Below are 115343 nucleotides of genomic sequence, written 5' to 3'. Positions count from 1 at the left end.
CGGCGGCGTGGCGGGTCACCTGTCACGGCCGGGTCATACGCAGCACGTCCAGGGCCTCGTCCAGCTGTTCCGGCGTCAGGTCGCCGCGCTCGACGTACCCTCCGGCCAGCACCGTCTCCCGGATCGTCGTGCCGTCGGCCAGGGACTTCTTGGCGACCTTCGCCGCCTCCTCGTAGCCGATGTACTTGTTGAGCGGGGTGACGACCGAGGGGGAGGACTCCGCGTACCGCCGCGCCCGCTCGGCGTCGGCCGTGATGCCGTCGACCGTGCGGTCGGCGAGCAGCCGGGAGGCGTTGGCGAGCAGCCGCACCGATTCGAGCAGGTTCTTCGCGATGACCGGAAGCATCACGTTGAGCTCGAAGTTCCCGGCGGCCCCGGCGGCGGCGACCGTGGCGTCGTTGCCCGTCACCTGGGCGGCGACCATCAGCACGGCCTCGGGGATCACCGGGTTGACCTTGCCCGGCATGATCGACGACCCCGGCTGCAGGTCGGGCAGGGTGATCTCGGCCAGGCCGGTGCGGGGGCCGGAGGCCATCCACCGCAGGTCGTTGGAGATCTTGGTGAGCGAGACGCCGACCGTGCGGAGCTGGCCCGAGGTCTCGACGAGTCCGTCCCTCGCCCCCTGTGCCTCGAAGTGGTTCCTGGCCTCGGTGAGCGGCAGGCCGGTCGTGCGGGCGACCTCGGCGATCACTGCTGCGGAGAACCCGGGCGGGGTGTTGATCCCGGTCCCCACCGCCGTGCCGCCCAGGGGCAGTTCGGCGAGGCGGGGGAGCGAGGCGCGCAGCCGCTCGACGCCGTGCCGGACCTGTGCCGCGTACCCCCCGAACTCCTGGCCCAGGGTGACGGGCGTCGCGTCCATCAGATGCGTACGGCCCGACTTCACGACCTCCGAGAACTCGGCCGATTTCCGCTCCAGGGCGGCGGCCAGGTGTTCGAGCGCCGGGATCAGGTCGGCGGTGACGGCCGCCGTCGCGGCGATGTGGATCGACGACGGGAACACGTCGTTCGACGACTGGGAGGCGTTGACGTGGTCGTTGGGGTGGACCTCACGCCCGAGCCGCTCGCCGGCGAGGGTGGCCACGACCTCGTTGGTGTTCATGTTGGACGACGTGCCGGAGCCAGTCTGGAACACGTCGACGGGGAAGTGCTCGTCCCAGCGCCCCGCCGCCACCTCCGCGGCGGCCTCCTGGATCGCCTCCGCGATGTCGGGGTCCAGCACCTCCAGCTCGGCGTTGACCTTGGCCGCCGCGGCCTTGATCCGGGCCAGGGCCTCGATGTGCGCCCGCTCCAGCCGCTGCCCGGAGATCGGGAAGTTCTCCACCGCGCGCTGGGTCTGCGCACGCCACTTGGCGTGCGCGGGTACCTTCACCTCGCCCATCGAGTCGTGCTCGACGCGGTACGCCGTTTCCTCGGCCGCTGTGTCCATGGTGTTCAGACCTCCTGATGCAGATGAGCGCGCGGGGTGTTCCGCGTATTCCCCTGGCGTCGTCTGCCGGAAGGTGCCGGCGGTGAGGTCGTCGGACCGCCGGGCGCGGTGGAGCGGGCGTGACGGACGCGCCCGCTCCACGGGCAGATCAGTTGCAGGGGAACACGTAGTCGGACGCGTAGTTGATGAAGAGACTGCTGGACGAGGTGCCCATCTTGGCCGTCACCTTGGCGCAGGCGATGCTGGACACGTAGACGGGGCCCGCGTACTCGGTGAAATTGCCGGTGTCGCTGTCACAGCCGGTCCCGTCGACCTTGCAGACCTTCAGCGACATGTAGCGGGAGACGCCCACGTTGTTGTCCATGATCGCGCACCCCTTGCCCCCGTTGGTGTAGGAGAACAGGGTGGCCAGGCGCAGGCTGGGATCGGTCCCGACCGGCAGGGGTATCGCCTTGTTCAGGGCGTAACCGGTGCCGCACACGGTCGCGGCGGCGACGGCAGCCTGCGGGTCCTGCCGGGCGATGGCCCGGGTCGTGGCGTCGGCCTTCGCCGAGACCGTCACCTGGGGCCCGTCCGCAGCGACGGCCTGAGGCGCGGTCAGGACTGCGGCGGCGAGGGCGACGGCGGCCAGGGTCGTACGCGTGACAACTGCGGATCGGGGCATGGCTGATTCCATTCTCTGCCGGAGATGTGTGCTGCCCGGCGCCTGATCAGGTGTTCCGGGCGCCCTCAATCTAGGGCTGCCCAGCGAGAAGGGGCGGGGACGCGGTGATCTTTGGCGCGAACTCGACCCGGTCACCCAGGCAGGCCCGATCCGGAGGCATCGCGGTCCGGACCGGCGGCCTGCCGGTCGGCCACGGGGGGCCCGGGATGGCCGAAAACCGCCCCTTGGATCACGGCCCGCCCCCGCTCACGCCCCGCCTCGGAAGGGGCCGCCCCTGGATCACGCCCCGCCCCGGAGGCGTCCGCCCCTGGACCGCCCCCACCCCGCAGAAACGCCGCAGGGGCGTCCCGGCCGGAAGCCGGGACGCCCCTGGAACCGGGACGGGGAGGATCAGCCGAGGCCGGGGCCGCGGACCGGGATGCTGGTGAAGGTCGGCGCCGGGGCGGGCTCGGTGAAGAAGTCGTTGCCCTTGTCGTCGACGACGACGAACGCGGGGAAGTCCTCGACCTCGATCCGCCAGACCGCCTCCATGCCGAGCTCCTCGTACTCGACCACCTCGACCTTCTTGATGCAGTCCTGCGCCAGGCGCGCGGCGGGGCCGCCGATCGAGCCGAGGTAGAAGCCGCCGTGCGCGTCGCACGCGTCCGTGACCTGCTTGGACCGGTTGCCCTTGGCGAGCATCACCTTGGAGCCGCCCGCCGCCTGGAACTGCGCGACGTAGCTGTCCATCCGGCCGGCCGTCGTCGGGCCGAAGGAGCCGGAGGCGTAGCCCTCGGGGGTCTTGGCCGGGCCGGCGTAGTACACCGGGTGGTCCTTGAGGTACTGCGGCATGTCCTCGCCGGCGTCCAGCCGCTCCTTGATCTTGGCGTGCGCGATGTCGCGCGCCACGACCAGCGGGCCGGTCAGCGAGAGGCGGGTCTTGACCGGGTACTTGGTGAGCTCGGCGAGGATCTCGTCCATCGGCCGGTTGAGGTCGATCCGCACGACGTCGCCGGACTCGTCCAGGTGCTCGTCGGTGGTGTCGGGGAGGAAGCGCGCCGGGTCCTTCTCCAGCTGCTCCAGGAACACGCCGTCGGCGGTGATCTTCGCGGTCGCCTGGCGGTCGGCCGAGCAGGAGACGGCGATCGCGACCGGCAGGGACGCGCCGTGCCGGGGGAGGCGGACGACCCGGACGTCGTGGCAGAAGTACTTGCCGCCGAACTGCGCGCCGATGCCGATCTTCTGCGTCAGCTCGAAGACCTTCTGCTCCAGGTCCGTGTCCCGGAAGCCGTGGCCGGTCGGGGAGCCCTCGGCGGGCAGCTCGTCCAGGTAGTGCGCGGAGGCGTACTTCGCGGTCTTCAGCGCGAACTCGGCCGACGTGCCGCCGACGACGATCGCCAGGTGGTACGGCGGGCAGGCCGCCGTACCCAGGGAACGGATCTTCTCCTCCAGGAACGTCATCATGGAGGCCTCGTTCAGGACCGCCTTGGTCTCCTGGTAGAGGAACGACTTGTTGGCCGAGCCGCCGCCCTTCGCCATGAAGAGGAACTTGTAGGCCCCGCCGTCCGTCGCGTACAGCTCGATCTGCGCCGGCAGGTTCGAGCCGGTGTTCTTCTCGTCCCACATGGTCAGCGGGGCCATCTGCGAGTAGCGCAGATTGAGCTTCGTGTACGCGTCGAAGATGCCGTGCGACAGGGCCTCCTCGTCACCGCCCTCGGTGAGCACGTTCTGGCCGCGCTTGCCCATGACGATCGCCGTGCCGGTGTCCTGGCACATCGGCAGGACACCCGCGGCGGCGATGTTCGCGTTCTTCAGGAGGTCCAGCGCGACGAACTTGTCGTTGGAGGATGCCTCGGGGTCGTCGACGATGCGCCGCAGCTGCGCGAGGTGGGCGGGCCGCAGGTAGTGCGAGATGTCGTGCATCGCCTCGGCGGCGAGGGTGCGCAGGGCTTCCGGAGCCACCTTGAGGAACGTACGGCCGTCGGCCTCGAAGGTCGAGACGCCCTCGGCGGTCACCAGCCGGTACGGCGTGGTGTCCTCTCCCAGGGGGAGCAGATCGGAGTACGCAAACTCTGGCATTACGGCCATTCCTCACTCGGCGACAGCGGCTGACCACCCTTGGGCAGCGCATCCACCAGGGTAGAGCGCCAGGGGTGCGCCGGGCCTGTGAGGTAAGGCTCACCCGGACGGGCCGGTCCGAGGGCCGGCCGCCGGGTGCGGATTCCGGGTGAGGCCGGAGAGGCACTGGTCGCGATCTATCGCGTTTGGGTAGGCTGGTCCGGTGGACCTCGAGAAGCAGCCCCAGCAGCCCGTCGCTCCGGCCGGTCCCGCGCCCGCCGGCATCCGCGCCTCCGACGCGGACCGCGACCGGATCGCGGACATCCTGCGGGAGGCCGTGGCCGAAGGCCGGCTGACCGCCGAGGAGCACGCCGAGCGGGTCGACCTGGTCTACCGGGCCAAGACCGTCGGTGAACTCGAGCCGCTGGTCCAGGACCTGCCGGTGCCGGGCGGCGGCACCCGCTCCGCCGAATCCCCGTACGCCCACACCTCCGCGGCGGCCGGACCCGCCGAGAACCTGGTGGCGGTCTTCAGCAGCTCCACCCGCAGGGGGCGTTGGCGCGTCGGCGGCCGCACGAACGCCTTCGCGCTCTTCGGCAGCGTCGAGATCGACCTGACCGAGGCGCTGTTCGGCCAGCGTCTGACGGTGATCAACGCGACGTCCATCTTCGGCAGCGTCGAGATCAAGGTTCCCGAGAACATCTCCCTCCGCGGCAGCGGAACAGGCATTTTCGGCAATTTCGAGGTCGACACCCTGGAATCCGCGGACCCGGAGGCCCCGGTGGTCGTGGTGAACGGCTACTCCGTCTTCGGGAACGTCGAGGCGAAGCCCAAGCGCGGCAAGCTCATCGCCAACCTCCACCAGCAGCTGCGCAAGCATCTCGGCCACTGACGCCGGGCGACCCGCGATTTCAGGCCAGTCGGCGGTCAGGAGCGCCCGTGGGGGCCTCCCGGCGGCGCCACTCAGTGCATAGGCGTGCGTACAGCGGGTAGGGAGTGCTGCATCGCCTCTCGCTCGCGAAGCCCAAGCCGTCGTCAGGAGTGGACCGTGCTGCACATGCCGCATCAGCCCCTGCAGGTCGCCGCCGTGCCGTCCCCGCGCGCACCCGCGCGGGACGACGAGGCGGGGCCATGGCACTCGGAGGCGGTGTGCCGCCGGGACGAGGCCGGGCTGTTCTTCGCCCCGTCGAAGGAGCCCACCGCTGCCCGGCTGTCCCGCGAGGAGTCGGCGAAGCAGGTCTGTGCGAGATGTCCGGTCATGGTGGAGTGCCGCGAGCACGCGCTCGTCCAGCCCGAGCCCTACGGGGTCTGGGGCGGTCTCACCGCCGCCGAGCGCCGTGTGGTGCTCGCCCGGCGCCGCAGGCGCGAGATGGAGCTGAAGGCGGCGGCCCCGACGGGGCGCATAGCCGCCGCGGGCTGAGGCGCCCGCGCCGCACACGGATGTGGGGGCCGCCCGCCGGGCGCCCCCCACGTGTCGTACCGCCGGGGCTACTTGGCGCGGTCGAAGTCGATCGCGCTGTAGGCCCGCAGCTTCGAGAGCCGGTGCGTCGAGTCGATCCTGCGGATCGTGCCCGACTTGGACCGCATCACCAGGGACTCCGTGGTGGCCGTCTCCGAGCGGTACCGCACACCGCGCAGGAGTTCACCGTCGGTGATCCCGGTGGCGACGAAGAACACGTTGTCGCCGCTGACGAGGTCGTCGGTGCCCAGCACCCGGTCGAGGTCGTGACCGGCGTCCAGCGCACGCTGCCGCTCCGCCTCGTCCTTGGGCCAGAGCTTGCCCTGGATGACACCGCCGAGGCACTTTATGGCGCACGCCGAGATGATGCCCTCAGGGGTGCCGCCGATGCCCATGAGCAGGTCGACGCCGGTGCCCTCGCGGGCCGCCATGATCGAGCCGGCGACATCGCCGTCGGAGATGAACTTGATCCGGGCGCCCGTCTCCCGGATCTCCTTCACGATGCCGTCGTGCCGGGGGCGGTCGAGGATGACGACGGTGACGTCCTCAGGGGCCGAGTTCTTGGCTTTCGCCACCCGCCGGATGTTGACGGACACGGGCGCGTTGATGTCGACGAAGTCGGCCGCCTCCGGGCCGGTGACCAGCTTGTCCATGTAGAAGACCGCGGACGGGTCGAACATCGCCCCGCGGTCGGCGGCGGCCAGGACGGCGATCGCGTTGGGCATGCCCTTGGCGTTGAGCGTGGTGCCGTCGATCGGGTCGACGGCGATGTCGACCTCGGCCCCGGTGCCGTCACCGACGCGCTCGCCGTTGAACAGCATGGGCGCTTCGTCCTTCTCGCCCTCACCGATGACGACGATGCCGTTCATCGACACGGTGGAGACGAGGGTGCGCATGGCCTTCACGGCGGCGCCGTCGGCGCCGATCTTGTCGCCGCGGCCGACCCAGCGACCGGCGGCCATGGCGGCGGCCTCGGTGACACGGACGAGTTCCATGGCCAGGTTGCGGTCGGGGGCCTCCGGGGAGACCTCGAGCGGGGACGGCAGATGATGCTCGGACATCGGAGCGCACCTTTCTGTACGACGACGACCGGAAAAGAGGGTGCTGTGACTCTATCGGTAGGTCGATAAAATGAGCAGAGCGGGTCACGTATGAGCGGGTGCCCGCCGGTCGGGCGGCCGGGGGCCCATGCCACCATTGAGTCCGTGGCAAGCAAGCGAGGCAAGCAGACCGTCCGGGACATGTTCCTGTCGATGCTCGTGATCACCGCGGTGGCGGGCGTCGTCTACATCTTCATCCCGCACGACGACAAGGCCGACCCGATCAAGGCGGTCGACTACCGGGTCGAGCTCGCGACGGCCCGTCGTGCCGCGCCGTACCCGGTGGCGGCGCCCATGGGCCTGTCGAAGGGGTGGAAGCCGACCTCCGTCTCGTACGAGGGGCAGGCGGGCGCCGGCTGGCACCTGGGCTTCCTCGACCCGGACGGCAACTACGTCGCCGTGGAGCAGTCCACGGCCCCCGCCAAGAAGTACGTGCCCGACGTCAGTCAGGACGCCGAGGACACCGGGCGCACCGAAGAGGTGGCCGGCCGGGAGTGGCAGCGCTGGGAGGGCCCGAAGTACGACGCCCTCGTGCTGCACGACGAGGGCGTGACCACGGTGGTCACGGGCTCGGCCCCCGAGGAGCGGCTGGCGGAGATGGCCGCGGCGCTCAAGACGGCATCCTCCTGATGCGCCGTACCCTCCCGGGACCGTGAGTGCCGGGTACGACGAGGGGCCCGCAGTGCTCGGCGCTGCGGGCCCCTCGTCGTACCGGGTGGATCAGACGGTCGTGACGACCTCGTCGTAGGACAGGCGCGGCAGGCGCGGGAACCAGGCGTCCTCGCCGGGCTTGCCGATGTTGACGGCCATGAGCAGCTTGTGGTCGCCGTCCAGGAACTCCTTCTCGATGCCCGCGGCGTCGAAGCCGGTCATCGGGCCGGCGGCCAGGCCGGCGGCGCGGACGCCGATGATGAAGTAGGCGGCCTGGAGGGCGGCGTTCAGCCCGGCGGACTGCTCGCGGACCGGGCGCTCGGAGAAGAACGCGTCCTTGGCCTGCGGGAAGTGCGGCATGAGCGCCGGCAGCTCCTCGTGGAACTCGTGGTCCGCGACGAGCAGCGCCACCAGCGGCGCGGCCGTGGTCTTCGGGCGGTTGCCCTCGGCCATGTGCTTGACCAGACGCTCGCGGCCCTCGGCCGAGCGGACCAGGACGACGCGCAGCGGCGACTGGTTGAAGGCGGTGGGGCCGTACTTGACCAGGTCGTAGATCGCCTGGACCTGCTCGTCGGTCACCGGCTCGTCGGTGAACGTGTTGGCGGTACGGGCCTCGCGGAAGAGGAGGTCCTGGGCGGCGGGGTCAAGAACGAGGGACATCTGGGGCGTTACCTTCCGGACGGATACGGGGCGAGCTGTGAGCACACCCTAACCCGGAGATAGATTAAAGTTCAACTAAATCCGGAGGGGAGTGATCCACCACACAGGTCCACCCGAGGGTGCGCCCCCGTCCCTCAGTCCGCGGAGCCGCCCGCTTCCTCGTCCGGGCGCGCCAGGGCGGCGTCCAGCCGGGCCCGCGCGCCCTCCAGCCAGTGCCGGCACACCTTCGCCAGCTCCTCGCCGCGCTCCCACAGGGCCAGCGACTCCTCCAGCGTCGTGCCGCCCGCCTCCAGGCGGCGTACGACCTCGATCAGCTCGTCCCGCGCCTGCTCGTAGCCGAGCGTGCCCGTCGCGGCAGCCGTCGTCGTCCCGTCGTCCGTCATGCCGTCCACCCTATGCGGGGGCTCGGACAGGACCGGCCCGTCACTCCGCGACCCGCACCGTGAACTCGCCCTCCGAGACCCGCGCCCGCAGCTCCTCGCCCGGGGCCCCGGCATCCGCGGGGGAGCGCACCACATGACCGTCCGGCCGTTGCAGCACCGCGTACCCCCGCTCCAGCGTCGCCGCGGGTGACAGCGCCACGACCCGGGCACGGGTGTGCGCGAGCTCCGAGTCGGCGCGGTCCAGCAGGTGCCCGAGCACCCTGCGGCTCCGCCCCGTCAGCGCGTCGATCTCCGCCTCCCGCTCGTCCACCATCCGCTGCGGCCGCTCCATGGAGGACCTGCCCAGCGCGTGCGCGAGCCCCCGCTCCTCGCGGTCGATCAGCCCCCGGACGGTGCGCAGCGCCCGGTCCCGGAGCTGCTGGACACGGTCGAGCTCCTCGCCCACGTCCGGCACGACCTTCTTCGCCGCGTCCGTCGGCGTGGACGCCCGCACATCGGCCACCAGGTCGAGCAGGGGCGAGTCCGGCTCGTGCCCGATGGCGGACACCACCGGTGTACGGCACGCGGCCACCGCCCGGATCAGCGCCTCGTCGGAGAACGGCAGCAGGTCCTCGACGCTGCCGCCCCCGCGGGCGACGACGATGACATCGACCTCGGGCAGAGCGTCGAGCTCCTGGACGGCCTGGACCACCTGGTTCACCGCGTGGACGCCCTGCACCGCCGTGTTGCGCACCTCGAAGCGCACGGCCGGCCACCGCCGCCGGGCGTTCTCCAGCACATCGCGCTCGGCCGCCGACGCCCGCCCGGAGACCAGGCCGATCAGCTGCGGCAGGAACGGCAGCGGCTTCTTCCGGTCCAGGGCGAAGAGCCCCTCGGCGGCCAGCGACTTCTTCAGCTGCTCCAGCCGCACCAGCAGCTCGCCGATGCCCACCGGCCGTATCTCCGTGGCCCGCAGGGACAGCTGGCCACGCGGGGCGTACCACTCGGGCTTGGCGAGGACGACGACCCGCGCGCCCTCGGTCACCACGTCGGCGATCCGGTCGAAGACCTGCCGGAAGCAGGTCACGCTCACCGAGATGTCGTGGGACGGGTCGCGCAGCGTCAGGAAGACCACGCCCGCGCCGGGCCGCCGCGACAGCTGGGTGATCTGCCCCTCGACCCAGACCGCGCCGAGCCGGTCGATCCAGCCGCCGATCAGGCGTGACACGTCGCCGACGGGCAGCGGGGCTTCCGGGGACGTAGTGAGAGCCATACGGGCGAGCGTATCGGCCGGAGCCGACAGTCAGGCCGTCCGGCGCCCCCACTGCACCGCGAGCACCACCAGCCCGATCCCCAGCCAGCACACGCCCACCAGCTGGGCGCTCGTCGTCGCCTCCAGGATCACCGCGACCAGGACGGCCGCGCCCACCACCGGAATCAGCACATGGCGCCACCAGCTCGGCGGCCCCTCCATCCGGCGTACGGCGAACCACCCCACCACCGACGCGTGCAGCAGCACGAACGCCGTCAGCGCGCCGACGTTGACCACCGACACCAGATGGTCCAGCCCGTCGTCGCGCCGGGCCGCCCACACCGCCGCCACCAGCGTCACCACGGCGGCACCCGCGATCGCGATCCGGGGCACCCCGGACCTCCCGTCGACCCGGGACAGGAACGACGGCAGCCGGCCGTCCCGCGCCATGGCGAACAGCAGCCGCCCGGCAGCCGCCTGCCCCGCCAGCGCCGCGAAGGCCGCACCGATCGCCTTGCTGACGGCCACCAGGTCGTGCAGCCACGTCCCGACGGAGGCGTCGACCGCGTCGTAGAACGCGGACCCCTGCTTCACCGGATCGGCCGCCAGCTCGGCGGAGCTCACCGGCTCCAGCAGCGCCGCCAGGTACGACTGGACGACGAACAGCGCTCCGGCGAGCACCAGGCAGAACAGCACCGCCCGTGCCACCTTCGCCGAGCCGCCCGTCACCTCCTCGGCGAACGAGGCGATCGCGTCGAAGCCCAGATAGGACAGGACCGCCACGGACACCGCCCCCAGGACCGCCGTCGTGGAGAAGCCGCTGTCCCCGGTGAGCGGCGTCAGCCAGCCGCGCTCCGCCCCGTCCCTGGCCAGCACCACCACCGCCGACACCACGAACACCAGCAGCACCACGATCTCCAAGGCGAGGACCGCGAACCCCACCCGGGCCGCCGCCCGCACGCCCCAGAGGTTGAGCGCCGTCGTCACGACGACCGCGATCGCCGTCCACACCCAGCGCGACACCTCCGGGACCAGCGCGTTCATCGCGATCCCGGAGAACAGGTAGGCGACCGCCGGGATCAGCAGGTAGTCGAGCATCGCCATCCACCCGGCGATGAACCCGGGACCTTCCCCGAGCCCCTTGCGGGCGTACGCGAAGACCGACCCGGCGAGCGGGGCGACGTGCACCATCTGGGCGTAGCTGAACGCGGTGAAGGCCATCACCACGGTCGCCACGAGATAGACCAGCGCCACGGCCCCGTCGGACTTGGCGTCCAGCGTGCCGAACACGCCGACCGGGGCCATGGGCGCGATGAACAGCAGCCCGTAGACCACCAGGTCCCGGAACCCCAGGGTGCGCCGCAGCTTCCCCTCTTCGATGCTGCTGCCCGACATGAACCCTCCGTCGCTGTGTTGCGTACGCATCAGTCTCCCGACCCCGCTGATCCGGCGCCTGTTCGGTACGGCCTTACGATGGGACGCATGACTGCAACGCCTGCCCGCCGTGTCCTGCTCGCCGCACCCCGTGGCTACTGCGCGGGCGTGGACCGCGCCGTGATCGCCGTCGAGAAAGCCCTGGAGCAGTACGGCGCCCCGATCTACGTCCGTCACGAGATCGTGCACAACAAGTACGTCGTGCAAACGCTCGAGAAGAAGGGCGCGATCTTCGTCGACGTGACCGCGGAGGTGCCCGAGGGCTCCATCGTGATGTTCTCCGCGCACGGCGTCGCCCCGACCGTCCACGCGGAGGCCGCCGAGCGCAAGCTCGCCACCATCGACGCGACCTGCCCGCTGGTCACCAAGGTCCACAAGGAAGCCGTCCGCTACGCCAAGGAGGACTACGACATCCTCCTGATCGGCCACGAGGGCCACGAGGAAGTCATCGGCACGAGCGGCGAGGCGCCCGACCACATCACGCTGGTCGACGGCCCCGAGGACGTCGCCAACGTCGAGGTCCGCGACGAGTCCAAGGTCGTCTGGCTCTCCCAGACCACGCTCTCCGTCGACGAGACGATGGAGACCGTCGGTGCGCTCAAGAACAAGTTCCCGAACCTCCTCTCCCCGCCGAGCGACGACATCTGCTACGCCACGCAGAACCGTCAGGTCGCGGTGAAGAAGCTGGCCGAGGACGCCGAACTGGTCATCGTCGTCGGCTCGAAGAACTCCTCGAACTCGATCCGCATGGTCGAGGTCGCCCTGGACGCCGGCGCGCCCGCCGCCCACCTGGTGGACTTCGCCGCCGAGATCGACGAGGCCTGGCTGGAAGGCGTCACCACCGTCGGCCTCACCTCGGGCGCGTCCGTCCCCGACGTCCTCGTCGACGGCGTACTGGAATGGCTGGCCGAGCGGGGCTACGCCGACGTGGAGACGGTCAGGACCGCCGACGAGTCGATCACCTTCTCGCTGCCCAAGGAGCTCCGGCGCGACCTGCGCGCCGAGGCCGCCGCGCTCTCCGCCGAGTAGCGGAGGCGGAGCGGCCCGGCGCCCGGGGAGCCGTCCACGCCGGGAGCGGAGCGGCCCGGCGCCCGGGGAGCCGTCCACGCCGGGAGCGGAGCGGCCCGGCGCCCGGGGAGCCGTCCGCGCGCCCGGGTGGATCCCCGGGCGCCCGCGTGGTGAACCGCCAGGGTCCAGTGCCCCGGGCACGCCCGGCGGGATCGCCCTTCCGGGGAGTGATCCGTGCCACCTGGCCGTACCGTGGACCGTATGGAGATCTTCGGTGTGGACATCGGCGGTTCAGGGATCAAGGGTGCGCCCGTGGACCTGGACCGCGGAGAGCTGGCGCAGGAGCGCCACAAGGTACTGACCCCCCACCCGGCCACGCCCGGGAGCGTCGCCGACGGTGTGGCCGAGGTCGTCGGCCATTTCGACTGGCAGGGGCCGGTCGGCATCACGTTCCCCGGAGTCGTCACCGGCGGCGTCACCAGGACCGCGGCCAACGTGGACAAGGGCTGGATCGACACGGACGCCCGGACGCTGCTCAGCGAACGCATCGGGCAGCCCGTCACGATCCTCAACGACGCCGACGCGGCAGGTATCGCCGAGATGACCTTCGGCGCGGGCCGTGACCGCAAGGGCACGGTGATCATGCTGACCCTCGGTACGGGTATCGGCAGCGCGCTCTTCACCGACGGGCACCTGGTCCCCAACAGCGAGCTCGGCCACCTGGAGCTGCACGGCCACGACGCGGAGAAGCGCGCCTCCACGAAGGCCAAGGAGGACGAGGACCTCAGCTGGCACCACTGGGCGCACCGGGTCCAGAAGTACCTGGTCCACGTGGAGATGCTGTTCTCGCCGGAGCTCTTCATCATCGGCGGGGGCGTCAGCCGCAAGGCGGACAAGTTCCTGCCGCTGATCGAGCACGTACGGGCCGAGATCGTCCCGGCCGAGCTGCAGAACAACGCCGGGATCGTCGGCGCCGCGATGGCGGCCGCGGGTAAGTAGCCCCTACGGGCGGGGGCGGCGGGCGGCGGTCCTGAGCAGGTGCCGCTGCCGCTCCCGCATCTGCCGGATCTTCCGCACGGTGGCGATGAGCCCGGCGACGAGGGTGCCCCCGTACAGCCAGCCGGCGTGGACGGCCAGGGCGGTCACGACGGCCATCGTCTGACCGCCGAAGCCCCCGGTGCCCCCGGCGACCGGGATCACGCCGACCGCGAAGGCGATGGGCACGATGATCGGGGCGGTCACCAGGTCGGCGGGCCGCACCCAGAGGGCCGTCAGTGCGCTGACCGGCAGGAACAACAGGCCGTAGACGAGCTCGGAACTCCCCAGGAGCACCCGGTCCGCACAGGCCAGCAGGAACATGGTCAGGGCCGCGAAGAGTCCGGCGCCGATCCCGGTCAGCCGCGGGTTGGGGAATCTGCGCAGCGCCAGGACCACGGGCGGAACACCACCGCGGGGCCGGGAGCCGGGTCCCGCCGCGGGACCGCCGCTCGTCACCGGCGCCGGGGCGACCGCCACCGACACCGGATACGCCGACGAGGCCGTCACCTCACCGAGGCCGCTGGGCGGGGCGGGCCGGACCTGCGGGGTCTGCCTGCGCTGCGGGGTACGTGTCCTGTGCTGCTCCACCCCGACAACCTAGGTCGCCGGGTGCACTCTTTCGGGCGTTGGACACGCGCTTTGGCCTACCTTGGCACTGCGTTCGATCCCACACGGCCGAAACAGCACCGTTCGGCCCCGGCGGGGCCCCGTCCGGCCTGCGCCCCCGCACCCGTGACCGGCCGCCCCGCCTCGCCCGTAAACTGGAGAACCGGTCCACTCCCGGCCCGCCCGGACAGCCCCTCTCCTCACTCCAGGAAGTCGCCAAAGTGTCGCTCACGATCGGAATCGTCGGTCTGCCGAATGTCGGCAAGTCGACCCTGTTCAACGCCCTGACCAAGAACGACGTGCTGGCGGCCAACTACCCGTTCGCCACCATCGAGCCGAACGTGGGCGTCGTGGGCGTCCCCGACCCCCGCCTGGACAAGCTCGCCGAGATCTTCAGCTCGCAGAAGCTGCTCCCCGCGACGGTCGACTTCGTCGACATCGCGGGCATCGTGCGCGGCGCGAGCGAGGGCGAGGGCCTGGGCAACAAGTTCCTCGCGAACATCCGCGAGTCCGACGCGATCTGCCAGGTCATCCGCGCCTTCAAGGACGAGAACGTCGTCCACGTCGACGGCAAGGTCTCGCCCAAGGACGACATCGAGACGATCAACACCGAGCTGATCCTCGCCGACCTCCAGTCCGTCGAGAAGGCCGTCCCGCGCCTGACGAAGGAGTCCCGCCTCCAGAAGGAGAAGGTCGCGGTCCTCGCCGCCGTCGAGGAGGCCCAGAAGATCCTCGAGGCGGGCGACACGCTCTTCTCCCGGGGCATCACCGCCGGCACGGAGAAGGGCCGCCTCCTCCACGAGCTGCACCTGCTCACGACGAAGCCCTTCCTCTACGTCTTCAACGTCGACGAGGACGAGCTGGTCGACGAGGACTTCAAGAACGAGCAGCGCGCCCTGGTGGCCCCGGCGGAGGCGATCTTCCTCAACGCCAAGATCGAGTCCGAACTGATCGAGCTCGACGACGAGGAGGCCCTCGAACTCCTCCAGTCCATGGGCCAGGAGGAGCCCGGCCTCGCCACCCTCGGCCGCGTCGGTTTCGACACCCTGGGCCTCCAGACCTACCTCACGGCAGGGCCGAAGGAGGCCCGCGCCTGGACGATCAAGAAGGGCGCCACGGCCCCCGAGGCGGCCGGTGTGATCCACACCGACTTCCAGAAGGGCTTCATCAAGGCGGAGATCGTCTCCTTCGACGACCTCGTCGAGACCGGCTCGGTCGCCGAGGCCCGCGCCAAGGGCAAGGCGCGCATGGAGGGCAAGGACTACGTGATGCAGGACGGCGACGTGGTGGAGTTCCGCTTCAACGTCTAATACGTCCGGCGAAAGGCCGTCTGACCTGCGACGGAGCGGGTTGGGCGGCCTTTGCGGTCCGCACAGAGTCCGCAGCGTGCTGGATGAGTCCGGCACGCGGGGAGCGGTTACGCCGCTTCGTCGACCTGCGGCTGAGCCTCGGCGGACCGGTCCGCGTACGCCTTGTCGACGGCGGCCCGGGTCCGCTCCTCGGAGTCGGGCCACAGGTGGGTGTAAATGTTCAGCGTCATGGCCGCGTTGGTGTGGCCGAGGCGCTCGGAGACGGTCTTCACCGACTCGCCGTGCTTGATCAGCAGGCTGGCGTAGTGGTGCCGGAGAGCGTGGGGTCCGGTGCCCTTCGGTACGCCGGCCTTCGCGCAGGCGGGCCTCCAGGACCCGTCCATGAAGTGCGTGTAGACCACGGGCCCGCCCTGCGGCGCCGTGAAGATCCAGCCCTCGGGCCCATCGGCGGGGAAGTCCCGCAGGTGGGCCTTCATCGCATCCACCGCTATGCGGGGGAGCGGAACCGTGCGGTGCGAGCGAGCGGTCTTGGGCGGGCAGACGTACACGCCGTGCTTGGCGGTCTGCTGGATCTGCTGCTCGACCGAGACAGTGGCGTGTTGCAGGTCCACGTGCCGAAGCTGGAGGCCGAAGAGCTCGCCAGGGCGGAGCCCTGTGCAAGCGCCCAGCAGGACCAGGCCCTTGTAGCGGCCGGGTATCTCCTCGGCCAGCGTCCGCACCTGCTCGACCGCGAGCGGCACCACCTTCTTCCGGGGCACTGAGGGCAGCTTCGCGTCGGTGCAGGGGTTGTGCGGAATCATGCGGTCGCGGACCGCTGCCCGGAAGACCGCGTTGACCGTGTTGAAGACGGTGCGGGAGGTGCTCGCGGCGAGCTTGTGGGTGGTCGTCAAACTGGTGATCCAACTCTGCACGTCACCGGGCTTGATCGCACCGAGTGCTCGCTTCTCCCAGACGGGGTAGGCGTAGCAACGCAGGTGCTGGGCTACGGCCTTGGCCGTCGACGGCCGGTGCGGCTGGCTGGCCCGCCACTCCTCCGCGTACTCCTTGAAGGGCTTCTTCGCCGAGCGCGGGTCGACGTACTGCCCGGTGACCACGCTGGTCGTGACCTCGTCGAGCCAGCGCTGGGCGTCGATCTTGCGGTCGAAGTGGCGGGCGTGTTCCTTGCCGTCGAGGTCGCGGTAGCGGGCACGCCATTTGCCGTTGGGTCGCTTCTGGATGTTCGCCAAGTGGCTTCTCCTTCGTGCTGGTTGTCAGTAGTGGCCGCCGTCCTCGATGTCGCTGGTGAGGGTGCGAGCGTCCCGCTCGTCGCCCATGAGGCGGAGGCACTGCTCGTTGATCGCGCGTGAGCTGTCGGGGTGTGCCTTGATGTGGTCGGCGACGGCGACCACGGCGCGGTGCAGGCGGTCCCGGGCGTCGCGAGTTTCGTAGAACGCTTCGACGGCTTCCTGGACGAGCCGTCGGCTGTCGATGTCGAGCCCTTCCAAGGGCGGTGACATGAGCTCTTCGAGGGGGAGCTCGAAGACGCGGGAGAAGGCGAGTGCCTCATCGAGGTTGATCCGGCGGCGGGGTGAGCCGTTCTCGATGCGCCACACGGCCGTCTGGTTCATCTTCACGCCCGCTCTGGTCACCCGCTCGGCCAGCTCGGTCGTGCTCCACCCTCTGACCTCGCGCTCCAGGGCCACGCGGCCCGCCACGTTGCCTTCGCTGTAGAGCAGCGGCACTTCGCCACCCTCGGCCTTCTCGCCTGCCATCGAACCTCCATCGCGACCGTCGCTATCCAAATTGAAACATGGGCTTCCCGGTTTGGCTAACCGCCGATCATGAGGTACTGATTATGCAGATCGAATCGCCGCCTAGCCGAATGGGAACGCATGCGATACCTGACCACCGCCGAGGTCGCCGAGCGCTACCGCACCGCCGAGAGCACTGTCCGTTACTGGCGCCATCTCCAGAAGGGACCCCGCGGCATCAAGGTCGGCAAGCGGGTGCTCTACCCCGAGGTCGAACTGCTGCGCTACGAGCGCGCGCTGATCGACGGCGGAGACGAGTGGGGCCTGGTCTCATGAGCCGCCGGACCGCCCGGACACAGGAACGGCCCTCGGCGCGCCTACGCCGAGGGCCGGAGATCCCCTTGCACCTCGCCCATCCCTGAACGAACTGGTCGGGGGCGAGACCTTGCCCGTCTCGCCCCCACCTGAGAGGAACATCTATGAAGGACCCTACGTCCCCCGCCACCTCGAAGGCATCCGGTGTTGCCTGGCCACCGATCGCGATCCCGGGCCAGGGTCTGCCTCGGAACCGCGAGGAGCGGACGGAACCACGCCCCGAAACGGGAGGCGCGACCTCCGATGCCCCGAATCGGAGTACACCCGGTTTGCCGGACAGCGCAGGCGATCCTGCTCCAGGCGGATCAGAAACCCAAGACGGCGGCGGGGCGGCAGGCGAGGGCAGCGCGCTGCTGGACGATCTCCGCACGGCGATCGGGCGGTACGTGGTGCTGCCGAGCGACGAGGCCCTGACCGCCGTCACCCTCTGGGTCGCGGCCTCCCACATCCAGCCCGGCCTCCAGCACGCGCCACGGCTTGCCGTGGTGGGACCGACCAAGGGGTGCGGCAAGTCCCGTCTCCTGGACGTTCTCTACGAGACCGTCCACCAGCCGATGATGACGGTGAACACCTCCCCCGCGGTCGTCTTCCGCGTCATCGGCAAGAACCCGCCGACGCTGCTGGTGGACGAGGCCGACACCATTTTCGGCCCCAAGGCGGGCGACAAGGAGGACCTGCGCGGCCTGCTGAACGCCGGGCATCAGCGCAACCGGCCGGCCTGGCGGATCTCCGGGCCGGAGCACAAGCCGACCGCGTTCCCCACCTTCGCGATGGCGGCTCTGGCCGGTATCGGCGACCTGCCGGACACGATCATGGACCGGGCGATCGTCATCCGCATGCAGAAGCGCAAGCCGGGCGAGCGGATCACTCCGTTCCGTTCGCGGTACTCCGTGCCAGAGCTGCACGCGCTTCGCGACCGGCTGGCCGACTGGCTGGTCCCGCTGCGCGGCACCGTCGCGGGCTCGGTGCCGAAGATGCCCGTCGAGGACCGCGCCGCCGACACATGGGAGCCGCTCGTCATCGTCGCCGATCTCGCCGGTGGGCAATGGCCCGCGCGGGCACGTGCCGCCTGTCTGTCGATGACGCGCAGCGAGGTGGTCCAGGACGAGCAGACGACGCTGAAGACGCGGCTGCTGCGTGACATCCGCCGTGTCTTCGATCAGGAGGGCGGCAGGGAGGCGCTGCGCAGTCAGGACCTGCTGGCTGTGCTGATCCAGGACGCCGAGGCTCCGTGGGCGGAGTACGGCACGAAGGGGTTGAACGCCTACCACCTGGCGAATCTGCTGCGCGATTTCGGTATCAGCCCGGCCAACTACCGTTTCGAGAACGGCAGGCAGGCCAAGGCGTACGCCCGCAACCAGTTTCTGGACGCCTGGGCTCGCTACTGCCCTGCCCCCGCCGCATCGGTACCCACAGCCGAGGTCCCGGCACGTCCGACCCGAGGCAAGCCGCCTGCCCCTCCGTGCGGGACGCTGCCCACCGGCCCGCCGGGAGGGCCCGCAGGGCCCAGGCCCACTCGCTGACTCCAGGTCCGCATCAATCCGTCGCATCCGTCCCCGCGCAGGTCAGCGCGGGGACGGATTTCCTCGGCGTTACGGATCACTCCGTACCTGCGGCCATCTCCGTACCTGTGCCGACCAGCCACGCGACGGATGCGACGGATGCGACGACGCGTCACCCCACACGACTGACGGAGCACCACCATGCCCGAATCGAACGCCGACGACCCCACCTCCCGCCGCCGCAGGAAGTTGTTCAGGCTCACCCGACGACCAGCAGCAAGCTGGAGCGAACGAGCCTCTAACGAGGCTTCGTCCGCGCTTGCCCCCGCCTCAGGGATGGCGGAGGACAAGGCCGAGCGCCAGGGGGCGCCCGAGCCGAAGGAGGGGGTGGCCGAGGACTCCGGCCGGCCCGCAGCCGACTCCGCTCCTCCCAGCAGTCCGGCCGATGCCCCACCGCTCGTCGAGCAGCTCTCCTGGCGGGATCTCGACGCCCCTGCCCTGCCCGCGCAGATGAACCGCAAGCGCACCGTGGAGAAGCGCGACCAGGAGAAGACCATCCGCTTCACACGCACCGCGGTCCAAGTGATCAGTGCCGCCGCTCACCAGCGCGGTCAGAGGTTCGCCGGATTCGTCGGGGATGCAGCCCTGGCTGTTGCGGTGGGCAAGGCGGGGATGGTCGGCAGCCCGGAGGACGATCCTCTGCGCCCGCTGATCGAGGCCGTCGAGGCGCACACGGTCGCGCTGAACCGCATCGGCGGCAACCTCAACCAGATCACCGCAGCCATCAACCGAGGAACCGTGCCCGAGCGCGCCGAGGCGGTTCTCGACCGTGTCGAGCAAGCAGCACAGAACAGCTTCCACTTCATCGACCAGCTCCTGACGAACGGCACGGCTCATGGTTCCTGACGTCTCCACCGGTTCCGACAGCCGCGGACTGATCGCCTACCTCTTCGGCCCTGGGCGCCGCGACGAGCACACCAACCCCCACATCGTCGCCGCCTGGGACATGGCCGGCGCCCCGGGCCCCGGCCGTGACCCGGCAGCCACCTACTCCCAGCTCGCCAGGCGACTCGACCACCACGTCGACCTCCGCACCCGCGAGCTGGGCGGCAAGAAACCACCTCAGCACGTCTGGCACTGCCCTGTCCGCACCGCGCCCGGCGACCGCTACCTCACCGACGCCGAATGGGCCGAGGTCGCCCGCCGCGTCGTGCACGCCACGGGCATCGCCCCCGACGGCGACGAGAAGGCTTGCCGATGGATCGCGGTACGCCACGCCGACGACCACATCCACATCATGGCCACCACCGTCCGCGCCGACGGACGCCGCCCACGCACGCACCAGGACGGCCGACGGGCCCAGGCCGAGTGCCGCAGGATCGAGACCGAGTACGGCCTGCGCCGCCTGAAGTCCGGAGACCTCACCGCGCCCCGCACCCCCACCGGCGCCGAACGCGCCAAGGCCGAGCGCCAGGGCCAGACCGTGACGGCACGGCACTGGCTGCGCGAGCGCGCCTACGCGGTCGCCGCCGCCGTACACACCGAGGCCGACTACTTCACCGTGCTGCAGTCCCTCGGGATCAAGATCAAGACACGCCTCGGCCCCGAGAGCGGCGACGTGATCGGCTACAGCCTCGCCGCACCCGGCGACACCAACAGCGCCGGTGAACCCATCTGGTACGGCGGCTCGAAGCTCGCTCCTGACCTCTCGATCAACCGCCTCCGCGAACGTCTCCCCGACCAGGAGAAAGCCGACCGCCCCCGGTTCGCGGCAGACTCCGCCGAGCCGTGGCAGCACACCATCACCGCGATACAGACGGCGCACATCATCCTCGACTCCGACGACGATGCTGCCGCCCAGGCCCACCTTGCCGCCTTCGGCGACACCCTCTACAACATCGCCAGCGCCACACCGGGCCCGCACCGCGCAGAGCTACGCGCAGCCGCCTCGACGTTCAACCGAGCCCGCCGATCCGCCACCCGCGCGGATCACCAGGCCGCTACCGCCCTGCGCCAGGCCGCCAAGGAACTCGCCTACGCCTCCAACGAGCCCGGCGGACTCGCCATCGCCCTGCTCTTCGCCACCGTGCACCTGGCCCGCGCCGCCGCCAAGTGGCACGAGCAGCGCGGCCACCAACAGCAAGCCGCAGCGGCCGAAGAAGCCTTCCGCCACCTCCAGGCCGGTTACCAGCAGGCCGCCGCACCCGTCTTGGCGGACTTGGCCCGCCGCGCACCACGAGCCGCGACCGCCAGCCGCTACGAGCAGGACGTTCGTGCGGCCCTCCCCGACCACGCCGACCGCATCCTCGCCGACCCCACTTGGATCGCTATGACCACAACCCTCGCCCACGCCGAGACCGCCGGCCACAACCCCCGACGCCTCCTGGCCGAGGCGGGCGCCCAGCGGGAGCTCGACAGCGCCGAGCACCCGGCCGAGGTTCTCGCCTGGCGCATCACCGCTCAGCCGAACAGGAGGACGCGTGCAGCTCACAGCCGAAGCATCATCAGCGGAACGTCGCCCAAGCCCCCTGCCCCACATTCTCCGGCCGCACCAGTGGCTAGGAGTCTCGAAGGGCGCAGTCGACACCGTTGACCCTGCTATTGCTCGATTAGGCGGAACGTTGTACCGGTCGGCCTCGCACTCAGGTGAGGTCGACCGGCGAACCACGCTTCAAGAGCAGTTCCACTCCTCACGGGGCAGTGCGTGCCACAGGTCGAGCCAGTCGTAGAGCAGGAAGAGGGGGCGGGTCAGGACGACGTCGTCGGCCCGCTGGGAGCGGATTGCTAGACCGAGGTCGGCGAATACCGGATCGCCAGCGACGCTGTACGCCAGGCTGCCAAGCCGTGTTGTGCGGTGGACCAGCCAGTTCTCCACGTCAGAATGGACGCAACCGGTCAGCGGGGTAGCGTCCAGTCTCACCTGGGGGCCGGTGAGGGCGTCGGCGGCGACGCACCCCAGATGGTCGTCATGGAAGAGGGCCCTGATCCCGCTCTCGGTGAAGTCTGCGTAGTTGACTTGCTGGCCCTCGCCGTGGTGGGAGTAGGACACGACGGCAGGTCCTTCGCCGAGGACGTGGGTGATCTCTTCCAAAGTCATCCCAAAGTGCAGGGGGCCGACTCCTACGTATGGCGTGAACGTCCACTCGGCGCGCTCCTTCTCCCGGGCAATCCGCCACGGGCCGCGGTACCCCGTGACGGCCACGGGCGGCTCGGGTGCCGGCTCGTGCGGGGCGGCCGGTATGGGCGCGGTCCGGTCCTCTCGCCGGTGACCGAATCGTTCCGGAGCCGCGGTGTCCCTGGGTTGCTCTTCCAGCCAGCGGATCGCCTGCTCCTGGTCTCGGCCGAATGGGTCATCCGCCAACTCGCCTGCCCGGTCCAGGGCTGCGCGGCGCTCCTCCTCCGCAGTGACGAGACCGGTGACATCCTCCCCCCAGGCGGCCAGCCGTTCCCGGGCGATCCACCGGTAGTACGAGTCCGCGCTCACGGCAAGGACCTCGCGGACGGCGGGGGCGTATCGGGGTACGGACGAGGTGAGGGCGGGGTCGGCCAGGAGCAGGGCTGTAGCCGCAAGCGCGGCCTCCCTCACCAGTGGATCGTCGTCGTCGCAGAAATCCACGATGCGGTCGTGGAGTATTGGCCTTGCCGCACGGGCGGCAGCCAGATCTTGCGCCGTGCCGACGCCGTCTTCGACGTCCAGGCGGGCGATGTCGGCGAACGAAGCAAGCCAGTTCAGCAGTTCGGCGCGAAGCGACCGCCGGCCGGCCCTGCGCTCCCACCGGTCTTCGGCGAGGGTGCGCGGATCGTCAAGAAGACGAGCGAGGACCAAGGCCGCCGGAGCGGACGCCGGGAAAACCTGCTCCCGATTGAGGAGCAGCCGATACAGGTCCTCCACAGCCCGCACCCGGCAGGCCGGGTCGGTGGCGAGCACAGCGCCGAGGATGTCCGGTGTGTCACGCACACTGTGCTGGCCCGTACAGACGTGCGGCAGCTCCTCCCAGGCGATGTCGGCGAGTTCAGCCTGTGCTGTGGGTGGCAGGGAACCGGCGGGAGTATCAGGAAGGTCCGGGGTTGTTTCGTTGATCACGGCCGCAGTGTTCCAGCCGACTCCGACATCAGCGGTGCCGATCCCCGCCACAGACCGCAGACGGTAGACGCTCGAGCAACACGCTGGTGCCCTCGCTGCTCGTGGCAGCGAGGGGATCAGTCGTCAGACGGCGCGGGCTGTGGGTAACTACGAGATCCATGTCGTGAGCTCGGTCAGGTGCTCGGGCTGCAGCCCGAGGTATGGGTCTGGCTGAACGAGGAGGGTCGGCGTCCCCTTGGCGGTGCGCTCTGCTGCCCATTCATGGTCGAGGCCGGTGAAGTCGTCGTCGATCCAGACGGCGGGGGTGTCTGCCAGCCAGACGTCGACGTGGTCTCGTTTCCAGAGGTAGCCGTCGGGGTGGCTGGTGGTGATCTGGGGGCGAGGCAGGTCGAGGTAAGGGAAGTCGGGCAACCCCAGGAGGGGGCCGATGATCGTGGTGGCGTCGTTGCGCCAGCTCGTGCACCACACGGGGGTGACGAGTCCGCTGGTCAGGAGGTCGGTGAGAATGCCGCCCTGACTCGGGTCGAGCCAGATGGGCACGGGGTCGTCGGGGTGCCGGCCGGTGGGCAGGACGGTGTGGCGGACGTGGGTGGGCGGAGTGCTGCCGTCGGCGGCCGGGAACGGGATGAGGACGCCGTCGATGTCCAGGAGCAGGTAGGGCAGGGTCATCGGTGCCTCCGTCGGTCAGCGTTTGCGGGCGGTGATCAGGAGCGTGGTGGGCCACGGGTCGCGGCGCGGGTGCCGCAGCTCCACCGCCGAGGTGATGCGCAGGCCGGTCCGGGAGAGATGAGCGCCCCAGCGGCGGGCGTCGAACTCCCATCGGGCGAGGGGCAATCGGGTGCGGTCGGGCATGGTGACGTAGTCCTCGCGCGGACGGTCGTCCGTGGATGGATGTCTTCCGGCCCGTGCCGGGTGAGGGACGGAGAAGGCCAGGACACCGCCTGGTTCCAGGCGTCGGGAAATGGCGGCGAGGAGGAGCTCGGGGGCGACGAGGCCGACGGCGCCGAAGACGGAGTAGATCGCGTCGAAGGTCCGGCCGGTGGCCTGCAGGTGGTGCAGTGCGTGGCCGGCGGCGAAGGTGGCGCCGTCGATGTGGCCGTAGTGGGAGCGGGCCCGGCGTACCTGGAGGCCGACCAGGTCCACGCCGGAGACGCGGGTCTGGTGGTGCTTCGCGAGGTGGGCAACGTTGTGGCCGGGGCCGCAGCCCAGCTCCAGGACGCGCTTGCCGCACAGGTCCCGTCCCAGGACCTCGGCGCCGGGACCGATGCCCGCGTGAGTGCTCCATTCCATCCGGGCCGGTGCGCTGAGGGCGTGCGCGGGAGCAGCGGCTGTGCGCTGGACTGCGTGGGCGTACCACGGGGAGACCTGGGCGAGCACCTAGACCTCCAGGAGGTGGACCACGTCGTTCAGGTGGCGGCGGACAACGGGGATGTACGCGGAGTCCTTGGCCGGGTCGTTAATCCAGCGGATGGCCTGCTCCATGAACCACTCCACGGCCCACATGCGGTGCCAGCCCAGGGCCCATGCCTCGGCGGCCAGTCCGCCCCGCGCGGCGAGGGCGTCCTCATGACCGCCTGCGGTGACGTACTGCTCCAGGAACACCCGCATGCGGAAGGGGCTCGGCACGTCGGTGGTGCCGTGGTACGAGGCGAGGTCGATCAGGCCGGGTCCGGTGAAGGCGCGGGCGAAGTCGAGGAGGTGCCAGCCGTTCTCCCCGATGTGGACGCTCGTGGGGTGGAACTCGGAGTGGACCCAGCCGAACGGGTCGAGCGTCGCACCCTGGACACGGGTTTCGGCTGCGGCGGAGATCTTCCCCAGCGCGGTCTCGATGTCGTCGCAGTCCGTCCATCGGTCGGCTTTCCGTAGCTGCTGGAGGTGATCGAGGGCTCGGCCGGGCAGGGCTGCGAGGCCCGCCCCGTCGAGGAGGGGCAGACCGCCCGCGGGGCGGACGGCGTGGAGCATGACGGCGGCGGCGACACCGTCGAGGTCGTCTGCGTTCCGTACGGGGGTGCCGAGGTCGTCCATGAGCATCCCGATCCACTTGTCCTGCATGGCGGTGGCGTGGAGGGCAGGGACCGGGAGCCCGCGCTGGTGGGCCAGCCGCAGGGCCTGCGCCTCGCGGTCGAAGGGCTCCTTGGCGTACTTGAAAACAGCGGTGGTCCCGTCGGGGAAGGTGACGCGTTCGACGCCGGACATGCCCCAGACACGAATCTCGGCACGGTGGGGGAGGGGCTTGCCGACGAGGGTGCACAGGTCGTCCAGCAGGGTGGCGGACAGGCTCTGGTCCATGGGGGTCTCCAGGGGGATGGTGGGCTCCGGGGCGGGCGCGCGCGAGCTGGTCCGCCCCGGAGCCGTACGGGGGCGGGGTTACTCGGCTGCGGTCACGCGGTGGGCGTAGACCTGCTCGATCCAGCCCGCCTTGAACTCGGCCAGGTCGTCACGGAAGTTGGCCATCGAGGCACCGTAGGGCGCGACCACGCCGCCGGACTGGTCCGGCACGGACTGGCAGCCGTGCACGAGCCGGCCGCCGAGGGCGGCGTGGGCCTTGATGGACTCGATTCGGCGGTGCTCGTTGAACCAGCCGCCGTGGTAGACCTCGTCCAGCATTCCGCCCGTCTCGTCGTCCAGGTCGAAGACGACGGACGTGGCGGCGGGAAAGAACCAGCACGGGCCGACGTTGGAGATGTGCCCGTCCAGCTCGACCTTGTTGAGCGCCATCAGCGTGGCCGCCTCGCGCAGCATGCGCAGGTGCTCGGCGGTGATCTGCGGCAGGCCGAGGCCGGCCAGGTGCTCCTCGCGGAAGAGGTACGAGTACACCCCGTACGCGGTGGCCAGGACGCGGGCCGCGTCGGACGTGGACTCGCTGTGCTGCTTGATGAAGTCGAGCGCGAGCTGCTCGACCGCGCTCTCGGTCGTCTCGTCCACGTCCAGGAGCTGGGCCTTCACCAACTCCCAGTCGGCGACGAGCCAGGTGCTGGACTCGAAGCGGAAGAAGTACTCGGCCGGGTCGATGGTGATGCGCCGGCCGTCGATCTGGATGCCGGGCAGGCGGTTCCAGCGTGGGTCGAAGGCGTCGGGCAGCTCGACCGTGATGGTCGCGGTGTCGATGGTGGTCACCGTGTCTCCGTCTCTGATCGTCCGGACCCGGGGCACAGGAATGCCCGAGCCCGTTAGGGCGTACGGAACTTGGGGGCCGCCCGGCCCGCGATGCCGTGAGTGGGGCGGCTGTCGATAAGTGAACCGTCCGCTACGCAGAGTGGGTACGGTGTGAGCGAGGTCAATCGGTATACACGGTTTACGGATCCGGAGCGGAGGCGATCGTGCCAGCACCGACCAGCGCCAACTCCCGCCTGCGCGACACGATCAACGCCGCCGGGTGCACGTACGAGGCACTCGCCAAGGACGTACGCCGCATCGCCGCCGAGAACGGCGAACTGCTCCAGACGAACAAGTCGGCCATCTCCCACTGGGTGGGCGGTGCCCGCACGCCATCCGGCCAGGCAGGCCAGTACCTCGCCGAAGCCCTCTCACGGCGGCTGGGCCGCGTCGTTACTCGAACTGAGCTCGGCCTCCACTCACCCGACACGGAGTCGCCACCGGACACCGACCCCGTCACCGCGGTCACCGACCTCGGCCGCGCGGACGTCGAGCGCCGCCGCTTCCTCGCCATCGCCGCCTTCACCACGGCCGGCGTGGCCATGCCGCTCCTGCACGACCACGAAGCCACCTCGCGGATGCTTCGTGCCCGCACCGCACGCTCCCTCGTCGGCAGCGACGACATCGACGTCGTACGACAGATCACGGTAGCCTTCAGCGCCGCCGACGAACGGCTCGGCGGCGGGCACGGCCTGACCACGGTCACCGCGTACCTCGCTGACACGGCAGCCCCAATACTGCGCGGCCGCTTCCCCACAGAAGCCTTACGCCAGGCAGCCTTCGGCGCCGTCGCCGAACTCGCCTACCTCGCAGGCTGGAAGCACCATGACCTTGGACAAGAAGGCGCTGCCCAGCGCTACTACCAGGTCGGCTACCAGCTCGCCTGCGAAGCGGACCCCCACGGCCACGCCGCATGGATGATGCGCGCCCTCGCCCATCAATCCCTCAGCCTCAAGCAACCCCACCACTGCGTGGACCTCGTCAAAGGCGCGCTCGCCCGCGGCCTCGGCCACGTGGACGGCCAGACCGAAGCCCTCCTCCACATCACGCACGCGCGCGCCTACGCAGCCGTCGGTGAGAACCCATTGGCCGCTCGTGCTCTCCTCGCCGCCGAAGATGCACTCCTGCGCGATGACGGTCCCCAGCCCAGCTTCTCCCGCGTCAGCGGCCCCGCCGCCGGCACCGTGGCCAGCCACACCGCCCGTACGCTGACCGACCTCGCCGACCACATCGGCACGGAACAGCAGCACCGCGACGCGCTCACCCGCTGGGACCCGGAGAAGTACAAGCGCGTCCACGCCCTCACCCACGCCGACCTCGGCGACAGCCTTGCCGCCCAGGCCCGAGCCGACGAAGCGGTCGCGGCCTGGACCCAGGCCCTCGTCCTCATGGAGGGCATGACCTCCGACCGCACCCGCAAGGCGATCACCTCGATCCGCTCGACGCTCGCGATCTACCAGCGCCGCCGCGTTCCCGGCGCCGCCGATCTCGCCCGCCGTGCCCGCGAGGCCCTCGCTTAACATGCCCAACAACTGCCCCGACGAAGGGAACCCCGTGGTCCAGCAGACCGACAGCCGCCCCCAAGCCCTGAAGCCGGCGCTCGACTCGATGACGCTGCTGGTCGCGGCCGTCATCGTCCACGACAAGGCCACCAACCGCGTTGTCCTCCTCCAACGCAGCGAGAACGCCAAGTTCGCCCAGGGCAAGTGGGACCTGCCGGTCGGCAAGAGCGAGCCGGGAGAGCCCATCACCGAGACCGCAGTCCGCGAGCTCTACGAGGAGACCGGGCTCACGGTGAAGCCTGAGTCCCTCAAGGTCGCCCACATCATCCACGGCGCCTGGGGCGTCGAGGCCCCAAACGGCTTCCTGACGGTCGTTTTCGCCGCCCACGAATGGACCGGTGAACCAGAAAACCGCGAACCCCGCAAGCACTCCCAGGTCCGCTGGGTCGATGCCAATGCCATCCCTGATTCCTTCGTGGACACCACCGCCAGCGCCCTCCGCCAATACCTGGAGGGCGGCGCAAAGGTCTCCTTGAACGGCTGGTGAGACGGAGTTAGCGGTGAGCTACGGCTCGGGCTTCACTCCAGGCCCGACCCGAAGAGGGATACAACACCTGCAGGAAGATCAGCTTCTTGATCGAGCTCCGCGCTTCGGGGAGTTTCCCAGATAGGGAACCTCGATGCGACAACTCGGAACAGACCCGCAGGCACGCGGGCTTCCCTGGCCAAAACGTCTTCGTCTATGCCTACTTGTCCAAGAATCTCTACTGCTTTGGGAAAAAGTGACGGTTGCTCTGTAACCGGCATCACGCCGGGCTCGCGGCGGCGCCAGCCCTTTGACGATAGATAGAGCATGGCGTTTCTGTATGTAACGTCGCTCATTACTCCCAACTGTCGTGATCGGTAGAGGAGAGCTTGGAGGCTGACGTTCCATTCTTCCTTCAACGCGCTAAGGGCTCGCCAATCCGCCTTCGATGGAAGCGCTTCACGCATTTCTTCGGCAGGCATCAGTAGTTCCGCCGCAAATCGATGGGCTTGATTCTCGGTAATTCGATCGCCAGGCTCCGAGTCAACATGCATCACGAGATGGCCAATCTCATGCGCAACATCAAATCGCTGCCGAAAATAGTCATTCTTCGCTGGGTTTAGGACGACAGTCGGGCGTGTGCCCGCCTCAAACGAATATGCGTCTACTGCGGCAGTCTGGATGGGGCTGTACACGATGAGGATTCCACGGTTCTCAGCCATCCGGACCAAGTGGCCGATTGGGCCGTGAGGGACATCCCAGCGCTTTCGTAGCAGTCTCGCTGCTTGCTCCGGTAGGTCCGTTCCTTCATCGTCGACGTCGACGATGAGTCGGGGAATATCAGGATTGGGGAATTCCACGTGCCTTTCCAGGGCAGCCCCTACATCGCTGGCGACCAGACCGTAGGCAAACGCTTGATCGCGGGCCAGCTGAGATGTAGACCGCAACGATCTGAAGTGGGGAATCGCCCCACCTGCTTCAGATCGCTGCGGTCCCGGGAGGAAGAACGATGGGTCAACGCCGAGCGTCAGGCACAGCTGTGCCACCGTGGCTGGCGCTGGGCGCTTGGAGTTGCTCTCATAGGCGGCCACTGCGGTGGGACTCTTGTCGATCTGAGCAGCTAGCGCATTCTTGCGGAGGCCCGCAAGTTGACGCGCTAGCGTCAGGCGACGCCCATCGAAAAGTCGCGAGGCGTCGCCAACGCGAACCTCGGGGAGACGACTACGTTCCATGACCATCCGCTCATTCCATCACTACTTTCCGTCGCCCTCCTGCACGTGACGACGGAGTCGAACGGCCGCGTCAGGTACAGAGTCAAACCCGCCCGACGGTTCGGGCGTGATGGGCTTCCGTGTGCGGCCGTAGTCCCCGGAGGGCGGCGTAAGTAGATCATGCTTCCATTGCCATGCCGAGCCGCCCCCCTTATTCAAACGAGAGCGGCCTAGGAAGAGTTCTCTGGCGCCGAGCTCTTTCTGGACTGAATGTGCGACGACAAGCGTTGTAACAGCGCCGTCGTCTTCATCGAGAGACAGAAGTGCCTCCATGACGTCCTCGAAGAGAGGCGCTTCATCCTCATCCAGGGGGAGCATTGGTTGATCTGGATTGGCAACTGCCTGCGCTGCGACGCGCCGCTTGGTCGGGCTCTTCTGAGGCCACGGGATCACGTTGCTTTCCCCGAAGGGGAATGCTGACTGAAGCCATCTCCAGTCTCCGAAACGCCACCCCGGTGAGCCATTGAGATTGGCCCGCGTAACGGTGCCTGGGGTAATCCGAGGCATCCTGTCGAATTCTCTGGGCAGGAGGCCGGCGGCCACCGTGTCCAGACCTGAAAGGGCGTCCGCCGGGGAGCTGACGGCGTACTTGCCGCATGCGAAAACTCGGTCCTGACGGTCGCGCAGAAAACCATGGGCGGTGTACCCGACCCAACCCTGATCGTGGCCGGCGTCGGGGTCGTAGTCGCGCATGGTGCGCGCATACGCCGACTCGGCCGCCCAGCTGATCGCTGCCAACACGCCTGCCTCGTCAAGGTCTTCCAGCGCATCCTGCTGCTCGCTCATGAGGCGACTCTACACGTTCTCAGTATTCAGTGTATAGAAATGAACCACGAGTCATGTTCCGTGCATCGTCCTAAATCGATCACATGTTCCATTGAGTGGGTGGGTCACCTCCCCGGCGGCCGTCGGCGTCGTCAAAGCGGGCGGGGGTGGTGAGTGCGGTGCAGGGGGTTCGGTTGGGCGGTCGGTCTCCAGGTTTGCGACGGCGATCAGGGTGGGGCCCTAGCGTGAGTCCGCCACATTCTCGGCGACTTTGATGGCGGTCATCCGGCCGAAGCGGCTCAAAGCCGACGGTCTGTCGGGCCTTCGCGACGGGGCAACGGGGCGGCCTCAACATCGTTTGGAGTTGGCCGACTTGACGGCGTACATGCCAGTAGATTGGTGATACCCGTGGCTGTTCCGTGAGCGCGGACGCCGTACTGCCCACCCTGGAGTGGATGTTGACCATTGCCGATCTTGTCGCGGCCCCTGACTCTCAGCAAGAGCCGTTCAGGATGCTGGTCCACGTGGAGTACCAGCTACGGGTGTTGGGCCTGCTCTGTGCGGCTGCAGACCCGAAGCCGATCAAGTTCAGCACCCCGGGATCGCTGGAGAAGTGGGCTCAATACGGTGAACTGCAAAGCGAGAGGCTGGGTTGCTCTGTGTGTCGGCAGGACGCGCTTGCTGTCACGTCCTGCATTGACACCACGGTGGTTGAGGACCCGTTGCTGTCGATCCGGCTGGTGCGCAACCAGGTGTGCCATGGTGGCCCGGTGCCGGAGAATGTCGACTTGGAGGTCCTGCATCGAGTGGTGTCCGATAACGCCGAACGGATCGGACGGGTTCATGGGCATGGCCACGTTGGCGAGGTGGAGCCACTCTTCCGGAAGGTCAACGGCGAGCTCGCCGCTCTGCACTCCTACTCGGGGGTATCTGCACGGTACTGGCCCCGCCGCGGGGAGGCCGTCGACGTGACGGACCGCGATACTCTGCGGGCACTGAAGAACCTCGGGCTGCAGCGCGGTGACCAGTTGCTCGACGACTTCGCCCGGGACGTCGAACGGGACCTCAAGGGCTTCTGCGAGAAGGGCTCGGTTAGCATCCTGGCGTCGCCGCCGGATCCGATCGTGGTGAGCTGGGACCGGCGTACTTCCGACGGAGCGGAAAGGCGGGTCGACCGGTTCGAGCTCGCAGCAGACCACGCCAGGATCTGGCTGACTGAGGCAGGACGCAAGCCATATAAGGCGTTCCTGGCGGACATCTGCAACTGGTCGTTGCTCAAACAGCGGCTGCTGGAGGAATTGGAAGAGCAGGTTGCCGCAGAGAAAGCGATCAGCACGGAGCTGTTCCCGAATCTGCGGCAGCGGGTGCTGCACGTGCCCACTCTCGTGCGGCTTGACGACGACTACAGCGGGGCTGTCAGCGACCTAACCATTACAGAGGCGTGCACGAAGGTCACCGACGGCGTCAATGCTTACCGTGGCAGCACCAACCTCATCACGCTGACTGGCGAAGCCGGGTCTGGCAAGACACACAGTCTGCTGCAGTTCGCCCGGGAGTCGCTGGTCGCGAGCAGCGACCTCGAACCCGTGGTGATCTACATCTCGTCCAGCGGATCCGGTGCGACCAGCCTCGAAAGACTGATCAACGACCGCGTCGCGAGGACGAGGATTTTGGATCGGGAATCAGTCCTGGCCCTGTGCCGTGCGGGCCTAGCGATACTGGTGATCGACGGCTTTGACGAGATGCTGGGATTCCGCACCTACGACAACCCTCTGTCGGGCTTGCAACCGATCCTAGAAAAGCTACGTAACAGGGGGGCCGTCATCCTGTCAGCGCGATCGAGTTACTCAGAAGCGCGGCTATGGAACAGCCTGACGGAGCACTCTGCGAAAGAGTCGCACCATCGCCTGACGACTATGGAAATACTCCCGTGGCGTACGAAGCAGTTGCGGGAGCTCACCGCGAACCTGTCGATTGACGTGGCATCCGCAGAGAATGCACCGGAGGTCCAGAGGCTGTTGACGACGCCGTTTTTCTGCCTTGCCTACGTTGCTTGGAAACAATCTGGACAGTCGACCGAGTTCCTTCGCTTCGTGATTGACGCCTATTTGCAGCGGGAGCTGAGCAAGCTGGTCGGCCAGCAGGGTGTCCCTATCTTCGACCAGAACGAGCTCGCCGAGATCTTCTGCGAAGCCGCTGAACTGAGTGCGCGTAAGGTGATACCGGAGATCTCCGAGGACGACCTGGAACTGGCTGCGGGGCAGGTGCTGGAGCGAGACCTTAAGCAGGATGAAAAGCGTCGGCTGGTTGCGCTGTGCGGCATGAGCGCCGAATGGTCGGACGAGGAACTGTCTTTTAGGTTCACCCACCTTGCGATCGCCGAGCACTTCCTCGCTCGGCAGGTCACGCGAGTGCCGCTCCAGCAGGCACTGGTCCTACTGTCCGACGTCGCCATCTCGGCGCTGTGTGCGCAGCTGATCCGCTCGATGTGGCAGCAGGGCCGGGCCGAGACAATCGAGCGCGTGGTTGCGGAGCTTCAGGAGCGAGTGATTGCTGCGGGATCCATCGAGCACATCCGTCCCGCCATGGCTAGCCTGGGCGAGTTGTGGGCGAAGGTTCACGGAACCGCTGAGGTCACACGATCTGCGAGCCGCATCGTTGTCGACCGGCTCGAACTCCGTGGCTCTGGGCTGGTTACGCTCGATCAGGCGGAGGTCCGAAATCTGATCGTAGGTCCAGGGGTCAGCCTGCGGCTGGTCTCGTGCCACGTCGACCTGCTGGATCTGTCGGAGGCTTCGGGTGGTGCGCTCCTGGGTGACTCCTACAAGCAGGTGATCGAACTGCTTACCCAGACCGAGTTGACGAGCAGTCCGCGTCGGATGAGGGAACTGCTTGGTCTGTCAGCGGAGCCGGTCGACGCGAGTGTGATTGAGGCGTTCTTCAAAGACAAGATCGTCAATGCCCGCGCGTCGATCATCGTCAATGAGCGATACATGCCGCCGGACGAGGACGTCCGGATGAAGTGGACTCGGGAGTACGGCATCGAACGCTGGCGGGACTACGTAAAGAAGATGGTCAAGGAGGGGAAGCTGGTCGTGGAGCCGGTGAATGCGGCCGGGCCGTCCAAGAGGCGACTGCGCACGGCCGAGAGGACTGACGAGCAGTGAGCATTATTGGCCGGACAGACAGATGCGATCCACTGACCACCCACTAAGCGCACCCTCTGGGCGACGTGTGTGATGCCAGTGGTTGCTGTGCTGGGATGTCGCTCCCGCGCTGAGATAGCCGCTCGAAATGGTCGTTTGCGCAAGTGCAAGCTTTCTATCCGACGTTCCGCCTTAACGTGGGAGCGAGCGACCTGACACCATGCTGATGGCTTAGCGAACACACAGGTCAGGTGGGGTCGGCCCTTCTGGGAGCCGACCCCTTGCTGTTTCCTAGGCGGGCTTTCGGTGGGGCCCGTTTGAGCTCGGCCGATTTCCTCGTGTGGTGGCCGGCGTGTGGTTCCGTTTTCACCCCGTGCAGACGGGGTCCGGCTCGCGGCCGACGCTGATCGACACGAAGGGGATCGGCCACGCCTCACTGATTAATCGCCCACCAGATGAGCCACGCCATGAGCGTGGAGCCCAGCGCCGACGCCGCTCCGCGGAGCACGTGCTTGATGAGATCGGACCCGGCGCGGCGGGTGAGTCGACGCAACCTCCGGATGCGCACCGTCCACTTCGGGGTCGTCTTCAGGTCCTTCTTGATCGCCTTGGGCTTGCGCATTCTTCGTCGTCCTGGTGGTGAGGTCGGGAGTTTCCGGTGACGACGTTCCGGTACGCGACGGGTGTTGCGCACGGGTCAACATGTTGCCGAGCCAGCTGCAACAGTCGGGGTGTTGCAGCATTCCGTGCAACACCCCCAGATGTCAGAGGGAGCAGGTAGTAATGGGTGGTGCTGTCAGACAACCCGGCGGACGGCACCCTCGATGAGCCTCGCGCCGATCTGTCCGCCGCCGAACTGGACCTCGTAGAGGCGATGCGCGCGGCGTTCGTCACGCGGGGCCTCTCGCTCAGGGCCGTCGCCCGCGAGCTGTCGTGGGACTTCACGACGGTTAGCCGGTACCTCAGGTGCAAGAGTTTTCCGCCTGCGCAGTTCGTCGAACAGCTCGTCAAACTTGCCGGAGACCGGCTCTCCGCAGCCGATGCCGATCGGCTGCGGCGCCTCCATGACGCCGCCAAGAAGGGGCGCAAGGATCCGCAGCACCAGATTAGGACGCTGAGCGCCCAGGTCCGCCGCAGAGCCGAACAGGCCAAGGAGGCAGATCGCAAAAGCACGGAAGCGGAGGCCGCCCTGAACCGGGCCCTCACAGAGATCCGTCGGCTGCGCACTCAACTGCACATCTCCACAGGGTCGCTGGAGGACCGTGGCGACGCCTTCCTGACCGAGCTGGACCGCTACGCGGCACAGAACGTACCCGGTGCCCGTGACACGCCCGCCCGCGTGCGCTCCACCGTTCTTGCCTCTTGGCGCGCCATCTTGGTGGGTGCGGATTCCGTACCCACCATGGCGGGGACGGATTCCCTGCCGCGTACACGGGATCGCCGATGCGCGACCTATGACCGGCTGGAACTCGAACAGCGCCACCGCGACGTGCTGGATAGCCTCGTTCCGCTGGGCGATCCGGATGTCGGACCGCTGGGGGAGGCAACGGTCGAGCTGCATGACTTGGCCTTCGAGACCATGGTCGGGTCCGGCCCTCGGCCCTTTGCCCGAGCAGTCGTGTACGTGTCCTCCGACCTGCCGGCCCGGCCCGATACCTCACAGCACGTGCTGCGTGGCCAGCTGACAGCCGGAGCTGCCGCGGGTCCGTTAGTCGACTCGTGGCGACGGAACATCAATCGGTGGGACCACGAGACGGGCCCACGGTGGACCGACAGCACGCCCCGCAGCGCCGAGCGACGGATTGCGCTGTACGAAGCCCTCGCCTTGGAGCCCGCAACCCGCCGGATCCTGACCGAGTTGATCCCGATCTCCTTCGTGGCCGGCCCCATCGTCATCGGTGAACCGCCGCAACCGTGGGCCACTCCGGCGCACCTCACCAGTGGTTGGTACTGGCCCGCCTACAAACGGGGCCTGAGGGACCTCAAGGGCTGGCCGGCCGAGGCCGTTACCGGCATCGACGAGGCTGCCGACCGAGTGGTCGAGCGTCTCGCCGACCCCACGGACGAAGCCGCCTACCAGACCAAGGGCCTGGTGATGGGGTACGTCCAGTCCGGGAAGACCGCGAGCTTCACCGGCGTGATCGCCAAGGCGGTGGACCGCGGCTATCGGCTGGTGATCGTGCTCAGCGGCACCCTCAACCTGCTGCGCGCCCAGACTCAACGGCGTCTCGATATGGAACTGGTGGGCAGGGAGAACATTCTGCGCGGCGCTCCCGAGGAGTACTCCGAGTATGCCGACGACCCGGCGTGGCAGGAGGGCGGATTCCTCTCGCACGGCGAACTCCCATCGCGCCTCGGCGCGTTTGACGTCATCCGGCTCACGACCCGGAACGATGATTACCGGGCGCTGCGCCAGGGCATCACCGCGCTCGAATTCGAGAAGGCCGATCCCGCCCTGCCGTTCCACCACCCCCACAACCTGCACCGCAGCGCGGCGCGGCTGATGGTGGTGAAGAAGAACAAGGCGGTGCTGGGCAAGGTCGTCAGCGACCTCCGGCGGCTGGGGCGACAGCTCGAAGAGGTTCCCGTCCTCATCGTGGACGACGAGTCCGACCACGGATCGGTGAACACGGCACAGGCCGGGATCGGAAAGGAGAGAGCTGACCGCACGGCGATCAACGGCCTCATCTCCGAACTGCTGGTGTTGCTCCCGCGCGCCCAGTACGTCGCCTACACCGCCACCCCGTTCGCGAACGTCCTGATCAACCCGGCCGACCAGCAGGACCTGTTCCCCAAGGACTTCGTGATCGCCCTACCCCGCCCCTCCGGATACATGGGGGCGCGCGAGTTTCACGACTTCGACTCCTCCGTTCCGGTGCACGAGCGGACGGTCGCAGACTCGCGGGAGCTCGCGCACGTCCGGCCCATGCGGGAGACCGGGGACGATGGCGACGCGGACCTGCGCCAGGCACTGGACGCCTTCCTGCTCTCGGGGGCGGTCAAGCTCTACCGTGAGGCGCACGACCCGAGCGGCATCGGCTACCGCCACCACACGATGCTCGTCCACGAGTCCGTACGGATGGCCGACCACCGCGAGAGTGCCCACAGGATCGCCCAGCTCTGGCACGCGGACCAGCAGGAGGGGGAACGCCGGCTCGGACGGCTGCGGGCTCTTTTCGAGTGCGACTTCGCTCGCGTCTCGGACCACCACCACGACGGGTTCGTGAGGCCGGTGGACTTCGCTGACCTGGCGCCGTACCTCCGCGAGGCGCGCACGCGCATCGAAGCGGGAGGGGGTCCCGTCGTCGTGGTCAATGGCGACCGGGACATCGAGAGTGGGACCGTCGACTTCGACCGTCGCCCGGTGTGGAAGATCCTTGTGGGGGGCGCCAAGCTTTCCCGTGGCTTCACCGTCGAAGGTCTGACCGTCACGTACTACCGGCGCAGCACCAGCCAAGCCGACTCACTCATGCAGATGGGCCGGTGGTTCGGGTTCCGCCACGGCTACCGGGACCTGGTGCGGCTTTACATCGGGCGTGGTGTGGGAGGGGAGAAGGGCCTCGGTCTGTACGAGGCGTTCGAAGCCGCCTGCCGTGACGAAGACGCCTTCCGGGCGCAGCTCGCCGACTACGCGCAGCCGGCGGACGGCGGCCTGGCGATCACGCCGTCGCAGATCAGGCCGCTAGTGGCCCAGTACCTCCCGGAGCTGAAACCCACGAGCGCGAGCAAGATGATCAATGCCAGGCTCGTGGAGATCCGCTCGCCTGGCAGGTGGGTTGAGCCGAGCGCACTCCCTGTCAGGGCTGCCACGATCGCACGCAACACGGAACAATGGCGACCGGTGTTCTCGGCTCTGGACGGTCCACTGGAGCGGTTCTCGGTGCCCGCACACGATGGGACGAGGGCGGCCTCGTTCTCGGCGCTCACCGCGATCGTCACGCACGCCCAGCTACTCGACGTACTGGCTGGTCTGGAATGGGAGCATCCCAAGGTCTTCGCACCGCACCTCGCTTATCTACGGGGTCTCGGCACTGCCTCGGAGCCCCTGGGTGAATGGCTGATTGTGGCCCCGCAACTTGCCTCGGCAAATGCTCTGAAGAGCATCCTTCCCGGGGCGCCCGAGATCTCACTGTTCCGGCGTACCCGTCGGCGCCCGGGCGCCTTCGGTGCGATCAGTGATCCCGGCCACCGCCGAGTGGCGAGGGAGCTGCTGCATGACGGCGAGCGCGGGGTCGCGCTGCTCTATCCCGTCATCGAACCGGAAGAGTCGCTCCGACAACCGGTAGACCCCACCCGCGTCTCCGTCGCCTTCGCACTGCTGACTCCCGATAGGAAGGACAGCGATGGATCCGGGCCGGCTATCCGCTTCCAGGCCAGCGACGCATAGCGAGACAGCGCCCCATCCATGCTTCACGGACGGACGAGGTCCGGCTCGTGCAATGTCTGGCTGGACGCGTGCCTGATTCGGCGACGGAGCGAGCTGTCCGCAGACAGTCCGCAGGACACCCGTAAGGGACCATCGGAGGTCAACGCGCGCCGACGGCGAAATGCCTGTTCAAAGCCCTAGGTGAGGCTTCGCCGCAGGTCAGGATCAATCCGCAGACATTCCGCTTCAACGTGTAACGCTGGCGTGTCGCCACGTCGCTGATACGGCGAACATGCAGCTCGGGGAGGGCCCGGCTCTTCGGGGTCGGGCCCTTGGTTTCTTCCCGTTCTGTGCCCGGCGGGCGGGGCGGCAGGGGCCGGCTCTCCCGGGAGCCGGCCCCTGCGTCAAAGGTGTGTCGCGGCGGGCCCGGCTCGTGCGCGGCGCTGGTGGGCCGCCTGGAGGTGCGTGCGGGGGCTTCGGTGCGGCAGGTGTGCCGGTCCGCCCGAAGTCCCTTTCGTGGGGCGACCGTTGACACCTGATGGCGCTGTCCCTAGCGTGTCACCTCGCCATTACATCGATGTAATAGAGCAGCGCCCCCCACCGACGAGCACCTCCAGCCGTAAGGAGCCGCCCGTGCGCGCAGCCCGGATCCCCCTGCCCGCCCCCGCCCGCGAGCCTTCCCCGAGCCGCGGCGGCGCCGTGCGCCGGGCGGCCGTGGCGGTGGCCGTACTCATCGCCGTCCTGTCGGGCCTGTTGTCGGCGTCACCGGCGGTGGTGGCGGAGGCCGCCGCTCCGGCAGCACGGGCGGCAGCCGCGGGTACGTTCCGTAATCCGCTGAACAGCGGGCCCGACCCGTTCATGACCCACTGGAACGGGTCCTACTACCTGGCCACCACCCAGGGCGACAGCGTCCGCATGTGGCGTTCGTCCTCGCTGGGCACCCTGCTCGCAGCCGACCCGGTCACGGTGTGGACCGACTCCGACCCCTCCCGCAACCGCAACATCTGGGCGCCGGAGTTCTACCGCTTCGGTGACCGCTGGTACCTCTACTACACGGCCGACGACGGTGTCGACGACCACCACCGCCTGTACGTACTGGAGTCGGAGCGCGACGACCCGGCCGGTCCGTACCACTTCAAGGCGAAGCTCGCCCCGCCCAACCACGCGAACGACTTCGCCATCGACGCCGGCATCCTGCAGCACAACGGCCGCCTCTACCTGGCCTACAGCGGCATCAACCCGTACCAGCACAACGGGCTCAACATCGCCCCGATGTCGAACCCCTACACCGTCTCGGGCGACGCGGTCGCCATCGACGCGGCGGGCGGCTGTCCCGAGGTCCGGGAGGGGCCGGAGTTCCTCTATCGCAACGGCCGTACGTGGATGACCTACTCCACCTGTGACACGGGCAAGCCCGACTACCAGATCTGGATGATGTCGCTGCCCGCCACCGCCGATCCGCTGGTGCCCCGCAACTGGACCCAGCACCCCGGCCCCGTCTTCTCGCGTGCCGACGACCGGGGCGTGTACGGCCCGGGCCACCACGCGTTCTTCAGCTCACCCGACGGCACCGAGGACTGGATCGTCTACCACGCCAAGACGACGTCCGCGCTCACCTACTCCAACCGCACCACCCGCGCCCAGCGGTTCACCTGGAAGGCCGACGGCAGCCCCGACTTCGGCCGTCCGTACGCGCTCGGCGCCACCCAGGACCTGCCGTCCGGCGACCCCGGGTCCGGCACCTACTGGATCAACGACGACGGCCGGTCCAGCGGCGCCGGGACCGTCTCGTACACCGGTGCCTGGAACTCCGGCAGCGGCTGCGCCACCCAGTGCTTCTGGAGCGACGACCACTGGAGTGAGGCCGCGGGTGCCACCGCGACCTTCACCTTCACCGGCACCCGCATCGCCCTGCTGTCCGTCCGCGACACCGGGAACGGCATCGCCGCTCTGAGCATCGACGGCGGTCCCGAGCAGCGCGTCGACCTCTACGGAGCCATCCGCACGGGCGAGACGCTCCACTACCTCAGCCCCCGGCTGTCCCCGGGGCGGCACACGCTGCGCGTCCGGGTCACCGGAGAGCACGGCACGCAGTCGGGTGCCTCCTTCGTGAGCGTGGACCGCGCCGAGGTCTACACGAACTGAGGGCGGCGCCCGCCCCTCCGTCCCGGGTGCGGCGGCGCCCGCCGTGTCCGTCCCGGGTGGGCGAAGGCCGCGTCAGCCGCGGCCGCTCACCCGGGAGCCGAGGAAGCGCAGGAGCGCCTCGTTGAAGGCCGCGGGCTGCTCCACGCAGGGGAGGTGCCCCGCCCGCTCGATGACGACGAGGTCGGCGGACGGCACCAGGCTCCGCATCGTCTCCGCGTCGCCGACCGGGGTGTAGTCGTCATCGGCGCCGACCACGAGGAGGACCGGCACGGTGGCCGAGGCGAGCGTGTCACGGTAGTCGGGCCGCCGTGCCCGTCCGCGCAGTGCGGCCGCGGCGCCCTCCGGGGCGGTGCCGCGCATCATGGCCAGGACGTGTCCGGCCACGTCAGGGAGGGCCGTGACGTTGTACGGGGCGATCATCCTGCCGATCACCTCGTCCGCGTATCCGCCCATGCCCTCCGCGAGGAGCCGGTCCGCCAGGGCGGCGCGGGCGGCCTTGCCCTCCTCGGTCTCGGCGACCGGGGAGGTGTCGGAGAGGACGAGCGCGCGCACCCGCTCCGGACGGGTCCGCAGGAACTCCATGGCGATCTGACCGCCCATGGAGACCCCGCCGATGACGACGTCCTCCAGGCCGACGGTGTCGAGGAGCGCGGCGATGTCGTCGGCGAAGTCGGAGAGCAGGCAGGTCCCCGGCACGACCTCGCTGCCGCCGTAGCCGCGAAGGTCGGGCGTCACGACCCGGTAACCGGCTGCCGTGAGTGCCGCGGCCTGAGGGGCCCACAGGGTGTGGTCGAACGGATGGCCGTGCACGAGCACCACGGGTGTGCCGTCCGAGGGGCCCTGGTCGTCATGGTGGAGGGACACGCCGTTGACCGTTGTCGTGATCACGCAGGGCAATCTAGCGCGGGGGCCGGAACCGCGGGGAGGGTTTCCGGGCGTACCGGAGGCCGTTACGCCCCGGGGTGAGGACACCCCCGCACGGGAAAGCCCTTGGTGGCCGGGGGGCGGTAGGGCAGACTGGGCACCGGATTCGATGGCATGTGCAGGTGACTCGGGGGAGTACGACGGTGAATCGCCGCCTGTCCGTGGCGCTGGCCGCATACGGGGCCTGGAACCAGGCAGTCCTGCTCTTCGCGTTCGACCCGATGAAGCACCTGGTCATCGACACCCTTGCGCCCGGATCGAGGATCCCGGACGTCCGGGTGCTGGGGCTCTCGCTGGACGGCTTCGCGGTACACGACCTGGACCGGGCCGAAGGATGGCTGCCGCAAGCCGTGTTCGTCGTCCTGAGCGGCATCCTCACCTACGGCGTGTTCCGGGGTGCCCGGTGGATCAGGCCGCGGACGAGGACCGTGCTCGCCCTGGTGGGAGCCGTGCTCCTGGCCTCGGGGGTGGCCACGCTGATCGGCCCGCTTCTCGGCCCGGACGCGCGCTCGGCCGTGCCCACGTACGGCGAGTGGCTCGGCTACGCGCGGCTGGGAGCGGTGCCGGCCGCCGCTGCCCAGTTCGCGCTGGGCACCGTCTGGCTGCAGGTCGCCGTCTGGTCGCTGATCTGGCGCTACCGGCACGCGGCGGTCCTGGTGGAGTACCTGGGGACGACGGAGGGGCCCCAGGCCGAGGAGGCGCCGGTCCCCCTGCTCACGCAAGCCCGGGAGCGGCGGGATCTCGTGTGCGCCGCGCTGATCCCGACCGTACTGCTGGCCGTGGCGGGCGGTCCGTTCCTCCGGCACACCCGCGTGCGCCCGCTGGTCCAGTCGTCGTCGGGCACCTTCGATCCGGAGCTGTGGACCGCGTACCGCCCGCCTGCTGCCGTCGAGGAGTGGAGCGGCCTGCTCTACCCCGCGCTGCGCCTGCGGCCGGTCGGCACCGAACGGATCAGCGGCTGGATCGCGACCCTGGCCGTCTGCGCCGTCCTCCTCGTGGCGTCGGCGGTGGCGCTGCGATCCGTGGCCGGGCGGGTGGAGGCCGGACGCCGCCCGGCCGCGTCGGTGCGGCTGTTCATGCGGGGCTGGTACGTGACCCTGCTCGCCGCCGTCGCCGCCGCCTTCGTGGACGGCTGGCTGCTGCAGTGGTTCGCCCCGCGCCTCTCGGATCCCGAATCGGTGCGGCCCCTGTGGGTGGCCGTCGGCGACGCCGTACGGTTCGGCACCGCGTGGGGATGGGCCACGGGGGCCGCGTGTCTGGGGGCGGTGCTGTTGCTCACGCACCGCGGGCGCGAGGTGGCGCCCGCTGCGGATGTGGACGAGGGAGAGCTGAACGTTGCGCGGTAGCAGACGGGTCGCCCGCAGGTCGGACGCGCTCACCCGGGCGAGTGTGCGCCGGGGAGGGGCGCAGGGTCCGGCACGGGCCGATGCGCCACCGGGGCGGCTGCGGCATCTGAGGAGCCCGGCCACCTGGCTGGTGGGCATCCTGCTGGCCGTCGTCACCGTGACCTTCCAGGACGTGCTCACCGCGTCGGTCAGGACGATGCTGCCGCTGGACCGGGTGCCCGACCGGCTCTCGCCCCAGGGCGCCATCGACGTGGTCGAGGTCCGGAACGTCAAGGAGTTCGGGTTCTATCTGGCCCGCGGTGACACGGACGGAAAGCTTCGCGAGCGGCTCTCCTCGGACAGCCCCTGGCAGGAGGGGAACTTCGTCGACGTCGGGACCGCGGACTGGATGATCAGCTTGCAGGGCCGCGCGGCCCAGCAGGTCCGGATCACCGACATCGTCCCCGAGCTGGAGGGCGGCTCGTGCGGGGCGGCGCTGGGCGGCAGCCTCGTCCACGCTCCCTCGCAGGGGGTCATGGACGTCATTCCGCTGGAGGTGGCCGTGGACTCCCCGCAGCCACGGTTGAAGGCGATCGGGAAGGACGGCAGGAGCGCGGCACCGTTCTTCACCGGGGCCGCGGCCAAGCACATCACCCTGAACCAGAACGAGACCGAGGCGTTCATCGTCCACGCGACGTCGGACGAGGGGCACTGCCGCTGGCGCTACCGGGTCCACTACCAAGTCGCGGGAAGCGCGGCGGAGATGACGATCAGCGGCCCTGGTGGCAAGCCCTTCGAGCTGACCGGCGAACTGCGCGACACGTCCCGCTACAGCCATGTCTACTTCCCTCCCCTGGCATGCCGGTACCAGGGCGCCCGTCTGCCCCACACGTGGTACGAGCAGACGGGCGCGGAGTACGCCCGGGACCGGCGTGACGGCGAGGATCCTCCCTGCCCGGAGGACTGACCGCTCAGGAGTCGCCCACGGCCAGCCCCGAGCCCGTCAGCCGCACCCGGATGCCGTCCTCCCCGACGCGGACGTCCCGCAGCCGCACGTCCCCGTGCTCGGGCTCCGGCAGTTCGAAAGCCAGGGACAGCCGGTCGGCGAGGACCGGCCGGGTGAGCCCCGACAAGGCGTCGAGGAGGCCGGGGTCGAGGCCCAGGTCGCTGAGGACCTCCGGGTTGTCCTCGGCCAGGTCGATGAGGTCGAGGCTCTGGGCCTCGCGGGCGAAGCGCGGGGACCCGGTCAGCTTCGTGAGCGCGCCGTCGTCGCCCAGGCCCTCGCGGACGGTCGCCTCCGGCACCCCCAGCCGCTGCACGATCGCCGGGACCGACAGCAGCGCCTTCGCCTTGCGGGTCTCCCGGGCGAGATCGGCGGACGCCCCGGGCGTCAGGTGCAGGCCGTCCGAGGGGCGCGAGCCGGGACGGTAGGTCGCCACGTCCCCGATGTCCAGGCGCATGCCGCCGATGTCCGTGGCGATGCCCCGCTCGGCCTGCCGCCTGATCGTGGCCTCGGCGTGCAGCCGCAGGTCGTGGCCGGCGACCGGCAGGGTGCCCCGGGCCTCGACCCGGTCGCCGCCGTCACCGCTGAAGGTCACCTGGGAGGCGCCGAGTTCGCGGCTGAGGTCGTCGAAGGACAGCAGGACGTCGCCGTCGAGGCGGGAGACGTCGGCACCGCGCACCGAGGTGAGGCCGTCGGCGTTCAGCCGGATGTCGTGCGCCGTGGCCGACACCTTCGCCAGCGACACCCGGTCGGCCGCCACATCGGGCACGGTCACCTTCACCGAGTCCAGCTTCTTGTCCGCGAGTTGGGTCAGGAACGGGAATCCGCCGATCTCCACCTCGGGGGCCGCGGTCAGGTCGAGCCGGCTCTTGAGGGTGTCGGCCGCCTTCCGCTCGGCGAACAGCACGGCCCAGCGGTCCGCGAGGGCGACGAAGGCGACGAGGACGACCAGACCCACCACCGCCTTCGCGGCGAGCGGCAGCGCCGCGAAACGCCGGCGCCGACGGCCGCCGCGGCGGTCCGTGCGCGGGGGCCGTTCCCGCTCCCGCCCCGGCCTCCGCGCGGCGGCGCCTTCGCCCGCGGACCCGCCGGGGAGGCCGGCTTCAGGCGCTTCGGCGAGCGCTCCGAGCTCCTCGTAGGGGTTGCGGATCGCTGCGGAGCGGCCCTGGGGGTGGTGATGCTGGTCCGTGCGGTGCGGGGTGTGCATCACCTCATCCGAACATGAGAACCATCCCCGCACACAACCCGGACCCCCGGTAAGCGATCTAACTCACGATCAGTCCCCGGCCCCGTCACGCTGCGTGCGGACCGTCAGTTCGCTCACCCCCGTGGGCTTCCCGGCGTCCGCGGAGCGGACCGTCATCCGTACCTTCCGGGCCGTGTCACCGGTACGGAAGGGCCGCCACGCGCGGCCGTCCAGGGAGGTCTCCAGGGTGTGGGAGGCCGGGGCGACGTCCGTCCAGCGCGGGGTGAGCGCCGCGACACGGGTGACGTGGCGCAGGGCGACCGTCAGCGTGCCCGTCGCGCCGTCCGGTGACCAGGACGTCGCCGGGCTCCCGTCCACGGCCGCCTCGGCGTACAGACCCGGGGCCTCGGAGGTGGCCGTCGCGGGGCGGCAGCGGGCCGCGTCGGAGGTCGGGGCGAGGTCGGGGCGGCGGGTGGGGAGGGTGAGCGTGGAGGAGAGGCGGCGCGGGCCGGCCGGGGTGTGGACGGTGAAGGGCGCGCCGCCGGTGAGCCGGACCGTGGTCGTGCGGGGTCCGACGGCGATGTCGTAGGTGCGGCCCCGGTAGCGCAGTCCCGTCAGCTCCACGCCCTCACGGAGCTGCGGCGGCAGGAGCGGGTCGAGCCGTACGCCGTCCTCGCGCAGCCGGAGCCCCGTCAGACCGTGCGTGAAGACCTGGAGGAAGCCGCCCTTCCCGGTGAGGAAGTCCTCGGCGGGGAAGCCGGAGAGCGGGTCCTCGGCGCCGGACTTCTCCCCCCGCGCCTCGGAGAAGAGGTGGTACGGCCCGCGGACGAACGGGCGTACCGCGCGCCGGAGATAGGTGTACGTGGCGCAGCCCGGCTCCCCGATCGCGGCGGCGGCCGTCGCATGCACCGAGTCCGTCATCGCGGGGCCGTCCGGGTCGGTGCGGGCCGCGTAGTGGTCGAGGGTCGCGGCGGCGGCGCCCTCCTCCATCGGCCACTCCAGCGGGTGGATGAGCAGCACGGTGTCCGCCTGCTTGATGGTCGAGCCTAGGTAACCGGCGTACTGGAGGAACACCTTCCGCTCGGCGTCGTACGGGATGCGCAGCCCGTCGGCGACCCGGGTCCAGCCTGCGGGGGCCGGGTGGCCGAGCAGCTCCGCGGCGCGGGTGGCGTGGCGCAGGGCGGTGGCGGCGACCGCGTTGGTGAAGACGCCGTCGGTGACCCCGTTGCTGTACTCGTCCGGGCCCGCGACGTCCTTCACCGACCAGGTGCCGTCGGGGTTCGCCGTGGCCCGCGACTGCCAGAAGTCGGCGATGCCCTTCAGCAGCGGCCAGCCCCGGTCCGCCAGCCAGGCCCGGTCCCCCGTGGCCAGGTAGTACTGCTGGACGGCGAGCGCGATGTCACCCTGGAGGTGGTTCTGGGTGAGGCAGTGCGGCGGGTCCCAGCTCTGGCACTCGGCGTCGAGATCCCCCTTGCTCGCGCTGGTCCAGGGGTAGAACAGCCCCTCGTACCCCAGCTTCCGGGCGTTCGCGCGGGCGGCGTCCCGGGTGCGGTAGCGGTACTCGACGACGGAGCGGGCCAGTTCGGGGTCGGTGGCCAGCAGCCCCGGGTACATCCAGGTCTCGGCGTCCCAGAACACCAGACCGGCGTAGTTGTCGCTGGTGAGCCCGGCCGGGGCGATGCTGTCCGAGGAGTTCGGCCGGGTGCTGGCGAGCAGCCCGTACCGGGCGGCGCGCAGCCATGCCTGGAGGTCCGGGCTGCCCGGTGTCCTGACGTCGGACGCCCATGCCTCGCGCCAGGCCGCGGCGTTGGCGGAGAGGACCCCGGACCAGCCGCGGCGGGCGGCCCGGTCGGCCGCCGCCCCGGCCGAGGCTACCGGTGTGCGGGAGGTGAGGGCGGTGTCGACGCCGACGTACTTCTCGAAGGTGTACGTCCGGCCGGGTACGGCCCGGACCGTGCGGGTGCCGGTGGTGCCCCGCTGGGCGACCGCACCCTCCGTGCCCGTGCCGAGCGTGGTGAACGTGCCGTCGCCGGCCACCGTGACCCGGCGGGCCCCGCGTCCGTCCAGCCGGCCCGTGACCGTCGCCGTGCCGCTCCAGTGCGGGGTCATCCGCAGCCGCACGGCGCCGGTGTGCACGTCGGAGCGGTCGGTCAGGATCTCGTAGGCCAGGTCGGTCGCGCGGCCGTCGGCCGTGGTCCAGCGCAGGGAGGTGACCACGACGCCGCAGCGCAGGTGAAGGGTCTGCCGGTAGTGCGAGATCCGGCCGGCGGGGGTGGATGAACCGTACGTCTCGGAGCCGACGCGCACGTCCAGCGTGGTCCAGGACGGCAGTGCGGCGATCACCTCGCGGCCCCCGGCGAGCGCCCGGTCGCGGGCGTACAGCCCGGAGACGAAGGCCCCGTCGTACCGTGGGGTGTAGAGGGGCCAGCCCGTGTTCCCGCCCGTGGCGGCGTAACCGGCGCCGGTGGCGGGCACGCGGTGGCCCAGGTAGCCGTTGCCGACATAGGGGTCGTATCCCCCGGCCTCGCCGAAGGTGGTGGACGTCGGCGACCAGGAGGCGTCGGAGGCCGTCCCGGGCGCCCCGCACACGGGGGCGGGGGCCGGACCGGCGGCGTACGCGAGCGGCGGAGGGGCGATGAGCGTGCCCACGATCAAGGGCGTGACGAGGGAGAGGCGCGAGAGGCTCACCCCCCGAAGGTAGGGAAGGCCGCGCCACCGGTGCGGTACCGGCGCGCGGGACGAGCGGACCGGTCCAGGCCGGGGTCAGGAGAACGGCATGTCGTATCCGGAACCTGTCTACACGGACGGCACGGGCGAGATCAGCGCCCGCTACCGCCCGGCGGGCACCACCCCGAATCTGCTGACACGCTCCGGCGGCAGCACCCACTACCTGGCCACCTCGGAGTCGACGCACGGCGCATTCGGTCTCTACCGGATCGACATGGGCCCCAGGGCGGGCGGCCCGGCCGAGCACTTCCACCGGTCGATCTCGGAGTCGTTCTTCGTCCTCGACGGGACGGTGCGGATCTACGACGGCCGGCAGTGGGCCGACACCGTGCCGGGGGACTTCGTGTACGTGCCCCAGGGCGGCCTGCACGCCTTCCGCAACGACTCCGGGGAGCCCGCCTCGATGCTGCTGCTCTTCACACCGGGGGCGCCTCGCGAGGAGTACTTCGAGAAGGTGGGGCAGGTCTCCGACTGGCCGGAGAAGGAGCGGGCGGAGTTCTTCTTCCGGCACGACACCTACTGGACGCAGTGACCGCTCCCGGGCCCCGGGAGCCCCGGAGCGCGCAGGGGCCCGGGGCGGTCGCGTTCAGGCCGCGAGACCCGTCTTGAGGCCGGCCCCGCAGAGCGGGACGACCACGCTCCGCTCCGTCTCGCCCCCCACGGCCGCCCAGCAGGCGACCCCGGTCGTCTCGACGAAGAAGCCCCGGGCGGCCAAATCCTTCTGTGCCGCCCTGATCTGCTCCTCCGTCACCGTCAGGAAGGTGCCGCCCGACTCCCGGACGGCGGCCAGGATCTGACGCGCGCGGGGCGGGCGGGGAATGGCGATCCCCTCGGCCAGGGTGGGCGCCACCCCCTCCGGGGCACCGGACAGGTCCTCCGCCCCCGCCCGGAACGCCGCGGCGAGCGGGGACACGGCCTCGGCCTGTACGGCGATCAGGGCGGGGCGGCGGTCGATCAGGCCGTGGGCGAGGAGCTCTCCGATGGCGAGCGCCGCGCCGAGGAGCAGGGTGCCGTTGCCGACGGGTACGGCGATGGCGTCGGGCAGGGTGCCGCCCAGGTCCTCCCAGATCTCGTAGACGTACGTCTTCGTGCCGTGGAGGAAGTACGGGTTGAAGACGTGCGAGGCGTAGAAGGTGCCCGGTGCCCCGGCTGCGGCGCGGGCGGCCACGGCCGTGGCCTCGCGCCCGCCGGGCACGGTCTCCAGGCGGGCGCCGTGGGCGCGGATCTGCTCGGTCTTCTTGGGAGAGGTCCCCTCGGGGACGTACACCGTGCACGGCAGCCCGGCGCGGGCGCAGTACGCGGCGACCGCCGTCCCCGCGTTGCCGCTGCTGTCCGCGACGACCTGGTCCGGGGACAGCCTGCGGGCCAGCTCGGCCAGCATCACCGCGCCGCGGTCCTTGAAGGAGAGCGTGGGCATCAGGAAGTCGAGCTTGGCCGAGACCCGGTCCGTGAGCGGGACGAGCGGGGTCCGGCCCTCGCCGAGGGAGACCGCCGGCCCGGCGAGCGGGAGGGCCTCCTCGTAGCGCCACAGCGAGTTGACGCGACCGCCGAGCGCGTCGGGGCGGACCGGCCGCAGGGCCCCGGTGTCGAGGTCCCACGGGCCTCCGCAGGCCGGGCAGCACCAGGCGGTCGTCGTGGACGGGGCCCGTGCCCCGTCCCGGGGACAGAGGTAGGCCGCCTCGGGCATCCGTGTATCAGACATGAGGCGAATGTAGGACGCCGGTACGTGCCGGATCCAGCAGCGGTGGGGACCGCACGGGGTCCCGTGCGGTCCCCACCGGGGGTCAGCGCCTGCCCAGCCCCCGGTCGACCGCGGCCATCAGCTCGCCGTCGTCCGTGTCGCCGTCCAGCGACCAGAACATCGCCCCGCCGAGCCCGCGGTCGCGGATGTACGAGGTCTTGGCGCGCAGGACCTGCGGATCGTCGTACGTCCACAGGGTCGTGCCGTCGAACAGCCAGGCGTGGCCGTTGCGGGTGTCCCGGTGCACGGTGTACTGCCCCGAATCGGCCAGCTTCTTCAGTGCCTTGTAGTCCTCGTAGCCCGCGGCGTACGTGGCCGGCGCGGGCGCCGCTGCGGGCTGTCCGAGCCCGTCGCCGCCGCCCGTGACACCGGTCCAGCCCTGCCCGTAGAACGGCATGCCCATCACGAGCTTGCGGGCCGGCGCGCCGCGCCTGATCCAGTCACGGACCGTCTGGTCGACGCTGAAGTCGCCCCTGGCGTACAGCGCGGACTGCTGGGCGGTCGTCTTCTCGCCGGAGACGTGGAAGTCGTAGCCCTGGAGGTTGACGAAGTCGAAGTCCCGCATGATGCGCGGCACGTCGAAGCCCGCGTCGATCTTGGCGGGGGCGGTGGGGACGAAGGCGGACAGCTCGTAGTGCTTCGCCTCGGACCTCCCCTTCCGGCTGCTCTTCGCATAGGCGTCGAGCTGGGTGCGGAACTCGTGGACCAGGGCCGTGAAGTTCCTCTTGTCCTCGGGGCGGTACACCGTGTCCGTGTCGCCGGCCGAGCCGGGCCACTCCCAGTCGAGGTCGATGCCGTCGAAGAGGCCGGCCGCCGCTCCGTCGCCTCCGCGCGCACCGTCCACCGGGAGGTCGCCCTTGATGTACAGGTCGATGCAGGAGGAGACGAGTGCCTTGCGGGAGGCCGCGGTGCGGGCCGCATCCGAGAAGTGGGTGGACCAGCTCCAGCCGCCCAGGGAGATCATCACCTTGAGCCCGGGGTGCGCGGCCTTGAGCTCGCGCAGCTGGTTGAAGTTGCCCGCGAGCGCCTGCGTGTCGGTGTCGGCGACGCCGTCGACCGATCCCGCGGCGTCCAGCGGACGGGCGTAGTCCGCCCAGGCGTCCGCCTCGCCGGGCACGTTGCCCGTGAAGCAGCGGCCCTCGGCGCTGACGTTGCCGAACGCGTAGTTGATGTGGGTGAGCTTCTCCGCGGTGCCGCTGGTGTCCAGGTCCTTGACCTGGAAGTCACGCCCGTAGACGCCCCATTGGGTGAAGTATCCGACGGTGCGGTACGCGCGGTCGTGGTGGCCCGGCCCCCGGTCGTGACCGGCCGGACCGGCCGTGGCGGCGGGGGCGAGGCCGGCCAGCAGGGTGAGGGCGCAGGCGGCGGTGGTCAGTCCGGTCAGGGTTCTTCGGCGCATGGGGCTCGTTCCTGTGCGTGGTCCCGGACGGGTTCCGGGTGCTGGTTCCGGGTGCTGGTTCCGCGCTGTTCGCGGGGGAGTTGTCCGTGTGCGGGAAAGGCCTTCGGGAGCCGTGCTGTGCACAGGAAGGTATTGGTCTGGACCAAAAACGGTCAAGGGGTCGCGTACCGTCCGCGGATACCTCGGCCAGGTATGCGCAGGTGGGCGAGGAATCATCACTTCGAGTGAAACTCTGGCCCCTGCTTGCGGTTCTCAACCCACGGTTGCCACGCTGTCGCTGTCTGTCAACCTGTTGGGAGTGGCCTGTGCCTTTCGGTGAGCAGCCCGCCTATCTGCGCGTGGCGAGCGATCTCAGGGAGAAGATCGTCAACGGCGCGCTGCCGCCTCATACCCGGCTGCCGTCGCAGGCCCGTATCCGCGAGGAGTACGGGGTCTCGGACACCGTGGCGCTGGAGGCGCGCAAGGTGCTGATGGCCGAGGGCCTCGTCGAGGGGCGGTCGGGCTCGGGCACCTATGTGCGGGCGCGTCCGGTCCCGCGCCGGATCGCCCGCTCCGGATACCGGCCGGGGGCGGGTGCCAGCCCGTTCCGCCAGGAGCAGACGGCGGAAGGGGTGCGGGGGACCTGGGAGTCCCGCAGCGAGCAGGAGGGGGCGAGCGCCGAGATCGCCGAGCGGCTCGGGATCGAGCCGGGCGACCGGGTGATGCGCACGAGGTACGTCTTCCGGGAGGCGGGTGAGCCGATGATGCTCTCCACGTCCTGGGAGCCCCTGGCCGTCACGGGGCGCACCCCGGTGATGCTTCCGGAGGAGGGCCCCCTCGGCGGCTGCGGCGTGGTCGACCGCATGGCGGCGATCGACGTCGTCGTGGACAACGTCGCCGAGGAGGTCGGCGCGCGCCCGGGGCTGGCGGAGGAGCTCCTGGCGCTCGGCGGCGTGCCGGGGCATGTGGTGATGGTGATCGGGCGGACGTACTACGCGTCGGGCCGCGCGGTCGAGACGGCTGACGTCGTGGTCCCCGCCGACCGCTACCGGATTGCCTACCATCTGCCCGTCAAATGACGGCTGGGGAGGCGGTGGTGACAGGTGGGGCGGCCGCGGTGACCGCTGGGGGCGACACGCTGTCCGCCGCACGTGATCCGGAGTTAACGCTCCCGCGCCCCCCGTAACAGGCGGGCAACCGTCCGCCGTCACAGCTTGTCATGTCCAAACTCTAACTTCCCGTGGGTCACCGCACACCGGACCGACGAACGGGAAGTCACCGATGACGGACATCGCACCGCCCATGACGGGCGAGGCGCCGCGACCGGAGCCGCAGGAAGGCCCCGGGGCGCCCCGACGCAGCTACGCCAAGCTCGCGGCCGACGAGAGCCGCGAGGACTACTCGCTCCGTTACGCGCCGCACTCCTTCCGGCGCTGGTCGCCCTCGATGGTCGCGGGGACGGCGCTCGGCGGCATCGCGTACCTGGCCGACTTCGCGATCGGTGCGTCGATCGTCTTCACCTACGGATTCACCAGCGGGTTCGCCTCGATCCTGGCCGCGGCGGCGATCATCTTCCTCACAGGTGTCCCGATCGCCCGGGCCTGTGCGAAGTACGGCCTGGACATGGACCTGGTCACCCGGGGGGCGGGCTTCGGGTACTTCGGCTCGACGCTGACCTCCCTGATCTACGCGTCCTTCACCTTCATCTTCTTCGCCCTCGAAGGCTCGATCATGGCGCAGGCCATGCATCAGGCCGTCGGGCTCCCCGTCGAAGTCGGCTACCTGGTCACCACGCTGATCGTCATCCCGATCGTGTTCCGGGGCATGGGCGCGCTGGCCAAGGTGCAGGCCTGGACCCAGCCGGTCTGGATCATCGGCATGGTGCTGCCGTTCGTGGTGCTCGCCTTCGAAGCGCCGGACTCCTGGGGTGCCTTCGGATCCTTCACGGGCACGGAGGGGGCGAGCCCGGGCTTCTCCTGGATCGCCTTCGGGCTGGGTACGGGTGTCGCGCTCTCGCTCATCGCCCAGATCGGCGAACAGGCCGACTACCTGCGCTTCATGCCCGCCAGGACCGAGGCCAACAAGCGCCGGTGGAACCTCGCCGTCCTCGCCGCAGGACCCGGCTGGGTCATCATCGGCGCCGCGAAGCAGCTCGGGGGTGCCTTCCTCGCCTTCGTCGCGCTGGAGGCGGTCGGCAAGACGCACGCCCTGGAGCCGATCGCCCCGCAGATCGAGGCCCTGAAGCCGTGGCTCGGCTCGTTCGCGCTCCCGGCCGCTGCCCTCTTCGTGATCGTCTCCCAGATCAAGATCAACGTGACGAACGCCTACAGCGGCTCGCTGTCCTGGTCGAACTTCTTCTCCCGGATCACGCACAGGCACCCGGGCCGGGTCTGGTACATCTTCCTCAATCTCGTCATCGCGCTGACGCTGATGGAGATGAACATGTTCGCCGCCCTCAACAAGCTGCTGGGCTTCTACTCCAACGTGGGCATCGCCTGGATCGCGGCCGTCGCCGCCGACCTCGTCATCAACAAGCGGATCGGGCTGAGCCCCCGTTACATCGAGTTCAAGCGCGCCTATCTCCACGCGGTCAACCCGGCCGGCTTCGGGGCGATGGTGATCGCGTCGACCGTGTCGATCCTCGCCTTCTTCGGGCTGTTCGGCCGGTACGCCGAGGCCTTCTCCACCTTCATCGCGGCCGGGCTGTCCCTGATCCTCTGCCCGTTGATCGCCTGGCTGACGAAGGGGAAGTACTACCTCGCCCGGCCGAACCCGGTGAACGGCCCGGGTGTCGAGATCGCCGACATCACCGCCACCCACACCTGCGCCGTCTGCGAGACCGCCTACGAACTGCCGGACATCGCGGACTGCCCGGTGCAGTCCGGCCCGATCTGCTCCCTGTGCTGCTCGCTGGACGCGGAATGCGGGGACGTCTGCCGCACGGAACCGGCGGCAGGCCCGGTGCTGATGCCCCTGCCGACCGTACGGAACCCGGCCGGCTGAACCGGCCGGCGCGGGCGAAGGGGGCGCATTCGGGAGCGTGCGCCCCCTTTGGTGTGGCCGGATGCGTGTCTCTTTGTGTAAACACGCATCCGCTGAGTGAAGGTCAGGCGTACGCTCGGGCATATGCGTACTGCGGTTTCCTGGGGATCCTTAGAGACGTGCACGCCAGTGGGGAGAGGGGCGAGATGCCGGAGAGGGATGCGATGACGGACAGCGGCGCCGTGCTCCCCTGGCTGGTGATCAGACAGGACGACAACGGCAACAGGTACCGCGTCGGCCGCTATGCGACGCAGGACGAGGCACAGAAGATCGCGGACGGCCTCGACCGGCACGGACACAAGCAGCTCTACTGGGTGGAGCGAACGAGCCGGAGTGCGCACCCGTAGAGGGCGGAGGACCACCGGCTACGCTCCGGCACATGAGTGATTCCGTGGTGGTGGCCGGAGCTGTCTGTGACGGCGGGCGGCTCCTGGCCGCCCGCCGCAGCGCCCCGCCGGAGCTGGCCGGGCGCTGGGAGCTGCCGGGCGGCAAGCTGGAGCCGGGGGAGAGCGGCGAGCAGGCGCTCGTGCGGGAGCTCCGCGAGGAGCTCGGCGTGGAGGCGGAGCCGCTGGAGCGCGTCCCGGGGGAGTGGCCCCTGAAACCCGGCTACGTGCTCCGGGTCTGGACCGTCCGGCTGCTGTCGGGCGAGCCCGCGCCCCTGGAGGACCACGACGAGCTGCGCTGGCTCCCCCTGGACGAGACGGACACCGTCGACTGGCTGGACCAGGACCGCCCGGCCGTGGCCGAGGCGGTACGCCGTCTGCGGGAGGCGTCGCGAGGCTGAGCCGCGCCCCCGCCCGGCGCCCGGGGGGTTGCTGACGCCGTGTTCCCTCCTCCGGCGTGCCCGATCTCCCCTTCCGCTTCCACGGGTGGTGTGCACCCGTACGCACCATGCGCCACGGTGTGCGATAGGTTGAGTCATTTATCGGGTATGTGCCGGTTAGGCCCTTTTGGACAGGGCGCGCCCTTGCTGCCGGCCCTGGGAAGTGATCGGCGTGACCGATACCGACGGCGACTGCGCCGAGTGGAGCTTTCCGGCGGTGCCGGGCTCCGTGCGCAGCGCCAGGCACGCGGTCCGTGACGCATTGCACTCCTGGGGGTACGACGCCTCGGTGGGCGACCTCGCCGTACTGCTCGTCAGCGAACTGGTGACCAATTCCCTGCGCTACGCCTCGGGGCCCATCGGGGTCCGGCTGGTGCGGCCGCGTCCCGGCGGTGACGGGTCCGCCCAGGGGGCCCACGGGCACGGTCTGCTGGTGGAGGTCTCCGATCCGGTTCCGGATCCGCCCACCGAACGCACGGCCGGACCCGAGGACGAAGGAGGGCGCGGGCTGCAGCTCGTGGCTTGTTCCGCACGTCGTTGGGGGACCCGGCGCGGAAAGAGCGGCAAGACCGTGTGGTTCGAGCTCGCTCTGCCTGGTTAGGAGTGTGGAGGGACGCACAGCGATCACCGGAGGTCGGGCAGAACCTGGCTGAAAGGTACTGAGACCGTGCTGTGATCGTGAACGCCGTGCCGGTGAGGCCCGTAGTGCTGAATACTGCGGGCAGGACCGGTCCGGTGTGTGAGCTGGAGGGGACGGTCGCGTGAGCGAGATACCTGGGACAGCGGGCGACGTCATGTGGCAGAGCAGCCCGCCTGGCTCGATCTATGACTACATCAGGGTCGCCTCATTCTCGATCGGGCCCGACGGGCTGATCGAGCAGTGGAGCCGGCGGGCCGCCGGCCTCTTCGGCATGACCTCCGCCGAGGTGGTGGGCAAGGACCCGGTCGAGGCCTTCATGCCTGCCGAGTTGCGCCCGGGCGCGCACAGGCGGGTCGGCGAGATACTCGACGGCAAGGAGTGGACGGGCCTCGTCCCGTTCCGGATCCCGGGCGAGAACGCGGTCCGCGGTCTCGCCGAGATCTACGTCATGCCGAGCGAGACGGGGGCCGGTGAACGTGCCGCCCTCTGCATCGTCGTCGATGTCAGAGCGCTGCGGCGCATCGAGACGGACCTCGCCGCCTCGCAGGCGATTTTCGGTCAATCTCCCTTCGGCTTCGTCCTCTTCGGTACCGATTTCACCGTCGTGCGGGCCAACAAGCGCTTCGCCACCGTCTTCGGGGGCGAGGCCGACGACCACCGCGGCCGCACGGTCGGGGACTACCTGGCCCGCCCCGAGGCCGAGCGTCTCTCCGCCACGCTCGAACGGGTGCTGGAGACCGGTGACGCGGTCACCGACCTGCAGCTCGTCGGCACTCCGCCCGGCTCACCGGGCCGGCGCCACTGGTCCATGAACCTCTACCGGGTGCACAGCGGGTCCGGGCGCCCCGTCGGCATCGCCGGACTCGCCACCGACGTCACGCAGCGGCACATCGCCGCCCGCGAGGCGGCCAGCGCCCGCCGCAACCTCGCCCTGCTCAACGAGGCCAGCGCGCGCATCGGCAACTCCCTCGACCTGGAGACCACCGCCCGCGAACTGCTCGACGTCGCCGTGCCCGGCTTCTGCGACCTCGCCTCCGTCGACCTGTACCAGGGGCTGCTCACCGGTGAGGAGGCCTCACCCGCCAGCTGGGGCGGGCACCACCAGGAATCCGGCACCGGCTCGGCGGAGCTGCGGAGGGTGGCCCATGCCAGTGCCGTCTCCGACGCCCTCCCGGCGGGCCTCCCCGGCGCGGGCGCCGAGGCCGGGGAGGACCCGGGACAGCCCGCCCTGGGCTCGGTCCACCGCTACCCCTTCCACTCGCCCTGCGCCGTCGCCCTGCGCACCGGGCGCGCCGAGGACGTGCCGGGGGACGAGCGGGGATTCGTGCACTCCACCCTCGCCGTGCCGATGGTCGCGCACGACGTCGTCGTCGGCCTCGTCCAGTTCTCCCGCACCAAGGGCAGCGAGCCCTTCGGCGAGCGGGACCGCGCCCTGGCCACCGAGCTCGCGGCCCGCGCCGCCGTCTGCATCGACAACGCCCGCCTCTACCGCCGGGAGCACGAGCGGGCGCTGATCCTCCAGCGGAGCCTGCTCCCGCCGGGCGACCCCGAGGCCGCCGGCCTCGACATCGCCTGCCGCTACCTCCCGGGCAACACGGCCACCGAGGTCGGCGGCGACTGGTTCGACGTGATCGAGCTCCCCGGACACCGCACGGCCCTGGTCGTCGGCGACGTGATGGGCCGTGGACTGCGGGCCGCCGTCGCGATGGGCGAACTGCGCACCGCCGTACGCACGCTGGCCCTCCTGGACCTGGAACCCGCCGAGGTGCTCTCCGCCCTGGACGAGGTGGCGCGCGGTCTCGGCACCCCGGGCGGCGGCGAGCGGAGCGACGGCTTCGGCGCGGGCGGCGGCGCCCAGTGGCCCTCCCGGGCCGCCCACAAGTCGCGCGAGGCCGACCTCTCCGAGGTCTACCTGGCGACCTGCGTCTACGCGGTGTACGACCCGGTCACCCGGCGGTGCACCTTCGCCAACGCCGGACACCTCCCCCCGGTCGTCGCCGAACCGGGCGAGCCCGCGCTGCTCCTGGACGTACCGCCGGGCATGCCGCTCGGCGTCGGCGGCGAACCCTTCGAGGAGGTCGAGGTGGAGCTCAAGGAGGGGTCCCTCCTCGCCCTCTACACCGACGGGCTCGTCGAGTCCCGCGACCATCCGCTGGACGAGGGCCTCGACACGTTCCGGCGGGCACTCGCCGAACCGTCCCAGCCGCTCGAGGACGTCTGCGACCACGTGCTGTCGACCCTCGACACCCGGCACGGCGAGGACGACATCGCCCTGCTGATGGCCCGTATCCAAGGGCTGGCACCGGACGCCGTGGGGGACTGGCGGCTCCCGCGCGAGCTGCGGTCCGTCGCCCGCGCCCGGGAGCTGGCCCGCGAGCAGCTCACCGCCTGGGGCCTGGACGACCTGGTGGACACCACCGAACTGCTCGTCAGCGAGCTCGTCACCAACGCCCTGCGCTACGGCGAGGGCGAGATCCGCCTCAGGCTGCTCCGCGACCGCACCCTCGTCTGCGAGGTCTGGGACGCGGGCCTCGTCCAGCCGCGGCGCCGGCGTGCGCGCGACACCGACGAGGGCGGGCGCGGACTGCAACTGGTCGGCCTGCTCAGCGCCGCCTGGGGCTCGCGGCGCACCCCGCGCGGCAAGACGGTCTGGTTCGAGCTGGCGCTGCCCGACGGAGAGCCCGCCCCGGAGCTCTCCGTGGAGCAGCTGCTGAGCATGTACTGACCGGGCGTACGAGGAGATCCCGGCCGCCTCCCGGAGCGGGCTCCGCTCACGAAGCGGACTTCAGGGCGGCGAGCCGGGCCTCGATCTCCGCGCTGTCCCCGAGGCTGTCCAACTGCTCGAACTGGGCGTCCAGGGACGACGCGGCGAGCTCCTGCTTGCCCACCGCCCGCGCCTCCTCGCGCCGCACCTTGTCCTCGAAGCGGCCGAGTTCGCTCGTCGGGTCCATGACGTCGATGCTCTTGACCGCGTCCATCATCCGGTTCTGCGCCCGGGCCGAGGCCGCGCGCGCGACCAGTTCGTCGCGCTTGGACTTCAGCTGCGTCAGCTTCTCCTTCATCTGGTCCAGGCCCGACTTCAGCTTGTCCACCACCACGGTCTGCGAGGCGATCGTCGGCTCCGCCGTCTTCGCCTCCTGCTCCGACCGGAGCTGCCGCCCCAGAGCGACCTTCGCGAGGTTGTCGAACGTGTCGGCCTCCGCGCCCGCCGACGCGGCCCGCAGCTCGTCGGCCTTCCTGCTGGCGGCCAGCGCCTTCTGGCCCCACTCCCTGGCCGCGTCGACGTCCTCCCGGTGGTCCTCCTCCATCAGCCGCAGGTTGCCGATGGTGGCGGCCACCGCCTGCTCGGCCTCCGCGATGTTGTCCGTGTAGTCGCGGATCAGCTGGTCCAGCATCTTCTGCGGGTCCTCCGCCTGGTCGATCAGGGCGTTGATGTTGGCGCGTGCCAGCTGGGTGACGCGGCCGAGTACGGTCTGCTTGCTCATGGCACCTCTCCTTGTGCGAGATCTCGTCGTACGAAAGCCGGTGACCGGCGGCACTGTCAGAAGCGGCCTCCGCCGCCCCGCCGGCCGCGGGTCCCCCCACCGCCGAAGCTGCCCGGCCCCCCTCCGAACCCGCCCCCGGACCCGCCGAAGCCGCCGCCGAAGCCACCGCCCATGCCGCCGCGCCCGCCGCCCAGCAGTCCGCCGAGGATGATGCCGCCCAGCACGGCGCCGCCCGTCCCGCCACCGCCGCGCGGACCGCCGAAGCCGCCGCGGTCGCCGTAGTCCCGTACGTCCTGCTCGGCGAGGCTCCGCGCCTGCGCCGCCAGCGCGTCCGCCTGCTGCGCCTCGGCCAGGGCGGCCTGGGGGTCGCCGCCCTCCGACAGCTGTCCGGCCCCCTCCCACCGCCGCTGGGCCTCGGCGAGCCGGGTGCGGGCCTGGCTGCCGACCGCTCCCCGGTGGGTGGTGATGTAGTCGGCCGCCGCGCCGATCGCCGACCGGGCGGTGAGCAGCGCCTGGTCGAGGAGCGAGCGGGCCCGCCGGTCGCCGTGCTCCTGCTCGCGCGCCCCGGCCAAGGCCTCGTCCAGCGCCGCATCCACCTCCTCCACCCGGCGCAGCGCGTCGACGGGGTCGTACGGTCCGGAGGCGGTCTCGCCCCTCACGTCCGCGACCACCGCCTCGGCGCGGGCGACCCTGCCCCGCAGATCCGCGGTCGGCACCCCCTCCGGGGTCCCGTCCAGGAGCCCCCTGGCATCGGCCAGGTCCGTCTCCGTCTCCGTGAGAGCACTCGGCAGCTTCCCCGCCGCCTCGGCCAGCTCCCCGGCCCGCCGGCCGACCGCGTCCACCAGGGTGGAGATCTGCTTGATGGCTCCTTCGGCGGCGCGTACGTACACCGCGGCCTCGGAGTTGTTCCCGCTGTCCACCGCCTGGCGGGCCCGGTTGAGGGCGGAGGTGGTGAAGACCAGCCGGTCCTTGGCCTGTTCGACGTCCCCGGCGGCCGGAGCGGTGGCCGAGTCCGCGTACCGTCCGCGCATCGCGGCGAGGTCCGTCTCCGTGGCGGAGACCCGTGCGATCAGCTCGCGGAAGGCGGTCTCGGCGGTGGTCACCGCCTGCGGCGCCGTCTGTTCGAGGGCCCGCAGCCGGTCGAAGTCCTCCGACACGGCGTCCAGGCGCCCGTTGGCGTCCGCACAGCGGCTGATGATCTCGTCGAGCATGCGGCGCCGTGCCGTGTCGTCCTCGGGAAAGGCGTCGTCCAGCTGCTGCCGCAGCCGGAAGGCCGCCGTCAGCTCGTTCCCGGCGTGCGCGACCGCCTCGGCGAACGGGGCCGCGGCCTCCTCGCCGAACTGGGCCGTCGCGAAGCCCAGTTCCTCCTCGCTGGTGCGCACGGCGTCGTCCGTGTCGACCAGGTCCTCCTTAGCCCGCGCGTCCAGCTCCGGAAGCGGGACCGGGGGCTCGGCCGCCGTTCGGCCCCCACTGCCCCAGCCGCCGGCCGCCGGAGTCGTCCGGGTCGCCGCACGCCGCCTGCGACGGGTGAAGGCGAGGAAGGCGACCGCTCCCGCGACGACGACCACGGCCAGCGGCACGATCAGATTCACCGACGCGCCGCCGTCGGTGCCTCCGGGATCCGCCGCGCCCGGAGTGACGGCGGGTGTCGGTACGGGGTCGCCGGCGAGGACCGCCGCGTAGCCGTCGGCGGCGCCGATCGCGGCCCCGGCCCAGTCGTTCTGCCGCAGCGCCGGCTCGATCGCCGTGTTCGCCACGTCCCGGAGCTGGGCGTCGGTGAGCCGCGACCCCTGGTCGACGGAGTAGGCGTACTGCCGGTCGTGCGTGGCCACCGCCAGCAGCACGTCCTCCTGGCCGAGGCCGTTGCGGTTCGCCGTCTCGTCGGTCCAGGTCTGGGCATCGCGTCCGGAGAAGTCACGGACGTACGCCACGAACAGCTGCACCTGCCGTTCTTCGAACAGACGGTCGAGGGCGGCCTCGACCTGTGGTTCGCGGTCGCCGAGAGCCCTGACCTTGTCGGTGATCTGCCCGTCACGGGACAGGGTGACAGGGTCCTCGGCCCGGGCGTCCCGGCCGCCCGGCAGGGCGATCCAGAGCACCGCCGTCAGGGCGGCGGCGAGGACCCTGCCGGATATCGAAGGCCGGGACATCCCGGTACGGCTCGCAGGCGGCGTCACATGTGGGAGGCTATGTCCGCCTTCGTCCGCCCGCGACCCGGCCGGTGGGGGCTCCCCGGATCCGAAAGATCGCGCTCAGATGCTGAAGCGCTCCGCGGCGAGCAGCGGGCGCACCCGTGACCGGAAGCCACCCGTCCGGAACGGCCGCTGCAGCAGTCCGGGGCTCAGCTCCTGCGCCAGCGCCGCCGCGATCATGCCCTGGTCGAGCGCAAGCACGAAGTCGCTGACCCGCCCGGTGCCGACGTCGACCGAGTCCCGGAAGCCGTACCCCTCGTCGTACGCGCCGAAGTCACGCTCCAGTGCCAGGAGGTTGGCCAGGGCCTCCCGGCGGGCGTACGGCAGCGCGAGGAACGACGCGTGCGGGGTGACCACGCCGTGGGTGAAGGCCGACGGGCCGGGCAGCGGTGCGCCGTCCGTGGTGTACGTGCGGTCCGTGTTCGACGCGTAGCCGTCGGCCTGCATGCCCAGCGCGTCGACGCCGTACTCCTGGTAGCCGCCCTGGGGGATGTTCGCCGGGGAGAAGCCCCAGTACCCGTACTCCGCCTCCCGCAGCCCGTGCTCGATCTGGCCGCGGACGTAGCGCTCGTGGTTGAGGCCCCAGGACCGCGGCGACCACTCCGGCTCGGGCACGAACAGCGGAACCATCAGCGCCTCGAACATCGAACCGCCCCAGGTGGGGACGATCTTCCGTCCGCGGTGGGTGTAGTGACCCTGCCAGACGCGCACGCCGTGCGACACGGTGTACGCGCCCTTCGGGACCTGCTCCTGCTCGTGCTCGGGCAGCATGGTGCGCAACAGGTGCCAGTAGTGCTCGGGCGGCAGCGAGCCGTCCGCGATGCCGAGGTAACTGGCCATGCGGGGCTCGGTGTTGAGAGCGCCGTAGTGGTGGGCCGTGGGCTCCCCGGTGTCGGTCCAGAAGCCCCCGCGGAGCTGCCCGGGCCCGGCCACCGGGTCGGCCGGGTCGTACGGCGTGTAGAAGTACGACCAGTCGGCGGTGGAGAGGATCCGCGCGATGCGGGGACGCAGCGACGGCGCGGCGTCGGCGGCGATCCGCAGACCGGTGACCAGCCAGGCGTTGTCGACCGAGGAGAGGAACGGGCGGACGGGGTCGCCGCTGCCGGGCCACCGGGTCAGCACCGACCCGTCGTGGGCGTCGTACCAGTTGAGCCAGAAACCGTGGTGGCGCTCCAGCTTCTCGACGGCGGAGACGGTCCGCTCCAGGGTGCGGAGCATCGCGGCCCCGCCGATGACGCCCAGCCCTCCGGCGGCCACCGCCGACCAGAGGCCGCAGCCGATGTCGGTGGGCGAGGTCTGGCGGGAGACGACGGGCGCCGCGCCGCTGAGGTCGGCCTTGTCGGCGGTGAGACCGAAGCCGGTCGTCATGGCCTCGATCGACCGGTAGGTGCCGCGGAACCAGGCCAGGAGCCCGTCGTGTCCGGAGTCCGCACGGCCGGCCGGTGCGGCCGTGGCGTGGGGAGCGGTGAGCGCTCCGAGGGAGAGACCGGCCCCGGTCCCTGCTGCGGTGAGAAACGTGCGACGGTCCATCGGAACCTCTCGGGAAAGAGACATCGACTGCGACGGTGAGCAGGACAGCGTTTCCGGGCGCGGCGCCGCACAGGCGCGGCGGGTGGTGCGGGGCGCGGGTGCGGGAGCCGCCGCCGGTCAGGTGACGGCGGCTCCCGCACCGCAGGGAGCCGTCAGGCGATCCCTGTCGGGGGCCGGTCTCAGCCGGCGGTGCGGGGCAGCTCGCGGGAGCGGCCGAGGGAGCCCAGCCACTCGGCCGAGGGGCGGGCGGTGCGCTCGAAGGTCTCCCAGTCGATGCCGATCAGGCCGAACGTCGGCGTGAACGAGCCCCACTCGTAGTTGTCCAGAGCGCTCCAGGCCAGATAGCCCCGGACGTTCAGCCCGTCCTCGATCGCGGACGCCACCTCGTTCAGCGCGCCGGTGTAGTAGTCGACGCGGCGCGTGTCGTCGGAGGTGGCGATGCCGTTCTCCGTCACGATCAGCGGCATCTCGGCACCGATGACCTCGGCGGTGTGGCGCAGGGCGTGCCCGACGGCGGCGGGGTAGTACTCCCACTGCGTCAGCGTCCGCTCCACGTCGCCGGACGCGGGGATCGGGCCGTCGGCGCCGATCTCCGTACGGGTGTAGGACTGGACGCCGATCCAGTCGTCGCCGCGGGCGGCCTCGATGAAGACGTCCTCGCGCGGACCGCGGTAGGCGGCGGTGACGTCCTCGGCGCCCGGACGGGCCTGGTAGACCTGGTTGGCGATGGTCCAGCCGACCTGGATCCCGGCGTCGATCGCCCGGACCTCCTTCACCGCGGCGTGGTGCGCGGCGATGACCGCCTCGGTCGTCTCGTCGTCCGGGGTGGGCAGTCCGGCGGGCGGGAAGCCGATGTCGCCGCGCTTCGCCTGGCCGGCCATGACAGCGATCATGTTCGGCTCGTTGATCGTGCAGACGTGGCTGACGCCCTCGGAGATCACCGGCGCGCAGGCGGCGACGTACCGGGCGAACAGCTCGGTGGCGCCGTCCGCGGTCCAGCCGCCGCGCGCCTCGAACCACTGCGGCACCGTGAAGTGGTGCAGCGTGACCATCGGGCGCAGCCCGCGGGCGATCGCGCCCTCGACCATGCGGCGGTAGTGGGCCAGCTCGGCACGGGAGAACCGGCCCTCGGCGGGCTCGATACGCGCCCACTCGATCGAGAACCGGTAGTCGGTGAAGCCGAGGGAGGCCAGCAGGTCCATGTCCTCGCGCCACCGGTGGTAGCTGTCGCAGGCGTCGAGGCTGGGCTCCTGGATGTGGGTGCCGGTGGAGTGCTCCTTGACCCACCAGTCGCTGTTGGTGTTGTTGCCCTCGATCTGGTGGGCGGCAGTGGAGGCTCCCCACAGGAAGCCTTCGGGGAACGGGACGGGGGCGTGCGTCATCGCGGAGTGTCTTTCTGTGCGTGAAGAGGGGTGCGGCCGCGGTGCGGGGTGCGGCCTCGGGTGCGGGCGTGCGTGCGCAGGGCGGGCTACTTCATGCCGGCCGTGGCGATGCCCTGGGTGAAGTGCCGTTGCAGGGCGATGAAGAGGATCAGCACCGGCAGTACGACCAGGAAGGCCCCGGCCATGAGCATGCCGTTGGAGCCGCCCGCCTTGTTCGGGTCGGTGGCGAAGGTCGCCAGGGCCACCGGGAGGGTGTACTTGTCGGGGTCGTTGGTCGCGATCAGCGGCCAGACGAAGTTGTTCCACGAGCCGAGGAAGGTGAAGATCGAGAGCGTCGCGAGCGCGGGCTTCACCAGAGGCATGACGATCCGCCAGAAGATGTACCACTCGCCGGCGCCGTCCATCCGGGCCGCCTCCAGCAGCTCGTCCGGGATCGACTGCATGAACTGCCGCATCAGGAAGACCCCGAAGGCCCCGGCGGCGAAGGGCAGGACCAGACCGGCGTACGAGTCGATCAGCTTCAACTTGCTCATCAGCACGAACAGCGGCAGCAGCATCAGGTTCCCGGGCACCATCAGGGCGCCCAGGACGACCCCGAAGATCTTGTTGCGGCCGACGAACCTCAGCTTGGCCAGGGCGTACCCGAGCATCGAGCAGAAGACCAGGTTCGAGACGGTGACCAGCACCGCCACGATCACGGAGTTCATGAAGTAGAGCGGCAGGTCCAGCTTGTCGAGCAGCTGCCGGAAGTTCTCCAGGGTCCACTCGGTGGGGATCCACACCGGAGGGCTGGCCGAGAGGTCGCTCGTCGTCTTGAAGGACGACACGGCCATCCAGAGGAACGGCGCCGACATGATCAGCAGGCCCAGCGAGAGCAGGACGTAGACCAGGGGACGCCTCAGGTTCCGGGACGGGCCCGTGGGAGCCGTGCGCGCGGGTGCTTGGCCGACGGTCATTTGGTGTTGTCCTTCAGCAGTCGGAGCTGCAGCACCGTGATGCCCATGATCACCACGAAGAGCACGTACGCCATGGCGCTCGCGTAGCCCATGTGGAAGAAGTTGAAGCCCTCGCGGTACATGTTCAGCGACACGGTGAGCGTGGAGTCGGACGGCCCGCCCTGGGTCATCACGAACGGCTCCTCGAAGACGTTGAGGTAGCCGATGGTGGTGATCACCGTGGCGTAGAGGAGCGTCGGCCGCAGCAGCGGCACCGTGATCCCCCGGAACTCCTGCCACACGCCGGCGCCGTCGAGCCGCGCGGCCTCACGGACCTCGGTGGGAATGGCCTGTAGGCCGGCGATGAAGAGCACCATGACCGTACCGACGTTGCGCCAGACCGCCATCGCGATCATCGAGGGCATCGCCAGCGCCTCCGAGCCGAGGAAGTCCGGCGCGGTGAGGCCCACTTCGGAGAAGAGGCCCGCGATCAGCCCGTCGCTCGGGTCCAGCACGAACCGCCACACCACGGCGACGGCCACGATGGTGGTGACCACCGGGGCGTAGAAACCGACCCGGAAGAAGGTCCTCGCCCGGTCGATGCCGTTGTTCAGCAGTACGGCGACGACCAGCCCGATCGCGATCGTGAGCGGGACGCCCACCACGACGAAGTACGCCGTGTTGAAGAGCGACCTGAGGAACTTCTCGTCGCCGAACAGCTCGGTGTAGTTCTCGAAGCCGATGAAGTTCGCTTCCCAGGGGCGCGTGACGTTGCGCAGCCCGAAGTCGGTGAAGCTCATCAGCAGCGTGGCGAGGATCGGGAACGCCATGAAGACGGTGAACAGGACGAGGAAGGGCATGGAGAACAGCCAGCCCGCCGCGTTCTGCACGCCCATCGAGCGCTTCCCGCTGCGCCGGCCGTCCCGGGCGGCCCGGGGCGGGAGCGCCCCGGGGCCGTCCTTCACCGTGGCCGGCTGTGCGGCCGTCGAGGTCGTGGTGCCCATGGCTACTGCTTCACGAGGCTTTCGATCTCGGACTGCGCGGTCCCCAGCGCGTCCTCGGCGGAGGCCTTGCCCTGCGTCACCTTCGCGATCGCCTGGTCGACCTTGTCCGTGATCTCCGTCAGCTGCGCCGTGGCCGGCGAGGACTTGGCGGTGTCCATCTGCTTCTTGAAGACCTGCAGATTCGCGTCGTCCGCGAGCTTCCCGGAGTCCCAGGCCGCGGTGTTCGCGGGGAGGTCCTTGGTGCGCTCGTACCAGTCGGCCTGGCCCTCGGTGTCCGTGAGGTACTTGACGAACTCCGTCGCCGCGGCCTTGTGCTCACTGTCCTTGGAGACCACCAGGGAGGAGCCGCCCGCCATGGAGGCGGAGGTCTTGTCCGCAGGGACGGGGGCCACGGCCCACTTGCCCTTGATCTGCGGCTGGCCCTCGTCCAGCAGGGTGACGTGCCAGGGGCCGCCGAAGAACATGGGGACCCGGCCGTTGCCGAAGTCCTTCACGACGTCGTAGCCCGGCTGCAGCGACTTGTCCGCGAGGCCCTTCTCGAAGTACGTGCCGTACTCCTCCAGCGCCCTGACCGCCTCGGGGCTGTCGACGGCCGCCTTGCCCTCGTCGTCGAGGATCGTGCCGCCGGCGGAGTAGAGGAAGGAGTAGAAGCTCTGCACCGTGTCCAGGCCGCTGGGCTGGATGGACAGGCCCCACTTGGTGCCGGCCTTCTCCTGGTATGCGCCGGCCAGGTCCCGCATCTCCTGCCAGTCGGCGGGCGCCTTGTCGACGCCGGCCTTCTTCGCGAGGTCGGTGCGGTAGTAGAGGACCCGGGTGTCGACGTACCACGGCACGCCGTACGCGGTGCCGTCCACCTCGCCCTGGTCCCAGCCGGCAGGGAAGAAGTCCTTCTTGTCGAAGGTCTTCGTGTCGACCGGCTCCAGCACGCCGAGCTCGGCGAACTCTCCCATGTAGCTGCCGCCCATCTGCGCCACGTCCGGCATGGTGCCGGCCGCGGCGGCGGAGACGAGCTTCTGGTGGGCGACGTCCCAGCCGACCGGGGTCACCTTGACGGTGACGTTGGGGTTGGCCTTCTCGTACACCTCGGCCACCTCCGCGAGCTTCTCGCCCTCGGCCCCCATGGCCCAGACGGTGAGCGTCTGCTTCGCGTCCGCGGCGACGTCGTCACCACCGGAGCTCCCGCAGGCGGAGAGGCCGAGGGCGAGCGCCACGGTGACGGCGGCGGAGGCGGTTCTGGCGGTGCGGGACATGGAGGGCTCCTCCTCGAGCAATCCGAATGTATGCGCTGCCTGTAAGCGCATACATCACTCTGCGGCAGTCGTTCGGGAATCCGCAAGGGGGTGCTGCGTCACACTCGTGCAACGCGCTCGACACCTGGAGGTCCGGTCGTGGCACCGTAAGCACGCCGTTTGCGGATTTGAAGTGGATGTGACCGATTCCGCATGTTTGGCGGAATTCGGAGCTCGCTCGGTGGCCGATTACTGTCCTGGCCATGGCTCCGTTCGCACACGACTACCCGTTCGACCCCGCCCACGGCCGGACGCTCGACGACCTGGTGCGGATACCGGCGCCCGACGACGCCCCCGAGGACTTCGACGCGTTCTGGAAGGCGCGGCACCGTGAGGCCCGCGCGGTCGCCACGGCTCCCGTGGTGGGGCCGGTCGAGGAGGAGCGCGACGGGGTCCGGGTGCACGGCGTGACCTTCACGTCCGTCGGCGGCGTACGCCTCGGGGGCTGGCTCGCGCTGCCCGCCGAGGGCCCGGCGGAGCACGGCTTCGTCATCGGCCACGGATACGGCGGCCGGCAGTCGGCCGGCCCCGCCGTGCCGCTGCCCCTGCCCGGGGCGGCCGCGATCCTTCCCTGCGTACGCGGCATGGGCTCCCGGAGCAGGCTGCCCGGCGTCCCGGACAAGGCAGCCAGACACGTCCTGCACGGCATCGGCTCGCGCGACACCTACGTCATCGGCGCCTGCGTGGCCGACCTGTGGTGCGCGGCTTCGGCGCTCCAGGAAGTGCTGCCCGGGCTCGCCGGACCCGGCCGCCTCGGCTTCCTCGGGGAGAGCCTCGGCGGTGGTCTCGGCGCTCTCGCGCTGCCCTGGGACGAGAGGTTCGGCGCCGCGCAGCTCACCGTGCCGACCTTCGGCAGCCACCCGCTGCGGCTCACCCTGCCCTGCTCCGGCAGCGGCGAGTCCGTGCGCGCCCATCACCGCGAGCACCCCGAGGTGACGGAGGTGCTGCGGTACTTCGACGCGGCGACGGCCGCGGCGCGCCTGGAGCTGCCGACCCTGGTCGCCGCGGCTCTGTTCGACCCGGCGGTGCCGCCGCCGGGGCAGTTCGCCGTGCACAACGCGCTGCCGGGGCACCGGGAGCTGATGGTGCTGAGGGCGGGCCACTTCGCCCATGAGGGGCGGGCGGAGGAGAGCGCCGCGCTGGCCGCGCGACGCGAGGTCTTCTTCGGGAAGTGGCTCTGAGGGGGTGCCCGGGGAGGCGTCCTGAGGCGTCCTGGGGCAGGGCCGAGGCTCCGAGGGGCTCCGGGCCGTTCGGCGGGAGCGGTTCCGCCCCTCCGAGTCCGGCCGTACCCGCTCCCGGGGCGCGTGGGGTGGGCCGTACCCGCTCCCTGGGTGCGTGGGGTGGGCCGTACCCGCTCCCGGGCCGCGTGGGGTCAGCCGCAGCCGCAGCTCGCGCGGCGGGCCAGGGAGACGGGCAGCTCCAGCGAGACCGGGGGGCGGCCCGGGTCGGCCAGGCGTTGCACCAGCAACTCCACCGCCTGCTCGCCCAGCTGCCGGATCGGCTGCCGCACGGTCGTCAGCGAGGGGCGCACGATCCGGCTCAGGGGGATCCCGTCGAAGCCGGTCACGGCGATGTCCTCGGGCACCCGCACCCCGCGCCGCTCCAGGGCGCGCAGCGCCCCCACCGCCATCTGGTCGTTGGCGAAGAGCATCGCGTCCGGCCGCTCGGTACCCCGGTCGAGCAGTGTCTCGGCCGCCCGCGCGCCCTCGGCCCGGGTCATCATCCCGGTTCGCAGGTCCGGTGCGCCGGGGACCGGCAGCCCCGCGTCGCGGCACGCGTCCCGGAAGCCGCGGAACCGCGCCTCCGCGTCGGGGGATTCCGGGCCGCCCCCGACGAAGGCGAGCCGGCGCAGCCCGTGGTCCTCGATCAGATGGCGGGCCAGTTCGCGTTCCCCGGCGGCGTTCGCGACGACGAGGTGGTCGAGGTGGTCGATCTCGCGGGGGCCGGCGAGCATCACCACCGGCAGCCGGCGCGATATGACCTCGAGGTCCTCGGTCGGCACGGTCTGCGCCAGCACGGCGAAGCCGTCCACCCGGCCCGCGACCTTCGCGACGAGGCTCTCCGGCCCGCCCTCCAGTGAGGCGGCGATCAGCAGGGCGTACCCGTGGCGGCGGGCCGCCCGCTCCATCCCGCGGATGATCTGGTCGGAGTACAGCATCGCCGCGTCGTCGGCCCCGCTGTCGGTCTCCGCGTCCGCCTCGGCGTCCGGATCGGCGTAATCGGGGAAGCAGAGCCCCAGTACGCCGGTGGTGCGGCTGGCCAGTCCGCGGGCGTTGCCACTCGGCACGTAGCCGAGCTCGCGGGCCGCCTCCAGAACCCTCTCCCGCGTCTGGGCGCGCACGGAGCCGGGGTTGCGGTAGACCCGGGAAACCGTGGCGATCGAGACGCCCGACCGCTCGGCGACGTCGTACACCGTAGGGGCGCTCACTCGACCGACCGTCCGCTTCTTCTCCGTGCACCACCGGCTGCCTGCCGGTGGGGGCCCTCTTCTGAAAGCGCATTCACCCTAGATCGCGGGCCCGGTGGCGGGCAACAGCGACCCCCGTACCGCGCGTCGTCCGGCCTTTGCCCAATAATGGACAGGCTGCCTTGCAAGATGTCCTGTCCATCTTTACGGTGGGGAGCATGTCCGAAACGTCCGAGACCCCCCAGCCGCAGCACCCCGGCGATCCGGGGGCGGAGCGCGTGGCCACGGATCTCGCGGCCGTCGTCGGCCGGCTGCTCAGGCGGCTGCGGAGCTCGTCGGCCGACAGCCTGCTCACCCCCTCGCAGCGCTCGGTCCTCGCCAGGCTGGAGGACGGCGGCCCCGCCACCACGGCGGCGCTGGCCCGGGCCGAGCTGGTGCGGCCCCAGTCCATGCGGCTGACCCTCGGCGCGCTGGAGAGCCAGGGGTTCGTCACCCGCGCACCGGACCCGGATGACGGCCGCAAGTCGGTCGTGTCCGTCACCGAGGCGGGGAGCGCCACGCTCGCGGACGTGCGGGCCGCCAAGCGGAGCTGGCTGGCCGAAGTGATCGCCGCCGAGCTGGACGGGGCGGAGCGCCGCGCGCTCGCCGAGGCCGTCGGGCTCATCGGCCGGCTGGTCGACAAGTGACCCGGTACGGCACGGACCTGAGCCCCGCCGCGCCCGTGGCGGGAACCCCCTCCGCGGGCCCGGCGGAGCCGGGGCCCGGATTCAGCGGGCGGCTCACGGCGCCGCTGCTGATGGGCTCCCTGCTCAACCCGCTCAACACCACGATGATCTCCACGGCCCTGGTGTCCATCGGGCACTCCTTCGGCATCGGGGCGGCCGACACCGCCTGGCTCATCTCCGTCCTCTACCTCGCCAGCGCCGTCGCCCAGCCCGTCCTCGGCAAGCTCGCCGACACCCTCGGCCCGCGCCGGGTCTTCCTGGCCGGTCTCGTCGTCGTGATCGCGTCCGGGCTGGTCGGCGCGCTGGCTCCCGGATTCGGCACGCTCATCGTCTCCCGCCTGCTGCTCGGCATCGGTACGTCGGCCGCCTATCCGGCGGCCATGGCCGTCCTGCGCGACGAGTCGCGCCGCCTCGGCAGGCCCACCCCGCGCCCCGTGCTCGCCAGGCTCTCCTTCGCAGCCCTGGGCAGCGCCGCCGTCGGCCCCGCGCTCGGCGGACTGCTCGTGTCGGTCGTCGGCTGGCGCGGCATCTTCGCCGTCAACGTGCCGATCGCGCTGCTCGCCCTCGGCGCCGCGCTGCTCTGGGTCCCGGCCGACCCGCCGCGCGGACGGTCCGCCGACGGGAGCACGCCGAAGCTCTCGCTGGACCCTCTCGGCATAGGCCTGTTCACCACGGCGCTGACGCTGCTCGTCTTCTTCCTGCTCGACCTGGCCCACCCCCAGTGGTGGCTGCTCGCGCCCTTCGCCGTGCTGACGGCCGTCCTGGTCCGCCGGCAGCTGCGCACCCCGCAGCCGTTCATCGACGTCCGGATGCTGGCGCGCAACGGACCCCTGCTCCGTACCTACGTGCGCCACGGGCTCAGCTATCTCCTCATCTACTGCGTGATGTACGGCTACACGCAGTGGCTCGAGGAGGCCCGCGGCTTCTCCTCCGGCCACACCGGGCTGCTCATGCTGCCCATGTCCGTCACGGCGCTGGTCTGCTCGCTGCTCGGGGCCCGCACGAAGGGCCTGCGCGGCCCGCTGACCGTGGCCTGCCTCCTGCTCACCGCCGGCGCGGGCGTCCTGCTGTTCCTCACCGGCGAGACCCCGCTGGCCGTGCTGCTGCTCGCCGGGGCGTGCTTCGGCGCCCCGCAGGGTCTCATCGGGACGAGCAACCAGGCGGCCGTCCAGGCGTACGCGCCCCCGGACGGCATCGGCGCGGCGGCCGGGCTCCAGCGCACGGCCCAGTACATCGGGGCCATCACGGCGTCCAGCCTGATCGCCCTCGCCTACGCCGACGCGGCGACCGACGCCGGACTGCACCTCATGGCGGCGGTATCCGTCGTCCTGGCGGTCCTGCTGGCCGTCCTGACGCTCACGGACCGTTCCCTGCGCGTCCGCGCCTGAGCCCGGCCCCACGCCCCCCCCGACCCCACCCCCGCGCGCCCCCGCGCGCACGCACCTGACCGACAGCACCTCAAGGAGTACGCACATGACCGCCACCGTCCTGGACCCCCGGACCGCACTCGTCGTCGTCGACCTGCAGAAGGGCATCGTCGCCCTTCCGACGGCCCACCCGGCCGGCGACGTCGTCGCCCGCTCGGCGACCCTCGCCGACGCGTTCCGCGCCAAGGGCCTCCCGGTCTTCCTGGTCCGCGTCACCGGCGGCGCCCCCGGCCGCAACGAGGGGAAGGCGCCGTCCGGCAAGCCCGCGGCCGACTGGGCGGAGATCGTGCCCGAGCTCGGCCCGCACGACGATGACATCGTCGTCACCAAGCAGCAGTGGGGGGCCTTCCACGGCACGGCCCTGGACCTCGAACTGCGCCGCCGCGGGATCACCCAGGTCGTGCTGACCGGCATCGCGACCAGCATCGGTGTCGAGTCCACCGCCCGCGCCGCCCACGAGCACGGCTACCACGTCACCGTCGCCACCGACGCGGTCACCGACATGGACGCCGCCGCCCACGGCAACAGCGTCGAGAAGATCTTCCCGAGGCTCGGCGAGACCGGCACCACCGCGGCGATCATCGAGCTGCTCGGCTGACACCGCCGGGCCGGTGCCGGAACCGGGGCCGCACGGGTGACGTGTGCGGCCCCACCGGCCGTGTCTGCCGCCTCCCGCGCGTACCGGTGCGTTCAGTGGATCAGCGAATCAATCTGATCAACTGCAAATGCCACCAGAACGCATCATCCGGTCCATTCCGGTACGGGGTGGACCGGGCCGGCCCCGGAGGTATCAGCCATGGCCCACGTCGGCGTCCCGCGCGGGACGGCCCGAAAGCGCCGCTCGGTCGCGCTCCTGGCGACAGGCGTGCTCACGATCCCGGTACTGGCGGGCTGCACCTCGGACAGCGAGGGCCCCGCCTCGGTGGCCGTCCCGCAGGACATCGCCCCGGCCTCCCGGGACCGGGTCACCGAAGGCTCGACCCTCACCTGGGCGATCGACGCGGTCCCCGCCACCCTCAACGCCTTCCAGGCGGACGCCGACAGCGCGACCACGCGGATCACCGGCGCCCTCCTGCCCTCCCTCTTCTCGATGGACGCGCGGGGCGAGCCGCGCCTCAACCCGAACTACCTGGAGTCGGCCGAGGTCATCGAGCAGGAGCCCAAGCAGGTCGTGCTCTACAAGCTCGACCAGCAGGCCGTGTGGAGCGACGGCCGGGAGATCGGCGCCCCCGACTTCGTCGCCCAGTGGCGCGCGCTGAGCGGCAAGGACTCCGCCTTCTGGACCGCGCGCAACGCGGGGTACGAGCGGATCGAGAAGATCGAGCGCGGCAAGGACGACCTCCAGGTCAGGGTCACGTTCTCGAAGCCGTACGCCGACTGGCGCTCGCTCTTCTCACCCCTGTACCCGAAGGAGGTCACCGGGTCCCCGGGCACCTTCAACGACGGGGCGCGGACCACCCTCAAGAACACCGCGGGCCCCTTCCGGCTGCGCAGCGTGAGCAAGGCCGAGGGGACGGTCGTGCTCGACCGGAACCCGCGCTGGTGGGGCGACGAGGCCAAACTCGAGTCCCTGGTCTTCCGGGCCGTCGGGCCCGAGGACCGCACCGAGGCGCTGACCAAGGGCACGGTGGACGTCGCCGACATCGACCCGTCCGCGGCGAACAGCATCACGCAGGCCGCCCGCTACCGGGGCGGGAACGGGCAGCCCCCCGCCCACGGACCGGGCGCCGACATCACCCCGGCCTCCGCCCTGCGCTCCTGGGCGCTGGCCCACGGCTCGGACGAGGAGGCCGCCGAGACGGCGCAGGCCGCCCGCGAGAAGAGCAGGGAAGCCGTCGCCGTGTACGCGGCCGAGCAGAAGTCGCTGAGCGGTTTCGCCGTGCGCAAGTCCCTGGAGCCCGCGTACACGCAGCTGGCGCTGAACGGTGAGTCCGGGCCCCTCTCCGACGACCGGGTGCGCCGCGCCATCGCCCGCACCCTGGACCGGCAGGAGCTCGCCGACACCGTGCTGAAGCCGCTCGGCCTGCCCGCGAAGCCGCCCGGCAGCCACCTCGCGCTGGCCGGGCAGCCCGCCTACAAGGACGGCAGCGGGGCGCTCGGCGACCGGGACACCAAGGAGGCGCAGGCGCTGCTGGCCGACGCCGGATGGACCGTGGGCGGGGCGATCCGCAAGACCGAGGACACCAAGGCGGGCAGCGAGGCCGAGAAGAAGGCGGCCGAGGAGAAGAAGGCGTCCGGGAAGGGCGGCAGTACGGCCGACAAGGAGAAGAAGGCGTCCGAGAAGGACGGGAAGGCCGAGGACGAGAAGGCCGAGAAGGACGAGAAGGCCTCGCGCGAGGAGGGGACCTACGTCGTCGGCGACGACAAGCCGGGTGAGCGCCGGGCCGGCGACGCCGAGGTCACCGCACAGGACAAGCGTCCCGGTGGTGCCGCGGGTGCCTACGCCCCTGCGGGGACCGCGGCACCGGCCCCCGTCTCGGTCAAGGACCGGCTCGGCAAGGGCGGCAAGCCGCTGAGCCTCCGCTTCGTCCTGCCCTCGGGACCCGGTTCGCAGTCGCTGCGCGCCGTCGGGGAGAAGATCGTCGCGATGCTGGACTCGATCGGCATCAGCACGCAGGTCACCAAGGTCGACGACGACAGCTACTTCAAGGACCACATCGCGTCCGGCGCGTACGACATGGCGCTGTACTCCTGGCCCGCCACCGCCTACCCGGCGACCGACGGCCGGCCGATCTTCGCCAAGCCGGAGCCCGCCACCGACGGGTCGCTGCTCGTCGAGCAGAACTACACGCGGGTCGGGTCGGACCACATCGACCAGCTCTTCGACCGGGCCGTCTCCGAGCTCGACGCCAACGCGTCCAGGGACCTCCTGAAGCAGGCCGACGCCCGGATCTGGGCAGCCGCAGGATCGATTCCGCTGTATCAGAGGCCACAGCTGGTCGCCGTCGACAAGAAACTGGCGAACATCGGCGCCTTCGGCTTCGCCGCCCCTCGCTACGAGGACATCGGCTTCACCGGCCGTGAAGCGGCAGGTTCCCCCGCGAATCGGAAGAAGTAGCAGGTCAAAGGCGTATTCGAAGCTCAGATACAGCTCAACTCCCTTGCCCGCCGGAGCCCCCGGCGGGCAAGGTGGTGTCCGCCCCGACCCGGGCTGCTCGTCTTCTCACACCCCTTGCCGTCCGGCCGTACGCCGGCTGGACGATGACGTAATACCGGCTGAATATCGGCTGAATTGTGGCTGTGGCCCGGCTCTCAGGATCGGCCCGGGAAGCCCCGGACCCATCGGGCCCGTACCATTGGACTAGCCGTGGCGTGCCGCCCGGCGGGCGTACGAGGACTCGAGACCGACTGAGACGCCTGATCCCACGATCCGAGAGAAGCGCAAGCCACCCATGCCCACGCGCCACGACATCCGTAACGTAGCCATTGTCGCCCACGTCGACCACGGCAAGACCACGCTGGTCGACGCCATGCTCAAGCAGGCGGGCGCCTTCGCCGCGCACGCCGCCGAGAACCTCGACGAACGCATGATGGACTCGAACGACCTGGAGCGTGAGAAGGGCATCACGATCCTGGCCAAGAACACGGCCGTCAAGTACCACCCCAAGGATGGCGGCGACGTCATCACCATCAACATCATCGACACCCCCGGCCACGCCGACTTCGGTGGTGAGGTCGAGCGCGGCCTCTCGATGGTGGACGCGGTCGTCCTGCTCGTCGACGCCTCCGAGGGCCCGCTCCCGCAGACGCGCTTCGTGCTCCGCAAGGCGCTGACGGCCAAGCTGCCGGTCATCCTCTGCATCAACAAGACGGACCGCCCGGACTCCCGGATCGCCGAGGTCATCGACGAGACGTACGACCTCTTCCTGGACCTCGACGCCGACGAGGACCAGATCGAGTTCCCGATCGTCTACGCCTGCGCCCGTGACGGCGTCGCCTCGCTGACCAAGCCGGAGGACGGCAGCGTCCCGGCGGACAGCGACAGCCTGGAGCCGTTCTTCAGCACGATCCTCTCCGCGGTCCCGGCCCCGGAGTACGACGAGGACGCCCCGCTCCAGGCGCACGTCACCAACCTGGACGCCGACAACTTCCTCGGCCGTATCGCGCTCTGCCGTGTCGAGCAGGGTGAGCTGCGCAAGGGCCAGACCGTCGCGTGGATCAAGCGCGACGGCTCGATGTCCAACGTCCGCATCACCGAGCTGCTCATGACCGAGGCGCTCACCCGCAAGCCCGCCGAGAAGGCCGGCCCGGGCGACATCTGCGCGATCGCCGGTATCCCGGACATCATGATCGGCGAGACCCTTGCCGACCCCGAGAACCCGGTCGCGCTGCCGCTGATCACGGTCGACGAGCCCGCCATCTCGATGACGATCGGTGCGAACACCTCGCCGCTCGTCGGCAAGGGCGGCAAGGGCCACAAGGTCACCGCGCGCCAGATCAAGGACCGCCTCGACCGCGAGCTGATCGGTAACGTCTCGCTCCGTGTCCTGGAGACCGAGCGTCCCGACGCGTGGGAGGTCCAGGGCCGTGGTGAGCTCGCCCTGGCCATCCTGGTCGAGCAGATGCGCCGTGAGGGCTTCGAGCTGACCGTCGGCAAGCCGGAGGTCGTCACCAAGCAGGTCGACGGCAAGACGCACGAGCCGATCGAGCGCATGACGATCGACTCGCCCGAGGAGCACCTCGGTTCCATCACCCAGCTCATGGCGACCCGCAAGGGCCGCATGGAGACGATGACGAACCACGGTTCGGGCTGGGTCCGCATGGAGTGGATCGTGCCGTCCCGCGGCCTCATCGGCTTCCGTACGGAGTTCCTGACGCAGACCCGCGGCACCGGCATCGCGCACTCCCTGTTCGAGGGCCACGAGCCGTGGTTCGGCGAGCTGCGCACGCGCCACAACGGTTCGCTGGTGGCCGACCGCTCGGGCGTCGTGACGCCGTTCGCGATGGTCAACCTCCAGGAGCGCGGTGTCATCTTCACCGAGGCCGGCACCGAGGTCTACGAGGGCATGATCATCGGCGAGAACTCGCGCGCCGACGACATGGACGTGAACATCACCAAGGAGAAGAAGCTCACCAACATGCGTGCGGCTTCCGCGGACACCACGGAGAACGTGGTGCCCGCCCGCAAGCTGTCGCTGGAGCAGTCCCTGGAGTTCTGCCGCGACGACGAGTGCATCGAGGTCACCCCGGAGACGGTCCGCATCCGCAAGGTCGTCCTGGACCAGAAGCAGCGTGGCCGCTCGGCCTCGCGCGCGAAGAACGGCTGACCTGACCGGTACCGCCCGCTCCGGCCGGCGAACCGTCAGTACGAGCCATTGACATGAGGCCCGGACCCCCGCAGACACTGTGGGGGTCCGGGCCTTTCGTCAACCCGATTTCCTGACCGAGGTGTCCGCATATCGTGCGTCGCTCTCCGGAACATGTGTTAACGGTCCGTTTCGGGGGTGTCTGTCTGGGATCACTTTGTCCGGATTTCGGGCAACCATGGCTTCTCGATGTTGTCAAACCGAGACCCTTTAAGTGTGGTTTACAGCCCGGTGTTACTTAATAGTTGGCTCCATTGAGCTCGGGTCAATGGGTCGGCGCACTGTGGGGAGTGCGGACTCACGAGCACACTCGGGGCACTGAAAACGATCGCCGTCAGGGGTGTCGGTGGATCTCTCCAGTGCCCCTCTTGTAGTCAAAAGTGGACTCATGAGGAGGAAACCCATGCGCGGTGCCAAGAGCGCCAAGTGGGTCGCGGGAGCGGCAATCATCGCCCTGGCCGCGACTGCCTGTGGCGGGGGCGACAGCGACGACAGCAGCAACGCCTCGAAGGAGAAGGGCAAGCCCGCGGGCTACGTCTCCATCGACGTCGGCGAGCCGCAGAAGCCGCTGATCCCGGCCGACACCAACGAGTCGCTGGGTAGCTACGTCATCCAGTCGATCTTCACCCAGCTGCTCGACTTCGATGCGGACGGCAACATCGTCTACACGAACGCCGAGTCCGTGAAGTCGACGGACAACAAGACGTGGACGGTCAAGCTCAAGCCCGGCTGGAAGTTCCACGACGGCACCCCGGTCACGTCCGAGTCGTACATCAAGGCCTGGAACTGGTACGCCAACGTCAAGAACGCCCAGCAGAACGCGTTCTGGTTCGAGGACATCAAGGGCTACGCGGACGTCCACCCGGAGAAGGGTGACCCCAAGGGCACGGAGATGTCCGGTCTGAAGGCCGTCGACGACACCACCTTCACGATCGAGCTCAACAAGCCGGTCCCGTACTACGAGTACAAGCTCGGCTACACGACCTTCGCCCCGCTGCCCGAGGTCTTCTACAAGGACACCAAGGCGTTCGGCCAGGCTCCGGTCGGCAACGGTCCCTACATCTTCGAGAAGTGGGACCACAAGAAGCTCATCCAGGTCAAGGCCAACCCTGACTACCAGGGCCCGAACAAGGCCAAGAACAAGGGTGTCCTCTTCAAGAACTACGCGACCGTCGAGGCCGCGTACCAGGACCTCCTCTCCGGCAACCTGGACATGATCCGCCAGGTCGGCCCGAAGGACCTGCCGAAGTACAAGGCCGACCTCGGCGACCGCGCGATCGACGAGCCGTACGCGGCCATCCAGTCGCTGGTCCCGACCTTCTACTCGAAGACCTTCAAGGACATCGACCCGAAGGTCCTCCAGGGTCTGTCGATGGCGATCGACCGTGACACGATCACCAAGACCGTGCTCAACGGCACCCGCAAGCCCGCCACCAGCTTCACGCCTCCGGGCGTCGCCGGTAACCAGGACCTGGGCACCGACGTGTTCAAGTTCGACCCGGCGAAGGCGAAGCAGCTCGTCACCGAGGGCGGCGGTGTTCCGGAGAACAAGATCTGGATCCAGTACAACGCCGACGGCGGCCACAAGGAGTGGGTGACCGCGGTCTGCGAGTCCATCCGCAACGCCACCGGGGTCGACTGCGTGCCGGACGCCAAGCCGGACTTCCAGACCGACCTGGAGGCGCGTGACAACGACCAGGTCAAGTCGATGTACCGCGGTGGCTGGGTCGCCGACTACCCGCTGAACGTCAACTTCATGCGGGAGCTGTACGGCACGACCGCCGAGGCCAACAACGGCCGGTTCTCCGACAAGGAGGTCGACGCGGCGTTCAAGAAGGGCGACAACGCGGCCACCCTGGACGACTCCATCAAGGCGTACCAGGACGCGGAGAAGCTCGTCCTCGCCAAGATGCCGGCGATCCCGCTCTGGGAGTACAAGACCAACGGTGGCTACTCGAAGTCCGTCGACAACGTGACGATCGACTTCCACGGTGACTACAACATCACCGAAGTCACCGTCGCGAAGTAGTCACGCCTGAGGGCCCCCACTCGGCCATCAGCCGCCCACACAGGCAGTAGGTCCCGGGGGCCGCTCTCCACATCGGGAGAGCGGCCCCTGGGCTGCATTACCCCTAATCGGAGGCAAACATGGGGCGTTATGTCGCGAGGCGACTGCTCCAGATGATCCCGGTCTTCATCGGGTCGACCTTGCTCGTCTTCGCCATGATGTACGCGCTGCCCGGCGATCCCGTGCGCGCACTCGCCGGCGAACAGACAGTCGACCCCACGCAGATCGCGGCGATGAAGAAGGAGCTCGGGCTCGACCTGCCGCTCTGGCACCAGTACTGGAACTACCTTGTGAACTTGTTCCAGGGTGACTTCGGCACGCAGATCGCAAGTGGCCGACCGGTCGCCGACATCATCTCGGAAGCGTTTCCGATCACGGTGCGGCTGGCTCTGTTTGCCTTCATCTTCACGGTCGTCGTCGGTATCACGATGGGCGTGTTCGCCGGTCTGAAGGCCGACACCCTCCGCGACCGCGGGCTGCTCGTCCTGACGCTCCTGCTGATCTCGGTCCCCTCGTTCGTGCTCGGCTTCCTCGGCCAGTACTTCTTCGCCTTCCAGCTCGGCTGGGTCGAGCCCAACGTGAGCATGGAAGCGAACTCCAGCGAGCTGATCCTGCCCGCTGTGGTGCTCGGCTCCCTGTCACTCGCGTACGTCGCGCGGCTGACCCGGACGTCGGTCGCCGAGAACCTGCGCTCCGACTACATGCGCACCGCGGTGGCCAAGGGCCTGCCCCGGCGCCGCATCATCGGTGTGCACCTGATGCGCAACTCGATGATCCCCGTGGTCACCTTCCTCGGCACCGACCTCGGTGCCCTGCTCGGCGGCGCGGTCGTGACCGAGGGCATCTTCAACGTCAAGGGTGTCGGTTCCGCCGTCTTCGACGCGCTCAGGCACCGCGAAGGTGCCACGGTCGTCGGCATCGTGACGCTGATCGTCATCGTCTATCTCGTCGCCAGCCTGGTCGTCGACCTGCTCTACGCGGTCCTGGACCCGAGGATCCGTTATGCCTGAGACGCTCAAGGAAGCCACCCCGGACACGCCCGGGGCCGTCGCCGCACCCGTCGCCGCCGCACCCGTCGGCAAGCCCCGCAGCCTGTGGTCCGACGCCTGGCACGACCTGCGGCGCAGCCCGCTGTTCGTCATCTCGGCGGTCCTGATCATCTTCCTGCTGGTCATGGCGATCGCACCCGGCCTGTTCACCGGCGCCGACCCGCGCTACGCGGACCTGGCCCACCACTACCTGCAGAAGCCCAAGTGGGGGAACTTCTTCCAGGAGGACTGGTTCGGGTACGACATCCAGGGACGCTCGATCTACGCGCGTGTCGTCTACGGCGCCCGCGCCTCGATCACCGTCGCCGTCGTCGTCACGGTCCTCGTGACCGTCCTGGGCACCGTGGTCGGCATGCTCGCCGGCTACTTCGGCGGCTGGATCGACACAATCCTGTCCCGGGTCACCGACATCTTCTTCGGCGTCCCGTTCATCCTCGGCGCGATGGTCGTCCTGACCTCGTTCGAGGAGCGCAAGATCTGGGTCGTCATCCTGGCCCTGGCCTTCCTCGGCTGGACCCAGATCGCCCGTGTCGCCCGCGGCTCGGTGCTGACGATCAAGCAGGCGGACTACGTGATGGCGGCCAAGGCGCTCGGTGCCTCGACCACCCGCATCCTGCTGAAGCACATCCTGCCCAACGCGATCGCCCCGGTGATCGTCGTCGCGACCATCGCGCTCGGCGGCTACATCTCGGCCGAGGCCACCCTGTCCTTCCTGGGCATCGGTCTCGCCGAGCCGACCGTGTCGTGGGGTGTCGACATCTCCTCCGGCCAGGAGCAGCTGCGCAACGCCGCGTTCGTGCTGATCATCCCGTCGGTCATGGTGTCCATCACGGTCCTGGCGTTCATCATGCTCGGCGATGCGGTACGCAACGCCCTCGACCCCAAGCTGCGCTGAGGGAGGCGTACATGACCATCATCGACAAGACGGCGGATGTTCCCGCTCCGCGGGGTTCCGACGACGCGAGCGGCCCGCTGCTCGAGGTCCGCGACCTCCATGTGGAGTTCCACACCCGCGACGGTGTCGCCAAGGCCGTCAACGGAGTCAACTACAGCGTCAGCGCGGGCGAGACCCTCGCCGTGCTCGGCGAGTCCGGTTCGGGCAAGTCCGTGACCGCTCAGGCGATCATGGGCATCCTGGACATGCCCCCGGGAAGCATCCCGAAGGGCGAGATCTTCTTCCGCGGCCAGGACATGCTCAAGATGTCCAACGAGGAGCGCCGGCAGATCCGCGGCCAGAAGATCGCGATGATCTTCCAGGACGCGCTCTCCTCCCTGAACCCGGTCCTCTCCGTGGGCTACCAGCTCGGCGAGATGTTCCGTGTGCACCAGGGCCTCTCCAAGAAGGACGCCAAGGCCAAGGCCATCGAGCTGATGGACCGCGTGCGCATCCCGGCGGCCAAGGAGCGGGTGGGCGACTATCCGCACATGTTCTCCGGCGGTATGCGCCAGCGCATCATGATCGCGATGGCGCTCGCCCTGGAGCCGGACCTGATCATCGCGGACGAGCCCACCACGGCACTCGACGTGACCGTCCAGGCCCAGGTCATGGACCTGCTCGCGGAGCTCCAGCGCGACTTCAACATGGGCCTGATCCTGATCACGCACGACCTCGGTGTCGTCGCCGACGTCGCGGACAAGATCGCCGTGATGTACGCGGGCCGGATCGTCGAGACCGCTCCGGTCCACGAGATCTACAAGCGCCCCGCGCACCCGTACACCAAGGGCCTGCTGGAGTCGATCCCGCGCCTGGACCAGAAGGGTCAGGAGCTCTACGCGATCAAGGGCCTGCCGCCCAACCTGCTGCACGTGCCGTCCGGCTGCGCCTTCAACCCGCGCTGCACGATGGCGCAGGACATCTGCCGTACCGAGATCCCGGCGCTGCGCCCGGTGACCGAGCAGGACGGTACCGAGCTGGTCGGCCGCGGCAGCGCCTGCCACTTCTGGAAGGAGACGATCCATGGCTGAGCTCGACAAGGAGTCCGTGGACGCCACCCCGAACGTCACCGAAGTGGCGACGGTCAACGCGGCGAGCGAGACGGAGGCCGTGGCGGCCCTGGACGCCCCGGTGTCCAAGGGTGAGCCGATCCTCCAGGTGCGCAACCTGGTCAAGCACTTCCCGCTGACCCAGGGCATCCTCTTCAAGAAGCAGGTCGGCGCGGTCAAGGCCGTGGACGGGATCTCCTTCGACCTCTACCAGGGCGAGACCCTCGGCATCGTGGGCGAGTCCGGCTGCGGCAAGTCCACGGTCGCCAAGCTGCTGATGACCCTGGAGCGGGCCACCGCCGGTGAGGTCTTCTACAAGGGCCAGGACATCACCAAGCTGTCCGGCCGTGCGCTGAAGGCCGTGCGCCGCAACATCCAGATGGTGTTCCAGGACCCGTACACCTCGCTCAACCCGCGCATGACGGTCGGCGACATCATCGGGGAGACCTTCGAGATCCACCCCGAGGCCGCCCCGAAGGGCGAGCGGCGCCGCAAGGTGCAGGACCTGCTCGACGTCGTCGGTCTGAACCCGGAGTACATCAACCGGTACCCGCACCAGTTCTCGGGCGGTCAGCGCCAGCGCATCGGCATCGCCCGCGGCCTCGCACTCAACCCCGAGATCATCATCTGCGACGAGCCGGTCTCCGCGCTCGACGTGTCGGTGCAGGCGCAGGTCATCAACCTGATGGAGAAGCTCCAGGACGAGTTCAACCTCTCCTACCTCTTCATCGCGCACGACCTGTCGATCGTCCGGCACATCTCGGACCGGGTCGGCGTCATGTACCTCGGCAAGATGGCCGAGATCGGTACGGACACGCAGATCTACGACCACCCGACGCACCCCTACACCCAGGCGCTGCTGTCGGCGGTCCCGGTCCCGGACCCGGACGCCCGTGAGGGCCGCGAGCGGATCATCCTCTCCGGTGACGTCCCGTCGCCGGCGAACCCGCCGTCCGGCTGCCGTTTCCGTACGCGGTGCTGGAAGGCCCAGGACAAGTGCGCCACCGAGGTGCCGCTGCTGGCGATCCCCGAGCGCTTCAAGAGCTCGGAGACTCCGGCCGCGCACGAGTCGGCGTGCCACTTCGCCGAGGAGAAGGACGTCGTCCACGCGTCGTAGCTCCTGATCGTTCCGACGAGGACGCCCGGCCCCCGAGAGGGTGCCGGGCGTCCTCGCGTTCCCGCGGACCCCGTACGGCGTACGGCGTAGGCCGACATGCGACGCAGTGTCATATGGGGTGATATGAGGCATTGAGCACTCAAGGGAACCCTAGGAGGCACTCATGCGCGGAGCCACACAGGCCAGGTGGGCCGCATGCGCCGTCGCCGTCGCCCTGACGGCCACGGCCTGCGGCGGCGGGGACAGCGGTGGCGGCGGTGGGGCCGACGGGATCGTGAGCTCCTCCTGGGGCGACCCGCAGAATCCGCTGGAGCCGGCGAACACCAACGAGGTCCAGGGCGGCAAGGTCCTCGACATGGTCTTCCGGGGGCTCGTGCGCTACGACCCCAAGACCGGTGAGGCGAAGAACGAGATCGCCGAGAAGATCGAGTCGAGCGACTCGCAGAACTTCACGATCACGATCAAGGACGACTGGACCTTCAGCAACGGCGAGAAGATCACCGCCAAGTCGTTCGTCGATGCCTGGAACTACGGAGCCGCGCTCAAGAACAACCAGAAGAACGCCTACTTCTTCCAGTACATCGACGGTTACGACAAGGTCCACCCCGAGTCGGGCTCGGCTTCCGCGGACACGCTCTCGGGCCTGAAGGTCGTCAACGACACGACCTTCACGGCCAAGCTGTCGCAGAAGTTCTCGCTCTGGCCCGACACCCTCGGCTACGCGGCCTTCGTACCGCTGCCCAAGACCTTCTACGACGACCACGACGCCTGGCTCTCCAAGCCCGTCGGCAACGGGCCGTACACCATCGACCAGTACGCCAAGGGTTCGTCGATGAGTCTGCGCAGGTGGGACGATTACCCGGGCGCGGACAAGGCGCAGAACGGCGGTATCGACCTCAAGGTCTACACCGACAACAACACCGCCTACACCGACCTGACGGCGGGCAACCTCGACCTCGTCGACGACGTGCCCGCCGCGCAGCTCAAGAACGTCTCCGCGGACCTGGGCGACCGGTACATCAACACACCTGCCGGCATCATCCAGACCCTCGCCTTCCCCTTCTACGAGAAGGCCTGGGACACCCCCGGAGCGATCAAGGTCCGTCAAGGGCTGTCGATGGCGATCAACCGCGACCAGATCACCAATCAGATCTTCCAGAAGACGCGCACCCCGGCCTCCGACTGGACCTCACCGGTCCTCGGCGAGGAGGGCGGCTTCAAGAAGGGCCTCTGCGGCCCGGCGTGCGAGTACGACAAGGCGCAGGCCAAGAAGCTGATCCAGGAGGGCGGCGGCATCCCCGGCGGCCAGCTCAAGATCTCGTACAACGCCGACACCGGCTCCCACAAGGAGTGGGTCGACGCGGTCTGCAACAGCATCAACAACGTCATGGGGAACAACAAGGCGTGCGTCGGCGGGCCCGTCGGCACCTTCGCGGACTTCCGCAGCCAGGTCTCCACCCAGAAGCTGACCGGTGCCTGGCGCGCCGGCTGGCAGATGGACTACCCGCTGATCCAGAACTTCCTCCAGCCGCTCTACTACACCAACGCCCCGTCCAACGACGGCAAGTGGAGCGACAAGAAGTTCGACGACCTGGTCGACAAGGCCAACGCGGAGAGCGACAAGGCCACCGCCGTGAGCACCTTCCAGGACGCGGAGAAGGTCCTCGTCGAGCAGATGCCCGTGATCCCGCTCTGGTACCAGAACGGCAGTGCCGGCTACTCGGACAGGGTCGAGAACGTCTCGCTGAACCCCTTCAGCGTCCCGGTGTACGACCAGATCAAGGTCAAGTGACCCGCTGAAGCCGGGTGGCGGGTGCGGGACACCGCACCGGCCGCCCGGCTTTCCGGTCCTCCGCCCGTTCGCCTGAGAGGTGTCCCGCCGGCCGCGCCGGACGGATGCCCCTAGACCCCCGGAGCCCCTCATGGGACGTTATGTGATCCGGCGGCTGCTGCAGATGATCCCCGTCTTCTTCGGCACCACGCTGCTGATCTTCCTCATGGTGAACGTGATGGGCGACCCCATCGCGGGCCTCTGCGGCGACCGCCAGTGCGACCCCGCGACCGCCGCCCAGCTGCGCACCGAGTTCGGCCTCGACAAGCCGGTGTGGCAGCAGTACCTGACCTACATGGGCAACATCTTCACCGGTGACTTCGGCACGGCCTTCAACGGCCAGAAGGTCACCGAGCTGATGGCCACCGCCTTCCCCATCACCATCCGGCTCACCATCGTCGCGATCGTCTTCGAGATCGTCATCGGCATCAGCCTCGGCGTCGTCACCGGCCTGCGCCGCGGGCGGCCCGTCGACACCGTGGTGCTCATCCTGACCCTGGTCGTCATCGCCGTACCGACGTTCGTCACCGGCCTGCTGCTCCAGCTCCTCCTCGGTGTGGAGTGGGGCATCATCAAGCCCTCCGTCTCCTCGGAGGCGCCCGTCGACGAACTCATCGTGCCCGGACTCGTGCTGGCCTCCGTCTCCCTGGCCTACGTCACCCGGCTCACCCGGACCTCGATCGCGGAGAACGCCCGCGCCGACTACGTCCGCACCGCCGTTGCCAAGGGCCTCCCCAGGCGCCGGGTGGTCGTACGGCACCTGCTGCGCAACTCCCTCATCCCCGTCATCACCTTCATCGGCACCGACGTGGGCGCCCTGATGGGCGGGGCGATCGTCACCGAGCGCATCTTCAACATCCACGGAGTCGGCTACCAGCTCTACCAGGGCATCCTGCGCCAGAACTCCCAGACCGTCGTCGGGTTCGTGACCGTCCTGGTCCTCGTGTTCCTGGCCGCCAACCTGATCGTCGACCTCCTGTACGCCGTACTCGACCCGAGGATCCGCTATGCCTGAGCAGAAGCCGTGGGACGACGCGACGGGCAGCGGAGCCATCTCGGGGGCCGGTGCGGGCGGTGGTATGGACCTCGCGATGGACGAGGGCACCACGCTGGACAAGACGCCCGGCGGCCCCGAGGGCACCGGGCCCGCCGGCAAGCCGCGCAGCCTGTGGTCCGACGCCTGGCGCGACCTGCGCCGCAACCCGGTCTTCATCATCTCCGGGCTCGTCATCCTCTTCCTGGTGATCATCTCGATCTGGCCGTCCCTGATCGCGGACCAGGACCCGCTCGACTGCGACCTCGCCAAGGCCCAGGAGGGGTCCCAGCCCGGACACCCCTTCGGCTTCGACGGGCAGGGCTGCGACGTCTACACACGCACGGTCTACGGAGCGCGGACCTCCGTCGCCGTCGGCGTCCTGTCCACCGTCGGCGTCTCGCTCCTCGGCGGGGTGCTCGGCGGGCTCGCCGGCTTCTTCGGCGGCAAGTGGGACGCCGTGCTGTCCCGCATCACGGACGTCTTCTTCGGCATCCCGGTGGTCCTCGGCGGCCTGGTCTTCCTCTCCGTCGTCACCAGCTCCACGATCTGGCCCGTGATCGGCTTCATCGTGCTGCTGGGCTGGCCCCAGATCGCGCGCATCGCGCGCGGCTCCGTCATCACCGCCAAACAGAACGACTACGTCCAGGCGGCCAGGGCGCTGGGAGCCTCCAACGCGCGGATGATGCTGCGCCACATCATGCCCAACGCCATCGCGCCGGTGATCGTCGTCGCCACCATCGCCCTGGGGACGTACATCTCGCTGGAGGCGACCCTCTCGTACCTGGGCGTCGGCCTGAAGCCGCCCGCCGTCTCCTGGGGCATCGACATCTCCGCCGCCTCCCAGTACGTCCGCAACGCGCCGCACATGCTGCTCTGGCCCGCGGGGGCGCTGGCCGTCACCGTGCTCGCCTTCATCATGCTCGGCGACGCGGTGCGCGACGCCCTCGACCCCAAGCTGCGCTGAGGAGCCCGCTGCCATGCTGCTCGAAGTACGCGATCTGCACGTGGAGTTCCACACCCGCGACGGCGTGGCCAAGGCCGTCAACGGGGTCAACTACTCGGTGGCCGAGGGCGAGACGCTCGCCGTCCTCGGCGAGTCCGGCTCCGGCAAGTCCGTCACGGCCCAGGCGATCATGGGCATCCTCGACATGCCGCCGGGGAAGATCAGCGGGGGCGAGATCCTCTTCAAGGACCGCGACCTGCTCAAGCTCAAGCCCGAGGAGCGCCGCAGGGTACGGGGCCAGGAGATGGCCATGATCTTCCAGGACGCGCTCTCCTCGCTGAACCCGGTGCTGAGCGTCGGCGAACAGCTCGGTGAGATGTTCGTCGTGCACCGCGGGATGTCCCGGGGCGACGCGAAGGCCAAGGCCATCGAGCTGATGGACCGGGTGCGCATCCCCGCCGCCCGGGAGCGGGTCGGCAACTTCCCGCACCAGTTCTCCGGCGGTATGCGCCAGCGCATCATGATCGCGATGGCGCTCGCCCTGGAGCCCGACCTGATCATCGCCGACGAGCCCACCACCGCCCTCGACGTGACCGTCCAGGCCCAGGTGATGGAGCTGCTCGCCGAACTCCAGCGCGAGCTCAACATGGGCCTGATCCTGATCACGCACGACCTCGGTGTCGTCGCCGACGTCGCGGACAAGATCGCCGTGATGTACGCGGGCCGGATCGTCGAGACCTCACCGGTCCACGACATCTACAAGGCACCCGCCCACCCGTACACCAAGGGGCTCCTCCGCTCGATCCCGAGGCTGGACCAGAAGGGCCAGGAGCTCTACGCGATCAAGGGGCTGCCGCCCAACCTGCTGCACATCCCGCCCGGCTGCGCCTTCCACCCGCGCTGCCCCATGGCCCAGGCCGTGTGCCGTACGGACGTGCCTCCGCTGTACACCGTGGACGAGGACCGCCGGAGCGCCTGCCACTTCTGGAAGGAGACGCTCGATGCACGCTGACGACGCGGGAACCGGGAGCGGGCCGGGAGGCTCCACACTGCTGTCCGAGGCACGGGAGGCGGGTCGGTCACGGCCGTTCGCCGAGGGCGACCCGATCCTGGAGGTGCGCGGTCTGGTCAAGCACTACCCGCTGACCCGGGGGATCCTCTTCAAGAAGCAGATCGGCGCCGTCAAGGCCGTCGACGGGGTGGACTTCGACCTGGTGGCGGGCGAGACGCTCGGGATCGTGGGGGAGTCCGGCTGCGGCAAGTCGACGGTCGCCAAGATGCTGGTGCACCTGGAGCCGCCGACCGGGGGCGTGATCCGCTACAAGGGCGAGGACGTCACCAAGCTGTCCGGCCGTGCGCTGAAGGCCGTGCGCCGCAACATCCAGATGGTGTTCCAGGACCCGTACACCTCGCTCAACCCGCGCATGACGGTCGGCGACATCATCGGGGAGCCCTACGAGATCCACCCCGAGGTGGCGCCCAAGGGGAGCCGGCGGCAGAAGGTGCAGGACCTGCTCGACGTCGTCGGTCTGAACCCGGAGTACATCAACCGGTACCCGCACCAGTTCTCGGGCGGTCAGCGCCAGCGCATCGGCATCGCCCGCGGCCTCGCGCTCAACCCCGAGATCATCGTCGCCGACGAGCCGGTCTCCGCGCTCGACGTGTCGGTGCAGGCCCAGGTCGTCAACCTGCTGGACCGGCTGCAGGCCGAATTCGACCTGAGCTTCCTGTTCATCGCGCACGACCTGTCGATCGTCCGGCACATCTCGGACCGGGTCGGCGTCATGTACCTCGGCCGGATCGTGGAGATCGGCACGGACGAGGAGATCTACGACCACCCGACGCACCCGTACACCCAGGCACTGCTCTCGGCCGTCCCGGTCCCCGACCCCACGGCTCGCGAGCACCGCGAGCGGATCATCCTGCACGGGGACGTGCCGTCCCCGGCGAACATCCCGTCGGGCTGCCGCTTCCGCACCCGCTGCTGGAAGGCGCAGGAGCGGTGCGCGCTGGAGGTCCCGCTGCTGGCGGTGCCGGCGGTCTTCCGTGAGTCGGACACCCCCGCCCGGCACGACTCGGCGTGCCATTTCGCCGAGGAGAAGCGGGTGGTCCCGCGTGAGGGGCCAGGGTCGGGCCCCCAGGACGGGGCGCCGGCGTCCCCGCGCGGAGACTCCCCCCAGGATCCGGACACCGGGTCGGGCACCGGATGACGGAGCGGGGCAAAAGGGCCTCATATCCGTTAACACAGAGGCAACTTGACCGTCGTCGCACCGATATACGGACGTCCCACCATAGAGAGCGTACGGCCGTGCGGGTGCCGTGAACCGGCCGGGGCGTTCATCACGTCGCCCCGGCCGGTTACCCGTGTCCGTCCCGCCCCACAGGTCCTCTTGTCCATCGGCGGACCTCGGTGGAGTATCGCTGGGGTGATACTCACACGGGGAGCCAGAATCACCGGTGCGGTGCTGTCGGCCGTGCTCGCCGCCATGGTCCTGGGCTGGATCGTGCGGGACGTCCGCGCGGTCGGCGATCCGGAGGGCCTGCTGCGCTACTGGGCCGGCTACACGGGTGCCCGGCCCGACGGTCAGCCCGCCACCCTCCAGGCCGACGCCGTGCTCCTCGTGGTCCACGTCTGCGCCTTCGTCGCGGCCCTGCGCTCCTCCGTCGCCGCGTCCACCCTGGTCGCCACGGGAGTCGTCACCTTCGCCCTGCGGCTGCCCGGCGTCTGGACGATCGGCGCGTCCTCGACGGACGGACGGTACGGCGACGAACTGCGCACCCGGGCGCTCGTCGGGACCTTCGTCGCGCTGGGCGCCGCGCTCGCGCTGATCGTCACCGGAGCGGCCGGACGCAGGCAGCCGGCGGGCTCCTGGGAACGGCTGCCCACCAGGCCGGGCCAGGCGGCCGGGGTCACCGCGTTCCTGGTGTTCGGCGCGTCGGGTACCGTCATGATCGCCTGGGAGATCCGCCAGTTCGTCACCCTGCCCTCCGAGCTCTATCCGGACTGGTTCATCGGCGGACGGTTCGTCCTGACAGGACTGACCGCCGCCCCGCCCGGCTGGAGCAGCGTGGCCCTCGCGGTGATCTGCCTGGTGGTGGCGTGGACGGCGCTCTTCCGCGCCGTCCACGCGCGGCCGCTCGGGATGATCGCCGCCGGATTCCTGCTGGTCGCGGGCGTCTGCGGGATCGCCCGGGCCTTCCACCTGCGGATGGTGGAGCACTTCGGCGACCTCGGGGCCGAACAGCAGCTCATGGTGCTCACCTCGGTCCTCTTCGCCCTCGCGGGCGCCACGGGCCTGCTGGTCCTGGCCCGCAGGGGCTTCGAGGACGCCGACGGCCGGGACCAGGGGTACGGCGGATACGGCTACCCGCAGACCGACGCGCAGGGGTACGGCTACCCGCAGTCGGGCGGTCCGGGGTACGGCTACCCGCAGTCCGGAGGGCCTGGGCACGGCTACCCGCCGGGCGGCGCCGGGTCCCCGCCGCCGCCCGCGTCCCCGCCGCCCGGCTGGTGAGCGTCCCGGACTAGCCCCGCGGCAGCCCCAGGGACCGCCTGAGGAAGTCGACCTGGAGCAGCAGCAGGTTCTCGGCCACCTGCTCCTGCGGGGTCATGTGCGTCACCCCGCTCAGCGGCAGGACCTCGTGCGGGCGCCCGGCGGACAGCAGTGCGGACGAGAGCCGCAGCGCGTGGGCGACCACCACGTTGTCGTCGGCCAGGCCGTGCACGATCATCATCGGCCGTACCCCGTCGGCCGGTTCGGAGAGCCCCTCGTCGGTCACCAGGGAGCTGCGGGCGTACACCTCGGGCTGCTTCGCGGGGTCGCCGAGGTACCGCTCGGTGTAGTGGGTGTCGTACAGCCGCCAGTCCGCCACCGGAGCGCCGACGACTGCCGCGTGGAAGACGTCGGGACGGCGCAGCACCGCGAGCGCCGAGAGATAGCCGCCGTACGACCAGCCGCGCATGGCCACCTTCGAGAGGTCGAGCGGGAACCGCCCGGCCAGTGCGTGCAGGGCCTCGACCTGGTCGTCGAGGGTCAGGGTGAAGTCGTCCCTCACCGCCTTCTCCCAGGCGGGGGAGCGGCCCGGCGCACCCCGTCCGTCCGCGACGACCACCGCGAATCCCTGGTCCGCGAACCACTGGGACGTGAGGTACGGATTGTGTGCGGCGACCACCCGGCGGCCGTGCGGACCCCCGTAGGGATCCATCAGGACCGGAAGCGGACCGTCTGATTCCTTGTAGTCGGCGGGGAGCAGGACGGCGCACGGGATCCGCCGTGCGCCCCCCTCTGTCAGCCGTACCCTCGCGGTCAGGACCGGCTCCTGGGCGAGGTTCTCGACCGCGGCGATCCGCTTGCCGTCGCGCAGCACCCGCACCGCCGTCCCTGGGTGGTCCAGGGAGGTGGACACCAGCACCGTCACCCCGCCCGCACGCACCGCGGTGTGGACCCCGGCGCCCTCGCTCACCCGCTCCACACCCAGCTCGTTGACCCGGTACACATGGCTCTGCCCCGTCTCGGGGTCCGGCGCCCCCTCGCCCGCCGTCGCCTGGACGAGGATGTCCGACTCCCCGATGTCCAGCACCGCCTGGAGGTGCAGCCGGTCGCCGGTCAGCGGCCGGTCGCCGACCGAGAGGACCCGTGCGCCCCCCTCGTCGGCCATGCGCACCAGCCGCCCGTCCGGCGCCCAGGCGGGCACCCCGGCGAAAAGATCAAGCCATACATCGTCCTCGTCGACGTGCACCGTGCGGGTCGTGCCGCTCCCGGTGTCGACGGCCAGATGCAGCTGGCTGCGCTGGTCGCGGGCCTGCACCAGGATCAGCGGAGCACCGTGCGAGGACCAGTGGACCCGCGCGAGATACGGGAAGCGGACCCGGTCCCAGAGGACCTCCGTACGGCCGCCGTCCAGGTCCGTGACGAAGAGCCGCACGTCGGCGTTGGCCGTGCCCGCCGCCGGATAGCCCACCTCGGCCGGCTTGTTCCCGGGGTGCGCAGGATCGGCGATCCACCACCGCTGTACGGCGCTGTCGTCGACCCGTGCGACCAGCAGGCGGTCGGACTCCGGCGACCACCAGAATCCCCGGTAGCGGCTCATCTCCTCGGCCGCGACGAACTCCGCGAGGCCGTACGAGGTGTGCTCGTCCTCCGGTTCGGCGACCGCCCGGTCGCCGTCGCCCCCCGCTCCCACGACGCGCAGGGCGCCCCGTGACACGTAGGCGATGTGCCGGCCGTCGGGGGAGGGGCGCGGATCGATCACCGGGCCCGGTACCGGGAGGGCGCGTGCCGTGCCCGCGGTCAACTCGGCGACGTACGCCTTGCCGGAGAGGGCGAAGGCCGCCAACTCGGCCGCGTCGTCCACCGCGTAGCCCACGATGCCCGCCGAGCCCTCCCTGGTCCGCTCGCGCCGTGCGCGCTCCTGGGGCGACAGCTTCTCCGCGGAACCGCCCAGCAGGGCGTCGGGGTCGGCGGCCACGCGTTCCTCGCCCGTCGCCGTGTCCAGGACCAGGAGGCGGTTCGTCCGGTCGGTGCCGGAGGACGACCTGAGGAAGAGCACCCGCGTCCCATCCGGTGAGACGGTGAAGGCCCTGGGTGCGCCGAGAGTGAACCGCTGGGTCCGGGCGTGCTGGAGGGGAAAGGACAGCTTCTGCGAGGTCATGGCACCGAACCTAGTCCGCGACCGCCGGTCCGTGCGCCCCTCGTGCTGCTGTGCCCCGATCAATGCGTCGGCACGGATAGTTATGATCCGTAGCGCTCGGTGGGTATGAACCTGCTGGCTCCATGTGTGCTGCCCGTCCCGACCGTACTGATGGAGGTGAACCGCCGTGGCACTCTCGATTTCGGCGGTGGTGCTGCTGGCGATCGTCGTCTTCCTGCTGATCCGGAAATCCGGACTGAAGGGCGGACACGCGGTGGTCTGCATGCTGCTCGGGTTCTACCTCGCGAGCTCGTCGATCGCACCGACCATCTCGGAGGTGACGTCGAACGTGGCAGGCATGATCGGGGGCATCAAGTTCTGACCGGCGCCCCGCCCGGCGCCCCGGACCCCGTGGGGCGTTCGGCCCGAGGGGCGGCCTGCTCGTAGGGTGGTCCCATGACGGACCTTCCCGCCCGCCGGCTGCTCCTGGTGCACGCGCACCCGGACGACGAGTCGATCAACAACGGTGCCACGATGGCCAGGTATGCCGCCGAGGGCGCCCACGTCGCCCTGGTGACGTGCACCCTCGGCGAGGAGGGCGAGGTCATCCCGCCGGACCTCGCACACCTCGCCGCGGACCGTGCCGGCGGCCTGGGCGACCACCGCATCGGTGAACTCGCCGCCGCGATGCGGGAGCTCGGGGTCGCCGACCACCGGTTCCTGGGCGGTCCCGGCTGCTACCGCGACTCCGGGATGATGGGCACCGAGCAGAATCACCGGCCCGGTGCCTTCTGGGGCGCCGACCTCGACGAGGCGGCCGGCCACCTCGTCGAGGTGATCCGGTCCCTGCGTCCCCAGGTCATGATCACGTACGACCCCGACGGCGGCTACGGCCACCCCGACCACATCCAGGCGCACCGCGTCGCCATGCGCGCCGCGGACCTTGCCGCCGATCCCGCGTACGACGACGGCGCGGGAGCCCCGCACACCGTCGCGAAGATCTACTGGAACCGCGTGCCCCGACCTGTGGTCGAGGAGGCCTTCGTGCGGCTGCGGGAGACCGCACCCGACGTCTTCCCGGGGATCGCGGCGGTCGACGACGTGCCCGGTGTCGTGGACGACGCGGAGGTCACGGCCGAGATCGACGGATCGGCCCACGCCGGGGCGAAGGCCGCCGCCATGCGGGCGCATGCCACCCAGATCGCCGTCGAGGAGCCGTTCTTCGCTCTTTCGAACGACCTGGGGCAGCCCCTCCTCACCACCGAGTACTACCAGTTGGTGCGGGGCGAGTCCGGCGGGGACGGCCGGGAGCGCGACCTCTTCGCGGGCGTGCCGGAGGCGGCCGCCGCACCGGGGGCGCGGTCATGAGCAGCAGGCAGAGGCCGCGCGCCTCGTCGCAGTCCCCGCGCACCAACGCCCCGCCCAGGAGCGCCGCGCCCACCGGGCTCGCCGCGCCTCCGAACCCCCGTCGGATCCCGCTGTACACCGCCCTCGCGCTGCTCGGAGCGGCCGTCGGGCTCGCGGGCACCCTGGTCCAGGCCGCCCTGTTCCCGGGCGGGTTGCTGCTCGCGCTCGCCGCGTCGGCCGGAGTGTTCTACGGCGGGCGGGTGCTGACCCGTACGCAGCTCGGCGCGCTGGTACCGGCGGTGGGGTGGTTCATCGCCGTCATCGTCCTCCTCGGCGGACGGCCCGAGGGCGACTACGTCTTCGGCCAGGAGGTCGGCCTCGCCCTCTTCATGCTCGGAGGGATGGCCGTCGCTGTGATCTGTGCCACCATGTCGCGCCTGCCTGATCCGGCCAACGACACCGGCCGAACCGGCAGGTGATGTGCTATGACCGCCCCCGGATCGCCCCCTGGTGCAGGGGTGTGTGCATCCTTGTTTCCCCCCGGCACGGAGAGTCTTACGGTGGCGGCCAGTATGGTGGTGCGCGCGCCGAGCCGTCCCCTGGCCTGCGGCATGGGGGAAGTACGGGCGGCGGAGCCAATCGGGAGAACCTGCTTTGAGTCGTGAAACTGACAGTTCGTCCTCCGGGCCCCAGGGGCGCGGCGGAGCCGCGTACCCGTCGGGTACGCCGCCGTACGGATCACGCCAGTATCCGTCGCTGCACCCGTCTCAGGACGGGACGGAGGAGACTCCGGAGCCTGCGGATCCGCCTCAGCCCGAGGAGCCCAGAACAGAGACCACGCTGACGACGCGCATCCGGATCAACATCCCGGGTTCGCGTCCGATCCCGCCTGTCGTCATGCGTACGCCGATGAGCGACACGGACCCGTCCGGCGGCCGTCCGGACGCCGAACGCACCGGCAGCACCCCCAGGCCCGGCGCACCCGCGCCGTCGCACGGCGGGGCGCCCGGTGCCGGCCCGGACGGGAGCGACGGGGGCCCGGCCGCCGAGGCTCCGGCGGAGAAGCCTGCCAGGGAGAAGAGCGGCAGCGACTGGTTCGCCCCGCGCAAGGCCCCGGCCTCCGTCCCCGGCGCGGGCGCGGCTCCCGCCGCTTCCGCCCCGGGAGCGCCCGGCCCCGGCCAGGGCCCCGGAGGGGCACCCTCCGGCCCGCCCGGCGGCAGCCGCGGCCCCGGGCCGACGCCGCCCCGTACGGACTCGCCGTACTTCTCGGACGGCCCGCAGCAGCCCGGCGCGCCCCGCCCCGGGCGGAGCGCGTTCGACGACATCGACGCGGGCGGCCCGGGCGGTCCGCGGTCCACGCCGAACCCCGCCGTGCGGCCGCCGGGCGGTCCGGGTCCCTCCGGTCCCACCACCGGCCCCGTCACCGGCACTTCGCCGCTGACACCGGACCTCGACCGTCTGCCCGGAGCGGGCGGCCCGTCCGGCCCCCGGCCGGGCGGCCCCGGCGGCGTACCGCCCCGGATGTCGGACGACACCGCGATCCTGACGCCCCAGGCACCCGCCCCGGCCCCCGGTCCGGGCAACGGGGGCAACGTCTCCGGTGACACGCTCACCAGCGGCATCCCCGTCATCCCCTCGGAGTCCCGCTCGGCGTTCCCGGGCGGGCCCGGCGCCGTACGGCCGCCCGACGGTCCCAGGGGCACGGGACCGGGTGATCCGGGTGCCCAGGCGCCCGCCCCCGCCCCCCGGCCCGCTCCGAAGGCCGCGCCGCCCGCCAGGAAGGGCCGCTCCAAGCTGGTCCTCCTGGGTGTGGCCGTCGTCGTGCTGGCCGGTGTCGCCTACGGCGCCGGCCTGCTGATGAACCACTCCGAGGTCCCCAAGGGCACCACCGTGCTCGGTGTCGACATCGGCGGCGGCACGAAGGAGGAGGCGGTCACCAAGCTCGAGGCCGCCCTCGGCAAGCGCGCCCAGACGCCTCTGAAGCTGTCCGTGGACGGCAAGGAGGAGCAGCTCGACCCCGAGAAGGCCGGTCTGACCCTGGACAGCCAGGAGACCGTCCGTGGTGCCGCCGGCAGCGACTACAACCCGGTCTCGGTGATCGGCTCCCTGTTCGGCGGGGCGCGCCCCGCCGACCCGGTGATCCCGGTCGACGAGGAGAAGCTCGGGGTCGCGCTCACCGACCTGGCCGGTGCCTCCGGCTCCGCCAGCGACGGCACGATCACGTTCGAGCCGAACAAGGCCGTGGCCGTCCCCGGCAAGGCGGGGAGGTCGCTGGACGTCAACCGGTCCCTGATCTCCGTGCGGGACGCCTACCGCGCGCAGGTGCAGACCGGCGAGAAGGCGGTCGTCGAACTGCCCGTATCCGCCCACGAACCCACCATCACCAAGGCCGAACTGGACCGGGCGATGAAGGAGTTCGCGGAGCCCGCCATGTCCGGTCTGGTGACCATCAAGGCCGGGCCCAAGCAGATCGACTTCGGCCCCGCCAGGTCCCTGCCGCAGATCCTGTCCATGAAGCCGGTCGACGGCAGGCTGGTCGAGGTCTACGACAAGCAGGCGATCAACACCCTGCTGGACGGTGTCTTCGACGGCATCATGATCACCAAGGGTGACGGCAAGCAGCACGAGGTGAGCGCCGACGACGTGGCCCAGGCCATGCAGGGCGCGCTGCTGGGCAGGACGCCCGCGGAGCGCACGGTCGCGATCGACCTGAACGGCGCGGGCTGACCGGCCCCGCACCGTACGACCCGCCCCCGCCCGGAACCTCCGACGGGGGCGGTGCCGTCGTACGGACCCGGTGTGCGGGCGGCTCACGGAGAGGGACGGCCCGCGAAGGAGGCGGATCCATGTCCACCCGGTGGAGTCTGACGATCGACTGCGCGCACCCGAAGGCGCTGGCACGCTTCTGGGCGCTCGCCCTGGGGTACGTGGAGAAGCCGGCTCCCGCCGGATTCGGCAGCTGGGAGGAGTGGTTCGTCCACCACGGCGTCCCGGAGGCGGAGTGGGACGACGGCGCCCATCTGTCCGACCCGGACGGCACGGGACCGAGCCTGTCCTTCATGAAGGTCCCGGAGCCGAAGACGGCGAAGAACCGCCTGCACCTCGACGTGCAGGCCGGAGGCGGCCGCGAGACCCCGTGGGAGATCCGCCGGCCGCGGGTGGCCGAGGCGGTGGAGAGGCTGACGGCGGCGGGCGGCACGGTCATCCAGCGGCACGAGCTGAACGGGCGGCCCGACCACGTGGTGATGGCGGACCCGGAGGGCCACGAGTTCTGCGTCCTCTGACCGGCGCAGGGGGCGCGGACGACGGGGGCCCGGCCGCGGCCGGGCCCCGCCTTCCTCCGGTCTACGGGAAGGAGACCACCTGGGACGGGACGGTGGTGTCACCGGACGTGGGGGATCCGGTGTCGTTGATGACGTGTTCGTACTGGCCCTTGCCGCCGAGCGAGACGACGAGCAGGTCGTGGAACTTCACCCCGGGCTTCACCGGGGCCTGGAAGCCGTGCTGCTGGCGGATGGTCGGGTCGACGTTGAAGTAGCAGTAGCTGCCCATGCCCCAGCCCTCGTGGGTGGTGACGGAGTCGTCGACCTTGTAGGCGGCGTATCCCTTGGTGTCGCCGTTCTGGACGGCGGCCTGGTTCGGGGCGTCGTACGCCTTCTCGTTCTGGAAGAAGATCGTCTTCCCGTTCTCGCCGGACCACTGGACGTCGTACTTGTTGAAGTGCTCGACGAACAGGCCGGTGGCCAGCACGTCGTCCCCCTTCACGTGGACGCCGTAGTCGGCCCGGTTGGTCTCCCAGCCGACGCCTTCGCCGTGGTCCGCGCGCCAGACCCAGGTGTGGTCGATGATCGCGTCGTCGCTGTTGACGACGATGCTGGTCGTGGCCTTGCCGGGGCCGGCGCCGCCGATCCGCACGAACACGTCCTGCAACGAGGTCGGGTTGGTTGAGTGGTCGGCCGAGGCGCCGTCGGGGCCGACCTCGACGAGGGTCTCGGAGTTGACCGGGCCCGCGTCGACCAGGAGTCCGGCGAGCTTGACGCCGTCGACGTCGCCGACCTTGATCGCCGTCACGCCGTTGTCCGGGATGATCGTGGCGAGGCCGAGGCCGAGGGCGACGGTGTTCGCGCGGTCGATCTCGATCGGCTGGTCGACGTGGTAGACGCCCGGGGTGAACAGCAGGTGCAGCCCCTGGTCCACCGCCGCGTTGATGGTCTCGGCGCTCGCGCCGGGCTTGACCACGTAGAACTGGTCCAGGGGGATGGACTCGCCCTGCGGGGTGCCGCCCGCCCAGGTCGTACCGCGGGCGTTGGTGCGCTTCGCCGGGACGAAGACCTTGTAGGCGTCGCCGTCCAGGTAGAGGAAGGGCTTCTCACGGGAGACCGGGGTGGTCTCCAGGGTGGTGTACGGCGGCTCGGGGAAGCTCTGGGCGGGCGCGCCCTCGACGCCGGAGAACGTCATGTTCCAGACGCCGTTGCCCCAGCTGCCGATGGAGCTGTCGCGGGTGTACCACTGCTGCTGCGAGTAGGGGCCGACCTGGCCGTCGATCTTGCTGTCGGCGATGTAGCCGCCGCTGGCCCAGCCGTAGCCGTCGGGCGCGAGGTTGAGGCCGCCCTTGACGTGCATGCGGCGGAAGGGGGCGGCCTGGGAGACGGCCCAGCGGTTGGTGCCGCTGACGGGGTTGAGGGCGAGGTTCTCGGCCGAACGCCAGAAGTTCTGGGTGGCGTTGCCGTCGAACCAGCCGGCGTCGACGGTGACGTCACCGTTGAAGGTGGTGTCGTCGGGGTTGAGGCCGAGGCCGGCGATGGAGGTGTAGAAGCCGATCTGGGCGTTGATGTCGTTGTAGGTGCCCGGCTTGAACATCAGGGCGTAGCGGTCGCTGCCGAACTGGTTCGACTCCTGCTTCGTGAAGATCTCGTCGACCTTGCCCTGGATGTCCGGGGTCGAGGGGTCGAAGACCAGGACGTTGGGGCCGAGGTCACCGCCGCCGGCCACCACCTCGGCCTCTTCGCCGAACGCCGACTGTGCCGTGGGGAAGGCCATGAGCAGCGAGACGGCGAGCGCGGCGAAGCCGAGCGCTCTGGTCCTGCGGTGCCTGCGGGGTGCCGTGGGGGGCGTGTGGTGCGGGTGGTGCGTGGGGGGAACGTGCATGGATGGCGTCTCCTGGGTCGTGGTACGGGTGCACGACGGAACTGCGAGAGAGACGAGAGAGCGCTCTCTCGTGTCGCCGATGTAACCGCTGTTGCCTTGGACACGTCAATAGGTGCGCATCAGGAGTCTCGTCCGTTCCCCGTTCGGGCAACCTGTGGCGTCGGCCGTGCGCCGATTGAGGTGTTCTGTGCGCAGTTCGCACCGGCCCTGAGTTCACAAGGTGACCTCAGGGCCCGTAGCCGGCCGGACGAAGCGGACCCGGGCCCGGCCCTTCCGGCCTCCGGTCCGCGTCAGTTGAGCAGTGCCCTGGCGGCCTGGGCGCGGTGGCGGATGGCCTCGGCGGCCGTGGGCTCGATGCCGTCGACGATCTCGGCGTACTCGTCCATCTCCGCCGCCCCGCGCAGGAACTCCCCGCGCTGCACGAGGAGCTGGGCCCGCTCGTAGCGGAGCCTGGCGGGGTGGGAGGGCAGCAGCAGGGAGAGTTCGAGGGCCCACAGCGCCACGTCCGTGCGCTCGGGGCGCGCCGACGCCCAGGCCCGGATGTTGTTCAGGATCCGCAGGACCGTCTCCAGCGGCCTGGCGGGCACCAGCATCGACTGCTCCAGCGGCGTCCCCGTCGCCCCCGCCACCATCAGCTCCGCGTCCTCGCCGCTCAGCGGGGCGCCGCCGGCGAAGGGGTCGGCCAGCACCCGTTCGGCAGGATCGCCGAACCCGACCACGTAGTGGCCCGGGAGCGCCACCCCGTAGACGGGCGCCCCCGCCCGCCGCGCGACCTCGATCCAGACGACGGACAGCAGGATCGGAAGCCCCCGGCGGCGCCGGAGCACCTGCTGGAGCACCGACGAGTCCAGCCGCTGGTAGTCCGCCGACGACCCCGCGAAACCGCAGCGCTCACCGAGCAGTTCGGCGAGGGCGGACGCCCACACCCGGGCACCGCGGGCTCCGTACGGGAGGAGGCCGGCCAGCCGGTCCAGCTCGATCTGCGCCGCGTCGACGCCGTACGGGTCGGCGTCCCCCGCCGAGGGCGGTGACGCCTCCGCGCCCAGTAGCAGGCAGAGGAGCGCGAGGTCCGGCCGCTCGGCGCGCGCCTCCTCGGCGAACCGCTGCCGTCGCTCGGACCTGCCGGGATCATCGGAGCTCATGTGTGACACGTATCCCCGCTGCTGTCTCCGCTACGCGCACCGGAAGTGGTGGTAGCGGTGGTGGGTGGCGAAGCCCATGCCGTCGTAGAGCGCGCGGGCACCTTCATTGTCCGCCTCCACCTGGAGCCAGGCGGCGGAGGCGCCCTCGGCCAGCGCCGTACGGGCCAGGGCCGTCATGACGGCCGTCGCCAGACCGCGGCGCCGTTGCTCCGGGTCCACCTCGACGGCCATGAAGCCGGCCCAGCGCCCGTCCACCACGCAGCGCCCGATCGCGGCGGGCACCCCTTCCGGGCCGTCGCCCGGTACGGAGGCGAACCACACCGAGGGGCCGCTGCCCAGCACCTCCAGCACATGGGGTCCCGGGGTCTCGAAGCGCTGGTACCGGGAGAGCCAGCCGGCTCCGGGCTCCCGGGACGTCCGTACCGCCGACACGTCGTGGTCCAGGTCGCCGATCGGCGCCAGGGACGCGATGCGCACCTCGGCCGTCACCTCGCGCCGCCACCCGTGCTCCTCCAGGTCCGCGCAGAGCCGCTCCTGGGTCCCCTCGGCACCGGTGGCGGCCTGGATGCAGGCGGGCAGGCCCCTTTCGCCGTACCAGCGCCGGACCGTGCCGAGCGCCTCGTCGAGGGGGAGGCCCGGATCGCCGAGCGGCAGCACCGAGTTGGCGCGGCGGGTGAACCCGCCGGCCGCGCGCAGCCGCCAGTCGCCCAGGGGTTCGCTCTCCACGGGCTGCCAGGCGCGCGCGGTGGTGAGGGCGAGTTCACCGAAGGAGGCGGCCGGACCGCGACGGCGCGCCGGGGCCGGGGGCACGACCTTTCCCGCCACCAGTGAGGACTCCGCGATGCGGACGCCCTCGCCGTCCTTCGTGGTGACGGAGAGCACGCCGTCGTCCCACGATGTGAGAACCCCGACCGTGTCGGTGAACTTCGCGCCCTCGCCCGCTGGGCCGACGACGCGCCGCACCGAGACGCGTTTTCCCACGTCATCGGGTGTTATGCGAACCTCGAGCCGTCCGCCCATGGTGAATTCCACAGCTCTGTCTGCCCCTCCTGTTCGGATCGTGCCCCGGAACGGAGATACTAGGGGCGGGCATCGACGACGCCGCGCTCCCGCGCGAGAGCCAACGCCCTACCGAGGAGGAACGACAGCGTGACCTACGTCATCGCGCAGCCTTGTGTCGACGTGAAGGACAAGGCCTGCATCGAAGAGTGCCCCGTGGACTGCATCTACGAGGGCTCCCGGTCCTTGTACATCCACCCGGACGAGTGCGTCGACTGCGGAGCCTGTGAGCCGGTGTGCCCGGTCGAGGCCATCTTCTACGAGGACGACACCCCGGAGGAGTGGAAGGACTACTACAAGGCGAACGTCGAGTTCTTCGACGACCTCGGCTCGCCGGGTGGCGCCTCCAAGCTGGGTCTCATCGAGCGCGACCACGCGTTCATCGCCGCGCTGCCGCCGCAGAACCAGTAGGCGACCGCACCACAGCGCCGCCCGGTCCCGTACGGCTCGTCACCGTGCGGGACCGAGGTGTTTCCCGGCCGCCACGCCCCGTACGAGAAAGCAGAGTTCCGTGTCCGCAGCAGTTCCCGTCTCCTCCCGACTCCCCGTCTTCCCGTGGGACAAGCTCGCGCCGTACAAGGCGACGGCCGTGGCCCACCCGGACGGCATCGTGGACCTCTCGGTCGGCACGCCGGTCGACCCGGTGCCCGAGCTGATCCAGCAGGCGCTGATCGCCGCGGCGGACAGTCCCGGCTATCCGACGGTGTGGGGGACCGAGGCGCTGCGCGACGCCCTGACCGGCTGGGTGGAGCGCAGGCTCGGCGCGGTCGGCGTGCGCCACGAGAACGTGCTGCCGGTCGTCGGCTCCAAGGAGCTCGTGGCCTGGCTGCCGACCCAGCTCGGTCTCGGCGCCGGCGACAAGGTGGCCTACCCCCGGCTCGCCTACCCGACGTACGAGGTCGGTGCCCGGCTCTGCGGCGCCGAACCCGTCGTCTACGACGACCCGACGGAGCTGGACCCCGAGGGGCTGAAGCTGCTCTGGCTCAACTCCCCGTCCAACCCGACGGGCCGGGTGCTGCCCCAGGACGAGCTGACCCGCATCGTCGCCTGGGCGCGCGAGCACGGGGTGCTGGTCTTCAGCGACGAGTGCTACCTGGAGCTCGGCTGGGAGGCGGAGCCCGTCTCCGTGCTCCACGCGGACGTCTGCGGCGGGACGTACGAGGGCGTCGTGGCCGTCCACTCGCTCTCCAAGCGCTCCAACCTCGCCGGCTACCGCGCCGCCTTCGTCGCGGGCGACGCCGCGGTCCTGGGCGAGCTGCTCCAGATCCGCAAGCACGGCGGGATGATGACCGCGGCCCCCGTCCAGGCGGCGACGGTCGCGGCGCTGGGCGACGACGCGCACGTGGCCGAGCAGCGGGAGCGCTACGCGCGCCGGCGCACGGCCCTGAGGGCGGCCCTGGAGGCCCACGGCTTCCGGATCGAGCACAGCGAGGCGAGCCTCTACCTCTGGGCCACGCGCGACGAGCCCTGCTGGGAGACCGTGGCGCATCTCGCGGAGCTCGGCATCCTGGTGGCGCCCGGCGACTTCTACGGACCGGCCGGGGACCGCTTCGTGCGGGTGGCGCTGACGGCCTCGGACGAACGTGTGGAGGCGGCGGTCAAGCGGCTGTCCTAGGGCCCGCGGGGCCCGGTACGGCGAGGGGGCTCCTCCGGTACGGCCTAGGGCTCCTCCGGTACGGCCAAGGGCTCCGGTACGGCGAAGGGGCCTCGGGAGTGCGCACTCCCGAGGCCCCTTCGCATGCCGTACGGCACGGGTGCCGGTGGATCAGCCGATCGGCAGGCCCTTGGTGGGCAGGCCCTTGGTCGGCAGGGAGTCGGTGGACAGCTCGCCGCCCGCGGCGTCGCCGGCCTTCTCCAGGGTCTTGCCGGCGGCGGGCAGAGTCGTGCCGACCACCTTGCCGCCGGTCTCGTTGGCCACGTCGGAGCCCTGCTTGGCGGTGGAGTCCAGGGTGCTGCTGACGCCGGCGCCGTCGAGCGAGGTGAGGCCGCCGAGCGCGGGGGTCTGCGGGAGCCCCGCGGCGCCCGCGGCACCGGCCGCGCCGACCACGGGTGCGGCGCCTGCGGCGATCAGCAGCGCGGCACGGGCGATCCGACGGGTCAGGGGGAGGGACATGATGCTCCTTCGGCGGGACGTCAACGGGTTCGCGGCGGATACGGAATCCGCCTGTCCGGTGATCGGACGCACTGAACAACAGGTCCGGGGGCGGGGAAGGTTGCGGGGCACCGAGGTAAAGAGTGGGTAATGCGTCAGATAATCCGCAACGGAGGAACCCGGGCGAACGGTGCAGGCGCCGAGGCCGTGATGAGCCGTCACTTCCCCTTTTCCCCGCGAGAATCGGCCGGAAATGAGGGGGTGCGGGAAAGGCGGTGCGCGTGGGGTCCGGGTGAGTGCCGAACACCCCTCCCGGATGACAGGCCGTACTACTGAGCGAGCCGCATCCGGACGGTGTGCGCGGGTGATGTCCCGCCTTCCGCGCGTTCGGTCCGCCAGCCCGTGCCGGAGGTCCACACCTTGCCCGCGTACGAGACCTCGTCGATCCGCAGGGTGCCGGCGCGGGCGACCGCCCAGTGGGCGAGCTCCCAGCCGCGCCGGGACGTCGCCCCCTCGTCGGCCGGCACGGGAACCGACACCGTGCTCGTGGCGGCCGAGCCGGCCGACGAGGCGGCGGGCAGGACGTCCTTCCCGAAGGCACGCGTCAGATCGGACCGGACCTCGGCCGCGTCTCCCGGGTCCGCGGCCGTCGCCGCCGACGGCGAACAGGTCAGCGAGGCGGGGGCGCGTCCGGTCAGCGCGGCGGACAGGAGCGCCGCGTCCGGCTCGTGCTTGGCGTACGCCTGGGGGAACCCGCTCTTCTGCACCCGCTGGGCCGCGACGGTCAGGGGCAGCCGCGAGTAGCCGGGGACCTCGGCGAGGTGCTCGTAGAACTTCCCCGACGCGTACACCGGGTCCATGATCTGGGTGGGCGTGCCCCAGCCCTGCGAGGGGCGCTGCTGGAAGAGCCCGAGCGAGTCCCGGTCGCCGTGGTCGATGTTGCGCAGGGCGGACTCCTGCAGCGCGGTCGCCAGCGCGATGGTCACCGCGCGCTCCGGCAGCCCGCGGGTGGTGCCCACGGCGGAGATCGTCGCCGCGTTGGCCGCCTGGTCCGGGGTCAGCTCGTACGTACGCCCCTCGCCCCCGTCGGAGGGCCCCACGGTGCACCGGGGCGCCCCCTTGTGCCCCGAGAGGTACTGCACGGCCAGATAGCCGGCCAGGGCCACGAGCACGGCGAAGGCGGCCGCGACACGGAGGAGGCGGCTGCGGCGAGGGGAGGAGCTGGTCCGGGGCACGGGCCCACCGTACTGGAGGGTACGAGCGGGGACCGAGAGCGTGGTCCCTTAGGCTCGGGGCCATGGATGGACACACGCTCGACCTCGCCCTGGACGGCCCGGAGCTCACCGCGCGGCTGGTCGACTTCCCCTCGGTCAGCGGGCAGGAGAAGGATCTCGCCGACGCCATCGAGGCGGCCCTGCGACCGCTGCCGCACCTGACCGTCGAACGCCACGGCAACAACATCGTGGCCAAGACGCGGCTGGGACGTGCCGAGCGCGTCGTCCTGGCGGGGCACATCGACACCGTCCCGATCGCGGACAACGTCCCGTCCCGGCTCGACGACGACGGCGTGCTGTGGGGATGCGGCACCTCCGACATGAAGTCGGGCGTCGCCGTCCAGCTGCGGATCGCGGCGACGGTGCCGGAGCCCAACCGCGACCTCACGTTCATCTTCTACGACAACGAGGAGGTCGCCGCCCACCTCAACGGCCTCGGGCAGGTGGCCGAGGCGCACCCCGAGTGGCTCGACGCCGACTTCGCCGTCCTGCTGGAGCCCTCCGACGCGCAGGTCGAGGGCGGCTGCCAGGGCACCATCCGGGTGCACCTGCGGCTGGCCGGCGAGCGGGCCCACTCCGCACGCAGCTGGATGGGGGCCAACGCGATCCACGCCGCCGCGCCCGTCCTGGCCAGGCTCGCCGCCTATGAGCCGCGCCGCCCGGTCATCGACGGCCTGGAGTACCGCGAGGGGCTCAACGCCGTGGGCATCGAGGGCGGTGTCGCCACCAACGTCATCCCGGACGCCTGCACCGTGGTGGTCAACTACCGGTACGCGCCCGACCTCTCCCCCGAGCAGGCGGAGGCGCACGTCCGGGAGGTCTTCGCGGACTGCGGCGTCGCCGAATTCACCCTCGACGACCACTCGGGCGCCGCGATGCCCGGCCTCTCACATCCCGCCGCCAAGGCCTTCATGGAGGCGGTCGGCGGCACGGCCCAGCCCAAGTTCGGCTGGACGGACGTCTCCCGCTTCGGCGCGCTCGGCGTTCCCGCGGTGAACTACGGCCCCGGCGACGCGCTGTTCGCGCACAAGCGGGACGAGCACGTGGCGGTCGACCGGATCACCCACTGCGAGGAGCGCCTCCGCTCCTGGCTCACCAGCTGACTCACGGCATTCCCCTGCGCGTAACCTCCGCCGATCTACGCTGAAGCGACACACGCACATCGCAGGTCGGCGGAGGGAGCAGGTCATGGGCAACCCGGAGGACGCACGGATCCCCGAGGGCGCGCAGATTCCCGAGGGCGCGGTGAAGCCCGAGGAACAGCGACTGGGCCCGGTACTGCGTCGCAGGGACCAGGTCCAGCCGGGCACGACCGATCAGCGGCTGCTGGACTCCGAAGGTGATTCGGAGTGGGTGCACACGGACCCCTGGCGGGTCATGCGGATCCAGTCGGAGTTCGTGGAGGGCTTCGGTGCGCTGGCGGAACTGCCCAGCGCCATCAGTGTCTTCGGTTCCGCGCGCACCCCGGCCGACGGACCGGACTACGAGGCCGGCGTCCGGATCGGCAAGGCGCTCGTCGAGGCCGGGTTCGCCGTCATCACGGGCGGCGGCCCCGGGGCGATGGAGGCGGCGAACAAGGGGGCGCGGGAGGCCAAGGGCGTCTCCGTCGGACTCGGCATCGAGCTGCCCTTCGAGTCCGGGCTGAATCCACATGTCGACATCGGCGTCAACTTCCGCTACTTCTTCGTCCGCAAGACGATGTTCGTGAAGTACGCGCAGGGCTTCGTCGTGCTGCCCGGCGGTCTGGGCACGCTGGACGAGCTCTTCGAGGCGCTGACCCTGGTGCAGACGGGCAAGGTGACCCGCTTCCCGATCGTCCTGTTCGGCACGGCGTACTGGGGCGGCCTGGTGGACTGGCTGCGGGACACGGTCGTCGCGGGGGGCAAGGCGTCCGAGCGCGACCTGATGCTGTTCCACGTCACGGACGACGTGGACGAGGCGGTCCGGCTGGTGACGAAGGAGGTCGGCCGGTAGGACTTCACGACGCGCCCCGGCCCGACGCGTCCCTGCCCGACGCGTCCCGGCCTGACGCACCCCGGCCCGACGCGCCCCGTCCGGCGGGTCGGAACCGACCGGTCCGGTCCGGGCCTGCGGGCGGGCCCCCCGGTCCGGCCCGCAGGCCCGGACCGGGGGCGGGGGCGGGGGCGGGGGCGGGCTCAGGCCAGCCCGCGCCGGGCGACCGCGGGCGCCCGGTGGCCGGCGATGGACGAGACCATGTCCAGGACCTGCCGGGTCTCCGCCACCTCGTGCACCCGGTACACCCGCGCACCCAGCCAGGCCGACACCGCCGTCGTCGCCAGTGTCCCGATCACGCGTTCCTTCACGGGCCTGTCGAGCGTCTCCCCGACGAAGTCCTTGTTGGAGAGCGAGACCAGGACCGGCCAGCCCGTCGCCGTCATCTCGTCCAGCCGGCGTGTCGCCTCCAGGGAGTGCCGGGTGTTCTTCCCGAAGTCGTGCCCCGGGTCGATCATGATCCCGTCCGGCCTGACCCCGAGCTCCACGGCCCGCTCGGCGAGCCCCAGGGTCACCTCCAGGATGTCCGCCGTCACGTCGTCGTAGGCGACCCTGTGCGGCCGCGTACGAGGCTCCGCGCCCCCGGCGTGCGTGCACACGAGCCCCGCCCCGTACCGCCCGGCCACCTCCGCCAGCTTCGGGTCGACGCCGCCCCAGGCGTCGTTCAGCACGTCCGCCCCCGCCTCGCAGACGGCCTCGCCCACGTCGTGGCGCCAGGTGTCCACGCTGATCACCACGTCCGGATGGCGCCGGCGCACCTCGGCGACGAAGCCGACCGTGCGGCGCGCCTCCTCCTGGGCCGTCACCTCCTCGCCGGGACCGGCCTTCACCCCGCCGATGTCGATGATCGCCGCGCCCTCCGCGACGGCCTGCTCGACCCGGGAGAGCGCGGGCTCGTCGCGGAACGTCGCGCCCTGGTCGTAGAAGGAATCGGGCGTCCGGTTCACGATCGCCATGACCACCCGCTCGTCCGGTCCGAATTCCCGCCGCCCCAGCCTGAGCGCCGCGCTTCGCATCCCTGGTTCCTCCTGTAGCTCGCCTGCGCCTGCGACCCTAACTGTCGGTGGCGCATGGCACGATCTGACCTGGACAGGTATTCCGCTCCCGGGGAGATGCACGTGTTCTGGTTCTTGCTGCTCACGATGGCCGTGGTCGTGGCCGCGGTCACCCTGGCGGTGGTCGGTGGAGGCGGAAGCGCGGTGCTGCAGGACGTCGAGCCCGAGAGGCTCACCGACCCGCTGCCCACGAACCGGCCCGTCGGCCGCGCCGATGTCGAGTCCTTGCGGCTGCCCATGGCCGTGCGGGGCTACCGCATGGCGGACGTCGACGAGGCGCTCGGCAGGCTCGGCGCCGAGCTGGCCGAGCGGGACGCCCACATCGCGGAGCTCGAATCGGCACTGGCCGGTGCCCAGGCGACCGCGGTGAACGGCCCCGACCTGTTCAAGCGCCCCGGCGAGCCGCCCGCAGCCGAGGACGCTCCCCACGACGAGGAGGGCGGACGGTGAGCGGCGCCGAGCCGGCGGCGGACGGGCGCCTGCGCTGTCCCTGGGGCCTGTCCACCGAGGACTACCTCGCCTACCACGACACCGAGTGGGGCCGCCCCGTCCACGGCGACGACGCCCTCTTCGAGCGGCTCTGCCTGGAGGCGTTCCAGTCGGGGCTCTCCTGGCTGACGATCCTGCGCCGCCGCGAGGGCTTCCGCAGGGCGTTCGCCGGATTCAAGATCTCCGCCGTGGCGGAGTTCACCGACACCGACAAGGAACGGCTCCTCGCCGACGCCGGGATCATCCGCAACCGGGCGAAGATCGACGCCACACTCGCCAACGCCGAGGTGCTGGCCGGCTGGGACACGGGCGAGCTGGACGCGCTCATCTGGTCGCACGCCCCCGACCCGGCCACGCGCCCGGCCCCGCGCGCCCTCGGTGACGTCCCGGCGGTCACCCCCGAGTCCACGGCGCTGGCCAAGGACCTCAAGAAGCGGTCCATCCGCTTCGTCGGCCCCACGACCGCGTACGCCCTGATGCAGGCCTGCGGTCTGGTCGACGACCACCTGGCCGACTGCGTGGCCCGGGGCGGCGGCCGGTAGCCCTACCTGCCGAGGTACTTCGGCCGCTGCTTGGCGAGGAAGGCCTCGACCGCGATCGTGTGGTCCTGCGACGCGCCCGCCCTCGTCTGGAGTTCGTCCTCCTTCTCCAGCGTCTCCGCGAGCGTGTGCCCGGCGCCGTAGGCCATGGAGGCCTTGAGGGCCGCGTAGGCGACCGTCGGTCCGTCCGCCAGGGCGCGGGCCACCGCGTGCGCCTCCTTCGCCAGGTCGGCGGCCGGCACCACCTTGTTCGCGATCCCCAGCTCGTAGGCGTCCTGGGCGGAGATCGACCGCGGGAAGAACAGCAGGTCGGCGGCGCGGCTCGCGCCGATCAGCCGGGGCAGGGTCCAGGAGACGCCCGAGTCGGCGGTCAGCGCCACGCCCGCGAAGGACGTGTTGAAGGACGCGGTGTCGGCGACCACGCGGTAGTCGGCGGCGAGCGCGAACCCGAAGCCCGCCCCCGCGGCCACCCCGTTGACCCCCGCGACGACGGGCTTCTCCATCTCCGTGAGGGCCCGGACGATGGGGTTGTAGTGCTCCTTCACCGTGCTCAGCGCGTTGCCGCCGTCCGGTTCGCGCGCCTCGGTGAGCTTGGCGACGTGCTCCTTGAGGTCCTGGCCGACACAGAAGGCGCGCCCGGTGGCGGTGAGCAGAACCGCCCGCACGGCGGGGTCGTCGGCGGCCGCCCTGAGCGCGTCGCGGAGCGCGACCTTGGCGGCGGTGTTCATGGCGTTCATCGCGTCGGGCCGGTTGATCGTGATCGTCGCGAGCCCGTCGCTCACGTCCGTGAGCACGGTGTCAGCCATGGTGTCGGCCATTCCTCAGTCCCCTTACGGCTCCGGCATTGTGCCTGTCCAGGCAAGCATGGCGGACTCCGGGCGGCCCGGACATGTGACCTGCGTCTAACGATTGGACCTCGGCGGGCGGTCGGCGGTGGCGCAGTATCGCAGTTGGATCGCCGAATTGGGTGGTTTTGGGAAAGCGCGTTGCGCAAGCGATGCAGACCGATGTTGGTCATCGGGGTCTCCGATGCGGGATAATGCGGAGGAAGCATTGTGTTCGACGCCGGTGAGGCAGCGCCTGTCATGGAGCCGCCGGCTGCGATGAGCTGGTTTCAGGAAGGGGAACGAGCATGGCGGCCATGAAGCCGCGGACGGGCGACGGCCCGCTCGAGGTGACAAAGGAGGGGCGGGGCATCGTCATGCGCGTTCCGCTCGAAGGCGGCGGTCGGCTTGTCGTCGAGCTGACTCCGGACGAGGCCGATGCACTCGGTGACGCGCTGAAGAAGGTCGTCGGCTGAGGCGTAGGAGCCCACACTTCACTGCTGCCCCGGCACGGATTCCGTGCCGGGGCAGCAGTGCGTCATGGTCCGCCCCGGCGTGCGTCCCGCACGGGGCTGCTCGCCCGCCGTGCCCGGCCGGCGAGCAGCCGCGGCGCACAGGGGCTCAGCCGCGCCGCACCGCGCACAGCAGCCCGTCGCCCACCGGCAGCAGGGTCGCCATGAGTTCCTGGCTCTCGCGCACGGCCCGCAGCAGTTCCCGCAGGCGCAGCACCTCGGCCGGCTGCGCGGCGGAGTCGATCGTGCGGCCGTCCGCGAAGACGCCCTCGAAACAGACCAGGCCGCCCGGCCGCAGCAGGCGCAACGATTCAGCGAGGCAGTCGAGGCTCTCGAGCCGGTCGCCGTCGCAGAAGACGAGGTCGTACCCGCCGTCCGCGAGCCGCGGCAGCACGTCGAGGGCGCGCCCCGGGATGAAGCGGGCCCGGTTCGTCGCGAAGCCGGCGGCACGGAAGGCCTCACGGGCGAACTGCTGGCGTTCGGGCTCCGGGTCGACGGTGGTCAGTACGCCGTCCGGCCGCATGCCCTGCAGCAGATAGATACCGGACACGCCGGTTCCGGTGCCGATCTCGGCGACGGCCTTGGCGTCCGCGGTGGCAGCGAGCAGGCGCAGTGCCGCACCGGTGCCCGAGGACACCGGGCGGAGCCCTGTCTCGTGGGCCCGGTCCCGGGCCCAGAGCAGAGCTTCTTCCTCGGCGACAAAGGCGTCGGCGAATGCCCAGCTCGTCTGCCGGTTGGCGGTAATGACCCTCTCCTGTCCCCGTAGTTGGCGCAACGGTGACTGTATCCGCTGGACCCGGGAACCCGCTGATGGGACCAGGCGTTAGGAAGGGGCGGAGGGGAACGCGCGGACCGGCCGGTCGAGCCGGGCCCGGAATGTTCCTCTTGCCCCCGCGACACCGGGGCACGAGCAGGTAAAAAGGCTTATCCGGAGCTAACGGGCGAGGTGGCTATGGTAGGGGCTCCACTGGACACCACCAGAGCCGATAGGGGAGGTGCGGCTGTGCCTGTGGATCGGAGAGGTGCGCTGCGGCGCTTTCTCAGGTCGGCGGGTGAGCCGAAATCCGTGACCGACATTGCTGACCGTTCTTCCAACGATTCCGCACCGACCGCGACCTTCGCCTCAGATGCGGATTCCCAGGCGTGGACCCCGCCCTCATGGGAAGAGATCGTCAGCACGCACAGCGCCCGGGTGTACCGCCTCGCCTACCGGCTGACGGGTAACCAGCACGACGCAGAGGACCTCACCCAGGAGGTCTTCGTCCGCGTCTTCCGGTCGCTGTCGACCTACACACCCGGCACCTTCGAGGGCTGGCTGCACAGGATCACGACGAATCTCTTCCTGGACATGGTCCGCCGCAAGCAGCGGATCCGTTTCGACTCCCTCGGCGACGACGCGGCCGAACGGCTGCCGAGCCGTGAGCCGTCCCCGCAGCAGGTCTTCAACGACACGCACTTCGACGCGGACGTGCAGCAGGCGCTGGACACCCTCGCGCCCGAATTCCGCGCCGCGGTCGTGCTCTGCGACATCGAGGGCCTCTCGTACGAGGAGATCGCCGCCACGCTCGGCGTCAAGCTCGGCACGGTGCGCAGCCGCATCCACCGGGGCCGTTCCCACCTGCGCAAGGCGCTCCAGCACCGTTCGCCCGAGGCGCGGGCCGAGCAGCGTTCCCTCGCGGACGCGGTCCTGGCGGGGGAGGGCGGTACGGCGTGAGTGGCACAGGTCCGACCCCCGCGGAACAGCACCTGGGGGACCGGCTCGCCGCGCTTGTCGACGGCGAGCTCAAACACGACGCCCGGGAGCGGGTCCTGGCCCATCTGGCGACCTGTGCCAGGTGCAAGTCCGAAGCCGACTCCCAGCGGCGGCTGAAGAGCGCCTTCGCGACCTCCGCCGCTCCCTCGCCCTCCGAGGGCTTCCTCGCGCGTCTCCAGGGCCTCCCCGGTGGGCCCAGCGGCAGGGACGACGGACCCGGTGACGGCTTCGGCGCCGGCCGGCGCTTCGGCGAAGGGGTCTTCCCCGTACGGGGGTCCGGCGGGCCCGCGGAGCCGGAGCGTTCACCGCTGGACGGCTTCGGCTACCTCCCCGCACCTCACGGCTCGACCGCCGTGCTGCCGGGCGGCCCGTCCGCCCCCGGCTTCCGCATCCACGACGTGGGCCGGGACGCGGACCGCTCGCCCTGGCGCGCCCGGCGCTTCGCGTTCGTCGCCGCCAGCGCGGTCTCGCTCGCGGCCATCGCACTGGGTGGCTCCCTCCCGCTCGACTACGGTCCCGAACCGCCCCTCAGCGCCGAGGGCGCGGGCAGCAGCACGCCCGCACTCGCCGCCGGGGACCGGACCGGCGGTGCCACAGCGGCGAGCCGCAGCGGTGGAGGCGCCCTGGCGGTCGGGGACGACCGGGGCCCCCTGCCCGGCGTCACGCCGTCCGCGTCCGTGCGCCCCGCGCTCGCCTCCTCACCCACGCTGCTGAGCACCTCGGCCGTCAGCGGCGGCACCTTCGCCTTCCCGGCTCTGAACGTCGCCGTGCCCCCGCTGATACGCCCGACCGGCGCCGGCCCGCTGTATTCGGCCGCGCTCGGAGGGGGAGCGGAGCCCGAGCGGGCCGTGCCGTCCGCCACGGCCTCCGCCCCGCAGCTGCGCGACGGGGCGACGCCTCTCACCCCGCTGCGCTGAGAAGGGCCCTGCGCGCGGAATCGCAAACCTGGTTGAATTCCGGCAGGGACGCCTCCGTGGGGCGTGCGAGGGCCAGTTGCGGGGAGAGCATGGACGACGGGAAGCCCAGCGGGCCGAAGACGAAGTGGTGGAGCCGTCCTTCGACGGAGCGGAACCGTCCGGCCGGACCGGAGGGCGACGCGTCGTCCGGGGCGGAGTCCGCCGGGGCGCGCGCCGGCGAGGCCGTCGCGCGTCCGGCCGGGGAGCCGCCCGCGGCGGTGACACCGGACGGCGACTTCACCCCCGCCCCGCCCACCGGCGACTTCATCCCGGCACCCCCTGCCGCCGCGCCGGATGCACAGGCGTCCCCGGCCGCCCTGCCGGACGAACCAGTACCTCCGGCCGCCGTGCCGGACGCACAGGAGATCCGGGGGGCCGCCCTGCCGGACGAACCGGCACCCCCGGCCCCCGTGCCGCCGGCCGCGGAGCACCCGCTGCCCCGTGCGCAGCCGCTGCACGCGCCCGACGAGTACAGCACCCCTCCCTACGGCGACCCCGGCCCCTGGGCGCCCGCACCGCCGGTGCAGCGTCCGGTGCCGACCCCGGCCCACGGGACCCCCGTACCACCGCCCTACGCGGGGACGGACGGTCACGGCATGCCCGCGCCCCTTCCCGGCACCACCCCCGGGCAGGGCGGCCACGGCCATGCCGAGGCCTACGCACCCCCGCCCGCGCCCCCCACGGTGCCCCAGCAGCCCGCGGCGCCCCAGACCCTCCAGCATCCCGCTCCGGCCCGGCAGTCCCCGCAGCCGGCCTCGCAGTGGCTGCGCTACGACCCCTGGGGCACGCTCCCGCAGCAGCCGCTCAGCCACCCCGGCCCCGCCCCGGACGCGCGGACGGGCCGGAGCCGCCGGGGAACGATCCTCGTCGGAGCTGCGCTGCTCGCGCTCGTCGCGGGTGGGATCGGCGGCGGGATCGGCGCGTACGTCGAGCGCAACGGCGGCCTGACCACGGTCGAACTGCCGCAGGCCGGCCCGGACGACGGCGGCCGGGCCCCCGACAGCGTCGCCGGCATCGCCTCCAGAGCACTGCCCAGCGTGGTCACCCTGCACGTCAGCGGCTCCGCCGAGTCCGGCACGGGCACCGGCTTCGTCCTCGACGGCAGCGGCCACATCCTCACCAACAACCACGTGGTCGCCCCCGCGGGCTCCACCGGCGACATCACCGTGACGTTCAGCAGCGGGGAGAGCGCGCCCGCCGAGGTCGTCGGCAAGGACAGCGGCTACGACCTCGCCGTGGTCAAGGTGACCGGTGTCTCGGGCCTCAAGCCCCTGCCGCTCGGGAACTCCGACAACGTGCGGGTCGGCGACCCGGTGGTGGCCATCGGCGCGCCGTTCGACCTGTCCAACACGGTCACCTCGGGCATCATCAGCGCCAAGGAGCGGCCCATCACCGCGGGCGGCGAGAAGGGCGACGGGAGCGACGTCAGCTACGTCGACGCGCTCCAGACCGACGCGCCCATCAACCCGGGCAACTCCGGAGGCCCCCTGGTGGACACCGACGCCCGGGTGATCGGCATCAACAGCGCCATCCGCGCCGCCGACAGCGGATCCGTTCCCGACGGCGGCCAGTCAGGCTCCATCGGCCTCGGCTTCGCGATACCGATCAACCAGGGCAAGCGGGTCGCCGAGGAGCTGATCAACACCGGCAAGGCGACCCACCCGGTGATCGGCGTCACGCTGGACATGGAGTTCACCGGCGACGGGGCCAAGGTCGGCGGCGGAACGGCGGGCGGCGGGCCCGCGGTGACCGAGGACGGACCGGCCGCCGACGCGGGCATCCGGTCGGGTGACGTCATCACCGAGGTGGACGGCCGGCGGGTGCACAGCGGCGAGGAACTGATCGTCAAGATCCGCGCCCACCGGCCCGGCGACCGGCTGGCTCTGGTCCTGACCCGCGGAGGCAAGGACCTGACCATGACGTTGACGCTCGGTTCGGCGAGCGGCACCTGACGGCCACCGGCAGGTACCGCACGGACAGCTTCGCCGGGTACCGTGGAGCGGTCCGGGCCCCCGACGACCTGGCGGCGGAGACCACGCAGGGAACACGAGGAGCAGCAAGGTGTTCAATGACATAGGCGCACTCGAGCTGCTGACGCTCGTGGTTCTCGCCGTGCTCGTATTCGGCCCGGAGAAGCTGCCGAAGGTCATCCAGGACGTCACGCGCACGATCCGCAAGATCCGTGAGTTCTCGGACAGCGCGAAGGAAGACATCCGCTCGGAGCTGGGACCGCAGTTCAAGGACTTCGAGTTCGAGGACCTCAACCCCAAGACGTTCGTCCGCAAGCAGCTCATGGACGGGAACGACGAGCTGGGGCTCAAGGAGATCCGCGAGAGCTTCGACCTGCGCAAGGAGATGGCCGAGGTCACCGACGCGGTGAACGGCCGTGAGAGCGCCTCGTCCAGCGGCACCGCGGAGCCGGGCACCGCCGCTGCCGCCGGGGCCGCGGCCGCGCCCGACCTCCTGAAGAAGCCCGCGCAGCCCGCCAAGGACGACCGCCCGCCCTTCGACGCAGACGCCACCTGAGACCGGTCAATCCCGGCTCGTCCGGACGGTATGGCTATTCTCCATCTGTCCGGTTGCGAGGTTGCCCATGCCCACGGGGGGAGGGCCGCTCCGGATCAGCGAATGATCGAGGAGGCGGCCGGACAGTGGAGACGACGAGTCGGGCAGGGGCGGACGGTGCGCCCAGCACAGTCACCGCGGAGGGATTGCCGGCGACCCGGCGTACTGTCGACGGCTATCTCAAGGCGCCGTTCCCCTGGTACGGCCTGGACGAGGCGTTCACGGGACCGCGCTGGCTGATGCACGTCACGGCGGCGGCGGACGACACGGTGCAGCACGGGTCCACCGGGCACGGCGAGGAGCCCGTCGTACGGGCGGACGCCGGTGCGGAGAAGGCGCGTTTCGCGGTGGTCGTGACCGTGGGCAGCAACCCCGTCCGGCACAGCGACGACGGCACGGGGGTGCTGGACGCGACCACGGTCTCGTCGGCCGCCTGGCTGGCGGGCTCCGGGCTGCTGGACTGCACCTGGCCCCCGCAGATGGACCACACCCTGCGTGGCGAATGGCTGAACCAGCAGACCGAGACCGCGTTCGAGATCGCGGACGATCTGGACCGCGCGCCCTGGTCGACGCTGTCCCTGCCCGTGGACGGCGTACCGGTGGACTTCCACTACCGCGAGTCCGAGTTCGGCTGGGTGCTCGCGGGCTCCGCCCCCGACGGGGTGCACATCGGCGCGTACGGGCGCGGCATGAGCGCCTACGGCCTGGGGTTCGCGGTGATCGGCGACATCGCCTCGTACGAGAACTGAGCCGCCGGGGACCGGGCGGCACGACCGACGGGCGGGGGCGGCCTCCTGATCAGGAGGCCGCCCCCGCCCGGGGGGGGGGGCCGGGCCGGGTGGGGGGGGGGGGGGCCCGCGCCCTGGCCGGC

Annotated in this window: 99 protein-coding genes; 58 read left to right on the top strand and 41 right to left on the bottom strand. The window is 70.6% G+C overall.

Annotated elements, in window-relative coordinates; genetic code table 11:
- Positions 1 to 22: 22 nt before the first annotated feature.
- From ACFC51_RS03460 to ACFC51_RS03450, 3 genes are all read right to left on the bottom strand, one after another.
- Positions 23 to 1426, bottom strand: coding sequence for a class II fumarate hydratase (locus ACFC51_RS03460; protein WP_376380747.1), 1404 nt, complete (start codon positions 1424 to 1426; stop codon positions 23 to 25).
- 148 nt (positions 1427 to 1574) lie between these two features.
- Entirely contained in the window at positions 1575 to 2090 is a 516-nt protein-coding gene (locus tag ACFC51_RS03455; RefSeq protein ID WP_376526820.1) for a hypothetical protein, read from the bottom strand.
- A 390-nt stretch (positions 2091 to 2480) separates the two neighbouring features.
- Positions 2481 to 4148, bottom strand: a complete 1668-nt coding sequence (locus tag ACFC51_RS03450) for a fumarate hydratase (protein ID WP_376526817.1) — start codon at positions 4146 to 4148, stop codon at positions 2481 to 2483.
- A gap of 202 nt (positions 4149 to 4350) precedes the next feature.
- On the opposite strand from ACFC51_RS03450, the gene ACFC51_RS03445 reads away from it, so the two are divergent.
- Positions 4351 to 5019: a DUF1707 domain-containing protein gene (locus tag ACFC51_RS03445; protein WP_376380756.1), complete on the top strand. Its 669-nt coding sequence runs from the start codon at positions 4351 to 4353 to the stop codon at positions 5017 to 5019.
- A gap of 156 nt (positions 5020 to 5175) precedes the next feature.
- Entirely contained in the window at positions 5176 to 5547 is a 372-nt protein-coding gene (locus ACFC51_RS03440) for a WhiB family transcriptional regulator (protein ID WP_376380759.1), read from the top strand.
- A gap of 68 nt (positions 5548 to 5615) precedes the next feature.
- On the opposite strand, the gene glpX is transcribed toward ACFC51_RS03440, so the two are convergent.
- Entirely contained in the window at positions 5616 to 6647 is a 1032-nt protein-coding gene (gene glpX / locus ACFC51_RS03435) for a class II fructose-bisphosphatase (RefSeq protein WP_376380761.1), read from the bottom strand.
- Positions 6648 to 6791: 144 nt separating this feature from the next.
- Between glpX and ACFC51_RS03430 the strand changes: the two genes are divergently transcribed.
- A complete protein-coding gene (locus ACFC51_RS03430) occupies positions 6792 to 7316 on the top strand; it encodes a DUF4245 domain-containing protein (protein WP_376380764.1) in 525 nt (174 codons plus the stop codon).
- A 90-nt stretch (positions 7317 to 7406) separates the two neighbouring features.
- Here ACFC51_RS03430 and ACFC51_RS03425 read toward each other — a convergent pair whose 3' ends face one another.
- The 4 genes from ACFC51_RS03425 to ACFC51_RS03410 form a co-directional block, all read right to left on the bottom strand.
- Entirely contained in the window at positions 7407 to 7997 is a 591-nt protein-coding gene (locus ACFC51_RS03425) for a malonic semialdehyde reductase (RefSeq protein WP_376526815.1), read from the bottom strand.
- Positions 7998 to 8131: 134 nt separating this feature from the next.
- Positions 8132 to 8380: an exodeoxyribonuclease VII small subunit gene (locus ACFC51_RS03420; RefSeq protein WP_376372238.1), complete on the bottom strand. Its 249-nt coding sequence runs from the start codon at positions 8378 to 8380 to the stop codon at positions 8132 to 8134.
- A gap of 40 nt (positions 8381 to 8420) precedes the next feature.
- The gene (gene xseA, locus ACFC51_RS03415; protein ID WP_376372241.1) at positions 8421 to 9632 is read right to left on the bottom strand and encodes an exodeoxyribonuclease VII large subunit; all 1212 of its coding nucleotides are present in this window, start codon (positions 9630 to 9632) and stop codon (positions 8421 to 8423) included.
- A 30-nt stretch (positions 9633 to 9662) separates the two neighbouring features.
- Positions 9663 to 11006 (bottom strand): APC family permease, encoded by a 1344-nt coding sequence (locus ACFC51_RS03410; protein WP_376372244.1) that lies wholly within the window; start codon positions 11004 to 11006, stop codon positions 9663 to 9665.
- 78 nt (positions 11007 to 11084) lie between these two features.
- On the opposite strand from ACFC51_RS03410, the gene ACFC51_RS03405 reads away from it, so the two are divergent.
- Together ACFC51_RS03405 and ppgK are read left to right on the top strand one after the other, a co-directional pair.
- Positions 11085 to 12074, top strand: coding sequence for a 4-hydroxy-3-methylbut-2-enyl diphosphate reductase (locus ACFC51_RS03405; RefSeq protein WP_376526812.1), 990 nt, complete (start codon positions 11085 to 11087; stop codon positions 12072 to 12074).
- A gap of 240 nt (positions 12075 to 12314) precedes the next feature.
- On the top strand, positions 12315 to 13052 hold the full coding sequence (gene ppgK, locus ACFC51_RS03400) for a polyphosphate--glucose phosphotransferase (protein WP_376372250.1): 738 nt from the start codon (positions 12315 to 12317) through the stop codon (positions 13050 to 13052).
- Positions 13053 to 13055: 3 nt separating this feature from the next.
- Here the strand turns inward: ppgK and ACFC51_RS03395 are convergent, their stop codons facing one another.
- Positions 13056 to 13679 carry a DUF6542 domain-containing protein gene (locus tag ACFC51_RS03395; RefSeq protein ID WP_376526810.1) on the bottom strand — a complete coding sequence of 208 codons (624 nt, stop codon included), beginning with the start codon at positions 13677 to 13679 and terminating at the stop codon, positions 13056 to 13058.
- Between the two features lie 239 nt (positions 13680 to 13918).
- Between ACFC51_RS03395 and ychF the strand changes: the two genes are divergently transcribed.
- Positions 13919 to 15007 carry a redox-regulated ATPase YchF gene (gene ychF / locus ACFC51_RS03390; protein WP_376372256.1) on the top strand — a complete coding sequence of 363 codons (1089 nt, stop codon included), beginning with the start codon at positions 13919 to 13921 and terminating at the stop codon, positions 15005 to 15007.
- Positions 15008 to 15114: 107 nt separating this feature from the next.
- On the opposite strand, the gene ACFC51_RS03385 is transcribed toward ychF, so the two are convergent.
- Together ACFC51_RS03385 and ACFC51_RS03380 are read right to left on the bottom strand one after the other, a co-directional pair.
- Positions 15115 to 16233: a tyrosine-type recombinase/integrase gene (locus ACFC51_RS03385; protein WP_376526808.1), complete on the bottom strand. Its 1119-nt coding sequence runs from the start codon at positions 16231 to 16233 to the stop codon at positions 15115 to 15117.
- A gap of 24 nt (positions 16234 to 16257) precedes the next feature.
- Complete coding sequence (locus ACFC51_RS03380) at positions 16258 to 16758, bottom strand: helix-turn-helix transcriptional regulator (protein WP_136204661.1); 501 nt, start codon at positions 16756 to 16758, stop codon at positions 16258 to 16260.
- 120 nt (positions 16759 to 16878) lie between these two features.
- On the opposite strand from ACFC51_RS03380, the gene ACFC51_RS03375 reads away from it, so the two are divergent.
- The 4 genes from ACFC51_RS03375 to ACFC51_RS03360 all read left to right on the top strand — a co-directional run bounded on the left by ACFC51_RS03375 (position 16879) and on the right by ACFC51_RS03360 (position 21207).
- Positions 16879 to 17073, top strand: coding sequence for a helix-turn-helix transcriptional regulator (locus ACFC51_RS03375; RefSeq protein WP_376526806.1), 195 nt, complete (start codon positions 16879 to 16881; stop codon positions 17071 to 17073).
- Positions 17074 to 17216: 143 nt separating this feature from the next.
- Entirely contained in the window at positions 17217 to 18635 is a 1419-nt protein-coding gene (locus tag ACFC51_RS03370) for a DUF3631 domain-containing protein (RefSeq protein ID WP_376526803.1), read from the top strand.
- Between the two features lie 315 nt (positions 18636 to 18950).
- Positions 18951 to 19520, top strand: a complete 570-nt coding sequence (locus ACFC51_RS03365; RefSeq protein ID WP_376527059.1) for a hypothetical protein — start codon at positions 18951 to 18953, stop codon at positions 19518 to 19520.
- Complete coding sequence (locus ACFC51_RS03360) at positions 19510 to 21207, top strand: relaxase/mobilization nuclease domain-containing protein (protein WP_376526801.1); 1698 nt, start codon at positions 19510 to 19512, stop codon at positions 21205 to 21207. The genes ACFC51_RS03365 and ACFC51_RS03360 overlap by 11 nt, the downstream gene beginning before the upstream one ends.
- A 78-nt stretch (positions 21208 to 21285) precedes the next feature.
- Here ACFC51_RS03360 and ACFC51_RS03355 read toward each other — a convergent pair whose 3' ends face one another.
- The 5 genes from ACFC51_RS03355 to ACFC51_RS03335 form a co-directional block, all read right to left on the bottom strand.
- Complete coding sequence (locus ACFC51_RS03355; RefSeq protein WP_376526798.1) at positions 21286 to 22698, bottom strand: hypothetical protein; 1413 nt, start codon at positions 22696 to 22698, stop codon at positions 21286 to 21288.
- 147 nt (positions 22699 to 22845) lie between these two features.
- The gene (locus ACFC51_RS03350; RefSeq protein WP_376526796.1) at positions 22846 to 23367 is read right to left on the bottom strand and encodes an HAD domain-containing protein; all 522 of its coding nucleotides are present in this window, start codon (positions 23365 to 23367) and stop codon (positions 22846 to 22848) included.
- Between the two features lie 15 nt (positions 23368 to 23382).
- Entirely contained in the window at positions 23383 to 24075 is a 693-nt protein-coding gene (locus tag ACFC51_RS03345) for a methyltransferase domain-containing protein (protein WP_355602764.1), read from the bottom strand.
- Positions 24076 to 24987: an aminoglycoside phosphotransferase family protein gene (locus tag ACFC51_RS03340; protein ID WP_376526793.1), complete on the bottom strand. Its 912-nt coding sequence runs from the start codon at positions 24985 to 24987 to the stop codon at positions 24076 to 24078. It abuts the gene before it with no gap.
- A gap of 78 nt (positions 24988 to 25065) precedes the next feature.
- Positions 25066 to 25815: a hypothetical protein gene (locus ACFC51_RS03335; RefSeq protein WP_376526790.1), complete on the bottom strand. Its 750-nt coding sequence runs from the start codon at positions 25813 to 25815 to the stop codon at positions 25066 to 25068.
- Between the two features lie 203 nt (positions 25816 to 26018).
- On the opposite strand from ACFC51_RS03335, the gene ACFC51_RS03330 reads away from it, so the two are divergent.
- Positions 26019 to 27374, top strand: a complete 1356-nt coding sequence (locus ACFC51_RS03330; protein WP_376526787.1) for a tetratricopeptide repeat protein — start codon at positions 26019 to 26021, stop codon at positions 27372 to 27374.
- A 1-nt stretch (position 27375) separates the two neighbouring features.
- Positions 27376 to 27903, top strand: a complete 528-nt coding sequence (locus tag ACFC51_RS03325; RefSeq protein ID WP_376526785.1) for an NUDIX domain-containing protein — start codon at positions 27376 to 27378, stop codon at positions 27901 to 27903.
- A gap of 32 nt (positions 27904 to 27935) precedes the next feature.
- Here ACFC51_RS03325 and ACFC51_RS03320 read toward each other — a convergent pair whose 3' ends face one another.
- Positions 27936 to 29114 carry an XRE family transcriptional regulator gene (locus tag ACFC51_RS03320; protein ID WP_376526782.1) on the bottom strand — a complete coding sequence of 393 codons (1179 nt, stop codon included), beginning with the start codon at positions 29112 to 29114 and terminating at the stop codon, positions 27936 to 27938.
- 21 nt (positions 29115 to 29135) lie between these two features.
- The gene (locus ACFC51_RS03315; protein WP_376526779.1) at positions 29136 to 29939 is read right to left on the bottom strand and encodes a hypothetical protein; all 804 of its coding nucleotides are present in this window, start codon (positions 29937 to 29939) and stop codon (positions 29136 to 29138) included.
- A 434-nt stretch (positions 29940 to 30373) separates the two neighbouring features.
- On the opposite strand from ACFC51_RS03315, the gene ACFC51_RS03310 reads away from it, so the two are divergent.
- Positions 30374 to 33085: an NACHT domain-containing protein gene (locus ACFC51_RS03310; RefSeq protein ID WP_376526776.1), complete on the top strand. Its 2712-nt coding sequence runs from the start codon at positions 30374 to 30376 to the stop codon at positions 33083 to 33085.
- A gap of 412 nt (positions 33086 to 33497) precedes the next feature.
- On the opposite strand, the gene ACFC51_RS03305 is transcribed toward ACFC51_RS03310, so the two are convergent.
- Entirely contained in the window at positions 33498 to 33686 is a 189-nt protein-coding gene (locus ACFC51_RS03305; protein WP_376526773.1) for a hypothetical protein, read from the bottom strand.
- A gap of 165 nt (positions 33687 to 33851) precedes the next feature.
- Here ACFC51_RS03305 and ACFC51_RS03300 point away from each other — a divergent pair, with 165 nt between their 5' ends.
- Both ACFC51_RS03300 and ACFC51_RS03295 read left to right on the top strand, forming a co-directional pair.
- Complete coding sequence (locus ACFC51_RS03300) at positions 33852 to 37451, top strand: Z1 domain-containing protein (protein WP_376526770.1); 3600 nt, start codon at positions 33852 to 33854, stop codon at positions 37449 to 37451.
- A 699-nt stretch (positions 37452 to 38150) separates the two neighbouring features.
- On the top strand, positions 38151 to 39575 hold the full coding sequence (locus ACFC51_RS03295) for a glycoside hydrolase family 43 protein (protein WP_376372411.1): 1425 nt from the start codon (positions 38151 to 38153) through the stop codon (positions 39573 to 39575).
- A gap of 72 nt (positions 39576 to 39647) precedes the next feature.
- Here ACFC51_RS03295 and ACFC51_RS03290 read toward each other — a convergent pair whose 3' ends face one another.
- Complete coding sequence (locus tag ACFC51_RS03290) at positions 39648 to 40463, bottom strand: alpha/beta fold hydrolase (RefSeq protein ID WP_376526767.1); 816 nt, start codon at positions 40461 to 40463, stop codon at positions 39648 to 39650.
- A gap of 179 nt (positions 40464 to 40642) precedes the next feature.
- On the opposite strand from ACFC51_RS03290, the gene ACFC51_RS03285 reads away from it, so the two are divergent.
- Together ACFC51_RS03285 and ACFC51_RS03280 are read left to right on the top strand one after the other, a co-directional pair.
- A complete protein-coding gene (locus ACFC51_RS03285; protein ID WP_376526764.1) occupies positions 40643 to 41845 on the top strand; it encodes a hypothetical protein in 1203 nt (400 codons plus the stop codon).
- Positions 41835 to 42791: a hypothetical protein gene (locus ACFC51_RS03280; protein WP_376372263.1), complete on the top strand. Its 957-nt coding sequence runs from the start codon at positions 41835 to 41837 to the stop codon at positions 42789 to 42791. Before ACFC51_RS03285 ends, ACFC51_RS03280 begins: the two co-directional genes overlap by 11 nt.
- A gap of 4 nt (positions 42792 to 42795) precedes the next feature.
- On the opposite strand, the gene ACFC51_RS03275 is transcribed toward ACFC51_RS03280, so the two are convergent.
- Positions 42796 to 44034: a DUF2993 domain-containing protein gene (locus ACFC51_RS03275; protein ID WP_376372266.1), complete on the bottom strand. Its 1239-nt coding sequence runs from the start codon at positions 44032 to 44034 to the stop codon at positions 42796 to 42798.
- A 69-nt stretch (positions 44035 to 44103) separates the two neighbouring features.
- The gene (locus ACFC51_RS03270; protein ID WP_376526761.1) at positions 44104 to 46701 is read right to left on the bottom strand and encodes a glycosyl hydrolase family 65 protein; all 2598 of its coding nucleotides are present in this window, start codon (positions 46699 to 46701) and stop codon (positions 44104 to 44106) included.
- Between the two features lie 88 nt (positions 46702 to 46789).
- Between ACFC51_RS03270 and ACFC51_RS03265 the strand changes: the two genes are divergently transcribed.
- Positions 46790 to 47272 carry a cupin domain-containing protein gene (locus ACFC51_RS03265; RefSeq protein WP_376372271.1) on the top strand — a complete coding sequence of 161 codons (483 nt, stop codon included), beginning with the start codon at positions 46790 to 46792 and terminating at the stop codon, positions 47270 to 47272.
- 54 nt (positions 47273 to 47326) lie between these two features.
- On the opposite strand, the gene ACFC51_RS03260 is transcribed toward ACFC51_RS03265, so the two are convergent.
- Both ACFC51_RS03260 and ACFC51_RS03255 read right to left on the bottom strand, forming a co-directional pair.
- A complete protein-coding gene (locus ACFC51_RS03260; RefSeq protein ID WP_376372274.1) occupies positions 47327 to 48442 on the bottom strand; it encodes a threonine synthase in 1116 nt (371 codons plus the stop codon).
- An 82-nt stretch (positions 48443 to 48524) separates the two neighbouring features.
- A complete protein-coding gene (locus tag ACFC51_RS03255) occupies positions 48525 to 49880 on the bottom strand; it encodes a glycoside hydrolase family 18 protein (protein WP_376372277.1) in 1356 nt (451 codons plus the stop codon).
- A 305-nt stretch (positions 49881 to 50185) separates the two neighbouring features.
- On the opposite strand from ACFC51_RS03255, the gene ACFC51_RS03250 reads away from it, so the two are divergent.
- The 6 genes from ACFC51_RS03250 (at position 50186) to ACFC51_RS03225 (ending at position 57089) form a co-directional block, all read left to right on the top strand.
- Complete coding sequence (locus ACFC51_RS03250; protein WP_376372279.1) at positions 50186 to 50938, top strand: GntR family transcriptional regulator; 753 nt, start codon at positions 50186 to 50188, stop codon at positions 50936 to 50938.
- Between the two features lie 202 nt (positions 50939 to 51140).
- Entirely contained in the window at positions 51141 to 52862 is a 1722-nt protein-coding gene (locus ACFC51_RS03245) for a purine-cytosine permease family protein (protein ID WP_376372281.1), read from the top strand.
- A 203-nt stretch (positions 52863 to 53065) separates the two neighbouring features.
- A complete protein-coding gene (locus tag ACFC51_RS03240) occupies positions 53066 to 53248 on the top strand; it encodes an SPOR domain-containing protein (protein ID WP_376372414.1) in 183 nt (60 codons plus the stop codon).
- Between the two features lie 32 nt (positions 53249 to 53280).
- Complete coding sequence (locus ACFC51_RS03235) at positions 53281 to 53685, top strand: (deoxy)nucleoside triphosphate pyrophosphohydrolase (RefSeq protein WP_376372284.1); 405 nt, start codon at positions 53281 to 53283, stop codon at positions 53683 to 53685.
- A 202-nt stretch (positions 53686 to 53887) separates the two neighbouring features.
- Entirely contained in the window at positions 53888 to 54325 is a 438-nt protein-coding gene (locus ACFC51_RS03230) for an ATP-binding protein (RefSeq protein ID WP_376526758.1), read from the top strand.
- A gap of 193 nt (positions 54326 to 54518) precedes the next feature.
- Positions 54519 to 57089: a SpoIIE family protein phosphatase gene (locus tag ACFC51_RS03225; protein WP_376372416.1), complete on the top strand. Its 2571-nt coding sequence runs from the start codon at positions 54519 to 54521 to the stop codon at positions 57087 to 57089.
- Positions 57090 to 57135: 46 nt separating this feature from the next.
- Here ACFC51_RS03225 and ACFC51_RS03220 read toward each other — a convergent pair whose 3' ends face one another.
- The 7 genes from ACFC51_RS03220 to ACFC51_RS03190 form a co-directional block, all read right to left on the bottom strand.
- Complete coding sequence (locus ACFC51_RS03220) at positions 57136 to 57849, bottom strand: PspA/IM30 family protein (protein ID WP_376372290.1); 714 nt, start codon at positions 57847 to 57849, stop codon at positions 57136 to 57138.
- A gap of 56 nt (positions 57850 to 57905) precedes the next feature.
- On the bottom strand, positions 57906 to 59999 hold the full coding sequence (locus tag ACFC51_RS03215) for a TPM domain-containing protein (RefSeq protein WP_376527057.1): 2094 nt from the start codon (positions 59997 to 59999) through the stop codon (positions 57906 to 57908).
- Between the two features lie 102 nt (positions 60000 to 60101).
- Positions 60102 to 61571, bottom strand: a complete 1470-nt coding sequence (locus tag ACFC51_RS03210; RefSeq protein WP_376526756.1) for a glucoamylase family protein — start codon at positions 61569 to 61571, stop codon at positions 60102 to 60104.
- A 179-nt stretch (positions 61572 to 61750) separates the two neighbouring features.
- Positions 61751 to 62953, bottom strand: coding sequence for a glycoside hydrolase family 1 protein (locus ACFC51_RS03205; RefSeq protein WP_376372295.1), 1203 nt, complete (start codon positions 62951 to 62953; stop codon positions 61751 to 61753).
- A gap of 86 nt (positions 62954 to 63039) precedes the next feature.
- Complete coding sequence (locus ACFC51_RS03200; protein WP_376372298.1) at positions 63040 to 63909, bottom strand: carbohydrate ABC transporter permease; 870 nt, start codon at positions 63907 to 63909, stop codon at positions 63040 to 63042.
- On the bottom strand, positions 63906 to 64892 hold the full coding sequence (locus ACFC51_RS03195; protein WP_376372301.1) for a carbohydrate ABC transporter permease: 987 nt from the start codon (positions 64890 to 64892) through the stop codon (positions 63906 to 63908). Before ACFC51_RS03195 ends, ACFC51_RS03200 begins: the two co-directional genes overlap by 4 nt.
- A gap of 2 nt (positions 64893 to 64894) precedes the next feature.
- The gene (locus ACFC51_RS03190; protein WP_376372304.1) at positions 64895 to 66142 is read right to left on the bottom strand and encodes a sugar ABC transporter substrate-binding protein; all 1248 of its coding nucleotides are present in this window, start codon (positions 66140 to 66142) and stop codon (positions 64895 to 64897) included.
- Positions 66143 to 66384: 242 nt separating this feature from the next.
- Here ACFC51_RS03190 and ACFC51_RS03185 point away from each other — a divergent pair, with 242 nt between their 5' ends.
- Entirely contained in the window at positions 66385 to 67362 is a 978-nt protein-coding gene (locus ACFC51_RS03185; protein ID WP_376526754.1) for an acetylxylan esterase, read from the top strand.
- A gap of 191 nt (positions 67363 to 67553) precedes the next feature.
- Here ACFC51_RS03185 and ACFC51_RS03180 read toward each other — a convergent pair whose 3' ends face one another.
- Positions 67554 to 68609, bottom strand: coding sequence for a LacI family DNA-binding transcriptional regulator (locus ACFC51_RS03180; protein WP_376526751.1), 1056 nt, complete (start codon positions 68607 to 68609; stop codon positions 67554 to 67556).
- A gap of 197 nt (positions 68610 to 68806) precedes the next feature.
- On the opposite strand from ACFC51_RS03180, the gene ACFC51_RS03175 reads away from it, so the two are divergent.
- The 16 genes from ACFC51_RS03175 (at position 68807) to ACFC51_RS03100 (ending at position 89588) form a co-directional block, all read left to right on the top strand.
- Positions 68807 to 69274, top strand: a complete 468-nt coding sequence (locus ACFC51_RS03175; protein WP_376526749.1) for a MarR family winged helix-turn-helix transcriptional regulator — start codon at positions 68807 to 68809, stop codon at positions 69272 to 69274.
- A gap of 110 nt (positions 69275 to 69384) precedes the next feature.
- Positions 69385 to 70701 carry an MFS transporter gene (locus ACFC51_RS03170; RefSeq protein WP_376527055.1) on the top strand — a complete coding sequence of 439 codons (1317 nt, stop codon included), beginning with the start codon at positions 69385 to 69387 and terminating at the stop codon, positions 70699 to 70701.
- Between the two features lie 85 nt (positions 70702 to 70786).
- Entirely contained in the window at positions 70787 to 71338 is a 552-nt protein-coding gene (locus ACFC51_RS03165) for an isochorismatase family protein (protein ID WP_376526746.1), read from the top strand.
- 198 nt (positions 71339 to 71536) lie between these two features.
- The gene (locus ACFC51_RS03160) at positions 71537 to 73798 is read left to right on the top strand and encodes an ABC transporter family substrate-binding protein (protein WP_376526743.1); all 2262 of its coding nucleotides are present in this window, start codon (positions 71537 to 71539) and stop codon (positions 73796 to 73798) included.
- A gap of 334 nt (positions 73799 to 74132) precedes the next feature.
- A complete protein-coding gene (typA, locus tag ACFC51_RS03155) occupies positions 74133 to 76007 on the top strand; it encodes a translational GTPase TypA (protein WP_376372319.1) in 1875 nt (624 codons plus the stop codon).
- A 442-nt stretch (positions 76008 to 76449) separates the two neighbouring features.
- Positions 76450 to 78075 (top strand): ABC transporter substrate-binding protein, encoded by a 1626-nt coding sequence (locus tag ACFC51_RS03150; protein WP_376372321.1) that lies wholly within the window; start codon positions 76450 to 76452, stop codon positions 78073 to 78075.
- Positions 78076 to 78194: 119 nt separating this feature from the next.
- Positions 78195 to 79124 carry an ABC transporter permease gene (locus ACFC51_RS03145; protein WP_376372324.1) on the top strand — a complete coding sequence of 310 codons (930 nt, stop codon included), beginning with the start codon at positions 78195 to 78197 and terminating at the stop codon, positions 79122 to 79124.
- A complete protein-coding gene (locus ACFC51_RS03140) occupies positions 79117 to 80058 on the top strand; it encodes an ABC transporter permease (protein ID WP_376372327.1) in 942 nt (313 codons plus the stop codon). The genes ACFC51_RS03145 and ACFC51_RS03140 overlap by 8 nt, the downstream gene beginning before the upstream one ends.
- Before the next feature lie 11 nt (positions 80059 to 80069).
- On the top strand, positions 80070 to 81128 hold the full coding sequence (locus ACFC51_RS03135; protein ID WP_376372330.1) for an ABC transporter ATP-binding protein: 1059 nt from the start codon (positions 80070 to 80072) through the stop codon (positions 81126 to 81128).
- Positions 81121 to 82263: an ABC transporter ATP-binding protein gene (locus ACFC51_RS03130; RefSeq protein ID WP_376372333.1), complete on the top strand. Its 1143-nt coding sequence runs from the start codon at positions 81121 to 81123 to the stop codon at positions 82261 to 82263. The genes ACFC51_RS03135 and ACFC51_RS03130 overlap by 8 nt, the downstream gene beginning before the upstream one ends.
- Positions 82264 to 82426: 163 nt before the next feature.
- On the top strand, positions 82427 to 84055 hold the full coding sequence (locus tag ACFC51_RS03125; RefSeq protein WP_376372336.1) for an ABC transporter substrate-binding protein: 1629 nt from the start codon (positions 82427 to 82429) through the stop codon (positions 84053 to 84055).
- Between the two features lie 130 nt (positions 84056 to 84185).
- A complete protein-coding gene (locus tag ACFC51_RS03120) occupies positions 84186 to 85109 on the top strand; it encodes an ABC transporter permease (RefSeq protein ID WP_376372339.1) in 924 nt (307 codons plus the stop codon).
- On the top strand, positions 85102 to 86094 hold the full coding sequence (locus ACFC51_RS03115) for an ABC transporter permease (protein WP_376526740.1): 993 nt from the start codon (positions 85102 to 85104) through the stop codon (positions 86092 to 86094). The genes ACFC51_RS03120 and ACFC51_RS03115 overlap by 8 nt, the downstream gene beginning before the upstream one ends.
- Positions 86095 to 86107: 13 nt before the next feature.
- Complete coding sequence (locus ACFC51_RS03110; protein WP_376372344.1) at positions 86108 to 87085, top strand: ABC transporter ATP-binding protein; 978 nt, start codon at positions 86108 to 86110, stop codon at positions 87083 to 87085.
- Complete coding sequence (locus ACFC51_RS03105) at positions 87075 to 88283, top strand: ABC transporter ATP-binding protein (RefSeq protein WP_376372347.1); 1209 nt, start codon at positions 87075 to 87077, stop codon at positions 88281 to 88283. The genes ACFC51_RS03110 and ACFC51_RS03105 overlap by 11 nt, the downstream gene beginning before the upstream one ends.
- Before the next feature lie 216 nt (positions 88284 to 88499).
- Positions 88500 to 89588, top strand: coding sequence for a hypothetical protein (locus tag ACFC51_RS03100; RefSeq protein WP_376526737.1), 1089 nt, complete (start codon positions 88500 to 88502; stop codon positions 89586 to 89588).
- Positions 89589 to 89598: 10 nt separating this feature from the next.
- On the opposite strand, the gene ACFC51_RS03095 is transcribed toward ACFC51_RS03100, so the two are convergent.
- On the bottom strand, positions 89599 to 91725 hold the full coding sequence (locus ACFC51_RS03095) for an alpha/beta fold hydrolase (RefSeq protein ID WP_376526734.1): 2127 nt from the start codon (positions 91723 to 91725) through the stop codon (positions 89599 to 89601).
- Positions 91726 to 91891: 166 nt separating this feature from the next.
- Between ACFC51_RS03095 and ACFC51_RS03090 the strand changes: the two genes are divergently transcribed.
- From ACFC51_RS03090 to ACFC51_RS03070, 5 genes are all read left to right on the top strand, one after another.
- Positions 91892 to 92086: a hypothetical protein gene (locus ACFC51_RS03090; RefSeq protein ID WP_014154257.1), complete on the top strand. Its 195-nt coding sequence runs from the start codon at positions 91892 to 91894 to the stop codon at positions 92084 to 92086.
- Positions 92087 to 92160: 74 nt separating this feature from the next.
- The gene (gene mshB / locus ACFC51_RS03085) at positions 92161 to 93072 is read left to right on the top strand and encodes an N-acetyl-1-D-myo-inositol-2-amino-2-deoxy-alpha-D-glucopyranoside deacetylase (RefSeq protein WP_376526731.1); all 912 of its coding nucleotides are present in this window, start codon (positions 92161 to 92163) and stop codon (positions 93070 to 93072) included.
- Positions 93069 to 93530 carry a DUF6113 family protein gene (locus ACFC51_RS03080; protein ID WP_376372359.1) on the top strand — a complete coding sequence of 154 codons (462 nt, stop codon included), beginning with the start codon at positions 93069 to 93071 and terminating at the stop codon, positions 93528 to 93530. The genes mshB and ACFC51_RS03080 overlap by 4 nt, the downstream gene beginning before the upstream one ends.
- Positions 93531 to 93960: 430 nt before the next feature.
- Positions 93961 to 95778 carry a hypothetical protein gene (locus ACFC51_RS03075; RefSeq protein ID WP_376526729.1) on the top strand — a complete coding sequence of 606 codons (1818 nt, stop codon included), beginning with the start codon at positions 93961 to 93963 and terminating at the stop codon, positions 95776 to 95778.
- Positions 95779 to 95897: 119 nt separating this feature from the next.
- A complete protein-coding gene (locus tag ACFC51_RS03070) occupies positions 95898 to 96335 on the top strand; it encodes a VOC family protein (RefSeq protein WP_376526726.1) in 438 nt (145 codons plus the stop codon).
- A gap of 61 nt (positions 96336 to 96396) precedes the next feature.
- Here ACFC51_RS03070 and ACFC51_RS03065 read toward each other — a convergent pair whose 3' ends face one another.
- The 3 genes from ACFC51_RS03065 to ACFC51_RS03055 form a co-directional block, all read right to left on the bottom strand.
- Complete coding sequence (locus tag ACFC51_RS03065) at positions 96397 to 98199, bottom strand: coagulation factor 5/8 type domain-containing protein (protein WP_376526723.1); 1803 nt, start codon at positions 98197 to 98199, stop codon at positions 96397 to 96399.
- A gap of 290 nt (positions 98200 to 98489) precedes the next feature.
- The gene (locus tag ACFC51_RS03060; protein ID WP_376372371.1) at positions 98490 to 99341 is read right to left on the bottom strand and encodes a transglutaminase-like domain-containing protein; all 852 of its coding nucleotides are present in this window, start codon (positions 99339 to 99341) and stop codon (positions 98490 to 98492) included.
- A 30-nt stretch (positions 99342 to 99371) separates the two neighbouring features.
- Positions 99372 to 100373 carry a GNAT family N-acetyltransferase gene (locus ACFC51_RS03055; protein WP_376526720.1) on the bottom strand — a complete coding sequence of 334 codons (1002 nt, stop codon included), beginning with the start codon at positions 100371 to 100373 and terminating at the stop codon, positions 99372 to 99374.
- 117 nt (positions 100374 to 100490) lie between these two features.
- Here ACFC51_RS03055 and fdxA point away from each other — a divergent pair, with 117 nt between their 5' ends.
- Together fdxA and ACFC51_RS03045 are read left to right on the top strand one after the other, a co-directional pair.
- Positions 100491 to 100811 carry a ferredoxin gene (gene fdxA, locus ACFC51_RS03050; RefSeq protein ID WP_014154250.1) on the top strand — a complete coding sequence of 107 codons (321 nt, stop codon included), beginning with the start codon at positions 100491 to 100493 and terminating at the stop codon, positions 100809 to 100811.
- A gap of 100 nt (positions 100812 to 100911) precedes the next feature.
- Entirely contained in the window at positions 100912 to 102015 is a 1104-nt protein-coding gene (locus tag ACFC51_RS03045) for a bifunctional succinyldiaminopimelate transaminase/glutamate-prephenate aminotransferase (RefSeq protein WP_376526717.1), read from the top strand.
- A 150-nt stretch (positions 102016 to 102165) separates the two neighbouring features.
- Here the strand turns inward: ACFC51_RS03045 and ACFC51_RS03040 are convergent, their stop codons facing one another.
- Together ACFC51_RS03040 and ACFC51_RS03035 are read right to left on the bottom strand one after the other, a co-directional pair.
- Positions 102166 to 102513 (bottom strand): ATP-binding protein, encoded by a 348-nt coding sequence (locus tag ACFC51_RS03040; RefSeq protein ID WP_376372380.1) that lies wholly within the window; start codon positions 102511 to 102513, stop codon positions 102166 to 102168.
- A 308-nt stretch (positions 102514 to 102821) separates the two neighbouring features.
- Complete coding sequence (locus tag ACFC51_RS03035; protein WP_376372383.1) at positions 102822 to 103727, bottom strand: hypothetical protein; 906 nt, start codon at positions 103725 to 103727, stop codon at positions 102822 to 102824.
- 62 nt (positions 103728 to 103789) lie between these two features.
- Here ACFC51_RS03035 and dapE point away from each other — a divergent pair, with 62 nt between their 5' ends.
- The gene (gene dapE, locus ACFC51_RS03030; protein WP_376526714.1) at positions 103790 to 104869 is read left to right on the top strand and encodes a succinyl-diaminopimelate desuccinylase; all 1080 of its coding nucleotides are present in this window, start codon (positions 103790 to 103792) and stop codon (positions 104867 to 104869) included.
- Positions 104870 to 104954: 85 nt separating this feature from the next.
- Positions 104955 to 105740, top strand: coding sequence for a TIGR00730 family Rossman fold protein (locus ACFC51_RS03025; RefSeq protein WP_376372389.1), 786 nt, complete (start codon positions 104955 to 104957; stop codon positions 105738 to 105740).
- Between the two features lie 182 nt (positions 105741 to 105922).
- Here the strand turns inward: ACFC51_RS03025 and folP are convergent, their stop codons facing one another.
- Complete coding sequence (gene folP, locus ACFC51_RS03020) at positions 105923 to 106795, bottom strand: dihydropteroate synthase (RefSeq protein ID WP_376372392.1); 873 nt, start codon at positions 106793 to 106795, stop codon at positions 105923 to 105925.
- A gap of 96 nt (positions 106796 to 106891) precedes the next feature.
- On the opposite strand from folP, the gene ACFC51_RS03015 reads away from it, so the two are divergent.
- Both ACFC51_RS03015 and ACFC51_RS03010 read left to right on the top strand, forming a co-directional pair.
- Positions 106892 to 107284 carry a DivIVA domain-containing protein gene (locus ACFC51_RS03015; protein ID WP_376372424.1) on the top strand — a complete coding sequence of 131 codons (393 nt, stop codon included), beginning with the start codon at positions 106892 to 106894 and terminating at the stop codon, positions 107282 to 107284.
- Positions 107281 to 107865, top strand: a complete 585-nt coding sequence (locus ACFC51_RS03010) for a DNA-3-methyladenine glycosylase I (RefSeq protein ID WP_376526712.1) — start codon at positions 107281 to 107283, stop codon at positions 107863 to 107865. Before ACFC51_RS03015 ends, ACFC51_RS03010 begins: the two co-directional genes overlap by 4 nt.
- Before the next feature lie 2 nt (positions 107866 to 107867).
- On the opposite strand, the gene ACFC51_RS03005 is transcribed toward ACFC51_RS03010, so the two are convergent.
- Positions 107868 to 108680 (bottom strand): enoyl-CoA hydratase/isomerase family protein, encoded by an 813-nt coding sequence (locus tag ACFC51_RS03005; RefSeq protein ID WP_376526709.1) that lies wholly within the window; start codon positions 108678 to 108680, stop codon positions 107868 to 107870.
- Positions 108681 to 108994: 314 nt separating this feature from the next.
- On the opposite strand from ACFC51_RS03005, the gene ACFC51_RS03000 reads away from it, so the two are divergent.
- On the top strand, positions 108995 to 109162 hold the full coding sequence (locus ACFC51_RS03000) for a DUF3117 domain-containing protein (protein ID WP_003966491.1): 168 nt from the start codon (positions 108995 to 108997) through the stop codon (positions 109160 to 109162).
- A gap of 145 nt (positions 109163 to 109307) precedes the next feature.
- Here the strand turns inward: ACFC51_RS03000 and ACFC51_RS02995 are convergent, their stop codons facing one another.
- Positions 109308 to 109973 carry an O-methyltransferase gene (locus ACFC51_RS02995; RefSeq protein WP_099174635.1) on the bottom strand — a complete coding sequence of 222 codons (666 nt, stop codon included), beginning with the start codon at positions 109971 to 109973 and terminating at the stop codon, positions 109308 to 109310.
- Between the two features lie 177 nt (positions 109974 to 110150).
- On the opposite strand from ACFC51_RS02995, the gene sigE reads away from it, so the two are divergent.
- The 5 genes from sigE (at position 110151) to ACFC51_RS02970 (ending at position 115221) form a co-directional block, all read left to right on the top strand.
- Positions 110151 to 110912, top strand: coding sequence for an RNA polymerase sigma factor SigE (gene sigE / locus ACFC51_RS02990; protein WP_376526706.1), 762 nt, complete (start codon positions 110151 to 110153; stop codon positions 110910 to 110912).
- Positions 110909 to 111868: a zf-HC2 domain-containing protein gene (locus ACFC51_RS02985; RefSeq protein WP_376372401.1), complete on the top strand. Its 960-nt coding sequence runs from the start codon at positions 110909 to 110911 to the stop codon at positions 111866 to 111868. The genes sigE and ACFC51_RS02985 overlap by 4 nt, the downstream gene beginning before the upstream one ends.
- Positions 111869 to 111957: 89 nt before the next feature.
- On the top strand, positions 111958 to 113859 hold the full coding sequence (locus tag ACFC51_RS02980) for a trypsin-like peptidase domain-containing protein (protein ID WP_376526703.1): 1902 nt from the start codon (positions 111958 to 111960) through the stop codon (positions 113857 to 113859).
- Between the two features lie 109 nt (positions 113860 to 113968).
- Complete coding sequence (locus ACFC51_RS02975) at positions 113969 to 114433, top strand: sec-independent translocase (RefSeq protein ID WP_376372407.1); 465 nt, start codon at positions 113969 to 113971, stop codon at positions 114431 to 114433.
- Between the two features lie 125 nt (positions 114434 to 114558).
- On the top strand, positions 114559 to 115221 hold the full coding sequence (locus tag ACFC51_RS02970; protein ID WP_376372409.1) for a hypothetical protein: 663 nt from the start codon (positions 114559 to 114561) through the stop codon (positions 115219 to 115221).
- The last annotated feature ends 122 nt before the right edge of the window (positions 115222 to 115343 follow it).

Origin of the sequence: Streptomyces sp. NPDC055962, assembly GCF_042270185.1 — a bacterium.
Lineage (GTDB): Bacteria > Actinomycetota > Actinomycetes > Streptomycetales > Streptomycetaceae > Streptomyces.
This window is presented reverse-complemented; position numbering and strand designations above follow the sequence as displayed.

Bases quoted from the DNA above. Each gene is read 5' to 3' on its own strand.
- ACFC51_RS03080 (WP_376372359.1), top strand. From the start codon at position 93,069: ATGAGCAGCAGGCAGAGGCCGCGCGCCTCGTCGCAGTCCCCGCGCACC.
- ACFC51_RS03350 (WP_376526796.1), bottom strand. From the start codon at position 23,367: ATGACCCTGCCCTACCTGCTCCTGGACATCGACGGCGTCCTCATCCCG.
- ACFC51_RS02980 (WP_376526703.1), top strand. From the start codon at position 111,958: ATGGACGACGGGAAGCCCAGCGGGCCGAAGACGAAGTGGTGGAGCCGT.
- ACFC51_RS03190 (WP_376372304.1), bottom strand. From the start codon at position 66,142: ATGTCCCGCACCGCCAGAACCGCCTCCGCCGCCGTCACCGTGGCGCTC.
- ACFC51_RS03150 (WP_376372321.1), top strand. From the start codon at position 76,450: ATGCGCGGTGCCAAGAGCGCCAAGTGGGTCGCGGGAGCGGCAATCATC.
- ACFC51_RS03360 (WP_376526801.1), top strand. From the start codon at position 19,510: ATGGTTCCTGACGTCTCCACCGGTTCCGACAGCCGCGGACTGATCGCC.
- dapE (WP_376526714.1), top strand. From the start codon at position 103,790: ATGGATGGACACACGCTCGACCTCGCCCTGGACGGCCCGGAGCTCACC.
- ACFC51_RS03455 (WP_376526820.1), bottom strand. From the start codon at position 2,090: ATGCCCCGATCCGCAGTTGTCACGCGTACGACCCTGGCCGCCGTCGCC.
- ACFC51_RS03210 (WP_376526756.1), bottom strand. From the start codon at position 61,571: ATGGACCGTCGCACGTTTCTCACCGCAGCAGGGACCGGGGCCGGTCTC.
- ACFC51_RS03060 (WP_376372371.1), bottom strand. From the start codon at position 99,341: ATGAGCTCCGATGATCCCGGCAGGTCCGAGCGACGGCAGCGGTTCGCC.
- mshB (WP_376526731.1), top strand. From the start codon at position 92,161: ATGACGGACCTTCCCGCCCGCCGGCTGCTCCTGGTGCACGCGCACCCG.
- ACFC51_RS03195 (WP_376372301.1), bottom strand. From the start codon at position 64,892: ATGGGCACCACGACCTCGACGGCCGCACAGCCGGCCACGGTGAAGGAC.
- ACFC51_RS03005 (WP_376526709.1), bottom strand. From the start codon at position 108,680: ATGGCCGACACCATGGCTGACACCGTGCTCACGGACGTGAGCGACGGG.
- ACFC51_RS03075 (WP_376526729.1), top strand. From the start codon at position 93,961: ATGAGCGACACGGACCCGTCCGGCGGCCGTCCGGACGCCGAACGCACC.
- ACFC51_RS03200 (WP_376372298.1), bottom strand. From the start codon at position 63,909: ATGACCGTCGGCCAAGCACCCGCGCGCACGGCTCCCACGGGCCCGTCC.
- ACFC51_RS03160 (WP_376526743.1), top strand. From the start codon at position 71,537: ATGGCCCACGTCGGCGTCCCGCGCGGGACGGCCCGAAAGCGCCGCTCG.
- ACFC51_RS03135 (WP_376372330.1), top strand. From the start codon at position 80,070: ATGACCATCATCGACAAGACGGCGGATGTTCCCGCTCCGCGGGGTTCC.
- ACFC51_RS03305 (WP_376526773.1), bottom strand. From the start codon at position 33,686: ATGCGCAAGCCCAAGGCGATCAAGAAGGACCTGAAGACGACCCCGAAG.
- ppgK (WP_376372250.1), top strand. From the start codon at position 12,315: ATGGAGATCTTCGGTGTGGACATCGGCGGTTCAGGGATCAAGGGTGCG.
- ACFC51_RS03325 (WP_376526785.1), top strand. From the start codon at position 27,376: ATGCCCAACAACTGCCCCGACGAAGGGAACCCCGTGGTCCAGCAGACC.
- ACFC51_RS03095 (WP_376526734.1), bottom strand. From the start codon at position 91,725: ATGACCTCGCAGAAGCTGTCCTTTCCCCTCCAGCACGCCCGGACCCAG.
- ACFC51_RS03370 (WP_376526803.1), top strand. From the start codon at position 17,217: ATGAAGGACCCTACGTCCCCCGCCACCTCGAAGGCATCCGGTGTTGCC.
- ACFC51_RS03410 (WP_376372244.1), bottom strand. From the start codon at position 11,006: ATGTCGGGCAGCAGCATCGAAGAGGGGAAGCTGCGGCGCACCCTGGGG.
- ACFC51_RS03015 (WP_376372424.1), top strand. From the start codon at position 106,892: ATGCACGTGTTCTGGTTCTTGCTGCTCACGATGGCCGTGGTCGTGGCC.
- ACFC51_RS03425 (WP_376526815.1), bottom strand. From the start codon at position 7,997: ATGTCCCTCGTTCTTGACCCCGCCGCCCAGGACCTCCTCTTCCGCGAG.
- ACFC51_RS03145 (WP_376372324.1), top strand. From the start codon at position 78,195: ATGGGGCGTTATGTCGCGAGGCGACTGCTCCAGATGATCCCGGTCTTC.
- ACFC51_RS03340 (WP_376526793.1), bottom strand. From the start codon at position 24,987: ATGGACCAGAGCCTGTCCGCCACCCTGCTGGACGACCTGTGCACCCTC.
- ACFC51_RS03130 (WP_376372333.1), top strand. From the start codon at position 81,121: ATGGCTGAGCTCGACAAGGAGTCCGTGGACGCCACCCCGAACGTCACC.
- xseA (WP_376372241.1), bottom strand. From the start codon at position 9,632: ATGGCTCTCACTACGTCCCCGGAAGCCCCGCTGCCCGTCGGCGACGTG.
- ACFC51_RS03170 (WP_376527055.1), top strand. From the start codon at position 69,385: ATGGGCTCCCTGCTCAACCCGCTCAACACCACGATGATCTCCACGGCC.
- glpX (WP_376380761.1), bottom strand. From the start codon at position 6,647: ATGTCCGAGCATCATCTGCCGTCCCCGCTCGAGGTCTCCCCGGAGGCC.
- ACFC51_RS03405 (WP_376526812.1), top strand. From the start codon at position 11,085: ATGGGACGCATGACTGCAACGCCTGCCCGCCGTGTCCTGCTCGCCGCA.
- ACFC51_RS03040 (WP_376372380.1), bottom strand. From the start codon at position 102,513: ATGTCCCTCCCCCTGACCCGTCGGATCGCCCGTGCCGCGCTGCTGATC.
- ACFC51_RS03065 (WP_376526723.1), bottom strand. From the start codon at position 98,199: ATGCACGTTCCCCCCACGCACCACCCGCACCACACGCCCCCCACGGCA.
- ACFC51_RS03365 (WP_376527059.1), top strand. From the start codon at position 18,951: ATGGCGGAGGACAAGGCCGAGCGCCAGGGGGCGCCCGAGCCGAAGGAG.
- ACFC51_RS03165 (WP_376526746.1), top strand. From the start codon at position 70,787: ATGACCGCCACCGTCCTGGACCCCCGGACCGCACTCGTCGTCGTCGAC.
- ACFC51_RS03375 (WP_376526806.1), top strand. From the start codon at position 16,879: ATGCGATACCTGACCACCGCCGAGGTCGCCGAGCGCTACCGCACCGCC.
- ACFC51_RS03225 (WP_376372416.1), top strand. From the start codon at position 54,519: ATGTGGCAGAGCAGCCCGCCTGGCTCGATCTATGACTACATCAGGGTC.
- ACFC51_RS03185 (WP_376526754.1), top strand. From the start codon at position 66,385: ATGGCTCCGTTCGCACACGACTACCCGTTCGACCCCGCCCACGGCCGG.
- ACFC51_RS03310 (WP_376526776.1), top strand. From the start codon at position 30,374: ATGTTGACCATTGCCGATCTTGTCGCGGCCCCTGACTCTCAGCAAGAG.
- ACFC51_RS03235 (WP_376372284.1), top strand. From the start codon at position 53,281: ATGAGTGATTCCGTGGTGGTGGCCGGAGCTGTCTGTGACGGCGGGCGG.
- ACFC51_RS03255 (WP_376372277.1), bottom strand. From the start codon at position 49,880: ATGCGCCGAAGAACCCTGACCGGACTGACCACCGCCGCCTGCGCCCTC.
- ACFC51_RS03420 (WP_376372238.1), bottom strand. From the start codon at position 8,380: ATGACGGACGACGGGACGACGACGGCTGCCGCGACGGGCACGCTCGGC.
- ACFC51_RS03260 (WP_376372274.1), bottom strand. From the start codon at position 48,442: ATGTCTGATACACGGATGCCCGAGGCGGCCTACCTCTGTCCCCGGGAC.
- ACFC51_RS03265 (WP_376372271.1), top strand. From the start codon at position 46,790: ATGTCGTATCCGGAACCTGTCTACACGGACGGCACGGGCGAGATCAGC.
- ACFC51_RS03215 (WP_376527057.1), bottom strand. From the start codon at position 59,999: ATGTCCCGGCCTTCGATATCCGGCAGGGTCCTCGCCGCCGCCCTGACG.
- ACFC51_RS03070 (WP_376526726.1), top strand. From the start codon at position 95,898: ATGTCCACCCGGTGGAGTCTGACGATCGACTGCGCGCACCCGAAGGCG.
- ACFC51_RS03000 (WP_003966491.1), top strand. From the start codon at position 108,995: ATGGCGGCCATGAAGCCGCGGACGGGCGACGGCCCGCTCGAGGTGACA.
- ACFC51_RS03140 (WP_376372327.1), top strand. From the start codon at position 79,117: ATGCCTGAGACGCTCAAGGAAGCCACCCCGGACACGCCCGGGGCCGTC.
- ACFC51_RS03175 (WP_376526749.1), top strand. From the start codon at position 68,807: ATGTCCGAAACGTCCGAGACCCCCCAGCCGCAGCACCCCGGCGATCCG.
- ACFC51_RS03120 (WP_376372339.1), top strand. From the start codon at position 84,186: ATGGGACGTTATGTGATCCGGCGGCTGCTGCAGATGATCCCCGTCTTC.
- ACFC51_RS03205 (WP_376372295.1), bottom strand. From the start codon at position 62,953: ATGACGCACGCCCCCGTCCCGTTCCCCGAAGGCTTCCTGTGGGGAGCC.
- ACFC51_RS03240 (WP_376372414.1), top strand. From the start codon at position 53,066: ATGACGGACAGCGGCGCCGTGCTCCCCTGGCTGGTGATCAGACAGGAC.
- typA (WP_376372319.1), top strand. From the start codon at position 74,133: ATGCCCACGCGCCACGACATCCGTAACGTAGCCATTGTCGCCCACGTC.
- sigE (WP_376526706.1), top strand. From the start codon at position 110,151: ATGGTAGGGGCTCCACTGGACACCACCAGAGCCGATAGGGGAGGTGCG.
- ACFC51_RS03380 (WP_136204661.1), bottom strand. From the start codon at position 16,758: ATGGCAGGCGAGAAGGCCGAGGGTGGCGAAGTGCCGCTGCTCTACAGC.
- ACFC51_RS03110 (WP_376372344.1), top strand. From the start codon at position 86,108: ATGCTGCTCGAAGTACGCGATCTGCACGTGGAGTTCCACACCCGCGAC.
- ACFC51_RS03125 (WP_376372336.1), top strand. From the start codon at position 82,427: ATGCGCGGAGCCACACAGGCCAGGTGGGCCGCATGCGCCGTCGCCGTC.
- ACFC51_RS03450 (WP_376526817.1), bottom strand. From the start codon at position 4,148: ATGCCAGAGTTTGCGTACTCCGATCTGCTCCCCCTGGGAGAGGACACC.
- ACFC51_RS03115 (WP_376526740.1), top strand. From the start codon at position 85,102: ATGCCTGAGCAGAAGCCGTGGGACGACGCGACGGGCAGCGGAGCCATC.
- folP (WP_376372392.1), bottom strand. From the start codon at position 106,795: ATGCGAAGCGCGGCGCTCAGGCTGGGGCGGCGGGAATTCGGACCGGAC.
- ACFC51_RS03320 (WP_376526782.1), bottom strand. From the start codon at position 29,114: ATGGAACGTAGTCGTCTCCCCGAGGTTCGCGTTGGCGACGCCTCGCGA.
- ACFC51_RS03025 (WP_376372389.1), top strand. From the start codon at position 104,955: ATGGGCAACCCGGAGGACGCACGGATCCCCGAGGGCGCGCAGATTCCC.
- ACFC51_RS03315 (WP_376526779.1), bottom strand. From the start codon at position 29,939: ATGAGCGAGCAGCAGGATGCGCTGGAAGACCTTGACGAGGCAGGCGTG.
- ACFC51_RS03460 (WP_376380747.1), bottom strand. From the start codon at position 1,426: ATGGACACAGCGGCCGAGGAAACGGCGTACCGCGTCGAGCACGACTCG.
- ACFC51_RS03245 (WP_376372281.1), top strand. From the start codon at position 51,141: ATGACGGACATCGCACCGCCCATGACGGGCGAGGCGCCGCGACCGGAG.
- ACFC51_RS03220 (WP_376372290.1), bottom strand. From the start codon at position 57,849: ATGAGCAAGCAGACCGTACTCGGCCGCGTCACCCAGCTGGCACGCGCC.
- ACFC51_RS03275 (WP_376372266.1), bottom strand. From the start codon at position 44,034: ATGCACACCCCGCACCGCACGGACCAGCATCACCACCCCCAGGGCCGC.
- ACFC51_RS03105 (WP_376372347.1), top strand. From the start codon at position 87,075: ATGCACGCTGACGACGCGGGAACCGGGAGCGGGCCGGGAGGCTCCACA.